This window comes from Streptomyces sp. NBC_01474 (assembly GCF_035918215.1).
Classification (GTDB): domain Bacteria; phylum Actinomycetota; class Actinomycetes; order Streptomycetales; family Streptomycetaceae; genus Streptomyces; species Streptomyces aureus.
In genome coordinates this window covers 2800465-2915807 of the sequence record NZ_CP109449.1, presented here as the reverse complement: position 1 = coordinate 2915807, position 115343 = coordinate 2800465, and the positions used below count along the sequence as shown (strand labels likewise).

96 protein-coding genes and 3 pseudogenes (1 of these 99 running past the window's edge) are annotated in these 115343 nt (G+C 71.7%); 49 read left to right on the top strand and 50 right to left on the bottom strand.

The features are described from left to right. Positions 1–21: 21 nt before the first annotated feature. Positions 22–1989: an oxidoreductase gene (locus tag OG758_RS13650; protein ID WP_326710244.1), complete on the top strand. Its 1968-nt coding sequence runs from the start codon at positions 22–24 to the stop codon at positions 1987–1989. A 40-nt stretch (positions 1990–2029) separates the two neighbouring features. On the opposite strand, the gene OG758_RS13645 is transcribed toward OG758_RS13650, so the two are convergent. The 4 genes from OG758_RS13645 to OG758_RS13630 all read right to left on the bottom strand — a co-directional run bounded on the left by OG758_RS13645 (position 2030) and on the right by OG758_RS13630 (position 6493). Further along, positions 2030–2773, bottom strand: coding sequence for a GntR family transcriptional regulator (locus OG758_RS13645; RefSeq protein WP_326710243.1), 744 nt, complete (start codon positions 2771–2773; stop codon positions 2030–2032). Positions 2774–2877: 104 nt separating this feature from the next. After that, on the bottom strand, positions 2878–4044 hold the full coding sequence (locus tag OG758_RS13640) for an acyl-CoA dehydrogenase family protein (RefSeq protein ID WP_326710242.1): 1167 nt from the start codon (positions 4042–4044) through the stop codon (positions 2878–2880). Further along, positions 4041–5273 (bottom strand): CaiB/BaiF CoA transferase family protein, encoded by a 1233-nt coding sequence (locus OG758_RS13635; protein ID WP_326710241.1) that lies wholly within the window; start codon positions 5271–5273, stop codon positions 4041–4043. Before OG758_RS13635 ends, OG758_RS13640 begins: the two co-directional genes overlap by 4 nt. Further along, positions 5270–6493, bottom strand: a complete 1224-nt coding sequence (locus tag OG758_RS13630) for an MmgE/PrpD family protein (RefSeq protein WP_326710240.1) — start codon at positions 6491–6493, stop codon at positions 5270–5272. Before OG758_RS13630 ends, OG758_RS13635 begins: the two co-directional genes overlap by 4 nt. A 279-nt stretch (positions 6494–6772) precedes the next feature. Between OG758_RS13630 and OG758_RS13625 the strand changes: the two genes are divergently transcribed. The 3 genes from OG758_RS13625 to OG758_RS13615 are packed head-to-tail and all read left to right on the top strand — an operon-like array spanning position 6773 to position 9953. Next, a complete protein-coding gene (locus OG758_RS13625) occupies positions 6773–8158 on the top strand; it encodes an MFS transporter (RefSeq protein WP_326710239.1) in 1386 nt (461 codons plus the stop codon). A 5-nt stretch (positions 8159–8163) separates the two neighbouring features. After that, complete coding sequence (locus tag OG758_RS13620) at positions 8164–9057, top strand: FAS1-like dehydratase domain-containing protein (protein WP_326710238.1); 894 nt, start codon at positions 8164–8166, stop codon at positions 9055–9057. Then, positions 9054–9953 carry an HpcH/HpaI aldolase/citrate lyase family protein gene (locus OG758_RS13615; RefSeq protein WP_326710237.1) on the top strand — a complete coding sequence of 300 codons (900 nt, stop codon included), beginning with the start codon at positions 9054–9056 and terminating at the stop codon, positions 9951–9953. The genes OG758_RS13620 and OG758_RS13615 overlap by 4 nt, the downstream gene beginning before the upstream one ends. 29 nt (positions 9954–9982) lie before the next feature. On the opposite strand, the gene OG758_RS13610 is transcribed toward OG758_RS13615, so the two are convergent. Together OG758_RS13610 and OG758_RS49055 are read right to left on the bottom strand one after the other, a co-directional pair. Then, a complete protein-coding gene (locus OG758_RS13610; RefSeq protein WP_326710236.1) occupies positions 9983–10774 on the bottom strand; it encodes a LysR family substrate-binding domain-containing protein in 792 nt (263 codons plus the stop codon). After that, positions 10767–10889: pseudogene (locus OG758_RS49055) on the bottom strand (LysR family transcriptional regulator); the annotation flags it as partial. The pseudogene OG758_RS49055 and the gene OG758_RS13610, both read right to left, overlap by 8 nt. Positions 10890–11272: 383 nt before the next feature. Here OG758_RS49055 and OG758_RS13600 point away from each other — a divergent pair. The 6 genes from OG758_RS13600 to fabG all read left to right on the top strand — a co-directional run bounded on the left by OG758_RS13600 (position 11273) and on the right by fabG (position 17100). Then, positions 11273–11410 carry a hypothetical protein gene (locus OG758_RS13600; RefSeq protein ID WP_326710234.1) on the top strand — a complete coding sequence of 46 codons (138 nt, stop codon included), beginning with the start codon at positions 11273–11275 and terminating at the stop codon, positions 11408–11410. 76 nt (positions 11411–11486) lie between these two features. Then, the gene (locus tag OG758_RS13595) at positions 11487–12635 is read left to right on the top strand and encodes an acyl-CoA dehydrogenase family protein (protein WP_326710233.1); all 1149 of its coding nucleotides are present in this window, start codon (positions 11487–11489) and stop codon (positions 12633–12635) included. After that, positions 12632–14785: an acetate--CoA ligase family protein gene (locus OG758_RS13590; protein ID WP_326710232.1), complete on the top strand. Its 2154-nt coding sequence runs from the start codon at positions 12632–12634 to the stop codon at positions 14783–14785. Before OG758_RS13595 ends, OG758_RS13590 begins: the two co-directional genes overlap by 4 nt. Then, positions 14782–15183 (top strand): Zn-ribbon domain-containing OB-fold protein, encoded by a 402-nt coding sequence (locus OG758_RS13585; protein WP_326710231.1) that lies wholly within the window; start codon positions 14782–14784, stop codon positions 15181–15183. Before OG758_RS13590 ends, OG758_RS13585 begins: the two co-directional genes overlap by 4 nt. Beyond that, the gene (locus OG758_RS13580) at positions 15180–16337 is read left to right on the top strand and encodes a thiolase (protein ID WP_326710230.1); all 1158 of its coding nucleotides are present in this window, start codon (positions 15180–15182) and stop codon (positions 16335–16337) included. The genes OG758_RS13585 and OG758_RS13580 overlap by 4 nt, the downstream gene beginning before the upstream one ends. Positions 16338–16362: 25 nt before the next feature. Then, positions 16363–17100, top strand: a complete 738-nt coding sequence (fabG, locus tag OG758_RS13575) for a 3-oxoacyl-ACP reductase FabG (RefSeq protein ID WP_326710229.1) — start codon at positions 16363–16365, stop codon at positions 17098–17100. Here the strand turns inward: fabG and OG758_RS49050 are convergent. The 11 genes from OG758_RS49050 to OG758_RS13525 form a co-directional block, all read right to left on the bottom strand. After that, positions 17093–17569 carry a chloride channel protein gene (locus OG758_RS49050; RefSeq protein WP_442810425.1) on the bottom strand — a complete coding sequence of 159 codons (477 nt, stop codon included), beginning with the start codon at positions 17567–17569 and terminating at the stop codon, positions 17093–17095. The two genes, fabG and OG758_RS49050, sit on opposite strands and share 8 nt — an antisense overlap. Before the next feature lie 46 nt (positions 17570–17615). Further along, positions 17616–19505, bottom strand: a complete 1890-nt coding sequence (locus tag OG758_RS13570) for an AMP-dependent synthetase/ligase (RefSeq protein WP_326710228.1) — start codon at positions 19503–19505, stop codon at positions 17616–17618. Between the two features lie 155 nt (positions 19506–19660). Continuing rightward, positions 19661–21541, bottom strand: coding sequence for a hypothetical protein (locus OG758_RS13565; protein ID WP_326710227.1), 1881 nt, complete (start codon positions 21539–21541; stop codon positions 19661–19663). A gap of 11 nt (positions 21542–21552) precedes the next feature. Continuing rightward, positions 21553–22899, bottom strand: coding sequence for a type VII secretion integral membrane protein EccD (eccD, locus tag OG758_RS13560; RefSeq protein WP_326710226.1), 1347 nt, complete (start codon positions 22897–22899; stop codon positions 21553–21555). Positions 22900–22915: 16 nt separating this feature from the next. Next, positions 22916–23701, bottom strand: coding sequence for a pentapeptide repeat-containing protein (locus tag OG758_RS13555; RefSeq protein WP_326710225.1), 786 nt, complete (start codon positions 23699–23701; stop codon positions 22916–22918). Positions 23702–23792: 91 nt separating this feature from the next. Next, complete coding sequence (locus OG758_RS13550; protein WP_326710224.1) at positions 23793–23942, bottom strand: hypothetical protein; 150 nt, start codon at positions 23940–23942, stop codon at positions 23793–23795. Between the two features lie 223 nt (positions 23943–24165). Further along, positions 24166–26790, bottom strand: coding sequence for a glycoside hydrolase family 31 protein (locus OG758_RS13545; protein WP_326710223.1), 2625 nt, complete (start codon positions 26788–26790; stop codon positions 24166–24168). Between the two features lie 266 nt (positions 26791–27056). Beyond that, on the bottom strand, positions 27057–29849 hold the full coding sequence (locus OG758_RS13540) for an NHLP bacteriocin export ABC transporter permease/ATPase subunit (protein ID WP_326715900.1): 2793 nt from the start codon (positions 29847–29849) through the stop codon (positions 27057–27059). Between the two features lie 67 nt (positions 29850–29916). Beyond that, positions 29917–32172, bottom strand: coding sequence for an NHLP family bacteriocin export ABC transporter peptidase/permease/ATPase subunit (locus tag OG758_RS13535; RefSeq protein ID WP_266558000.1), 2256 nt, complete (start codon positions 32170–32172; stop codon positions 29917–29919). After that, a complete protein-coding gene (locus OG758_RS13530) occupies positions 32157–32960 on the bottom strand; it encodes an HlyD family efflux transporter periplasmic adaptor subunit (protein WP_326710222.1) in 804 nt (267 codons plus the stop codon). The genes OG758_RS13535 and OG758_RS13530 overlap by 16 nt, the downstream gene beginning before the upstream one ends. A gap of 101 nt (positions 32961–33061) precedes the next feature. After that, complete coding sequence (locus OG758_RS13525) at positions 33062–33289, bottom strand: type A2 lantipeptide (protein WP_326710221.1); 228 nt, start codon at positions 33287–33289, stop codon at positions 33062–33064. A 396-nt stretch (positions 33290–33685) separates the two neighbouring features. On the opposite strand from OG758_RS13525, the gene OG758_RS13520 reads away from it, so the two are divergent. After that, entirely contained in the window at positions 33686–34300 is a 615-nt protein-coding gene (locus OG758_RS13520) for a hypothetical protein (RefSeq protein WP_326710220.1), read from the top strand. Between the two features lie 44 nt (positions 34301–34344). After that, positions 34345–34545, top strand: coding sequence for a hypothetical protein (locus OG758_RS13515; RefSeq protein ID WP_326710219.1), 201 nt, complete (start codon positions 34345–34347; stop codon positions 34543–34545). 72 nt (positions 34546–34617) lie between these two features. Here the strand turns inward: OG758_RS13515 and OG758_RS13510 are convergent, their stop codons facing one another. The 3 genes from OG758_RS13510 to OG758_RS13500 form a co-directional block, all read right to left on the bottom strand. Next, the gene (locus OG758_RS13510; protein ID WP_326710218.1) at positions 34618–35757 is read right to left on the bottom strand and encodes a lactonase family protein; all 1140 of its coding nucleotides are present in this window, start codon (positions 35755–35757) and stop codon (positions 34618–34620) included. Between the two features lie 101 nt (positions 35758–35858). Then, positions 35859–37202, bottom strand: a complete 1344-nt coding sequence (locus OG758_RS13505) for an MFS transporter (protein WP_326710217.1) — start codon at positions 37200–37202, stop codon at positions 35859–35861. Positions 37203–37301: 99 nt separating this feature from the next. Further along, positions 37302–38141 carry a hypothetical protein gene (locus tag OG758_RS13500; RefSeq protein ID WP_326710216.1) on the bottom strand — a complete coding sequence of 280 codons (840 nt, stop codon included), beginning with the start codon at positions 38139–38141 and terminating at the stop codon, positions 37302–37304. A gap of 56 nt (positions 38142–38197) precedes the next feature. On the opposite strand from OG758_RS13500, the gene OG758_RS13495 reads away from it, so the two are divergent. The 4 genes from OG758_RS13495 to OG758_RS13480 all read left to right on the top strand — a co-directional run bounded on the left by OG758_RS13495 (position 38198) and on the right by OG758_RS13480 (position 46094). Beyond that, complete coding sequence (locus OG758_RS13495; RefSeq protein ID WP_326710215.1) at positions 38198–39526, top strand: 6-phospho-beta-glucosidase; 1329 nt, start codon at positions 38198–38200, stop codon at positions 39524–39526. Positions 39527–39631: 105 nt separating this feature from the next. Beyond that, complete coding sequence (locus OG758_RS13490; protein ID WP_326710214.1) at positions 39632–42721, top strand: alpha-mannosidase; 3090 nt, start codon at positions 39632–39634, stop codon at positions 42719–42721. A 191-nt stretch (positions 42722–42912) separates the two neighbouring features. Continuing rightward, the gene (locus tag OG758_RS13485; protein WP_326710213.1) at positions 42913–44970 is read left to right on the top strand and encodes a phosphocholine-specific phospholipase C; all 2058 of its coding nucleotides are present in this window, start codon (positions 42913–42915) and stop codon (positions 44968–44970) included. 134 nt (positions 44971–45104) lie between these two features. Then, positions 45105–46094, top strand: coding sequence for a phospholipid scramblase-related protein (locus OG758_RS13480; protein ID WP_326710212.1), 990 nt, complete (start codon positions 45105–45107; stop codon positions 46092–46094). Between the two features lie 27 nt (positions 46095–46121). On the opposite strand, the gene OG758_RS13475 is transcribed toward OG758_RS13480, so the two are convergent. Next, positions 46122–47588: an MFS transporter gene (locus OG758_RS13475; RefSeq protein WP_382060954.1), complete on the bottom strand. Its 1467-nt coding sequence runs from the start codon at positions 47586–47588 to the stop codon at positions 46122–46124. Between the two features lie 337 nt (positions 47589–47925). Between OG758_RS13475 and OG758_RS13470 the strand changes: the two genes are divergently transcribed. Continuing rightward, positions 47926–48516, top strand: a complete 591-nt coding sequence (locus OG758_RS13470; protein ID WP_326710210.1) for a TetR/AcrR family transcriptional regulator — start codon at positions 47926–47928, stop codon at positions 48514–48516. A gap of 54 nt (positions 48517–48570) precedes the next feature. Here OG758_RS13470 and OG758_RS13465 read toward each other — a convergent pair whose 3' ends face one another. After that, complete coding sequence (locus OG758_RS13465; RefSeq protein WP_326710209.1) at positions 48571–49611, bottom strand: DMT family transporter; 1041 nt, start codon at positions 49609–49611, stop codon at positions 48571–48573. Beyond that, positions 49608–50654 (bottom strand): phosphatase PAP2 family protein, encoded by a 1047-nt coding sequence (locus OG758_RS13460; protein WP_326710208.1) that lies wholly within the window; start codon positions 50652–50654, stop codon positions 49608–49610. Before OG758_RS13460 ends, OG758_RS13465 begins: the two co-directional genes overlap by 4 nt. Positions 50655–50803: 149 nt before the next feature. Here OG758_RS13460 and OG758_RS13455 point away from each other — a divergent pair, with 149 nt between their 5' ends. Continuing rightward, positions 50804–51424: a TetR/AcrR family transcriptional regulator gene (locus OG758_RS13455; protein ID WP_326710207.1), complete on the top strand. Its 621-nt coding sequence runs from the start codon at positions 50804–50806 to the stop codon at positions 51422–51424. A gap of 194 nt (positions 51425–51618) precedes the next feature. Here the strand turns inward: OG758_RS13455 and OG758_RS13450 are convergent, their stop codons facing one another. Continuing rightward, positions 51619–52680 (bottom strand): DUF2510 domain-containing protein, encoded by a 1062-nt coding sequence (locus OG758_RS13450; protein ID WP_326710206.1) that lies wholly within the window; start codon positions 52678–52680, stop codon positions 51619–51621. Positions 52681–52854: 174 nt separating this feature from the next. On the opposite strand from OG758_RS13450, the gene OG758_RS13445 reads away from it, so the two are divergent. Then, the gene (locus OG758_RS13445) at positions 52855–55527 is read left to right on the top strand and encodes an ATP-binding protein (protein WP_326710205.1); all 2673 of its coding nucleotides are present in this window, start codon (positions 52855–52857) and stop codon (positions 55525–55527) included. Between the two features lie 19 nt (positions 55528–55546). On the opposite strand, the gene pcaDC is transcribed toward OG758_RS13445, so the two are convergent. The 7 genes and pseudogenes from pcaDC to OG758_RS13410 all read right to left on the bottom strand — a co-directional run bounded on the left by pcaDC (position 55547) and on the right by OG758_RS13410 (position 61025). Then, positions 55547–56710: a bifunctional 3-oxoadipate enol-lactonase/4-carboxymuconolactone decarboxylase PcaDC gene (gene pcaDC, locus OG758_RS13440; RefSeq protein WP_326710204.1), complete on the bottom strand. Its 1164-nt coding sequence runs from the start codon at positions 56708–56710 to the stop codon at positions 55547–55549. Beyond that, positions 56707–58053: a 3-carboxy-cis,cis-muconate cycloisomerase gene (gene pcaB / locus OG758_RS13435; RefSeq protein ID WP_326710203.1), complete on the bottom strand. Its 1347-nt coding sequence runs from the start codon at positions 58051–58053 to the stop codon at positions 56707–56709. The genes pcaDC and pcaB overlap by 4 nt, the downstream gene beginning before the upstream one ends. Then, entirely contained in the window at positions 58050–58628 is a 579-nt protein-coding gene (gene pcaG, locus OG758_RS13430; RefSeq protein ID WP_326710202.1) for a protocatechuate 3,4-dioxygenase subunit alpha, read from the bottom strand. Before pcaG ends, pcaB begins: the two co-directional genes overlap by 4 nt. Then, on the bottom strand, positions 58625–59395 hold the full coding sequence (pcaH, locus tag OG758_RS13425) for a protocatechuate 3,4-dioxygenase subunit beta (RefSeq protein ID WP_326710201.1): 771 nt from the start codon (positions 59393–59395) through the stop codon (positions 58625–58627). The genes pcaG and pcaH overlap by 4 nt, the downstream gene beginning before the upstream one ends. Positions 59396–59422: 27 nt before the next feature. Then, positions 59423–59590 (bottom strand): annotated as a pseudogene (locus tag OG758_RS13420) (3-oxoadipyl-CoA thiolase); the annotation flags it as partial. A gap of 8 nt (positions 59591–59598) precedes the next feature. After that, positions 59599–60243, bottom strand: a complete 645-nt coding sequence (locus tag OG758_RS13415) for a CoA transferase subunit B (RefSeq protein ID WP_326710200.1) — start codon at positions 60241–60243, stop codon at positions 59599–59601. After that, the gene (locus tag OG758_RS13410; RefSeq protein WP_326710199.1) at positions 60243–61025 is read right to left on the bottom strand and encodes a CoA transferase subunit A; all 783 of its coding nucleotides are present in this window, start codon (positions 61023–61025) and stop codon (positions 60243–60245) included. Before OG758_RS13410 ends, OG758_RS13415 begins: the two co-directional genes overlap by 1 nt. 281 nt (positions 61026–61306) lie before the next feature. On the opposite strand from OG758_RS13410, the gene OG758_RS13405 reads away from it, so the two are divergent. Continuing rightward, on the top strand, positions 61307–61768 hold the full coding sequence (locus OG758_RS13405; RefSeq protein ID WP_326710198.1) for a MarR family winged helix-turn-helix transcriptional regulator: 462 nt from the start codon (positions 61307–61309) through the stop codon (positions 61766–61768). Positions 61769–61796: 28 nt separating this feature from the next. On the opposite strand, the gene OG758_RS13400 is transcribed toward OG758_RS13405, so the two are convergent. The 6 genes from OG758_RS13400 to OG758_RS13375 form a co-directional block, all read right to left on the bottom strand. After that, entirely contained in the window at positions 61797–62744 is a 948-nt protein-coding gene (locus tag OG758_RS13400) for a DUF3048 domain-containing protein (protein ID WP_326715899.1), read from the bottom strand. Between the two features lie 79 nt (positions 62745–62823). Continuing rightward, positions 62824–63510: a GntR family transcriptional regulator gene (locus OG758_RS13395; RefSeq protein WP_326710197.1), complete on the bottom strand. Its 687-nt coding sequence runs from the start codon at positions 63508–63510 to the stop codon at positions 62824–62826. Between the two features lie 128 nt (positions 63511–63638). Further along, positions 63639–65588, bottom strand: a complete 1950-nt coding sequence (locus tag OG758_RS13390) for an ATP-binding protein (protein ID WP_326710196.1) — start codon at positions 65586–65588, stop codon at positions 63639–63641. A 51-nt stretch (positions 65589–65639) separates the two neighbouring features. Then, entirely contained in the window at positions 65640–67250 is a 1611-nt protein-coding gene (locus tag OG758_RS13385; protein ID WP_326710195.1) for an acyl-CoA carboxylase subunit beta, read from the bottom strand. Next, a complete protein-coding gene (locus OG758_RS13380; protein WP_326710194.1) occupies positions 67247–68392 on the bottom strand; it encodes an acyl-CoA dehydrogenase family protein in 1146 nt (381 codons plus the stop codon). Before OG758_RS13380 ends, OG758_RS13385 begins: the two co-directional genes overlap by 4 nt. 24 nt (positions 68393–68416) lie before the next feature. Beyond that, entirely contained in the window at positions 68417–70198 is a 1782-nt protein-coding gene (locus tag OG758_RS13375) for an acyclic terpene utilization AtuA family protein (protein ID WP_326710193.1), read from the bottom strand. 160 nt (positions 70199–70358) lie between these two features. Here OG758_RS13375 and OG758_RS13370 point away from each other — a divergent pair, with 160 nt between their 5' ends. The 3 genes from OG758_RS13370 to OG758_RS13360 are packed head-to-tail and all read left to right on the top strand — an operon-like array spanning position 70359 to position 73227. Continuing rightward, positions 70359–71153: an enoyl-CoA hydratase-related protein gene (locus OG758_RS13370; protein ID WP_326710192.1), complete on the top strand. Its 795-nt coding sequence runs from the start codon at positions 70359–70361 to the stop codon at positions 71151–71153. A 2-nt stretch (positions 71154–71155) separates the two neighbouring features. Beyond that, positions 71156–73096, top strand: a complete 1941-nt coding sequence (locus OG758_RS13365) for a CoA-binding protein (RefSeq protein ID WP_326710191.1) — start codon at positions 71156–71158, stop codon at positions 73094–73096. Then, the gene (locus OG758_RS13360) at positions 73015–73227 is read left to right on the top strand and encodes an acetate--CoA ligase family protein (RefSeq protein WP_326715898.1); all 213 of its coding nucleotides are present in this window, start codon (positions 73015–73017) and stop codon (positions 73225–73227) included. The genes OG758_RS13365 and OG758_RS13360 overlap by 82 nt, the downstream gene beginning before the upstream one ends. Positions 73228–73296: 69 nt before the next feature. Here OG758_RS13360 and OG758_RS13355 read toward each other — a convergent pair whose 3' ends face one another. Then, positions 73297–74358: an ATP-dependent DNA ligase gene (locus OG758_RS13355; RefSeq protein ID WP_326715897.1), complete on the bottom strand. Its 1062-nt coding sequence runs from the start codon at positions 74356–74358 to the stop codon at positions 73297–73299. A gap of 80 nt (positions 74359–74438) precedes the next feature. On the opposite strand from OG758_RS13355, the gene ligD reads away from it, so the two are divergent. Beyond that, positions 74439–75464, top strand: a complete 1026-nt coding sequence (gene ligD / locus OG758_RS13350) for a non-homologous end-joining DNA ligase (protein ID WP_326710190.1) — start codon at positions 74439–74441, stop codon at positions 75462–75464. Between the two features lie 40 nt (positions 75465–75504). Here ligD and OG758_RS13345 read toward each other — a convergent pair whose 3' ends face one another. Further along, the gene (locus OG758_RS13345; RefSeq protein ID WP_326710189.1) at positions 75505–77706 is read right to left on the bottom strand and encodes an OmpL47-type beta-barrel domain-containing protein; all 2202 of its coding nucleotides are present in this window, start codon (positions 77704–77706) and stop codon (positions 75505–75507) included. A gap of 5 nt (positions 77707–77711) precedes the next feature. After that, positions 77712–80228: a ThuA domain-containing protein gene (locus tag OG758_RS13340; RefSeq protein WP_382060899.1), complete on the bottom strand. Its 2517-nt coding sequence runs from the start codon at positions 80226–80228 to the stop codon at positions 77712–77714. Positions 80229–80436: 208 nt separating this feature from the next. Between OG758_RS13340 and OG758_RS13335 the strand changes: the two genes are divergently transcribed. Next, positions 80437–81393, top strand: coding sequence for a multicopper oxidase domain-containing protein (locus OG758_RS13335; protein WP_326710188.1), 957 nt, complete (start codon positions 80437–80439; stop codon positions 81391–81393). A gap of 20 nt (positions 81394–81413) precedes the next feature. Here OG758_RS13335 and OG758_RS13330 read toward each other — a convergent pair whose 3' ends face one another. Next, positions 81414–82193 carry an IclR family transcriptional regulator gene (locus OG758_RS13330; protein ID WP_326710187.1) on the bottom strand — a complete coding sequence of 260 codons (780 nt, stop codon included), beginning with the start codon at positions 82191–82193 and terminating at the stop codon, positions 81414–81416. Between the two features lie 243 nt (positions 82194–82436). Here OG758_RS13330 and OG758_RS13325 point away from each other — a divergent pair, with 243 nt between their 5' ends. The 8 genes from OG758_RS13325 to OG758_RS13290 all read left to right on the top strand — a co-directional run bounded on the left by OG758_RS13325 (position 82437) and on the right by OG758_RS13290 (position 89936). Then, positions 82437–82550: a putative leader peptide gene (locus tag OG758_RS13325; RefSeq protein WP_323136301.1), complete on the top strand. Its 114-nt coding sequence runs from the start codon at positions 82437–82439 to the stop codon at positions 82548–82550. A gap of 117 nt (positions 82551–82667) precedes the next feature. Then, positions 82668–83714 (top strand): ABC transporter substrate-binding protein, encoded by a 1047-nt coding sequence (locus tag OG758_RS13320; RefSeq protein WP_326710186.1) that lies wholly within the window; start codon positions 82668–82670, stop codon positions 83712–83714. A 10-nt stretch (positions 83715–83724) separates the two neighbouring features. After that, positions 83725–84723 carry an NrtA/SsuA/CpmA family ABC transporter substrate-binding protein gene (locus OG758_RS13315; protein ID WP_326710185.1) on the top strand — a complete coding sequence of 333 codons (999 nt, stop codon included), beginning with the start codon at positions 83725–83727 and terminating at the stop codon, positions 84721–84723. Beyond that, complete coding sequence (locus tag OG758_RS13310; RefSeq protein ID WP_326710184.1) at positions 84720–85580, top strand: ABC transporter permease; 861 nt, start codon at positions 84720–84722, stop codon at positions 85578–85580. Before OG758_RS13315 ends, OG758_RS13310 begins: the two co-directional genes overlap by 4 nt. Continuing rightward, positions 85577–86296 (top strand): ABC transporter ATP-binding protein, encoded by a 720-nt coding sequence (locus OG758_RS13305; protein WP_326710183.1) that lies wholly within the window; start codon positions 85577–85579, stop codon positions 86294–86296. Before OG758_RS13310 ends, OG758_RS13305 begins: the two co-directional genes overlap by 4 nt. Next, positions 86297–87163, top strand: coding sequence for an ABC transporter substrate-binding protein (locus tag OG758_RS13300; RefSeq protein ID WP_266932103.1), 867 nt, complete (start codon positions 86297–86299; stop codon positions 87161–87163). It abuts the gene before it with no gap. A gap of 5 nt (positions 87164–87168) precedes the next feature. After that, complete coding sequence (locus OG758_RS13295) at positions 87169–88251, top strand: LLM class flavin-dependent oxidoreductase (RefSeq protein ID WP_266557752.1); 1083 nt, start codon at positions 87169–87171, stop codon at positions 88249–88251. 95 nt (positions 88252–88346) lie between these two features. Next, a complete protein-coding gene (locus OG758_RS13290) occupies positions 88347–89936 on the top strand; it encodes a GMC family oxidoreductase (protein WP_326710182.1) in 1590 nt (529 codons plus the stop codon). 122 nt (positions 89937–90058) lie between these two features. Here the strand turns inward: OG758_RS13290 and tnpA are convergent. Further along, positions 90059–90485, bottom strand: a pseudogene (gene tnpA / locus OG758_RS13285) (IS200/IS605 family transposase). Positions 90486–90509: 24 nt separating this feature from the next. Here tnpA and OG758_RS13280 point away from each other — a divergent pair. Further along, positions 90510–91832, top strand: coding sequence for an RNA-guided endonuclease InsQ/TnpB family protein (locus OG758_RS13280; protein ID WP_326710181.1), 1323 nt, complete (start codon positions 90510–90512; stop codon positions 91830–91832). 42 nt (positions 91833–91874) lie between these two features. Here the strand turns inward: OG758_RS13280 and OG758_RS13275 are convergent, their stop codons facing one another. Beyond that, entirely contained in the window at positions 91875–93101 is a 1227-nt protein-coding gene (locus OG758_RS13275) for a glycoside hydrolase family 64 protein (protein ID WP_326710180.1), read from the bottom strand. Between the two features lie 301 nt (positions 93102–93402). On the opposite strand from OG758_RS13275, the gene OG758_RS13270 reads away from it, so the two are divergent. After that, positions 93403–94194: a VOC family protein gene (locus OG758_RS13270; protein ID WP_326710179.1), complete on the top strand. Its 792-nt coding sequence runs from the start codon at positions 93403–93405 to the stop codon at positions 94192–94194. A gap of 103 nt (positions 94195–94297) precedes the next feature. Further along, entirely contained in the window at positions 94298–94561 is a 264-nt protein-coding gene (locus OG758_RS13265) for a WhiB family transcriptional regulator (RefSeq protein ID WP_326710178.1), read from the top strand. 73 nt (positions 94562–94634) lie between these two features. Here OG758_RS13265 and OG758_RS13260 read toward each other — a convergent pair whose 3' ends face one another. The 3 genes from OG758_RS13260 to OG758_RS13250 all read right to left on the bottom strand — a co-directional run bounded on the left by OG758_RS13260 (position 94635) and on the right by OG758_RS13250 (position 98375). Continuing rightward, entirely contained in the window at positions 94635–95612 is a 978-nt protein-coding gene (locus OG758_RS13260) for an acyl-ACP desaturase (protein WP_326710177.1), read from the bottom strand. Positions 95613–95776: 164 nt separating this feature from the next. After that, positions 95777–96553, bottom strand: coding sequence for a dimethylargininase (gene ddaH, locus OG758_RS13255; RefSeq protein WP_326710176.1), 777 nt, complete (start codon positions 96551–96553; stop codon positions 95777–95779). A gap of 187 nt (positions 96554–96740) precedes the next feature. Further along, positions 96741–98375 (bottom strand): ABC-F family ATP-binding cassette domain-containing protein, encoded by a 1635-nt coding sequence (locus OG758_RS13250; RefSeq protein ID WP_326710175.1) that lies wholly within the window; start codon positions 98373–98375, stop codon positions 96741–96743. Between the two features lie 352 nt (positions 98376–98727). Here OG758_RS13250 and OG758_RS13245 point away from each other — a divergent pair, with 352 nt between their 5' ends. Together OG758_RS13245 and OG758_RS13240 are read left to right on the top strand one after the other, a co-directional pair. Continuing rightward, positions 98728–99408, top strand: coding sequence for a GOLPH3/VPS74 family protein (locus OG758_RS13245; RefSeq protein ID WP_326710174.1), 681 nt, complete (start codon positions 98728–98730; stop codon positions 99406–99408). Positions 99409–99488: 80 nt separating this feature from the next. Next, a complete protein-coding gene (locus OG758_RS13240; RefSeq protein ID WP_326710173.1) occupies positions 99489–100334 on the top strand; it encodes an isocitrate lyase/PEP mutase family protein in 846 nt (281 codons plus the stop codon). Between the two features lie 27 nt (positions 100335–100361). Here the strand turns inward: OG758_RS13240 and OG758_RS13235 are convergent, their stop codons facing one another. Continuing rightward, positions 100362–100778 carry an SsgA family sporulation/cell division regulator gene (locus OG758_RS13235; protein WP_326710172.1) on the bottom strand — a complete coding sequence of 139 codons (417 nt, stop codon included), beginning with the start codon at positions 100776–100778 and terminating at the stop codon, positions 100362–100364. A 258-nt stretch (positions 100779–101036) separates the two neighbouring features. On the opposite strand from OG758_RS13235, the gene OG758_RS13230 reads away from it, so the two are divergent. Further along, the gene (locus OG758_RS13230) at positions 101037–102146 is read left to right on the top strand and encodes a WD40/YVTN/BNR-like repeat-containing protein (RefSeq protein WP_382060891.1); all 1110 of its coding nucleotides are present in this window, start codon (positions 101037–101039) and stop codon (positions 102144–102146) included. Positions 102147–102161: 15 nt separating this feature from the next. Here the strand turns inward: OG758_RS13230 and OG758_RS13225 are convergent, their stop codons facing one another. Beyond that, entirely contained in the window at positions 102162–102461 is a 300-nt protein-coding gene (locus OG758_RS13225; protein WP_326710170.1) for a YciI family protein, read from the bottom strand. A 54-nt stretch (positions 102462–102515) separates the two neighbouring features. Between OG758_RS13225 and OG758_RS13220 the strand changes: the two genes are divergently transcribed. Further along, entirely contained in the window at positions 102516–103220 is a 705-nt protein-coding gene (locus OG758_RS13220; RefSeq protein ID WP_326710169.1) for an endonuclease V, read from the top strand. A gap of 168 nt (positions 103221–103388) precedes the next feature. Here OG758_RS13220 and OG758_RS13215 read toward each other — a convergent pair whose 3' ends face one another. After that, positions 103389–104591 (bottom strand): saccharopine dehydrogenase family protein, encoded by a 1203-nt coding sequence (locus OG758_RS13215; RefSeq protein ID WP_326715895.1) that lies wholly within the window; start codon positions 104589–104591, stop codon positions 103389–103391. A 211-nt stretch (positions 104592–104802) separates the two neighbouring features. Here OG758_RS13215 and OG758_RS13210 point away from each other — a divergent pair, with 211 nt between their 5' ends. The 6 genes from OG758_RS13210 to OG758_RS13185 all read left to right on the top strand — a co-directional run bounded on the left by OG758_RS13210 (position 104803) and on the right by OG758_RS13185 (position 112128). Continuing rightward, positions 104803–105123 (top strand): MmcQ/YjbR family DNA-binding protein, encoded by a 321-nt coding sequence (locus OG758_RS13210; protein WP_326715894.1) that lies wholly within the window; start codon positions 104803–104805, stop codon positions 105121–105123. A 189-nt stretch (positions 105124–105312) separates the two neighbouring features. Next, positions 105313–106449: a CaiB/BaiF CoA transferase family protein gene (locus OG758_RS13205; protein ID WP_326710168.1), complete on the top strand. Its 1137-nt coding sequence runs from the start codon at positions 105313–105315 to the stop codon at positions 106447–106449. Then, the gene (locus OG758_RS13200; protein WP_326710167.1) at positions 106449–107474 is read left to right on the top strand and encodes an LLM class F420-dependent oxidoreductase; all 1026 of its coding nucleotides are present in this window, start codon (positions 106449–106451) and stop codon (positions 107472–107474) included. Before OG758_RS13205 ends, OG758_RS13200 begins: the two co-directional genes overlap by 1 nt. Positions 107475–107494: 20 nt before the next feature. Further along, positions 107495–108637, top strand: a complete 1143-nt coding sequence (locus tag OG758_RS13195) for an acyl-CoA dehydrogenase family protein (RefSeq protein ID WP_326715893.1) — start codon at positions 107495–107497, stop codon at positions 108635–108637. A 67-nt stretch (positions 108638–108704) separates the two neighbouring features. Beyond that, on the top strand, positions 108705–109919 hold the full coding sequence (locus tag OG758_RS13190; protein ID WP_266557720.1) for an acetyl-CoA C-acetyltransferase: 1215 nt from the start codon (positions 108705–108707) through the stop codon (positions 109917–109919). Positions 109920–109956: 37 nt separating this feature from the next. Then, positions 109957–112128 (top strand): 3-hydroxyacyl-CoA dehydrogenase NAD-binding domain-containing protein, encoded by a 2172-nt coding sequence (locus OG758_RS13185; protein ID WP_326710166.1) that lies wholly within the window; start codon positions 109957–109959, stop codon positions 112126–112128. Between the two features lie 26 nt (positions 112129–112154). Here the strand turns inward: OG758_RS13185 and OG758_RS13180 are convergent, their stop codons facing one another. Then, positions 112155–112895: a MerR family transcriptional regulator gene (locus tag OG758_RS13180; RefSeq protein ID WP_326710165.1), complete on the bottom strand. Its 741-nt coding sequence runs from the start codon at positions 112893–112895 to the stop codon at positions 112155–112157. Positions 112896–113239: 344 nt separating this feature from the next. Between OG758_RS13180 and OG758_RS13175 the strand changes: the two genes are divergently transcribed. The 3 genes from OG758_RS13175 to OG758_RS13165 all read left to right on the top strand — a co-directional run. Then, the gene (locus OG758_RS13175; protein WP_326710164.1) at positions 113240–114712 is read left to right on the top strand and encodes an amino acid permease; all 1473 of its coding nucleotides are present in this window, start codon (positions 113240–113242) and stop codon (positions 114710–114712) included. Between the two features lie 176 nt (positions 114713–114888). Then, complete coding sequence (locus OG758_RS13170) at positions 114889–115212, top strand: hypothetical protein (protein ID WP_326710163.1); 324 nt, start codon at positions 114889–114891, stop codon at positions 115210–115212. A 67-nt stretch (positions 115213–115279) separates the two neighbouring features. Further along, positions 115280–115343: the beginning of an oxygenase MpaB family protein gene (locus OG758_RS13165; protein ID WP_326710162.1), read on the top strand. The gene runs 800 nt beyond the window's last position; 64 of the gene's 864 nt are visible here — the first part of the coding sequence; the start codon lies at positions 115280–115282; the stop codon falls past the right edge of the window.

Below are 115343 nucleotides of genomic sequence, written 5' to 3'. Positions count from 1 at the left end.
GTTCACAGGAGGCACCGCGCCATGACGTCGACCGCATTCCCTCATCTGTTCAGCCCGCTCGCCATCGGCGGCGTGACGCTGAAGAACCGCGTTCTGTCCTCCGGCCATGACACGGTCCTCGTCGAGGGCGGGCAGGTCACCGACGATCTGGTCGCCTATCACGAGGCGCGTGCCGAGGGCGGCGTCGGGCTTATCGTCGTACAGGTGGCGGGAGTTCACGAGACCGCGCGGTACACGACGCATGTCCTCATGGCCACGGACGACTCGTGTGTCGAGGGGTACCGGCGGCTCGCCGAGGCCGCGCACCGGCACGGCGCCAAGGTCTTCGGACAGCTCTTCCATCCGGGACGCGAGATCCTGGAGTCGCGCGACGGCTCCGCGCCCGTCGCGTGGTCCGCGTCGGCGACGCCCAGTGAGCGCTTCCATGTGATGCCGCGCGCCATGACCGAGACCGAGATACGCGAAGTCGTCGACGGGTACGGAGAGGCCGCCCGCAGGCTGCGCGCCGCCGGGCTGGACGGCGTGGAAGTGGTCGCCAGCCACGGCTACCTCCCGGCCCAGTTCCTCAACCCGCAGGTCAATGTGCGCACCGACGGGTACGGGGGTGACGCGGACGGCCGGCTGCGGTTCCTGCGCGAGGCTCTCGCGTCGGTACGGGCGCACACCGGACCCGACTTCGTCGCCGGACTGCGCATCTCCGGTGACGAGTTGAGCCATGACGGCCTCACCGCCGAGCTCGCCGTCGAGGCGGCCGCCCGGCTGGACCGCGAGGGTCTCGTCGACTATGTGAGCGTCTGCGCCGGATCGTCGGCGACGATCTCCGGCGCCGTGCACATCGCGCCCCCGATGACGCAGCCCGCCGGATACACCGCCCCCCTCGCGGCGCGTGTGCGGGCGGCGGTCGAGGTGCCGGTCATGGTCGCCGGGCGCGTCAATCAGCCCCAGGAGGCCGAGCAGATCATCAAGGAGGGCCAGGCCGACGCCTGCGCCATGACCCGCGCCCTGATCTGCGACCCCGACATGCCGGGCAAGGCGAGCGGCGGCCGCACGGAGGAGATCCGGGCCTGCATCGGCTGCAACCAGGCCTGCATCGGCCACTTCCAGCGCGGCTACCCGATCTCCTGCATCCAGCACCCAGAGACCGGCAGGGAGCGCCGGTTCACGCGGCTGCCCCTGCCCACCAGGCGCCGGAAGGTCCTCATCGCCGGTGGCGGACCGGCCGGGCTCAAGGCCGCCGCCGTGGCCGCCTCCCGCGGGCACGACGTCACCCTGCACGAGGCGGGCCGGCGCGTCGGCGGCCAGGTGCTGCTTGCCCAACTCCTTCCGGGGCGAGCCGAGTTCGGCGGCGCGATCACCAACCTGGAGGGCGAGGCGCGGCGGGCCGGGGCACGGATCGTCACCGGATCCCGCGTCGACGCCGACCTGCTCGACCGTGAAGAGGTGGACACGCTCATCGTCGCCACGGGTGCGGTGCCACGCCGGCCCGCGCTCGAACTCCTCGACGACCCCGTCGTGCTGGACGCCTGGGACGTCGTCCGCGGCACCGCCGACGTCCCCAAGGGCCGGATCGTCGTCGCGGACTGGCGCGGTGACTGGATCGGGATCGGCGTGGCCGTCCAACTCGCGGGCCAGGGACGGAAAGTGACGCTCTGCACGACCGGCTTCGGCGCCGGTGAGCATCTTCAGCAGTACGTGCGCGCGTCGATGCTCGCCGAGGCCGCGCGGGCCGGGGTCGAGACCGTGCCGACGGTGCGCCCATACGGTGCCGATGAGGACACGGCGTACTTCCAGCACACCCTCACCGAGGAGCCGGTGATCATCGAAGGGGTCGCGGCCGTCGTCCTCGCCCAGGGGCACGATCCCGTGGGTGAACTCGCCGGCCTGGCGCACGGACGAGTGGGTGAGGTCCTGATGGCGGGGGACTGCGTGTCACCGCGGACCGTGGAAGAGGCCGTACTGGAGGGGCTGACGGTCGCGTCGTCGCTCTGAGACACGCGGACATGCCCGGTCCCCGGCCGCCGTGCGTGCCTCAGCGCGGATGGCGGCGCAGCCGCACGCGGTACGAGTAGTGCTCCGGTAGGAAGTGGCTCACGGCCAGCTCGACCGGGCGGCCCGACGCCGACAGGTAGAGGCGGTCGATGCGGAGCAGCGGATGCTGCGGCGGGCAGTCCAGGTGCGCCGCCACCTCGGCCGAGGCGAGGGCGACCGTGACGGACTGCTCCGCCTCCGCGATCGGCTCGGGCAGCCGGCCGTCGAGGAGGCCGATGATGGTGACGCGGCTGTCCGTGCCCGCCTCCGTCAGCTCGGGGCGGTCCGCGACGAGCGCGCCCACGTCCGGTGGCAGATGCACCGTCGTCAGGCAGAACGGGGTGTCCTCGTGCAGCCGCAGGAACGAGAGGTGGTCCACGCGGTCGGAGCCGACGCGCAGCCGGCCCGCCGCGTCCACGTCGACCCGGCGGCGCAGCGGCGACACCAGGCGCATCGTCGTGTCGAGGGAGAGCGCCATGAGGTCCTCGACCGAGCCGAACTGCCGCAGATACTGCTCCTCGCGGGGCGCCGCGAACGTGCCGCGCCCCGGGACCCGGTGCACCAGTCCCTCCGTGACCAGGTCCTGGAAGGCGCGCCGTACGGTCTGCCGGCTGAGCCCGTGCGAGGCGGCGAGCTCCGCCTCGGTGGGCAGCCGCACCCCCTCGGGGTAGTCGTGCCGCAGGATCGCCTCGCGCAGCTCGCGCGCGAGGCGTACATAGGCGCTGTCACGCCCCGGGGCCGCCATCTGTGTCCCCCTCGTCCGCTCTGTGCGTGTCGTACGCGTCATGTCTGCCGTTCACCGCCCTGCCTGTGCCGTGAGTCTAATGGCCGTACAAGACGGTGCGCAGGTCAGACGTCCAGACCGCCCCGCGAGACCAGCTGGCGCACGATGACGTTGCGCTGGATCTCGTTGGTGCCCTCGCCGACGATCATCAGCGGTGCGTCGCGGAAGTAGCGCTCGACGTCGAACTCGGTCGAGTAGCCGTAGCCGCCGTGGATACGGACCGCGTTCAGGGCGATCTCCATGGCCGTCTCCGACGCGAAGAGCTTGGCCATGCCCGCCTCCATGTCGACGCGGCGGCCCGCGTCCGCCTCGCGGGCGGCGTACAGGGTGAGCTGGCGCGCCGCGGTGAGCGACGTCGCCATGTCGGCCAGGTAGTTGCCGATCGACTGGTGCTTGTAGATGGGCTCGCCGAACGTCTCGCGCTCCTGCGCGTAGCGCAGCGCGTCCTCGAACGCGGCCCTGCCGACGCCGAGCGCGCGCGAGGCGACCTGGAGGCGGCCGGTCTCCAGGCCCTTCATCATCTGTCCGAAGCCCTTGCCCTCGACGCCGCCGAGCAGCGCGTCGGCCGGGACGCGGTAGTCGTCGAAGGTCAGCTCGCAGCTCTCGACGCCCTTGTAGCCGAGCTTGGGCAGGTCGCGCGAGACGGTGAGCCCCGGGCCGTGCTCGGCGAGCAGGATGGAGACGCCGCGGTGCTTCGGCTCGGCCGCCGGGTCCGTCTTGCACAGCAGCGCGATCAGCTGTGAGCGGCGGGAGTTGGTGATCCAGGTCTTGCCGCCGTTGACGACGTACGAGTCCCCGTCGCGCCGCGCGACCGTGCGCATCGCCTGGAGGTCGGAGCCGCCGCCCGGCTCGGTGAGGGCCATCGTCGAGCGGATCTCGCCGGTCGCCATCTTCGGCAGGTAGCGGTTCTTCTGCTCGTCGGTGCCGAAGTGCAGCAGCAGCTTGGAGACGACGGTGTGGCCGCCCATGGCGCCGGCGAGGCTCATCCAGCCGCGCGCAAGCTCCTCCGTGATCAGCACGTAGCACGGCGTGGAGACGGGCGTGCCGCCGTACTCCTCGGGGATCGCCAGGCCGAAGATGCCCAGGTCCTTCATCTGCTCGATGAGGGCCTCGGGGTAAGTGTTGGTGTGCTCCAACTCCCTTACGACCGGCTTGACTTCGCGGTCCACGAAGTTGCGCACGGTCTCGACGATCAGCTGCTCGTCGGAGGAGAGGGTGTCGAGGGTGCTCACTTCGCGGACGCTCCTTGCTCGTGGTCGTGCGTGGTGTCGATGACACCCTGAGCGCGCAGCCGCTCGATGTCGGCGGTGGTGCGGCCCAGGGCGGTGAGGATCCGTTCGGTGTGCTCTCCCGCGGCGGGGACGGGGTCCATCCGGGGGGTGACGCCGGAGAGGTCCGCCGGGGGGAGCAGCGCCTGTACGGGTCCCTGCGCGCCCGGCACCGTGATGTCGCGCCAGCGGTCGCGCTCGGCGAGGGCCGGGTGGGCGAGGAACTCGGCGATGGAGTTCACACCCGCGTTGGCGATGCCGGCCTTGTCGAGGAGCGCCATGGCGTCCTCGCTGCCGAGCTCGGCGAAGCGCGCGGAGACGGCCGCGTTGACCTCGTCGCGGTGGGCGACGCGGTCGGCTCCGGTGGCCATGCGGGGGTCGTCGGTGAGTTCGGGACGGCCGAGGACCGTGGTGCACAGGGCTTGCCACTCCCGCTCGTTCTGGATGGAGAGCAGCACCTCCTTCCCGTCGGAGGCGGTGAACGGGCCGTAGGGCGCGATCGTGGCGTGCTGGGCGCCGATGCGGGGCGGCTGCGTGCCGCCGTAACGCGTGTAGTAGGCGGGCTGGCTCATCCACTCGGCGAGCGCCTCGAAGAGGGAGACCTCGACGGCGGGTGCCCGCCCGGTGGTGGCCCGGGTGTAGAGGGCGGTGAGGACGCCGCTGTACGCGTACATGCCGGCCGAGATGTCGGCGACGGAGATGCCCACGCGGGCGGGCTCGTCGGGCGAGCCCGTGATGGAGAGCAGTCCGGTCTGGCACTGCACGAGCAGGTCGTACGCCTTGCGCTGCGACCAGGAGCCGCTGGTGCCGTACCCGCTGATGGTGCAGGGGATCAGGCGGGGGTGGCGGGCCTGGAGTGCGGCGGGGCCGAGGTCCATGCGGTCGGCGGCACCCGGGGCGAGGTTCTGGACGAACACGTCGGCGTCCGTGAGGAGTTCCTCCAGGATGTCCCGCCCCTCCTGGGACTTGAGGTCCAGGGCGAGGGACTCCTTGGAGCGGTTGAGCCACACGAAATAGCTGGCCTGACCGTGCACCGTGGTGTCGTATCGGCGGGCGAAGTCGCCTCCGCCGGGACGCTCGACCTTGATCACGCGGGCGCCGAGGTCGGCGAGCTGGCGGGTGGCGAAGGGCGCGGCGACGGCCTGTTCCAGGCTGACGACCGTGATGCCTTCGAGGGGGAGCGGCTCGGTCATGCGGGTGCCTTCCCGGGAAGTTCGGTGAGGAGCAGGGTGCGGGCCGACTCCCAGGTCGTGTCCTTGAGCAGAGCGGGTACGTCGCTGCCGCACGCGGCGAACTTCTCCGCCAATTCCCCGTCCGTGGGCGGACGTCGGGGCGAGCCCGGGGGATGGGCGAGGGCGGAGCGCAGGACCCGGCCGTCGGTGAGCGTCACCGCGAGGTCGACCTCGCCGTCGAGGAGCCCGGCACCGCCCTCGGTGCGCTCCGTCTCGACGGTGGCCATCAGGCGCCGCGCCTCGGGCCGGCCCACCGCGTCGTCCGTGAAGGCGCCGAAGCCGGGGAAGTCGTCGAGCAGGGCCGTCGCCACCGCGTACGGGAGGCTGAACTTGCCTTCGAGCCCGGTGTCCGGGCCGTCGTGGATGAGGGGGTGGACGGTGGCCCCCGGGGTGGTGACGCGGACGGCCGTGACGTCGTCGGGGCCGCACTCGGCGCGCAGGTCGCGCAGCGCCGCGATCGGGCGCTGCATCGCGTAGCAGCAGGGGAACATCTTGATGGCGAGGCCAGCGGGTACGGCGGGACGGCCGCTGTGGGGCGTGCCTTCCCCGGCGTCGTCCGCTCCTTGCGCGCCCACCAGCTTCAGCCAGGCGTCGACCGCCCGCGGGTCGGCCGTGGCACCGGCCCGGGCGAGGCGCGCCGCCCGCACTCCCGCCTCCGCCGCGAAGCCGACCTGGAGGGACTTGCCGTGCGTGCCGAACGCGGCCTGGACCCCGCTGGCGCCGGGCACCGCGAGCGCCATGGCCGTCGCCAGCCGCTCGGGCGTGAGGCCCCAGGCGACGCCCGCCGCGACGGCCGCCGCGGGGGCGCCCGCCGTGCACGTGGCGTGCCAGCCGGCCGCGTAGTGCGACCAGCCGAGCAGCGTGCCGAGCCGGGCCATCACGCCGGCCCCGGCCAGATAGGCGCGCGCGTCGCCGCCCGCCGCGAGGACCGCGGGGACGATCACGACGCTGATGTGTGTCGTGGACTCGATGTGCAGGTCGTCGAAGTCGAGGACGTGCCCGACCGCGGCCCAGCGCGCCGCGTCCGGCAGTTCGGCCGCCAGCGCGCTCACCGGATGGTCGCGCGCGGCGAGCGTGACCGCGACCGTGTCCAGGAGGGAGCGGCGGGCGAGCGCCAGGTCCTCGGCGTCGGGTTCGTATCCGTACGCCCACTCGGCGAGCGATTCCGCGATGGCCGGCATGGCTTCCCTTCGTACATGTCCTGCGCTGCGTGATTACTTTGTACGGCCAAATGGCGGGGCCGTCAATGCCGCCGCCACAGGGCAACCCAAAGCTTTCACATGCGACTTCACCCCAGGGGGGTTGACTGGACGCCCGTCGGGGCGGACGCTGGGCCGCGTTTTGTACGGCACAATCCGCCATTGAGGCGGCCACATCAATCGACCTGTCCAGCCGCCTGTCCGGCCACCTGCTCATCCGGCTGTCCAAGCGGCTGTCGCCTGTCCCTCCGGAGGTCTCGCATGGGCGATGCGCATCCCTTGCTCGCCGCGCTCAGCGGCGCCCGGCACGGTGCCCTGCACCGGCGGGTGCTGCTCACTGTCAGCGCCATGTTCTTCTTCGACCTCGCCGACCTGAACACGTTCGCGTTCGCCGCGCCCGCCATTCGCCGAGCGCACCTCTTCACCGTCGACGACATCGCGTTCGTCACCGCCCTGGCCTTCGCCGGCATGGCGGCCGGCGCGATCCTCGGCGGCCGGTTCGCCGACCATGTGGGCCGGCGGCGGGTCATGGCGGGGTCCGTGGTGCTCTTCTCCGCGGCCTCCGTGGTCAACGCACTGGTCACCGGGGTGGGCGCGATGGCGGCGGCCCGCTTCGCCACCGGATTCGGCCTCGGCGCCATGACCTCCGTCGCGATCACCTACCTCTCCGAGGTCACCCCGGCCGCACACCGCGGTCGCGCCCAGGCGACGGCGCTCGGCACCGGCCTGGTCGGCATCCCCGTCGTGGCGTTCACGGCCCGCGGCCTGACCGCCGACGACCCCGGCGGCTGGCGCGCCCTCTTCGTCATCGGCGCCCTCGGCGTCCTGCTCGTACCGCTCCTGATACGCCTGCCCGAGTCGCCGCGCTGGCTCCTCGCGCGCGGCCGCAGCACCGAAGCCGTGCAGGTCACACGCGCCTTCGTGCCCGACTGGGAGCCGTCCGCCGACGCGCTCGCCGCGCCCCCCGCTCCGGCGGACCGGCCACGGTTCTCCGAACTGTTCGCCGCGGGCCAGCGGCGTAACACCGTGGCCCTCATGGTCCTGTGGCTCTTCGGGCTCGTCGGCTTCTACGGGTTCCAGTCCTGGGTGCCGACGCTGCTCGCCGACCACGGCCAGGACTTCGCGAAGAGCATGACCATGTCCGCGGTCACCACCATCGGGGCGGTGCCCGGCGCGTTCCTCGCCTGGCCGTTCATCGACCGCTACCCGCGCAAGCACCTCGCGGTGGTACTCGGTCTCGTGGTCGCGGTCCTCGGCATCGGGTACGGGCTCAGCTCGTCCGTCGTGGCCGTCGTCGTGTTCGGCACGCTCGTCGCCGCGCTCAGCCAGACGTTCATCGCGGTGCTCTACTCGTACACCCCCGAGGTCTTCCCCACCCGCCTGCGCACGGCGGGCGCCGGGCTCGGCAACGGCGTCGGCCGGATCGGCAACGTCATCGCGCCGCTGGCGGTCGCGGCGATCTACACCACGCCGGGGCTCGGCTACGTCGCCGTGTTCGTGTTCATCGCGGGATGCTGGCTGGTCGCCACCGCCACCGTGTTCTTCTTCGGCGTCGACACGCGCGGCCGGTCGCTGGAGACCCTGCACGACGCCGCGGCGGCCCCGGTGGCTTCCGCGGCAACCGTTTCGCAACGCATCGGAGAATGAGAACCATGCCCCAACCAGACGCATCCCAGGGCGAGTCCGCGCTCGCGCGGTATCTGGACGCCTGGGCCCCGCCACCCGTGACGCTGGACGATCCCGTCGCCGCCGCGCCCGTCGCCGCGCTGAGCCAGGTGCTCGACCAGGAGGCGGCCGTGGCCGGCGAGGGGGAGCCGGTGCCGCCGCTGTGGCACTGGCTGCACTTCCTCGAATGGCCCGCACAGCGGGAGCTGGGGGCCGACGGGCACCCCGCGCACGGTCACTTCCTGCCGCCCCTCCCGGACCGCAGGCGCATGTTCGCCGGCGGCCGCGCGGAGTTCACCGCGCCGCTGCGGGTGGGTGTGCCAGCCCGGCGTACGAGTTCCCTCGCCAAGGTCGAGATCAAGCGCGGCCGCACCGGCGAGATGGCCTTCGTGACGGTCCGTCATGAGATCGCGCAGGAAGGGGAGACGCGGGTCACCGAGGAGCAGGACCTCGTCTACCGCGTGGGCGAGGACGAGCGGCGGAGCGGGGGCTTCGGCCTCGACCTCGGCGAGGCCGAACCGTCCGACGCCGAATGGCAGTTGATCCTGCGTCCCTCGCCGACCCTGCTCTTCCGCTACAGCGCCCTCACCGCGAACGCCCACCGCATTCACTACGACGAGCCGTACGTGCGCGACGTCGAGGGCTACCCGGGCCTCGTCGTCCACGGGCCGCTCCTCGTCCAGCTGATGCTGGAACTCGCCCGCCGTGAGGCCCCGGAGCGGGAGATCCGCACGCTCTCCTACCGGCTCCGCAAGCCCGTGTTCGCGGGCGAGCAGGTCTGTGCGCTCGGCGATGTGGCGGACGACGGAGGGTCGGCCGGGCTGCGGATCGCCACGCGTCGGGACGAGCGGCACGCGACGGCGGAGGTGACGTTCAAGTGAGCGCTGAGCACACCACCGTCGAACCTGCGAGGGCCGACCCCGCGCGTCCCGAACTCGTCGACCCCGCACGCCTCGGCCCGGACCGCACCCGCCTCGCAGCCGCCCGCACCCTGCTCTTCGTCCCGGGGCACCGCCCGGACCGGTTCGAGAAGGCGGCCGCGGCCGGGGCCGACGCCGTGATCATCGACCTGGAGGACGCCGTCGCGCCCGACGGCAAGGACGCGGCCCGCCGGCACGCCGCCGACTGGCTCGCGCGGGGCAGGGACGCGGTGGTGCGGATCAACGCGCCCGGCACGCCCTGGTGGGACGCCGACCTGGACCTCGTCACCGCGTTCGGCTGTCCGGTGATGCTGCCCAAGGCCGAGGACCCCGACGTGATCGCACGAATCGCGGAGGTCTGCGCCGTGATCCCGCTCGTCGAGACGGCGGCCGGGATCGAGCGCGCCCTCGACGTGTGCTGCGCGCCCGGCGTCGTCCGCGCGGCCTTCGGCAGCGTCGACCTCGCCACCGAGCTGGGCGTGCGCCACGACGACACCCTGGCGCTGGCGTATGCGCGGTCCCGGCTGGTCATGGCGAGCGCCGCCGCCGGTGTCGCGCCCCCGCTGGACGGCGTCACCACCGCGCTCGACGACGCCGAAGCGCTCGCACAGGACATCCGGCACGCCCGACGGCTCGGCTTCGGAGGCAAACTGTGCATCCATCCGAGGCAACTCCAGTCGGTGGCCGAGGGGTTCGCGCCTTCGGACGAGGAGCTGGCCTGGGCCAGGAAGGTGCTCGCCGCGGGCGACGCGGTGTCGGCCGTCGACGGTGTGATGGTCGACAAGCCGGTGCAGGAGCGGGCGCGACGGCTGCTCGGGGTGGAGCTCGCCACCGGCCCTGCGGACGCGCCGGCGTAGAACGGAGGAACGGGACGCGCCCGGCGATGTCACGTCGTCGGCAAGTCCCGGAGCCCGTCGGCGAACTTGTCGACCAGGTCGACGAGCGCCGCCACCGCCGGATCGGTGTCGTCCGCCCGCCAGGCGAGGCCGAGCGGGAGCGCCGGGGCGTCAAGAACCGGGACCAGAGTCACCCCCGGCACCGCCAGATGCCCGGCGGAGTCCGGAGTGAGCCCGACGCCGACGCTCGCCCCCACCAGGGAGAGGAGGGTGTGCGTGTCGGGCGCGTCCTGGACGATGCGCGGGGGCGTGCCCTGAGCCATGAACGCCGACAGCACCAGGTCCCGCACGATCGAGCCCCGGCCGGCCGGATAGCTGACGAAGGGCACACCCCGAAGATCGGCGAGGGTCAGCGACTCCCGCGCGGCGAGCGGGTGCTCGGAGGGAACGGCCGCGACCAGCGGGTGCCGCAACAGCTCCCGCACCCGCAGCCCGGTGTCCGGCAGCGGGAGCCGCACCAGACCCGCGTCCGCCTCCCGCAGATGCAGGCGCTCGGCCAGCTCGCCACCGTAGTAGGGGCCGACGACGTCGAGTCTGACGGTGGGGTGCCGCAGCCTGAACTCGCGTGCAATGGCAAGGAGTTCGCGGTACGACGTGGGGCCGCTGAACGCCAGTCGCACCACCCCGGTGACCCCCTCCGCCGCCCGGTGCGCCGCGAGCTTCGCGGCCTCCAGGGGAGTCGAGCGCGGACCGTACCTCGGTGAGGAACGCCGCTCCGGCGGCGGTGAGTTCGACGCTGCGGGTGGTGCGGTGCAGCAGCTCGACGCCGACGTCCTGCTCAAGACGCTTGATCTGCTGCGAGAGCGGCGGCTGCGACATGTGCAGCCGGGCCGCGGCCCGGCTGAAGCTGAGCTCCTCGGCGACCGCGACGAAAGCCTGCAGACGGCGCAGTTCCATGCCCTTCGACCCTCCACCTCCGCCGGAAGCCGTTTCGTTCCGACGCGTCGAGATTATGTCGCCCCGGCGAATAAATCGATGGCCAACAATGTGTTAGTTGCATCACACACCCAGTGATACGGTAAATGTCACCAGACGCGAAAACGGCCACAGGGAGCCGGAATTCAATAGGCGCGCCAGTGGCCCGATTGCCCACGTGAGGTGGGCTTTCGGTGAATCCGAATTGCCTCCCGAAGGAGTGTGGCAAGGGTGAGACATAAACTCGTCGCAGACGAGAAGATGAGTCGGCGAGCGGGAATCGCCGCATTTACCGGAACCACTATCGAGTGGTGCGACTTCTACATAGTCGGGACCGCGTCGGCGATTGTCCTCGGGAAACTCTTGTGCCCGTCGTGGCCTTCGCCGTCCTGATGGTGCTGCTCTCGCTCTTCGGCGCCCGCGCCCTGCTTGCGCGCACCGCGGCAGCCGAGGAGCGTGACGCCGAGGCGGCAGACGCCGCACAACAGGCCGCCGCGCTCTGACGATCAGCACTCCGACGGTCGGCCGAAGTCGGTCAAGTAACCAAGCAAGACAAGCCCCGGCACAAGGGAGACAGCCATGGACTCCGATGTCTTCGAGGACATCCTGCGCACCGTGAAGGACTTCGTCCGCGGTGAAGTCGTGCCGCTGGAGGAGGAGATCGAGCAGAGCGACGCCATACCCGAACGGCTGCGGCGCGGCGCCGCCGACATGGGCCTGTTCGGCTGGGCGCTGCCCGAGGAGTACGGCGGGCTCGGCCTCGACATGCGCCAGGACGTACGCCTGGCCATCGAACTCGGCTGGACCACACCGGCGTTCCGCTCCATGCTCGGCACCAACAACGGCATCGCGGGCAAGGCCCTGGTGAACTTCGGCACGCCCGAGCAGCAGAAGCGCTGGCTGCCCGCGCTCGCCGCCGGTTCCGCCGTTGCCTCGTTCGCCCTCACCGAGGACGGCGCGGGCTCCGACCCCAGCGGCGTACGCACCCGCGCCGTCCGCGAGGGCGACGGCTGGGTCCTGTCCGGCGCCAAGCGGTTCATCACCAACGCCGACCACGCCGACGTGTTCGTCGTCTTCGCGCGGACCGACCCCGACGCGGAGGCCCACCGGGGGATCTCCGCCTTCCTCGTGGAGAGCACGGCGCCGGGCGTACGGATCGGGCCGCCGGACCGCAAGATGGGCCAGCGCGGCGCCCACACCGCACCGGTCTACTTCGACGACGCGCGGGTCCCCGCCGACGCCGTACTCGGCGGCGAGCCCGGCACCGGATTCCGCGCCGCGATGGCCTCCCTCACGCGCGGCCGCCTGCACATCGCGGCCCTGTGTGTCGGCCTCGCGTCCCGCGCACTCGACGAGGCCGTGCGCTACGCCGCCACCGCCGAGCAGGGCGGCGAGTCTATCGGCCGCTTCCAGCTCGTCCAGGAGCTCCTCGCCGAGTCGCACGCCGAACTCCTCGCGGGCCGCTCGCTGGTGCTTGCCGCCGCCGAGGCGTTCGACGCGGGCACCGACACCCGCATGGGGCCCTCCAGCGCCAAGCTGTTCTGCAGCGAGATGGTGTGCCGGGTCGTCGACCGTGCCGTACAAGTGCACGGCGGCAGCGGCTACATGAGTGATTCGACCGTCGAGCGCCTCTACCGTGACGCGCGCCTCTTCCGGATCTACGAAGGTACCAGCGAGATCCAGAAACTCATCATCGGCAAGGGGCTGCTGCGGGAGGCCGGGGCATGAGCGGGCGGCCGTCCCGCACGGACCTCGTCGACACCCTGCTCCACCCCCGCTCCATCGCCGTCCTCGGCGCCTCCGACAACCCCCGAAAACTGTCGGGCCGCCCCATCGACTACCTCAAGCGCTTCGGATACGCCGGCCGCATCCTGCCCGTGAACTCGCGCCGCGCCACCGTCCAGGGTCTGCCCGCCCACCCCACCCTCGACGCCGTCGACGGCGACATCGACCTCGCGATGGTCATGCTCGACGCCGCCCACGCGGCCGACGGCATCCGGGCGTGCGGCCGCCGCGGCATCAAGGTGGCGATCGTCGCCGCCGCCGGCTACGCCGAGACCGGCGAACAAGGTGCCCTGCTTCAAGGGGAGTTGAAGGCCGCCGCCGAGGAGAGCGGCGTCCGCGTCCTCGGGCCCAACTGCCTCGGCCTCATCAGCGTTCACGACCGGGCCGTGCCCACCTTCACGTCGGCGCTCGACGAGAACATCGAACTGCGCCCGGGCCCCGTCGCGTTCGTCAGCCAGAGCGGCGCCTTCGGCTCGTTCATCTTCAGCGAGGCCCGCCATTACGGCATCGGCCTCGCCCACTACGTCAACACCGGCAACGAGGTCGACATCTCGGTGTCCGAACTCCTCGGCGCGTTCGCCGCCACCGACGAGTCGAAGGTCCTCCTCGCCTACCTCGAAGGCGTCAGCGACGGCCCCGGACTCCTCGACGCGGCCCGCGCCGCGCACGCGGCCGACAAGCCCGTCATCGCCGTGAAGGTGGGCCGCTCCGCCGCCGGTGCCCGCGCCGCCCAGTCGCACACCGCGTCACTGGCCGGCGAGGACCGCGTCTTCGACGGCGCGGCACGCCAGTTCGGCCTCACCCGCGTGAGCGGCGTCGAACCCATGCTGGACGCCGCCCAGATATTCGCCACCGGCCGCCGTACCAAGGGCCGTCGCCTCACCACTCTCTCCCTGTCGGGCGGCGCCGGAGTCCTCATGGCCGACGAGGCCGCCACCCACGGCATCGCAGTCGACACCTGGGACGAGGAGTGGCAGCGGCGCATGGCCGGCGTCATCCCCCCGTTCGGCTCGCCCCGCAACCCCGTCGACCTGACCGCCGCGCTCGTCAGCGATCCCGACATGCTGCGCCGCGCCCTCGACGTCGCCCTCGAACACCCCGGCACCGACATGATCGGCGTGCTGCTCGGCAACGCCGACGGCGACATCGACGAGCTGACCGATGCCATCGCGAAGGCGCACGGCTCCACCGACCAGCCGCTCGTCGTCGTCTGGACCGGCGGCAACGGCAGGGCGCGGCAGCGGCTCCGGGAGCTGGGCGTGCCCTGCTACAGCGACCCGGGCCGGGCCGCCGCGGCCCTCGGGCACCTCGCCGACTTCAGCCTCCGCCCGCCCCTTCCGACGGGCGCACGCCCCACGGGCACCGACCCGCGGGCCGCCCGCGCGATCATCGAAGAGGCCCGCGCGCAGGGCCGCAGCAGGCTCGACGAGTACGAGTCCGCCCGGCTCATCGCCGCCTACGGACTCCATTCCGCGCCGGCCTGCACCGCGCGCGACCCCGAGGAAGCCGTACGGGCGGCGGCGGACCTCGAAGGACCCCTGGCCGTCAAGCTGCTGTCGGCGGATATCGCCCACAAGAGCGACATGGGGGGCGTGCGGCTCGGCCTGACCACGCCGGACGGCGTGCGCGACGCCGCGCGGGACATCCTCGCCGCCGCGGCCCGCGAGGGCGTCGGCGACGCGCGGCTCCTCGTGCAGCGCATGGCGGGCGGCGACCGCACCGAGCTGATCCTGGGCATCCAGCGCGACGCCGCGTTCGGGCCCGTCGTCGTCGCAGGGTTCGGCGGCGTCCTCGTCGAGGTACTCGACGACAGCCAGGTCGCCGTGGCCCCCGTCGACCACGCGGGGGCGGTGCGCATGCTGCGCTCGCTGCGCGCGGCGCGGGTCCTCGACGGGGTGCGCGGCGCGCCCGCGCGCGACGTCGACGCCGTGGCGGACGCGCTCGTCCGTCTGTCCTGGCTCGCCACCGACCTCGCCGACGACCTCCTCGAACTCGACGTGAACCCGCTGCTGTGCGGCGCGGCCGGTGACGGTGCCGTCGCCGTGGACTGCCTCGCCCTGCTGAGCGCCCCTTCCGAACAGGACGCACGATGAACCCACTCGCCCCCCGTGAAGACGCCGTGACACCGGAACCCCGGTCCCCGGCCCTCGCCCACCGCGCCGGCCTCGGCCGCGGCGAACTGCGCTACCAGCGCTGCGCGCACTGCGCGGCCGCCGTCTTCCCGCCCCGCACCCTCTGCCCCGACTGCGGTGAGCAGAAGCTGAGCTGGGAACGCAGCACCGGTGACGGCACCGTGTACGCGACCACCGTCGTGCGCGGCCGCGACGGCGCGCACAACGTCGTACTCGTCGACCTCGACGACGGCTTCCGCATGATGTCGCGGGTCGAGGGGCCCGCTCCGGAGGACGTCGCGATCGGCGACCGCGTCCGGTTCCGTACGACAGCGGACGGCGACACCGCCGTCTTCGAGCCGAAGGAGGACGCCCGATGACGCAGTCGCTGCGTGGCAGGGCCGCCGTCGTCGGAGTGGCCGAGTCCGACCTCGGCGAGGTCGCCCCCGGACTCACCCACCTCGACCTCGTCGGCCAGGCCACCGCCCGCGCCCTCAAGGACGCGGGCATCGCCAAGCAGGAGGTCGACGGCCTGTTCACCGCCTCGTCGTACCTGCCGATGGCCGCCATGGACACCGCCGAGTACCTCGGCATACGCCCCCGCCACCTCGACGGCACCAACATCGGCGGCAGCTCCTTCGTCTCCCACCTCCTGCACGCGGCCGCCGCGATCGAGCAGGGCCTGTGCACCACCGCGCTGATCGTGTACGGCAGCACGCAGCGCTCCGACGGCGGCCGCCTCGTCTCCCCGACCAGGCCGGACCCGTACGAGGAGCCGTACGGCCCGCGCTACCCGCTGAGCATGTACGCGCTCGCGACCTCGCGGCACATGTACGAGTACGGGACCACGCGGGAGCAACTGGCCGATGTGGCGGTCGCGGCGCGGGCCTGGGCGCAGCTCAACCCGGCCGCCTTCGAACGCAAGCCGCTCACCCGCGAGGACGTCCTCGGCTCCCGCATGATCAGCGACCCGCTGACCGTACGGGACTGCTGCCTCGTCACCGACGGCGGCGGCGCCCTCGTCGTCACCTCGGCCGAGCGGGCCCGCGACCTGGCCGCCGCGCCCGCCTATCTGCTCGGCGGGGGCGAGGCCACCTGGCACCGCAACATCTCGCGGATGCCCGACCTCACCGTGACGGCGGCGACCGAGTCCGGACGCCGCGCCTTCGACATGGCGGGGCTCACCCCGGGCGACGTGGACGTCGTCGAGCTGTACGACGCGTTCACCATCAACCCCGTCCTGTTCCTGGAGGACCTCGGGTTCTGTGCCAAGGGGGAGGGCGGTCCCTTCGTCGCCGACGGCGGCATCGCGCCCGGCGGCAGGCTGCCCGTCAACACCAACGGCGGCGGCCTCTCGTACGGCCACCCCGGCATGTACGGCATCTTCACCGTCATCGAAGCCGTACGCCAACTGCGCGGCGACTGCGACGAACGCCAGGTCGACGGGGCCCGCGTCGCCCTCGCCCACGGCAACGGAGGCGTGCTCTCCAGCCAGGTCACCGCGCTGCTCGGCACCGCCGAAGCCCTCAACTGACGTATCGGAAAAGGAGATTCGACCCATGCTGCACGGCAGGAGCGCCCTGGTCACCGGGGCGGCCAAGGGGATCGGCCTCGCCATCGCCACGGCCTTCCACAAGAACGGCGCGCGCGTCGTCATCGCCGACATCGACGGCCCCGCAGCCGAGGCGAGCGCCCGCGCCCTCGACTCCACCGGCACCCAGGTGGCCGCCGTCACCTGCGACGTCACCGACGCCGACGCGGTGAAGGCCGCCGTACGCGGCTGCGTCGACCGGTTCGGTTCCCTCGATGTGATGGTCAACAACGCGGGCATCACCCGGGACGCCACCCTGCGCAAGATGTCCGAGGCCGACTTCGACGCGGTCGTCGACGTCCACCTCAAGGGGGCCTGGCTGGGCACCCGAGCGGCCGCCGAGGTCATGCGCGAGCAGGGGAGCGGCTCGATCGTCAACATCTCGTCGATCTCCGGCAAGGTCGGCATGGTCGGACAGACCAACTACAGCGCGGCGAAGGCCGGTCTCGTCGGCCTCACCAAGGCCGCCGCGAAGGAACTCGCCCACCGGGGCGTACGCGTCAACGCCGTCCAGCCAGGCCTGATCCGCACCGAGATGACGGAGTCCCTGCGCGAGGACATCTGGAACGCGAAGCTCGCCGAGGTGCCGATGCGGCGCGCCGGCGAACCCGAGGAGGTCGCGGGCACGGTCCTGTTCCTCGCCTCCGACCTGTCGTCGTACACGACGGGCTGTGTCCTGGAGGTGGCGGGAGGCCGCTTCATCTGACACGCCCTCGTCCGACGCGTCGCTCGCGGTGGGCGCCGTCAGTCCGTGGCGCTCTCCGGTGACACGGACCGGGCGAGCGGCTCGGGGGCGGGCGTGGGCTTCGGGGCCGGTGGCGTCGCTGGTGCCGATGGTTCGGCCCGGTCGGGCCCCCCCGCTCGGCGTCCTCGTCATGGCGGTGGAGATGGCCGGCGACGCGTCGCTCCTCGGCCCGGGGATCCTGGCGGTGCTGTGCGCGAGCGCGGCAATCGGCCGTACGACGCTGTACCGCAGCCAGCTGGAACACCGGACGGCCGAGCGCCCCACCGGGACCCGGCTGCGGGCTGTGCGGGGCCAGTCCCGACGGCTCCGCCAGGCGCCACACCGCCGCGCCCACACCGGCGCCGACGACCATGCACGGGCCGAAGATGCCCCCGGACCCGCCGGAACCGACCGTCAGGGACGTGCCCACGATCTTCGCGAACGGAAGCAGCAGGGTGGGGCAATCGAGCCGTGGTGGACGCGTGACACGGGCAAGGTCAGCGGCGACCGAACGGCTCCCGTGCGAAGGACGCCGCCGCGCGGGGTGTGTACAGCCGCTCCACGTCCTGCGCGTACGCGGCGAGGATCGCGCTCCTGCGCAGCTTCAGCGACGGTGTGAGCAGGCCCGCGTCCGGGGTGAACTCGCCCGGCAGGATACGGAATTCACGGATCGACTCCGCCCGTGAGACCCGGGTGTTCGCCCGCGAGACGGCACGCTGGATCTGGGCGCGCAGCTCCTCGTCGTCGGTCAGCGTGCCCGGCTCGGCGGGGGGCCGGCCCTTGAGGCGCTGCCAGTGGTGCAGGGCCTGCGGGTCGAGGGTGATGAGCGCGGCCACATACGGCCTGTTGTCGCCGACGACGACGCACTGCGAGATCAGCGGGTGCCCGCGCAGCTCCTCCTCCAGGACCAGCGGCGACATGCTCTTGCCGCCGCTGGTGATGATGACGTCCTTCTTGCGGCCGGTGATGACGAGATAGCCGTCGTCGAGATGCCCGAGGTCACCGGTCGCGAACCAGTCGCCCCGCAGGGCCGTCCCGGTCGCCTGAGGGTTGTTGAGATATCCGCTGAACACGACGTCACCGCGGACCCAGATCTCGCCGTCGCGCGCGATGTGCACGGAACACCCGGGAAGCGGCCGGCCCACCGTGCCGAAGCGGACCGCGCCGACCGGCTGTGCCGTCACCGCCGCCGTGGTCTCCGTCAGCCCGTAACCGTCGTAGACCGTGATGCCGGCGCCCGCGAAGAACAGACCCGTCTCGCGGGACAGCGGCGAACCGCCCGACACCGCGTGCCGCACCCGTCCGCCGAGGACCGCGCGCAGCTTCGCGTACACCAGCCGCTCGTACACCGCGTGCCGCAGCCTGAGCCGCGGCCCCGGCCCCTGGCCGCGGCCGAGCGACTGCCGCTGCGCCGCCTCCGCGTACCGCACCGCGACCTGCGCCGCCCTGCGGAACAGCGTGCCGTGGCCGGCCTCCTGCGCGGCCGCGCGGGACCTGGCGAGGACCGTCTCGAAGATGTACGGGACCCCGAACAGGAAGGTGGGCCGGAACGACGCGAGCGCGGGCAGGAGGCTCTCGGGGGAGAGGTCGGGCTGGTGCGCCACGTGCACGCCGCCCCGCACCGAACCGACGACGACCATCAGGCCGTAGCAGTGGGACAGCGGCAGGAAAGCGAGCAGCGACGGGGGTTCGCCGGGAGCCTCCAGGAGACTGCTCCAGCCGGCCAGCAGGTTGTCGCACTCGGACGCGAGGTTCGCGTGCGTGATGACACAGCCCTTCGGGCGGCCCGTCGTGCCGGAGGTGTAGCAGATGGCCGCCGGGTTCCCGGGGGCGACCGCCGCGCGCTGCCGGTGCACGTCCTCGTCGGCCACGCCCATCCCGTCGTCCTCGAGCGCCGCCACGCAGCCGCTGTCGAGCTGCCAGATCCGGGTGAGCGCCGTCTGAGAGCCGTACGCGGCGGCCACCGTCATCGCGTGGTTCTCGTTCTCCACGACGATCCCGGTCGCGCCGGTGTCCTGGAGGATCCACCGGACCTGCTCCACGGACGACGTGGGGTACACGGGGACGACCTCGGCGCCGACGGTCCACAGCGCGTACGCGAGGAGCGTCCACTCGTAGCGGGTGCGGGACATGAGGGCCACGCGGTCACCGAGCCGGATCCCGTTCGCGAGGAAACCGCGGGCGGCCGCGAGCACGTCGTCACGGAAAGCGGCCGCGGTGACGGGAACCCATGAGATGTCGCGGCGGGCGCCGCCGACCCGGCCGTTGTCACTCGGGCGTGAGAACTGGAGGTGCCTCGGGTCGCGCTCGGCGGTCGTGAACACGGAGTCGGCGAGGCCGCCCGAACGCAGCGGCTCGACGAGGCGCGGGACGGTGAACTCGTGCATGGGTCCCCTTCCGTGGCGGCGGACCAGGACTAAACCATTGGCAGCGCAAGCTACCCCGCCGGGCGGGCCGTGCCTAGGGCCACCCGTCTGGATCATGCCGGGCTCGCGGGCTTGCGGGGTACGGGCCGGGCGGTGTGCCGACTGCCGCGCCGCCGCTACCTCGTGGCGGCCGCCCGCTGCACCGCCTCGGCCGCCAGACCCGTGGCCGCTCGGCGCGTCGCCTCCGACAGGAGTTCCGACCTGATCGGTCCTCCCGCGGCCAGATGGCGGTCGTACGGCAGGTGCACGACCGCGACCCCCGTCTCACGCAGATGCGCCGTCGCCGCCTTCAGGTCGAGCGTCATGTCGGGCGCGCTCGACGTGAGCGCGACGACGGTGGCGGCCAGGGCTGCCTTCGGCAGCTGCGCCAGCCAGTCGAGCACCACGCGCGTGCCGCCCACACCCTCCACCGTCATCGGGGCGACCACCACGCGCGCGTGCGCCGTGTCCATCGCCGTACGGGCCACCTCGCCCGGCAGCGTCTCGCAGTCCACGACGGTCACCGCGAAGTAGCGCCGCAGCGCGAGCGACAGGGTCCTGTACGTGCGTACGTCCAGCGGAGCGCCGACGCGGCCCTGGCTCGCCGGGAGGAGCCAGCCGCCGTCGGTGACCGGCACGAGATAGCCGGTGACGTCGGTGAGCTGCATCGACGGTTTGAGGATCTGCGCGAGGTCCGGGCACGACCAGCGCACCGACTCGGCGCCGAGCCGCACCGGCAGCGTGCCGAGTGCGGCGTCCGCCTCCAGCGCGAGCACCGGGTCATGGCGGTAGTGGTTGAGAGTGCGGGCGAGGAGGGCCGACACGGTGGTCTTGCCCACGCCCCCGCGGATGGACGTCACGGCGACCACCCGGCCGTTGGCCACCGGCTGCTGCAACTCCCGCGCGAGACGCGTCTCTTCGGACACCTCCTGCGCGGCGGACGAGGCGAGCCTGCGCAGCGAGCGCCCGGTACGCCGCGCCACGGTGTCCCCGTGCTGAGCCCGCCCGAGCGCCCCCGCGAGCCGCGGGTCGACGGTGGGGACGGATTCGGGGGTGATGGCGGGGAGGCGGGAGTTCCGCGAGCGGGAGCGGGGGGCGACTGCGGGCGTGTGCGGCTGGAGGGTCGGCGCGGGCGCGGGCGCGTAGGGGGCGGGGAGCCCTGAGGGGGCCGGAGCGGGCGGCAGCGGTGAGGCCGGGGTGTACGGGGGTGGGGTGGGCACCGGAGTGTGGGTGGGGGCGTTGGGGGTGGGCGTGGCGTCCGTGATGTCGGCTCGGGGTGTGGGGGTGGGTGCACCGGGGGCCGGGGTGGGGGTGGCTGCCACCGGGACGGGCGGCGCGGCGTCCGTGATCTCGGCCGGAGGTACGGGTGTTGGTGTGGCCTTCGTCTGGATCTCGATGGACACGTCCGGTATCGCGGAGGAGCCCGTGCTGATGGGTCGGGGCTCTGGCTCCGGGGGCTCTGCGGCCGCCGTTGCGTCGCCGGGGGCGTCGGCTGACGCCTCCTGGACCGGCGCCGCGTCCGTGACGTGGGCCTTGAGCAGAGACGTCGGCGCGCCCGGCGCCGGGGCATGCGCGGGTGCGGGCACCGCAAGGGTGGCGTTCGCGTCGGTCGGTGGCGTCGGTCGGTCCGCTCGGCCTGCCGCCAGGCGCGCCGCCAGTGACGCCGGCCGGCGCGGGGCCGGGGTGGACGTCTGGCCCGGCGCCGGGGTGAGCGTCTGGGGAGTGGGCTCATCCGTAGCGTCGACGTCCGGGTCGAGCGGCGGTGAGGGCGACGGGCCGGGGCCCGCGTCCGGTGACGGGGCCGTGTTGGGCCGTCGGCGCGGAAGCCGGGCGCGCCCGGGTGCGGGCGGTGGCGCCACTGAGGTCTCCGACTCGCCACCCGCCCCGGAGTCCTGCCCCGCCGGGCCGGAACCGGGCGCCTCAGATGCCGTCATCCCGACGCCCTCCCCGCCCAGTTGTGCCTGGGTCTGCCTGAGCAGGTCCCGCAGTACGTTGTTCTGCCAGTCGTTCTGCGTCATTCCCCGAGCCCTTACGCGAAGGTGCCGAGCAGACGCCCGTACACACCGAACACGCCGATCACCAACGGGAGCAGCGCGATCACACCGACCGATTCGAGTACGTCGCCGGCCCGGCGCAGCCGGACCCGCACACGTTCCGCGGGCCGCACGGCGAGCACCCCGAGCGACACCAGCGCGAGCACGACCAGCGCGGCCGGCGGCCCCGCCGCGCCCGAGCCGTCGTCGAGCCACACCCACGCGAGCCCTACGGCCACCACCGCTCCGGCGGCGAGCAGCACGACCACTTCCCCGGTCAGGGGGAAGGCCCGCGCGCGCATCGCCAGTACGAGCGCGACGGCGACCGCGAGCAGCACCGTCCACGCCGTGGGCGCACGCAGCGCGCACACCGCGGCGACGGCCGCCGAGACCGCGAGGGCGCCGGAGGCGAGCGCGAGTTCACGATGGGCGGCGGCCAGCGCCGTGGACACCCGGTAGCGGCTGACCGAGGCCCCGCCGGACCGGCGGTCGTCGAGACCCGACAGGCCCGACGCCTTGAGCGCGAGACGCGGGAGCAGTCCCAGGGCGACCACGGACGCGACCGCGACGAGCGCACCCGCGCGAGCCGCCTCCTGCGCCGTGCCGCCACCTGACTGCAGTGCGAGAGCGGCCTCCCAGCACACCCCGCACCCGGCGACGGCCGCCGCGCCCACCACGCCGCTCCGGCCCACCGGCGAGAACAGCCCGAGCAACAGCAGCGCCCCGGCCACCACCCCGCCCGCGCACGCCAGGCGCGCCGCACCCGGCCAGTCGTGCGCGTCGGCGAGCGTCCAGGCGCCGAGCACACCGACCGCACCGGCAGTCGTGATCAGCGTCGTCGCGAGACCCTTGTCCCCGGCCCGCCCGAGGAGCGCCCCGGCGAGCGCCGCGAGGGCGGCAGCCGCGAGCAACGTGCCGCCGACGGCGGACAGCGCCTCCGCCTGGCCCTGGCGTGCGAGGAGCCCGGCGAGCACAGCCCAGACGACGGTGGCCGCACCGGCCACCACCCTGCGCGCGGCGGGCCGCCAGCACCAGGTGCGCAGGTCGATGTCGGCGTGAGCCGCAGGTACGGACGCCGAGTCCTCGACGGGTACGAGGCGCAGCACCGCACCGTCGGACACGCCCGCGGACTCCAGCGTGCTGTCGGCTTCGAGCGCCGACCCGTCGGCGGCGATGAGGCGGTGGTGCGAGGTGTGCGGGGAGCCGTCGTCGAGGAGCCGCAGTACTTCCGGCAGGAGCATGCCGAGCGGTTCCCGGGACGGCAGGACGAGTTCGACGCGTCCGCGCGCACCCACCAAGGTGACTCGGCTCAGCGCCGTACGGCTCAGGGGCCCCGTCGACATCACGCGGTCGAACCTATCATCGGGCCGAAGACGTGCTGGTCGGCGTGGTGGACGGGGCTCCGGCGGGAGGAAACGGCCGGTTGCGTACGTTCCCTGCGGCTCTGTCGGTGCGTGAGTCCGTGCGTGAGTCCGTGCGTGAGTCCGTGCGTGAGTCGGTGCGGGGTGCGGTGCGGGAATTGAGGACCTGGACGGCCGCACCGCGGTTGTTCAGCCACTCTTCGAGTGCGGGGCCCGCCAGTTCGCGCGGCGGACCGTCGTCTTCGAGGCGTGCGGGACCGAAGACGCTGCCGGTGAGGCCCTCGACGCGCGTGCGGTCGTCGAGGACCGCCTTGAGGGACGTCTCGCGCACCGAGGCGCCGGTGAGGTCGGCGCCCTCCAGACGCGCGTCGAGGAACGAGGCCCCGTTGAGCCGCGCGCCGCGGAAGGAGGCCGCCCGCGCGTCGACTCCGTAGAGCTCCGCGCTGCCGAGATTCGCCTCCACGAGGACCGCGCCCCTCAGGTCGGCCTCGTCGAGGATCGCCTTCGTAAGGCAGGCGCGGGAGAGATCGGCACCTTCCAGGACCGCCCCTTCCATGTGCGCGCGATACAAGTCCGTGCCGACGAGCTGGGCGCCGCGCAACACGGTCCCTGTGAGCAGCCCCACGGCCAGGTCGAGGCCGGACAGGTCGGCGTGGGACAGGTCGAGTTCCGCCGCATCGAGCAGTGAATCGCCCTGCTGCGCCCACGACCTGAGAACGGCGGCCGCCTCGGGGTCGGCGGGCGCAACGCGGACACGACGCCGCGAATCGGCTGTAGCGGACACCCTCACCCCTTCCTCCGTGCGCTCGCGCGGACACACTGGCGGACATCGTACGAGCAGCCCGAGTCGCACGAGCAAACCCGCTGGTGCGGGGTCAGCGGCCGGAGGCCGGCGCGTGCTCCTGGCCGGAGGGAGCGAGCGCTCCTGCAGCGAGGGTGTTCGCCGTGGGCTCGTCGTCGAGTTGGCGGTCGCGGCCTGTGCCGGCGACGCCCATCGGTACGCACGGCGCCGCGAGCAGCAGCATCGGTGCCGTCCAGCCGCCGGTGGGTCGCTGACGCCATCGCCCGCCGCGACCCGGAGGCGGCGTCGCGTGCGGCATGGCAGCACGCGCGCGCGGTGCAGGAGGCCTTGGCGCACATCGCGGCGAACAGTCGCAGCACCGGCGGGAGTTGACACGGTATACGGGGCAATGGCCGAGGGCGGGCCCGCACCGGCGGACCCGCCCCCACTTCACTCCGTACCGCGGATCAGCGCCGCAGCGTCACCGTGAAGTCGCGGTCGAGGGACTGGCGCGCGGTCTTCACGGTCGTCACCCCCGTGTCCGCGTCGTAGTACCAACCGGACCCGGCCGCGGCGAGCGCGTCCGCCGAGGCGACGCGGGGCAGCGTGCGCCCCTCCACCGACACCCGGTGCGGCGCGCCTTCGCCGTGGACCGTGAAACGGTAGGCGCGGGCGTCGGGCTCGTTCTTGTAACTGCCCCTGCTCGCACCGACGTTGACCTCGGTCGCGTGCTTGCCCTGGTCGACGGTGACGCGCTGCGTCGCCGACGCGCCCTTGGCGAAGTCGCGGGTCACCCCGTCGTCCTCGTACAGCGTGTAGGAGGAGCGGCCCTGCGGGTACACGTCCCAGTCCAGCTCGTGGACGTCACGGGACTTGTACGACGTCGTCCCCTTCGGCCACATCGGCACGATCGCACCGGACTTGACGAAGAGGGGGAGCGTGTCGAGGGGCGCGTGATAGCCGTCGACCGTCGTCGGACCGTGGTACGTCTTGCCCGTCCAGTAGTCCGTCCACGTGCCCTTGGGCAGGTAGATGCCGTCGCGGGTGTCCGAGTCCTTGTAGACCGGGGCGACCAGGAAGTCGTCGCCCGCCAGGTACTCGTACTTGGCGTTCGCGCCCAGCGTCTGCGGGTCGTCCGGGTACTCCAGGTACAGCGGGCGCACGCCGCCGACACCGGTCTTCGCCGCCTCGGCGGACAGGGTGTACAGGTACGGCAGCAGGCGTTCGCGCAGCTGGAGGTACTTGCGGTTGATGGACGTGTAGGGCTCGCCGTCCACCCACGGCTGCTGGTTGATCTTCTGGCCGGTGGTCATGTCCCTGGCCCAGCCGTCCATCGTCATGATGGCCGGCAGGAACGTCTTGGCCTGGAGGTCACGCGCGTACATCTTGGCGTCGTGGCTGTAAATGCTGCCCACGTCACCGGTGTTGTACGCGATGCCCGACATCGTGGCGCCCGCGTACGTCGGGATCTGCCAGCGCACGAAGTCCCACGACAGCTTCTGGTCACCGCTCCACAGCACGCCGCAGCGCTGCGCGCCCGCCCATGAGACGGGCATCCAGACGAAGCCGCGCGCGTCGCTGTTGTCCTCGATGCCGGCCTTCGCCTTGTCGCAGGCGTCGAGGGACATGCCGTAGCCGTTGCCGACCCAGGCGACGTCGAGCTTCGCGACGCGCTGTCCGGCCTTCACTTGGTCGGCGAGCTTGTCGATGCCGTCCTGGGTCCACAGACCCATCTCGGCGCCCCGGTCCTGGAGTCCCTTCGAGGTCTCGGCGAGGTTCTCGTAGCCGCAGCCGTAGCCGTCGTTGACCAACATCCAGCCGAGCGGCAGCTGGTTGTCGACGTACCCGTCGGCGACCTTGAGGGCGTCGAGGGTGTGGCGCTCGCCCTGGTTGGCGTTGTGGAGATAGCAGTCGGCGTCGCCGGGTTCGAGGCCGTACACCGGCGGCATGAACGGCTTGCCGACCAGCGACGTGTAGCCGCCGATCACCTTCTTCGCGTCCCCGAGGAAGTAGTACGCGTCGAGGCGGCGCTCCTGCTGGCCCGCGTGGACCGAGGGGCCGAAGTCGTAGACGCCCGGGGCGAAGGTGTTGCGGTAGACGCCGTAGCCCGCCGAAGAGAGGTAGAACGGCTGCGAGTTGTTGTAACCGCCCTCGTTCCAGTTGGTGTTGTTCGCGACGTAGACCGTCTTGTCGCGGTGCGAGAACGAGCCGTTCTGCTCGCCGCCGCCGAAGAACTGCTCGTCCTTGCCGCGCTCCAGGCTCTGCCGCATGCCGCCGGTGGACCAGCGCAGGGGCTTGTCCTCCTGCCAGATCCGCGTCCTGTTGTCGGCCTTGTAGAGGCCGAAGCGCAGCGGCTTCTTGTAGACGCGCAGGACGGCTCCGGCGGAGCGGATGCCGTAGTACGCGCCCGCGTCGAAGGATGACGTGTGCTTGTCGAGGGCGGGCTGCTTGCGCACGATCTGCGAACCGGCCGGGTCGCTGAACGTGCCGGACGGGTCCGCCTGGAGCCGCAGTTGACCGCCCGTCAGGAAGTCGGCCCGCGCCTTGAGGGCGCCGGCCCCGATGGTGTAGCTGCCGTCCTTGCCCGTGAAGGAGGTCAGGTCGCCCGCGTCGGTCGTCTCGGGCAGATACGCCTTGCCGACGAAGGAGTTGTCGTGCACGTCGTAGGGGACGACCACGACGTGGTACGTGCCGTCGGCCTTCGGGATCACCGTGGCCTCGGGGTCGGCGGTGCCCGCGCTGGCGGCCACCTGCTTGCCCGCGTCGTCGAACACGTACATGTCGAAGTCGTCGGTGGGCTGCTTCGCCCACTCGATCGAGACGGGCACGCCGCCCTCGGGGTTGTCGTCCCAGTAGCCGTCAGGGACCGACACCTTGAGGTCGAAGCGGTCGCACACCTTGTTGTCGGGGTCGTCGGCGGCGGCCGGGCACTTGCCGGGATCGCCCACGGTCCCCGCGGCGTACACCGGGCTCTGCCAGGTCACGCTCTTGTGGCCGTCGTCCAGGACGCCGCTGCCGGGGGTCGCCGCCTTCGCCTGCTGGGCGGGGGCCCCGAGGAGGGCCGCGCCGAGGAGTGCGGCCGTGCCGATCACCGCCAGGGTGCCCCCGCGAGGCGGTCGTTGCCGTCTCAGCCGCCGTTGCCGCAGTCTTCGCAATCCGTGCAAGGTGCATCTCCGCTCAACCCGAGTGACCCGTGGAGCCCGGCCGGTCGATGTTTACCAGTGCTTGAACTATCGCTGTTTCGAGCAACTTCGAGCACGAAGGTTCACAGGGTTCGGAGGTTCTGTCAATGTCCTTGAGCCAGCCGCGTCCTTGCGGCGGGCTGCGGCCCTTGCGCGAGCCGCGTTCCCCGCGCGGACTACGCCATCTGACGACGTACCAGCTCGTGCAGCCGCCCGTTCGTGTCCGCGAGCAGCTGGGCCGGCGGTCCCTGCTGGACGACGCGGCCGTCCGCCATGACGATCACCCGGTCCGCGTCCATCACCGTGGACAGGCGGTGCGCGATGACGACGCGCGTGGCGTTCAGGGCGCGGGTGCTGTCGATGACGGTGCGCTGGGTCTCGTTGTCGAGCGCGCTCGTGGCCTCGTCGAAGAACAGGATGCGCGGCCGACGGATCAGCGCCTGCGCGATCATCAGGCGCTGGCGCTGGCCGCCGGAGATGGCGCCGCCGCCGGCGATCATCGTGTGCAGGCCCATCGGCATCCGCTTGATGTCCTCGGCGAGCCCCGCCATCGCCGCCGCCTCCCACGCCTCCTCCTGCGTGAACACCTCGGCGCCGCAGATGCAGTCCAGGATCGAACCGGTCAGCGGCTGCGCGTTCTGGAGCACGACGCCGCACTGCCGGCGCACGGCTGCCTGGTCCAGCGCGCCGAGGTCCTGACCGTCGTACAGGACACCGCCGGAGACCGGCTTGTCGAAGCCGATGAGGAGGCGCAGGAGTGTGGACTTGCCGCAGCCGCTCGGCCCGACGACCGCGACGAACTCGCCCGGCCTGATGGACAGGTTCACGTCGTCGAGGACGAGCGGCCCGTCGTCCGTGTACCGGAAGGACACGCCGCGCGCCTCGATCTCGCCGGTCAGCTCACCCGGCTGGGTGCTGGCGGCCCGCACCTCGGGGGCCTCGTCGAGGACGGGCTTGATCTGCTCGAACATCGGCAGGACCGCCGCCGCGGAGATCAGGGCGCCCGTGAGCTGCGTGACCGACGACAGCAGCATCGTCACCGCGGTGCTGAACGTGAGGAAGTCGCCTGCGGAGAGGGTGCCCCGCGCGGGGCCCGCGAGCAGCATGAACATCACGAGCGAACACAGCGGCAGATAGACCGCGTTGAGGACCGTCGTCAGGTTCTTGATGCGGCCCGCGCGCCGCTGGAGCTCGCGGCTGCGCGCGAACTCCCCGGCCCACGAGGCGTACGCGAAGCTCTCCGCCCCCGCGACCCGCAGCTTCGGCAGGCCGCGCAGCGTCTGGAACGCCTGGTTGTTGAGCTTGTTGCCGAGGACGACGAGACGGCGCTGCCAGCGCAGCTCCCACAGCCCGAGCGTGAGGAACACGCCCGCGATCACCGCGAGCATGGCGAGCGCGGTCAGTGCCAGGGGGACGCTGTAGAGGAGGAGCAGGACGAGGTTCATCGCGCCGACCGTGCCGGACTGCACCACCACCGGGCCCACGCCGGACATGAGGCGGCGGATCGAGCTGATGCCCATGGCGGCGCTCGCCAGCTCGCCCGTGGAACGCGACGCGAAGAACCGAGTCGGCAGCCGCAGCAGGCGGTCCCACACGGCGGGTTGGAGCGCGCTCTCGATCCGGCCCTCCATGCGCAGGATCGTGAGGTTCTGCAGCAGCATGAACGCGGCCGACACGATGCTCGTCACCATGACCGCGAGGGAGACCTGCACGATGAGGTCCGTCTGGGCGTTCGGCACGTACACGCCGAGGACCCGCCCGGTGGCGACCGGCACCAGGGCCCCGATCGCGACGGTCACGAGCCCGGCGAGCAGCAGGTTGCGCACGTCGGCCCGGGTGCCGCGCGCGCTGAACCGCAGCAGCCGCAGCGGGCTCAGCGCCCGGTCGGGCAGCGGCCGGTACAGCATGACGGCCCGCGTCTCGAACTCCTCCGCGTTGTCCTCGTCCACCCGGGTCCGTCGCCCGCTCGACGGATGCACGGCCTCGTACCCGCCGCGCCGCCACAGCAGTGCGACCGGGGCGCCGGACGCCGCGCGGTGACCCACCAGGGGGCCCGCGTTCTCGCGCCACCAGCGCCCGTCGAGGCGGACCGCGCGGGTGCGGATCCGTGAGGCGACGGCGACCTGCTCGACCGGGTCGACGCGGTCGCTGACGGCGCCGCTCCGCTCGGGCGCCGTGAGCGTGATCCCGGCAGCGCCCGCGACCAGCTTGCACGCGGCGTACGTCGCGTCGTCGCCGTTCCCCGAGGAGGAGCCGCGCCGCGAACCCCCCTTGCCCTGGCGGCCGATGGACGCGAGCAGCGTCCGGTCGGCCTCCTCGCGGACGGTCTCACCCGCCTTGATCCCGGCCGCGGTCCGGGTCTCGTGCGCGCTCTCCAGGCGTTCGATCCACCGGTCGAGCGCCGACAGGAGACGGAACTGCTGGTTGACCATGCGCTGCCACATCGAGCCGTCGACGAGCAGCTCGCCCACGGTGTCCGCGCTGTACGACGCCCCGTACTGCACGCTGCCCGGCAGGATCGGCAGCCACAGGATGTCGTCGTCGCCCACGGAGTCGTCGCCGGCCGTCCGGCCGTCGAGCGGCGCCTCGAACAGGACGCGCTGGCTGCGCCCCACACCCAGGGCGAAGGCGTGCTCGAGGAGGCTGAGGGCCGCGTCCTGGGTGTCGTACTGGCTGAGGTACTGCTGGTCGTACGACCACGAGGCGTCGCCGTAGTCGGGGCGCTGGAGTTCGCGCAGGCCGATACGGCGCAGCAGACAGCCCTGCAACGGGCGGCCCACCAACGTGTGCTGGGGTCCCTCGACCGGACCGAGCAGCAGGGTGCCCGCCTCCAGGCGGCCCAGGAAGTGCCAGTGACCCTGGGCGGCCGCGTCGACCGCGAACAGGTCGAGCGCGCCCTGGACGACCAGCCACAGGACCTGCGGTCCTTCGAGGTTCAGGCTGCGCATGCCGGCGCAGTCCACCGGCATGCCCAGGGAGCCGAACGAGGCGGTGACCTGGTCGCCGGCCGCGTACTCCTGATCTGCGTACGTCACGTCAGTGCTCCTTGACCAGCTCGGCGTACGGCCCGCCGGCGGCGACGAGCGCCTCGTGCCGGCCCCGCTCCACGATCTGGCCGTGGTCGAGGACGACGATCTCGTCGCTGTCGCGCACGGTGCTGAGGCGGTGCGCGATCACGACGCAGGCGCAGCCGCGGCGCCGCAGGTTGTCGATGATGAGCTGTTCCGTCTCGGCGTCGAGCGCGCTGGTCACCTCGTCGAGCACGAGGATGCTCGGCCGGCGCACCAGGGCCCGCGCGATCTCCAGGCGCTGGCGCTGGCCGCCGGAGAAGTTCCGCCCGTCCTGCTCGACCCGGCCCTGGATGCCGCCGGGCCTGCGCGCGATGACGTCGTACAGCGCCGCGTCCTTGAGGGCGTCGACGACGGCCTCGTCCGGGATCGACGGATCCCACAGGGCGACGTTGTCACGGACCGTGCCCTCGAAGAGGAAAACGTCCTGGTCGACGAAAGACACCGACGCCGACAGGGCGCCCCGCGGGATGTCCTCCAGGCGCTGTCCGTCGATCCGGATCGTGCCCTCCCACGGGCTGTAGAGCCCGGAGATCAGCCGGGACACCGTCGACTTGCCGCTGCCCGAGCCGCCGACGAGCGCCACCTGCTGACCGGGGCCGACCGCCAGCGAGAAGCCCGTGAGGAGCGGCTTGTCCAGTGGGCTGTAGCCGAAGGTGATGTCGTCGAGCGTGACGTGTCCTTTGAGGCGGCGCGTGCTCGCCGCCGCGTCGGGCCGCGTGTACAGGGCGTCCGCCGGGAAGCTCTCCACGTCCTTGAGGCGCGCCACATCGGCGGCGAAGTCCTGGATGCGTCCCGCGACACCGTTGAGACGGGTGATCGGCGCGGTGAACCGCGTGACGAGCGCCTGGAACGCCACGAGCAGACCCACCGACAGATGCCCCTCGACCGCGCGCAGGCCGCCGATCCACAGGATCAGGGCACTGTTGAGCGTCGCCAGGGTCGGCGCCACCATGCCGAGCCACGCGCTCGGCACCCCGAGCCGCTGCTGCTCCTCCAGCGTGGTCGCGTGCTGCCCGGCCCAGCGCCGGAAGTACCCGTTCTCGCCGCCGGTCGCCTTCATCGTCTCGATGAGCTGAAGGCCGGTGTACGAGGTGTTGGTGAGCCGCGCCGTGTCCGCGCGCAGCTTCTGCGTACGGGTGGCCCGCAGCCGGATCACGATCCGCATCGCGACGACGTTCCCGAGCGCGATGCCCACCCCGACGAGCGTGAGCTGCGGGTCGTACGTCCACAGCAGCGCCGCGTACAGGAGGACCACGACGCCGTCGACGCCCGCCGCGGTCAGGTCACGCGCGAGCGTTTCGGAGACCGCGTCGTTCGACTGGAGGCGTTGCACCAGATCGGCCGGACTGCGCTGTGCGAAGAACGTCACGGGCAGCCGCAGCAGATGGCCGAAGAACCGGGCGCTGCTCAGCGTCGACGCGATGACGCGCCCGCGCAGCAGGTTGGCCTGCTGGAGCCAGGTGAGCACGGCCGTGAGCGCCACCATCGCGCCCATCGACGCGAACAGCGCGCCGAGGAGCGAGGTCTGGTCACCGATGAGGAACATGTCGATGTACGTGCGGCTCAGCGCGGGCAGCGCCGCGCCGACGGCCACGAGCAGGAGGCTGGCGAGCAGCGCCGCGAGCATCGTGCCCGTCGTGCCGCGAAGGCGCGCGGGCAGCGCCCGCAGGACGCCGGGCCTGCGCCCGCCCGGGCGGAAGTCGTCGCCGGGTTCGAGGACGAGGACGACACCCGTGAAGCTGGTGTCGAAGTCCTCGGAGGGCACGAACCTGCGGCCCTTGTCGGGGTCGTTGATGTGCACGCCGCGCCGCCCGAGGCGCCGGCCCATGCCGTCGTAGACGACGTAGTGGTTGAACTCCCAGAAGAGGATGGCGGGCGCCTCGACCTCCGCGAGCGCGGCCGGCTCCATCTGCATGCCGCGTGCGGTCATCCCGTAACTGCGGGCCGCCTTCAGGAGGTTGCTGGCCCGCGAGCCGTCGCGCGAGACGCCGCACGCGATGCGCAGCTCCTCCAGCGGGACGTGGCGGCCGTGGTGCGCAAGGACCATCGCGAGGGAAGCGGCGCCGCACTCGACGGCCTCCATCTGGAGGACGGTGGGCGTGCGGACGGTGCGGTGGCGGCGGCGCGGCGGCTTCGGCGCGGGGCGCGCGCGGCGACGGCCGTGTCCGGCCGGGGGCAGCTGCTGCTGGACTGCGGGGGAGGGGCTCACGGGAGCAGCCAATCGATCGGGCGCTGCTCGGCCAGGTGCACGGCGCCGGAGGCGGGGGTCATCGAGTCGAGCGCGTACGGGGGTCCGCCCTTGGACGACCAGGCGTAGCCCGACTTGGTGGAGGGTGACGCGACGAGCTTCACGAGGACCGCGACCGTCGGGCCGTCCTTCGTGAACTGCGTGGCCAGTTCCTTGTCGCCGAGGAACGCCTCGACCCGCTGACTGCTCTGAGCGCCGCGCCCGACCGCCTGCACGCGGCCGTGCAGCGTGCCGTACTGCTGGGACGGTGCCGACTGGACGGTGAGGTCCACGTCCGCTCCGACGGGCACGGTGCCCGCGCGGTCCGCGGGGACGTACAGCATCGCGAGGAGGGGGTCCTTGGTGCCGGTCTTCTCGACGGTCGCCACGTCGGAACCAGTGGTGACGACCGCGCCGATCCGGGCGACGAGTGTGGTGACGCGGCCCGCGTCGACGGTCCGCACATAGCGGTCGCCCTGCGGTGTGCTGACCTTGAGGAGCGGGGAGTTCGCGGCGAGGTGCTGTCCCTCCTTGGCGAGCACGCCCGTGACCTGACCGGTGACGGGGCTCTGGAGGACGTAGCTGCCCTGCGCGTGGGTGAGGACGCCGGGGACCCGCAGCGTCGAGGAGAGCGATCCGGTCACCGCCCACACGGACGCGGCCGCCATCACGACGAGGGTCACGGCCAGCGCGAGTACGCCCTGGGGCCTGGCGAGCCGCACGGGAAGGTCGAGTTCCTCGGGCGACTGCAGTTTGGACAGGGCCTGTTGGCGGAACTGCACGACGTACTTCCCTTATGTGTCTTCCGGTCCGGCGAGGTGCCGGGAGTGCCCAAGGGCCCCGGAACCGGGGGGAGGTTCCGGGGCCCTGGCAGAGCCGTGGCTCAGAGACCAGCGGTCAGGCCGGTGGCCAGGCCGGTGACGGCGGCGGTGTTGACGCCGGTCAGGCCCTCGACGGTGCCGGTCAGGCCACCGACGACGCCGGAGATGGGGGCGATCGAGTCGGCCGTGCCGGTCAGGTTGGCGGCGAGGCCGCCCACGAGGCCGCCCGACACGTTGTCGAGGTCGGCGTCGGAGATCTCAAGGGTCTGAACCTGGGGGGTGGAGTTCATGATGAGCTGCCCTTCTCATTGGTAATTACCAGAATGCGTGAATCACTTGCGTAACTCCCGCAGTGCGGAGGATCAAAGCACGCGGACGCCTCGCACATCCAATCGGAAGGTCCCCGGTCAGAGGCTGTGTGGGCACGTAATTACCGCCGCGTGCAGGAGTGTTCACCGGGTGCGGGCAGACCCTTCACAGGATCCACAGGTCAGAATTTCCGAGCGGGCTCCATGAATTTCTGCAAAATGGACACTCCCGCATTTTTGCCCGGGCCCACATTTGAAGGTTGTGTGCATTCACAGCACACCGTGACCGGACTGCGTATTCGGTGTGCAGGTTTGCTGGAGGGGCGCGCGGGGCCGCAGGGGGCTTGTCTCCCGGGCCCCGCCGTGAACAATGGGGCGATGCTGGAGTTGTCGCAGGACACAGGCGTGACGCTGCCCGGCGGTGCGGGGGCGGTGCGGTTCGGGATGACGCCCGACGAGGTGCTCTCCACACTCACCGAGGGCGCGATCACGCGCAGGCGGCAGTGCATGACACTGACGCGCGAGCAGTACCCGGAGCTGCGGCACGCGCACGACGCCTGGCTCAACGGGCTTCTCCACGACCCGGACTGGGCCTTCGAGGCGGAGTTCGACGGCGTCACGCTCGGCTTTTGGGGCGGCGGCCCCGGATCGGCGGACCGGCTGGCCCGGCTCGACGTCACCACCACGGTCCCCGCCCCCGCGACGCCGGTCGCCTGGGACGACATAGACCTCTTCGGTTACCCGGCGGGAGAGGTCGCCGAGGCCCTGCCCGAGGTCACGCGGTTGCCGGACGGCGCCGCGGCGGGAGCGGGCCGGACCGCCACCGGCCTGGTCGTCGAGACCGCGGGACTGCGCCTGTCCCTGCTGACGCCCGCGGCCGCCGGCCAGCGCGCCGTGCTGCTCGGGCCCGACGCCCGGTCCTGGCAGGCGTGTTGCGACGGCGCGTGGGAGTGCGCGAAGGAAGGGGACGCGCTCACCGGGATCATGCGGTGACCTGACGGCCGGTCCGCGAGCCCCGGAATCCGCCCGCCCTCGAGGTGCGTCACTCACGGGACGTCCGGGGCCTGCTGCACCGGGACCGGGCCGTCGTCGAGGACGACCCGAGGCAGCCGTGGCGCGTCATGGTGCCGGCCGACCCGCCCGGCGAGCGGAGCGCACGCGCCCTGCGGCTCGACCCGGCGGCGGGCACGAAGTTGGGCGGCCTCGCGTGGGGTCTGCCGCCCGGTCTCGTCGACTGACCGCCGCGGAGAGTGTGGCCGGCCGCGAACGGGCCCCTCTCACGGCTGTCCGCGCGACTCCCGGACCGCGCGCTACTGCGGCAGTGCGCAGACGGCGATCGGCGCGGCGAACGCGGGACCTTCCGCCGGGGTGAGCTCGCCGCCGCAGTGGTCGACGTGGAAGACGGTGACGGACCCCGACTTCTGGTTCGCGGCGAACAGGAGTTGCTCGTCGGGCGAGAAGGCGATGTGGCGCGGGAAGTCGCCGCCGACGGGGACCGTGTCGAGCAGGCGCAGCCGCGCGCCGTCCGCCTCGATCGCGTACTGGGTCAGGCTGTTGTGCCCGCGGTTGGCGAGATAGGCGAAGCCGCCCTCGGCGGTGACCAGGATCTGCGCCGGGTAGCTGGTGCCGGACCCGGTGCCGGTGGGCTGCGGTTCGCCGGGCGTGAGGCGTCCCGTCGGCGGGTCGTACGCGCAGACGACCACCGTGTTGTCCACCTCGTTGGCGAGGTACGCGAAGCGGCCGCCGGGGTGGAACGTGAGGTGGCGGGGGCCCGCGCCCGGACGCAGCGACGCGTACGACACCTGCGTGAGCGTCCCGGCCGCGGTGTCGAGGCGGTACGTGTAGACGGTGTCGTTGCCCAGGTCGACGGCGAGCACGTGCCGCCCGTCCGGGGACGTGATGATCTGGTGCGCGTGCGGGCCCTCCTGGCCGGGGCCGGGCGCGGGCTTCGAGTGGGTGACGAGCGCCGTGCGTTCACCGAGCGCGCCGGAGTCGGCGATCGGGTGCACGGCGACGCTGCCCGAGAGGTAGTTGGCGCTCAGCAGCCACCGGCCGCTCGGGTGCACCGACAGATGGCAGGGGCCCGCGCCGCCGGTGCTCTGCCGGCCGAGCACGCGCCAGTCCGCGAGGCGGACGGCAGTCACACCGCCGTCCTGCCCCTCGTCGACCGCGTACAGGGTGTGGCCGCGCGGATGCAGCGCCAGATACGAGGGGTCGGCCACCCCGTCGATCGTGCCGGTCCCGGTGATACGGCCCGTGCCCGCGTCGTACGTGGCGAGTCCGATGCCGCCGCCACCGCCGTCCTGTGAGGTGTACGTGCCGAGGAACAGGGGCCGTCCCGCGCGCGGCGCCCCGGCCTGTGCGGGACCCGCCGCCGCCGTGACGACACCGCCGGCCGCGACGGCCGCGATCCCGCCGAGGAAGCGGCGGCGGCCGGTGCTGCTGCTCATTCCTGGTACCTCCGGTGTCAGAGTGACGTGGCTCCTAGCCTGGTGCGCGCCCATTCAACTGGCAAGAGGCGCAACTCTGGTTGCATCCTGCGCAACGCGCCTCAGCGGTCGAGCTCCTTGTGCGCGCTCTCCGGCAGCCGCAGGTACACCACGGACGACACCAGGCAGAGCACGGCGACGTACCAAGGGAAGAGCCCGGAGTGCCCTGTCTCCTTGAACAGCGTGCCGACATACGGGGCTGTCCCGCCGAAGACGGCGACGGTCAGCGAGTACGGGAAGCCGATGCCGGCCGCGCGCACCCGCGCGGGGAACACCTCGGCGTTGACCGCGGCCGAGATCGAGGTGAAACCGGTGAGCAGCACCATCCCCGCGCACTGCACCAGGAGCAGCGAGGCGAACGAGCTGCCGAGCGAGCGCAGCAGCGGCACGCTGAGCAGCGCGAAACCCAGGCCGAAGAAGAGGAGCAGCGGCTTGCGCCCGAACCGGTCCGAGAGCATTCCGCCGACCGGCTGGAGCAGGGCGAAGAAGGCCAGCGCGATGGTGCCGGCGACGAGGGCGTCGGCCTTGTCGATGCCCGCGTTCAGCTCCGCGTACGTGGGCAGATACGACGTCCACGTGTAGTAGGCGAGTGTGCCGCCCGCGGTGATGCCGCAGATCAGGAGCGACTCGCGCGGGTGATGGCGCAGCGCGTCGAAGAGTCCGGGCCGCTCGGCCGCGCGCTGCTCGGCGCTGCGCGTCTCGTACGCGCCGCGCCGGATCCAGAAGCCGACCAGGCTGAGGAGCGCGCCGAGCACGAACGGCACGCGCCAGCCCCAGCCGTCCATCTGCCCGTCGCCGAGCGTGCTCACCAGCGCCGCCGCGACTCCGGACGCCGCGAGCTGCCCGGCGGACGTCGACACGTACTGGAAGGACGAGAACAGGCCGCGCCGTCCCGGGCCCGCCGACTCCACGAGGAAGGTGGTCGAGGCCGCGAACTCGCCGCCGACGGACAGGCCCTGGAGCAGTCGCGCGAGGACGAGCACGACGGGCGCGAGGACACCCACGGCCGCGTACGTCGGTGTGAGCCCGACCAGCAGACTGCTGCCGCCCATCAGGAGGATGGTCACGGTCAGCGCGGCCCGGCGGCCGTGCCGGTCGGCGACCGCTCCCATGAGGAGCCCGCCGACCGGCCGCATGAAGAACCCCACGGCGAACACCGCGAACGTGGAGAGCAGCGGTACGAGGGAGTTGCCCGAGCTCTTGGGGAAGACCTGGCCCGCGATGTACGTGGCCAGAAAGGTGTAGGCGTACCAGTCGTACCACTCGACGGCGTTGCCGACCGAGGCGGCGAGGAGCTGGCGCAGCGGGCGGCGCGGGGGAGCGGTGGTCAGGGCCCCGGCCGCCGGTTCGGGCGGGTCCGGAGGGCCGGACGGGGCCGACGGGGAGGGGGACGTGCGATCTGTCATGATCGCGACCATCCCCCGAACCCCGCCGTCCCACACCTCGGCCCGCGCGGTCCGAGGCCACTGTCGGTTCAGCCCTTGCGGTATGGGATCACCGTCGGTTCAGCCCTTGCGGTACGAGATCACCGTCGTCGTCACCAGGCATGGCGAGGGCGGCACCATCTCCACGCGCAGCGTGCCGCGCGCGGTGTCGTAGTCGACGCCCTCGGCCTCGAACGTGCCCGAGCAGATGCTTCGTTGCGGGATCGCGAACGCGCTCGTGACGTGCCCGGCGACCGGAGAGCCGTCCAGCGGGCGGTCGAGGGCGACCTCCAGGACCTCCTTGGTCGAGTCGTCGGACGAGCACACCAGATGCGTGGCGTCGGTGAAGTCGCAGCCCTGGATGTTGTCGACGGGCTTGTCGAGGCTGATCTGCCCGGCCTGCGGGAGGTTCGCGCCGGGCGCGGGCGCGGACGGGTTGAGCACGGGCGCCGGGAACACTTGCAGCCGGTTCATGCTGCCCCACTCGCCCGCCACCAGCCACTGCCCGTCGGGCGACACCGACGCGAACGAGTTGTTGAGCAACTCACCCTGATCCAGGGTGTGTTCGTATGTGGTGCGCCGCCCGTCGGGGGCTGTCACCGCGAACATCTTCTTCGTCGTGCCGTCGCCGCCCTGGTACGCGTCGAACGTGTAGCCCTGCGCCACGTCCGGGTCGCCTATGTGCGACCAGCCCGCCGTGCGCAGATCGAGCGGCACGGAAGCGAGGCCCCGGTACACCAGCGAGCCGTCGGCGTGGCTCGCCAGGCCCTGGCTGCCGGTGAGTGAACTCACCCGCGCGGTGCCGGTCTCGGTCCAGGTGGGCGCGGCCGTCGCCGTGCCCGCGCCGAGCGACAGGGCGCCCAGGGTCGCGGCCAGAGTGAGGAGTTGGCGTCTCGTCCGTCGTTGCGTGGGGGGTTTCATGCGGCCTCCGCCGGTCGAAGATCGGGTCGCGGACCAGGCTGCCCTACGATCGGCGCATGAGGCTGACGATTCTCGGCGGTGGCGGATTTCGAGTGCCCTTGGTGTACGGAGCGCTGCTCGGCGACCACGCCGAAGGCCGGGTCACCGAGGTCACGCTGCACGACACCGACCCGGACCGGCTGCGGGCCGTCACCGGCGTACTGGCGGAACAAGCCACCGGTGTCCCCGACGCGCCCGCCGTGCACGCCACCACCGACCTCGACGAGGCGCTGCGCGGCGCCGACTTCGTCTTCTCCGCGATCCGCGTCGGCGGCCTCGCGGGCCGCGCGGCGGACGAGCGGGTCGCCCTCGCCGAAGGGGTGCTCGGCCAGGAGACGGTCGGCGCCGGCGGCATCGCGTACGGCCTGCGGACCGTGCCCGTCGCCGTCGACATCGCGCGCCGCGTGAAGCGACTCGCCCCCGACGCCTGGGTCATCAACTTCACCAACCCGGCCGGCCTGGTCACCGAGGCCATGTCGCGGCACCTCGGCGACCGCGTCATCGGCATCTGCGACTCGCCCGTCGGACTCGGCCGCCGCGTGGCGCGCGTCCTCGGCGCCGACCCGGGCGAGGCCTGGATCGACTACGTCGGCCTCAACCACCTCGGCTGGCTGCGCGGACTCAGGGTGAACGGCCGCGACGAGCTGCCCCGCCTGCTCGCCGACGAGAAGCTGCTCGGCTCCTTCGAGGAGGGCCGCCTCTTCGGCCCGGACTGGCTGCGCTCCCTCGGCGCGATCCCCAACGAGTACCTGCACTACTACTACTTCAACCGCGAGACGGTGCACGCCTACCAGGAGGCCGAACGCACCCGCGGCGCGTTCCTGCTCGACCAGCAGGCCGCCTTCTACTCCCACCCGTCGTACGCCAGCTGGGACCGCACCCGGGCCGAGCGCGAGGCCACCTACATGGCGCACAACCGCGAGGCGTCCGGCGCGGGCGAGCGGGACGCCGCCGACCTGGAGGAGTCGGGCGGCTACGAGAAGGTGGCGCTCGCCCTGATGCGCGCCATCGCCCGCGACGAGCGCGCGACGCTGATCCTCAACGTGCGCGGGCGCGGCGCCCTGCCGTCCCTCGACGTCGACGCCGTCGTCGAGATCCCCTGCCTCGTCGACGCCAACGGCGCGCACCCCGTGAGCGTGGCACCGCTGCCCGGCCATGCCACGGGCCTCGTCTCCTCCGTCAAGGCCGTCGAGCGCGAGGTGCTCGAAGCGGCCGAAGGCGGCTCCCGCGCCACCGCCGTCAAGGCGTTCGCCCTGCATCCCCTCGTCGACTCCGTGACCGTGGCCCGCCGCCTCCTGGAGGGATACACGGCGGCCCACCCCGGCCTCGCCTACCTGGCCCGCTAGGGGGTGTCCGGCGGGTCAGGGTCGGGTAGGTCGCGGCGAGGTGCCGTGCCAGGCGTCGCGCCCCCGGCCGTGATCCGCCGGACACCCCGTAGCAGAGGAGCAGGTATGCACGACGAACTCCGCCGTATCGAGCAGCGCATCGCCCGCGTCCACGACCAGCGCGTCAAGCCGTCTGTCCACAGCGCCAGGGTCCCGCTCGCCCTCCAGTCCTGGCAAGCGCCCGGCGAGCCGGTCCCCTTCGCCGAGGCGAGAGCGGCCGCGTACAAGCCGTTCGGCGTCGGCACCCCGTGGGGGCCGCCCTGGGGCACCACCTGGTTCACGGCGCACGGCACCGTCCCCGCCGAGTGGGCGGGCCGCCGCGTCGAGGCCGTCTTCGACCTCGGCTTCGTCAACGAATGGCCCGGCAACCAGGCGGAGGCCCTCGTCCACCTCCCCGACGGCCGCCCCCTCAAGGCCGTCAACCCGCAGAACCAGTACGTGCCCGTGGCCCGTCCCGCCCAGGGCGGCGAAGAGGTCGAGTACCTCATCGAGGCCGCCTCCAACCCGGACATCCTCGCCGACCGCTTCGCCCACCCCACCGCGCTCGGCGACCCGCGCACGGCGGGCGACCAGCCGCTCTACACCTTCAGGAGCGCCGACCTCGCGATCCTCGACGAGGACGTATTCCACCTCTCGCTCGACCTCCAGGTCCTGCGCGAGCTGATGCTGGAACTGAGCGAACACGAGCCACGCCGCCACGAGATCGCGCACACCCTCGAAGCGGCGCTCGACACCCTCGACCTCGACGACGTCTCCGGCACGGCCGCCGCCGCCCGCGCCGTCCTCGCCCCCGCCCTCGCGAAGCCCGCGCACGCCGGCGCCCACACCCTGTCCGCCGTCGGCCACGCGCACATCGACTCGGCCTGGCTGTGGCCGATCCGCGAGACCAAACGCAAGACCTCCCGCACCTTCTCGAACGTGACGGCGCTCGCCGAGGAGTACGACGAGTTCGTCTTCGCCTGCTCGCAGGCCCAGCAGTACGAGTGGGTCAAGGACAACTACCCGCACGTGTGGGACCGCATCAAGGAAGCCGTCGTCAAGGGTCAGTGGGCGCCCGTCGGCGGGATGTGGGTCGAGTCCGACGGCAACCTGCCCGGTGGCGAGGCCATCGCCCGCCAGCTCGTCCACGGCAAGCGCTTCTTCATCGAGCACTTCGGCGTCGAGACCAGGGGAGTGTGGCTGCCCGACTCGTTCGGCTACAACGCCGCGTACCCGCAGCTCGCCAGGCTCGCCGGAAACGAGTGGTTCCTCACGCAGAAGCTGTCCTGGAACCAGACCAACAAGCTGCCCCACCACTCCTTCTGGTGGGAGGGCATCGACGGCACGCGGATCTTCACCCACTTCCCGCCGGTCGACACCTACAACGTCGAGTTCTCCGGCCGGGAGATGGCGCACGCCGTCCGCAACTACCAGGACAAGGGACGCGGCACCCGCTCCCTCGCGCCCTTCGGACACGGCGACGGCGGGGGTGGTCCCACCCGCGAGATGCTGGAGCGCGCCCGACGGCTCGCGGACCTGGAGGGCTCCGCGAAGGTCAGGGTCGAGCACCCGGACGCCTTCTTCGCGCAGGCGAGCAAGGAGATCCCCGAGGAGCAGGTGTGGTCGGGGGAGCTCTATCTGGAGCTGCACCGCGCGACGTACACGTCGCAGGCCCGCACCAAGCAGGGCAACCGCCGCAGCGAACACCGCATGCGCGAGGCCGAGTTGTGGGCCACGACCGCGGCTCTGCGCGCGCCGGGGTACGCGTACCCGTACGAGAAGCTCGACCGGCTGTGGAAGACGGTGCTCCTGCACCAGTTCCACGACATCCTGCCCGGGTCGTCCATCGCCTGGGTGCACCGGGAGGCCGAGGCGGAGTACGCGCGTGTGGCGGGCGAACTCGAAGCGATCACCGCAGAAGCGGTCGCCGCCCTGGGCGAGGGCGCGCTCGGGGAGGGCGTGCCGCACGTCTTCAACACCAGCCCGTACGCCCGTACCGAAGTGATCCGCACCCCGGCCGGTGAGCCGGCCCGCACCCACGTGCCCGCAGGCGGGTCGGCGCCCCTCGCCCCCGCCGCCCCCGACCATCCCGTCACCGTCACGGAGGGCCGCACCCTCGACAACGGACTCGTGCGCGTCGTCATCGGCCCCGACGGGACGCTGGCCTCCGTGTACGACCTGACCGCGGAACGCGAGGTCCTCGCCGGTCCCGGCAACCTGCTCCGCCTCCACAGCGACCTGCCCAACTACTGGGACGCCTGGGACATCGACAAGCACTACAAGAACCACTACCGGGACCTCCTCGACGCCGAGTCCGTGACGGTGACCGAGGAGGGGCCGCTGCGCGCCGCCGTCCGCGTGGAGCGCGCCTTCGGCAAGGGCTCCCGCATCACACAGACCGTGACCCTGCGCGCGGGCAGCAAGCGCGTCGACGTCGAGACCGAGATCGACTGGCACGAGACCGAGAAGATCCTCAAGGCCGCGTTCCCCGTCGACGTCCGCGCCGACCACTCCAGCGCCGAGATCCAGTTCGGCCACGTCAAGCGCCCCACGCACACCAACACGAGCTGGGAGGCGGCCCGCTTCGAGGTGTACGGCCACCGCTGGGTCCACATCGGTGAACCCGGCTACGGCGTCGCGGTCCTCAACGACTCCACGTACGGCCACGACGTCTCGCGCACGACACGCGACGACGGCGGCACCACCACCACGGTCCGCCTCTCCCTGGTGCGCGCCCCGCGTGTCCCCGACCCGGAGGCCGACCAGGGCGCGCACCGCTTCACCTACTCCCTGCTGCCCGGCGCGAGCATCGCCGACGCCGTGGCCGAGGGGTACGCGCTCAACCTGCCGCTGCGCGTGGCCGATTCGGGAGGTGCGCCCGACCCGGTGGTGTCGGTGGACGGCGACGGTCTGACGGTGGAGGCCGTGAAGCTCGCCGACGACAGCTCGGGCGATGTCGTCGTGCGGCTCTACGAGTCGCTCGGTGGCCGGGCGGCGGGCACCCTGCGTACGGGCTTCCCGCTGGCCGGTGTCCAGGTCACCGACCTGCTGGAGCGCCCGCTCACCGAACAGCCGGACCAGGTGCGGCAGTCGGCGGACGGCGGTGACGCGGTGCGGGTGGCGCTGCGGCCGTTCCAGATCGTGACGCTGCGGCTCGCGGTGGGCGAGCGGGGCTGAAGTCGGCGGCGGGGAGGACCGGTTGGACCCGGTCGGTCCTCCCCGCTGATCGGGGCACCAGCGCCTGGGTGATTGTTTCTGACGCATACGGCGAGTTTTCATGCAAGTGTCATCACCCCTTCCCCTCTGGCCGGTCCTCTTGGAACACTCTGCTCGCTTCTGTCCCCACACACCCAAGAGGCCCTACACCCATGCCTGAACTCAACCGGCGGCGTTTCCTGCAGATAGCGGGCGCGACCGCGGGCTTCACCGCCCTGTCGAACAGCATCGACCGCGCCGCGGCCATCCCGGCCGCCCGCGTCAAGGGAACCGTCCAGGACATCGAGCACATCGTCGTCCTGATGCAGGAGAACCGGTCCTTCGACCACTACTTCGGCACGATGAAGGGCGTCCGCGGCTTCGGCGACCCGCGGCCGGTGACGCTCCCCAGCGGCAAGCCCGTGTGGAACCAAGTGAGCGGCGGCAAGGAGGTCCTGCCCTACCACCCCGACGCGGCGGACCTCGGCATGCAGTTCATCGCGGGCCTCGACCACGACTGGGCCGGCGGCCACAGCGCCTTCAGCAACGGCAAGTACGACAACTGGATCGCCGCCAAGGGCACCGGCACGATGGCGTATCTGACGCGCCAGGACATCCCGTTCCACTACGCGCTCGCCGACAAGTTCACGGTGTGCGACGACTACCACTGCTCGTTCATGGGGGCCACCGACCCCAACCGCTACTACATGCTGTCGGGCCACGTCGGCAACGACGGCAGCGGCGGCGGGCCCGTCCTCGGCAACCAGGAGGCCGGTTACGGCTGGACCACGTACGCCGAGCGCCTGGAGAAGGCCGGGGTCTCCTGGAAGGTCTACCAGGACATCGGCGACGGCCTCGACGCCGCCGGGAGCTGGGGCTGGATCGACGACGCCTACCGCGGCAACTACGGCGACAACTCGCTCCTCTACTTCAACAACTACCGCAACGCCAAGCCGGGCGACCCCCTCTACGACAAGGCCCGCACCGGCACGAACGCCAAGGCGGGCGACGGCTACTTCGACGTCCTGAAGGCCGACGTCAAGGCCGGGAAGCTCCCCAAGATCTCCTGGATCGCCGCGCCCGAGGCGTTCTCCGAGCACCCCAACTGGCCCGCGAACTACGGGGCTTGGTACATCTCGCAGGTTCTCGACGCGCTCACGTCCAACCCGGGCGTGTGGAGCAAGACGGCTCTGTTCATCACGTACGACGAGAACGACGGCTACTTCGACCACGTCGTGCCGCCCTACGCCCCCGCCTCCGCGAACCAGGGCCTGTCCACCGCCGACACCACGCTCGACTACTTCAAGGGCAACGCGAGCTACGCGGCGGGCCCCTACGGCCTCGGCCAGCGCGTCCCCATGATCGTCGTCTCGCCCTGGTCCACGGGCGGCTACGTCTGCTCCGAGACGCTCGACCACACCTCGATCCTGCGGTTCATGGAGAAGCGCTTCGGCGTCAAGGAGACCAACATCTCGCCGTGGCGCCGCGCGATCTGCGGCGACCTCTCCTCCGCGTTCGACTTCTCCCTCACGAACACGGCCCCGGCGCAACTGCCCAGCACCGCCGGGTACGTGCCGCCGGACCACGACCGGCACTCCAGCTACGTACCGAAGCCGCCGGCCACGCCCCTGCTGCCCAAGCAGGAGTCGGGCTCCCGGCCCGCGCGCCCGCTGCCGTACGCGCCGTACGTCGACGGGGTCTCCACGCCGTCGACCGGCAAGTTCCAGCTCACGTTCAGCGGCGGCCCCTCCGCGGGCGCGGCCTTCCAGGTCAGGTCGCAGAGCCGGACCGACGGCCCCTGGACGTACTCCACCGAGGCCGGAAAGTCGATCTCGGACGCCTGGAACTCCGCTTACTCCGCCGGGAAGTACGACCTCACGGTGCACGGCCCGAACGGATTCCTGCGCGCCTTCAAGGGCACCAACACCGTCGCCGAGCCCGGACTCACGGCCCGTCACGACGCGAGCACGGGCAATCTCACGCTCACGCTGACGAACCCCACCGGCGCCGACGTCCACCTCACCGTCACCAACGCCTACGGCGGACAGCCGCAGACGTACACCGTGCGGGCCGGTGCAACCGTCACGCAGACCGTCGACCTGCGCGCGACCAAGCGCTGGTACGACCTGAAGATGACCGCCGACAGCGACAGCACGTACCTGCGTCGCCTCGCGGGCCATGTCGAGAACGGACAGGCCGGCGTGAGCGACCCCGGAATCCTCACGGTCTGACTCCCGTAGGCGCTTCGGCCTCGAAGGCGCTCGACATTCGCGCCGCCGCCCGTTCCGTACCGGTTCGGGCGGCGGCGTACGTCACATCTGTCCGGCCCGGATGCCGGCACAGGATGGCGCGATAGTGTGCCCGGGTGACGACGCAATCGAACACCCCCGCAGGCTGGTACCCGGACCCCCAGGGCGCGCCCCAGACCCTGCGGTGGTGGGACGGCGCACAGTGGACCGAGCACACCAGCCCCGTGCAGCAGCCCGCCGGCCAGCAGGTCCCGCGCCAGGCGCAGCAGCCTCAGCAGCAGCCCGCACAGCAGGCGGCCCAGGGCCAGTTCGCCCAGCAGCAGCAGCCTGTGCAGCAGCACCAGCCGCAGCAGCCCGGGCAGTACCAGCAGCCCCAGCAGCACGCCGCCGGTCCGTACGGGCAGCAGGTCCCGCAGCAGCAACAGCAACAGCAGTATGTCGACCCCGCCAAGGTGCAGCGCCAGGTGCAGCATCAGGCCGGTGTCGCGCCCACCGCGCAGGGCGGCGGCAGCCTCTTCACCGAGCCGGTCCTGGTGGTGAATCAGAAGGCCAAGCTGATCGAGCTGACGAACGAGTACACCGTCATGGATCAGAACGGCGCCCAGATCGGCTCCGTCGTCCAGGTCGGCCAGAGCACGCTCAAGAAGGTCGCGCGCTTCGTCTCCAGCCTCGACCAGTTCATGACCCACAAGCTGGAGATCCGCGACGCGTACGGGCAGCCGCAGCTCGTCATGACGCGGCCCGCGAAGTTCATGAAGTCGCGTGTCGTCGTGGAGCGTCCGGACGGCTCGCCGGTCGGTGAGATCGTCCAGCAGAACATGATCGGCAAGATCAACTTCGGGATCAACGTGAACGGCCAGCAGATCGGCGCCATCAAGGCCGAGAACTGGCGGGCCTGGAACTTCTCGATCGTCGACCACGCCGACAACGAGGTCGCCCGCATCACGAAGACGTGGGAGGGACTCGCCAAGACGATGTTCACGACCGCGGACAACTACGTCCTCCAGATCCACTACCAGCTGCCCGAGCCCCTCCTGAGCCTCGTCGTGGCGACCGCCCTCACCGTGGACACGGCCCTCAAGCAGGACGCGCGCGGCTTCGGCTGACCGGACCGGCGCCCGGCGGGCGCCGCTTCACCGCGACATCGGCTGCTCCAGGCCCACCTGCTCGTCCGCCCCGGCCGTCGTCCCGTGCGCGGCCGGGACGCGCGGTCCGCCCGCTCGGCGCGCGGCTGGGACCAGCAGGGCCGCGAGCGCGGCGGCGAGACACAGCGCCGCGAGCAGCGTGAAGCCGTGGGTGTACCCGGAGGCGTAGGGGAGCCCCGACGCCTGGAGGTGCCCCGTGACCAGGCTGCTCATCACGGCGGCGCCGATCGAGCCGCCGATGGTGCGGATGTTGGCGTTCATGCCGGTGGCCGCGCCGGTCTGCGCGGCCGGGACGTTCTGCACGATCAGGTTCGCCATGGACGCGAACGCGAGCCCGATGCCGAGCCCGAACACGCCTGCCGCGAGGGCGACTTGCCACTGCTCGGTGTGCCAGGCGGCGAGCATCGCGCAGGCGACCGCGCCGAGCGTGGCGCCGGTGGTGAGCAGCGCCTTCGCCCCTACGACCGGTTCGAGCCGGCCGCTGAGCACCCCGGCGAGGAACATGGCCACGAGCATCGGCAGCATCAGGAGCCCCGCACCCGTCACGCTCGCCCCGAAGCCGTATCCGGCGGACGAGGGTGTCTGGGCGAAGCCGGGCAGGAACGACCACACCGCGTACATCCCGGCGCCGAAGAGCAGTGCGGTCGTGTTCGTGGTCCACACGGCGGGCAGTCGCATGACACGCAGGTCGATCAGCGGGCTCGCGGAGCGGGCCTCGGACAGCACCCACGCTGCGAACAGGACCACGGCGGCGGCCAGCAGACCGACGACCTTGATCGATGCCCAGCCCCAGGACGTGGCCTGGCTGATGGGCAGCAGCAGGGCGACGAGCCACCCGGAGAGCAGCACGGAGCCGAGCCAGTTCACGCGTCCCGTGCCGCGCGTCGGCGACTCGGGCACGTAGCGGTGCGCGATCAGCGCCGTCACCGCGACGACGGCCGCGGGCAGCCAGAACAGCCAGCGGTAGTCGAGCGCGCCCACGATCGGCCCGGCCGCGACCATGCCCACACCGCCGCCCGCCGCGATGACGGCGGACAGGTTGCTGATGCTGGGGCTGACCCGGTGGCCGGGGAACTCGTCGCGGATGATGCCGAACGACAACGGGAAGAGCGCGCCGCCGATGCCCTGGACGACCCGGGCGACGATGAGCACGGTGATGCTCGGGGCGAGGGCCGCGAGGAGACAGCCCACGGTCAGCGCGACGAGCGCGACGACCATGGTGCGCTTCTTGCCGACGAGGTCGCCGACCCGGCCGAGTATGGGCGTGAAGATCGAGGCGGACAGCAGATAGGCGGTCATGACCCAGGTCGAGGTGGCCTGGCTGGTGTGCAGCGCGTGCTGGACGGTGGGCAGGGCCGGGGCGACCAGCGACTGCATCATCGAGAAGACGCCGGCACCTGTCGCGAGGACCGCGAAGGTGAGGCGGTTGGAGCTTCTGGGCGCCGGGCTCGGCATCATGCGGATCCCGGACGTGGGATTCCCGGGCAGAGGGTTCCTGGTCGTACGACGAGAGGGCGTGCGATTCCGGTTCAAGGCGGTGTCTCTCTGAACGGAAGGTGGCCGGGCACACCGGCGTGACCTGCGGCAAGGGCCGCGGTCTGCGGGCGCACACGAGCTGGGAGGATGTGGGATCCGGCCGTTTCGGCCGGTCTGCCCGCAGCGCTGTGCGGCGGGGCCCGGGATGCGTCGACTGTTAAAGTGGAGGCACCCCTCGACTTGGATAACGATAGCGGAGGGAAGCCTCCGGTACAACCTCGGCAGCCCGCGCTGCCTCACCCCGGGAGTGGCACGCATGACGGACAGGGAACTCGTCGGCGGGATCGTCGTGGCCCAGCGCCCGCGCCGCGCGGACGCCCGGCGCAACTTCGACGCGCTCCTCGCCGCGGCCCGCGACGCGTTCGCCGAGAAGGGTGCGGAGGCGTCGCTGGAGGACATCGCCCGCCAGGCCGGCGTCGGCATCGGCACCCTGTACCGCAACTTCCCCACGCGCAGGGTCCTCTTCGAGACCGTCTACGCGGACGAGGTCGACGCCCTGTGCCGGCTCGCCGACGAACTCGCGGACGCCCCGCCGTGGGACGGGCTCGCCACCTGGCTGCGCCGCTTCGTGGACTACACGGTCACGAAGCGCGCCATCAGGGACGCGCTCAGCGGGGAGTCCGACATCTTCGTCGCCTGCCGCCGCGCCATGCTCGACGCCGGCGAACCGCTGCTGTTGCGCGCGCAGGCCGCCGGGGAGGTCCGTTCGGACATGTCGTTCGACGACCTGCTCCGCCTGATCTCGGGCGTCACCGGCGCGGCCTACGTGGACACCGAGCAGCGCGACCGGGTCTTCGGGATCACGCTCGACGGGATGAGGACGCGGCCCGCGCCCGGCAAGCCGTGACGCGGAACCCGTGACGCGGAACCCGTCATGCGGAACCCGTAAAAGGGGTCGCGCTCAGGATGCCTGGAGCGCGCCCGGTGCCGGCTCCGGCTGCGTCGGGACCGACGGCAGGACGACCACCGTGCCGGGCAGTACGGGTATCGGGGGAAGGCTCTGAAAATCCGGCAGGGTCGCGATCGGCCCCGTCTCCGTCGGCCGGGACGTCAGCTCGGGCCGGCGTTCCGCCGCGATGAGTGACGGTTGTGGTCGGGTCTCCTGCGTCTCGCGTGTCTCCGGCGACGTACGCGTGAGGAGCAGGACCCCCCGGGCCGCGAGCGTCGCCCCCGCCGCCGCGAGCAGGATCCCCGTGATCCCGCCCTGGAGCCGCTCGCCGAGCAGCGTGACGCCGATGATCGCCGCGGCCACCGGGTTGGAGAGGGTGACCATCGCGAGCGGGGCGCCGAGGCCGCCGCGGTAGGCGACTTGGGACAGGAGCAGGCCGCCCGCGGCGAACGCCGCGATCAGCAGTGCCACGACGATGACCTCGACGCTGAGCAGCGGCCCCGTCCGGTCGGTGACCGCGACGGTCACGGTCTGGGCGAGCGCCGAGGCGATGCCCGAGGCGAGGCCGGAGGCCGTCGCGTGCCGCAGTCCCGGCTTCGCGCCGCGCCGCGACAGGAGGCCGATCAGCGCGGCCGTCGCACCGGCGACGGTGAGCGCCTCGCCGAGGCTGAGTGTGTCGTCGGGGGCCGGGCCCGAGGCCGTGAGCAGGAGCGCGCCGAGACCGGCGAGCGTGAGCGCGGTGCCGCGCCATTCGACGGACAGGACACGCCGCCCGGCCATGCGCGCCCCGAGCGGCACCGCCGCGACGAGCGTCAGCGCGCCCAGCGGCTGTACGAGGGTGAGGGGGCCGTACTTGAGGGCCGCCACATGCAGCAGCGCGGCGGACGCGTTGAGCAGGACCGACCCCCACCAGGCGCCGGTGCCGAGCAGGCGCAGGACACCGGAGTCGGTCCCCACGGTGCGTGACGCGAGGCGTTCCTGGGCGACGGCGGCAGCCGCGTAGGCGACCGCCGAGACGAGGGAGAGCGCGACGGCGAGGAGGGTGGCGTTCACCGGTGTGCTCCCGTCGCCGTGAGGACCGAGCGACCCGGACCCACCGCTCCCGACGCGACCGGCGCGTCGACGGCGGACGCCGAGCCCGCGGTCACCGACACCGGGATGCGTGCGAGCACATCGGAAGCGGAGAGGGATCCGCCGCGCTGGTGCGCAGGGGTCCACGGGGCGGGCAGTGCCGCGCCCATGGTCGCCGCCGTCGCCATGAGCGAGGCAGCCGAACGCGGGGCGGGCAGCAGGCGCCGGCCGATGGACTGTCCGGGCTTCGCGACCGGTGTGGTGCCGGGCAGCCGGATCACCGCGAGCGCGATGCCCAGGAGGGCCGTCGCCACGATCGTGTCCAGCCAGTAGTGGTTCGCCGTGCCGACGACGACGAACAGGGTGAGCGCCGGGTGCAGCAGCCACAGCCAGCGCAGCCGGGAGCGGGTCGCGGCGATGAGGCCGACGGCGACCATCAGGGCCCAGCCGAAGTGCAGGGACGGCATCGCCGCGAACTGGTTCGCCATCGAGTCCGTCTGCGGCGTCGCGCCGTAGACGGTCGGCCCGTACACCTGCCCGGTGTCCACGAGGTGCGCCGCGGCCAGCATCCGGGGCGGCGCCAGCGGGAAGGTGAGATGCAGCACAAGGGCCGCGGCGGTGAGGGCGGCCAGTACCCGGCGCGTCCATATGTAGTGCCGGGGCCTGCGCAGATACAGCCAGATCAGAAAGGCGGCCGTCGCCGGGAAGTGCACCGTCGCGTAGTACGTGTTCGCGATGTGTACGAGGTCTTCGCTGTGCAGCAGCATGTGCTGGACAGCGCCCTCGCCCGGCAGGTGGACGGCGCGTTCGAGGTCCCACACGCGGTGCGCGTTGTGGAACGCCTCGTCGGTGTGGCCATTGGCCAGTTGCCTGCCGAACTTGTAGACGAGGAACAGTCCGACGACCAGCAGGAGCTCCCGGACCAGGGGCGGGCGGGCGACGACGTCCGGCTGGTGGCCGACGGCGTCCGTCTCGCGGCCGGCTGTGTCCGGCTCCGGTTCGGCAGGCTCGGTAAGGGAATTCATCCCCCGGCCCCTTTTCATGACGACTGGGTGGTGCGGTGATGCGGAGGTGAGCACGGCGTGAACCGCGCTCATCGATACGCCAGTGTACCGAAACGCTGGCGTACCGGTACACTGGCGTATCGATAGCGAAGATCGCGAGGAGAAGAGCCATGACGTCCCAGGAGCAGGCAGGCACATCAGTGACCACTTCGCGCCGCTCCAAGATCACTCCAGAGCGCGAGCGGGAGTTCTACGACGCGGTCCTCGACCAGCTCCGCGAGAACGGCTACGAGGCGCTCACCATGGAGGGCGTCGCGGCCCAGGCGTGCTGCAGCAAGTCCACGCTCTACCGGCAGTGGAAGACGAAGCCGCAGCTCGTGGCCGCCGCACTGCGGGCGGGACGCTGCGTGAAGTTCGCCACTGTCGACACGGGTACGTTCGCCGGAGACCTGCGCTCGGCCGCTCGCGCGGCGGCGCAGCAGGCCGGACGGGACACTCAGCTCGTCCAGGCCCTCGGCCACGCGGTCCTCAGTGACGAGGAACTCCAGGGGGCGCTGCGCGAGGCCCTGGTCGAGCCGGAGCTGGCCGCGCTCGGGGAGATGATCGACCGGGCCGTGGCGCGCGGTGAGATCGCCGCGGACCATCCGGCCATCGAGTTCCTGGCCGCACAACTGCTTGGGGTGCAGCGCATCCGCCCGGTCCTCGAGGGCCGGTACGCGGACGCGGACTACCTCACCCGCTTCGTCGACGCCGTGGTGCTGCCCGCACTCGGTCTGGGCGAAGCCACCTGAACGGGAGACCGCCGTCTGTCGGGATGACCGGACGGCGGTCTGCCCGCGCCGCACCGTGGGGACGGGCGCGGCGCGCACCCCCGGGCCGGGCGGGTCCCTCCTTGAGCGGAGGGGGACCTGCCCGGCCCCTGGGCTTTCTCCCCGATGACGCCTCCGCGTGGTGCACGGGGTCCCGCGCGTCCTGGTGCGGGGTCCTACACGTTCTGCCCGTTGCCGCCGCCCTCGGCGATCGCGGACTTCTTGATGCCCTTGGTGATCTTGTCCATGGACGTCACGTCCGGCGCCTTGTCGTTCACGTCGATGCCGAAGCGGACGACGACGAGCGACTTGGGGTTGGCGGGTGCGGGGAAGACCAGCGACTCGACGTAGCCGTCGTCGCCCTTGGCCGTGACGACCTGCCAGCGCACCAGGTAGCCCTTCTGGCCGGCCACGGTGACGGCCTCGGACGCCAGTTCCTTGTGTGAGGTGATCTTTCCGTAGATCGCGCCGCCGTACGACTGCTGCGCGTTCTTGGAGATGTCCTCCTTGGCCGCGGCCTCCGCGCCCGTCGCCTTCAGCTTCAGCGCCTCGGCCGACGCCGAGAACGCGCCGCCGCGCACACACTGCTGCTTCGTGTCGCCGGGGCAGGCGTACGGGCCGGTCGTCACCCCCGCGTTGCCGCCCTTCGTCGTGCCGCCGGTCCAGCCGTCGAGCACGGGCATCGACACCCCGTTGACGAGGTCGGCGGCGAAACCGTCGCTCGGACCCGGCGCCTGCGGAGCGCCGCTCTCCCCGCCGGAACCGCCGGTGCCACCATTGCCCCCGCTCCCGCCAGGACCGTCACCCGGGGCCTGGGGAAGTCCCGGAGAAGCAGAGGGACTTGACGGCGAGTCGGCCCGGTCGCTCTTCCCGTCACCGTCACCGGAGGTCAGCGCGTACACCCCGCCGACGATGCCGCCGAGCACCACCACGGCGACACCGGCGGCGATGGCTATCTTGAGGCCGCGCCTCGGCTTCGGCTCAGGGTAGGCGGGGTAGCCCGGGTATCCGGGGTGGCCGAACTGCCCCGGCGGCTGCGAGGTCTGCGGATAGCCGTACGCCTGCGGATGCGCGCCGGGAGCCGCCGGCGCGTACGCGGGCGGGCCCGGCGCGGCGCCGGTCTCGGCGGCACGGGTCTGCTCCGTCCACACACTGCCGTCCCACCAGCGTTCGGTGCGGGGGCCTTCGGGCTTCTGGCCGGGATCGGGGTACCAGCCGGGGGGAGTCACCTGGGTCATGGGCGCCACAGTATGAGGCGTGCGTGAAAGAGGGATGAGAGGGGGCCGGTCCCGTTCCGGAAGGGCACCTTCCCACTTATGGCGAAGACGTGCGCAGACCCCCACCCACAACCCCCCGGCTGCGGCTACTCTCAACATCTGTACGTCGATTGAGCGATTTCGGGAGAGTGCGGGATGACGCAGAGTCGGCCTGACGGAGCCGCCTCGGCCGCCCTGTGGGAGCGGGACAAGGAGATCGCGGTCGTCGAGCGGGCGCTCGCCGAACTCTGCGGGGACGCGGCGTCGTCGGGCAGCCTCGTCGTGTTCAGGGGCGAGGCGGGCATCGGCAAGACCGCCCTCCTCGAAGAGGTGCGCCGCATCGCGGCGGGACGGGCCATGGTCTGGTCGGCCCGCGGCGGCGAGACCGTCACCTCCGTCCCCTTCAACGTCGTACGCCAGTTGCTGCAGCCCGCCCTCCTCGCGCTCTCGCAGGAGGAGGCCCGCGAGTACTTCGGCGACTGGTACGAGATCGCGGGCCCCGCCCTCGGCATAGCCGAGCCGGGCGGCCGCCAGGCCGACCCGCAGGGTGTGCGCGACGGACTCGTCGCGGCGGTGTCCCGGCTCGCCCGGCTGCACTGGCCGCTCGTCCTGCTCGTCGACGACGCGCAGTGGGCCGACGAGGAAACCCTCCACTGGCTCGCCGCGTTCGCCGAACGCCTCGACGACCTGCCCGTCCTCGTCGTGGTCGCCCACCGCGACGGCGAGGCGACCGCCGCCTCCACCGGCCACCTCGAAGCCGTCGGCGCCGCTGCCCGCCCCCTCACCACCCTGTACGCCCTCACCCCCGACGCCACCGCGGGCCTCACCCGCGCCACCCTCGGCGAGCACGCCGACGCCCCCTTCTGCCGCGAGGTGTGGGCCGTCACCGGCGGCAACCCGTACGAGACCGTGGAGCTCCTCGCCAAGGTCCAGGACAGTGAACTCGAACCCTCGGAAGGCTCCGCCGGCGAACTGCGCGCCCTGAACAAGTCGGCGCGCGGCCGCGGTCTGATCGACCGCCTCGAAGGCCTCGGCACCGACGCGACGCGCTTCGCCTGGGCCGCCGCCATCCTCGGCACCCGGATCGCCCACGACCTCGCGGCGCGCCTCGCCGGGATGACGCCGGGCGAGGCCGGCCGCTGCGCCGTGCGGCTGCGCGCCGCCCGCATCCTCACGGACGCGACGTACGAAGACGGCACCGTGAGGCTGGAGTTCGTGCACCCGCTGATCGCCACCGCCGTGTACCGCTCCATCCCGGCGGCCACCCGCACCGCCATGCACGGGCAGGCCGCCTGGGCCGTCACCGCCTCGGGCCACGGCGCCGCGGCCGCCTCCCGGCATCTGCTCCAGGTCCACCCGGACGACGACCCCGAACTCGTCGAGCAGTTGCGCGCTGCGGCCGGCGAACACCTCGCGGTCGGCGCCCCGGAGGCCGCCCGCCGCTGTCTGGAGCGCGCCCTCCAGGAGCCGCCGCTGCCCGACGTGCGGTCCGAACTCCTCTACGAGCTGGGCTGTGCCACCCTCCTCACCTCGCCGGCCGTCACCATCGGCTACCTGCGTCAGGCCCTCGACACCACCCCGGGGCTCGGCGGGGACGCGCGCGTGGACGCCGTGTGCCGGCTGTCCCAGGCCCTCGTCCACAACAACCAGCTGGAAGAGGCGCTGCGCGCGATCGACGCCGAGGCCGCGCGGCTCGACCCGGGTCCGGCCCGCCTCCGTCTCCAGGCCATGCGCTACATGTGGGAGGGCATCCACGCCGGCGAGGAGGACTCCCCGGGCCGCTCCCGCAGCCTCGCCGCGCTGGCGGGCTCCCTGACCGGCCGGGACAACCCCGAGCGGGTCCTGCTCGTCCTGCGCGCCTTCGACGCGATGACGCGCGGCGAGAACGCGGAGGTGGTGGTCGAACTCTGCGACCGCTCCCTCGTCAACGAACGCCTCGCGCCGGGCCTCGGCTGGACCGACCCCGAGTGGGGCTTCGAACTCCTCGCGATGCTCGGCAGCGCGTATCTCTTCTCCGACCGGCTCGACCGCGCGGAGAGCCTGTTCACCGAGGCCGTGCGCGCCTACGAGACCGCCGGCTGGAGCGGCGGCCATCTGGCGCTCGCGCACGCCTTCGTCGGCTACGTCCACCGCAGGCGCGGCCGTCTCACCGACGCCGAGGCCGTCCTGCGCGAGAGTCTGCGCCTGGCCGACCGCGTCGGCCGCGGCCTGCCCATGCACTGGGACGCCGCGTGCATGCTCATCGACACGCTGGTGGCCCGCGGCCGCACCGGCGAGGCCATGGAGATCGCGGACCGCTACTCCTTCGGCCCGCCCTACCCCTCCACGATCGTCCTGCCCGACGCGCACTCCGTCCGCGGCCGCCTGCTGATCGCCGCGGGCCGCACGGAGGAGGGCGTCAGTGAGCTGGAGGCGGCGGCCAAGGCGGCCACCGCCCGCGGCGGACACAACACGATCATGGCGCCCTGGGCCTGCGACCTGGCCCGCGCGCTCGCCGCCGAGGACCCCGAGCGCGCCAGGGAACTCGCCGCCGACGCCCGGCTCCAGGCCGAGCGCTTCGGTACGGACACGGCGATCGGGGAGGCCCTGCGCTGCGAGGCAGCCCTGGAGACCGGCCAGCGCTCCCTCACCCTGTACGCCAAGTCGGTCACGTACCTCGAAGCGTCACCCTGCGCGTACGAACACGCGGCGGCCCGCGTCGAGTACGGCATCGCGGCCCGCTCGGTCGCGGAACTCACCCGCGGCCTCACCCTGGCCAAGTCGTGCGGCGCCGACGGCCTGGCCGTCCGCGCCCGCGAGGTGCTCGACACGGGACGCGGCCTGCGCTGACCGTCGGCGTGTGCGGGGTTCAGCCCGCGGCCGGGTCCTCTCCGTTCTCCTCGGCGAGGACCCGCTGAGCCACCGCGAACGCCGAATTGGCCGCGGGGACACCGCAGTACACCGCGGTCTGCAGCAGTACGGCGCCGATCTCGTCGGGTGTCAGGCCGTTGCGCAGCGCGGCGCGCACATGCATGGCCAGCTCGTCGTAGTGGCCGTGGGCCACCAGCGCGGTCATCGTGATCATGGAGCGTTCGCGGCGCGCCAGCGTCGGGTCGGTCCAGATCTCGCCCCACGCGTAGCGCGAGATGAAGTCCTGGAAGCGGGCCGTGAAGGGGCTCTGCCGGGCCTGGGCGCGGTCGACGTGTGCGTCGCCGAGCACCTGCCTGCGTACCTCCATCCCGCGTTTGACGCCCGCGCCTAGCTGGGCGCGCAGCGCCGTGATCACGGGTTCGGGGCACTGGGCGGGGGCGAGGTGCGAGGCGCCCGCGATCTCGACGAGTGACGAGCCGGGCACCGCGTCGGCGATCTCCCGCAGATGCGCGGGCGGCGTCGCCGGGTCCTCGCGGCCCGCGATCAGCAGCGTGGGGGCCGTGATCAAGGAGAGGTCCTCGCGGATGTCGAACGCGGCGAGCGCGTCGCAACAGGCCGCGTACGCCTCGGAGTCGGCGGTGCGGTGGTCCTCGACGAGGGCCGGCACCGTGAACCCGGGGGTGAACCAGCGCCGGTCGGCGGTCTCGGCGACCGGGCCGAGCCCCTCGCGGCGTACCAGCGCGGCCCGTTCCTCCCAGGGCTTCGAGCCGCCGAAGTGCGCGGACGAGCAGATCACCGCGAGGCTCGTGACCCGGTCCGGGTGGTGGACCGCGAGGTGCAGGCCCACCGCGCCGCCGAGCGACACCCCCGCGTAGGCGAAGCGCTCGATGCCGAGGGAGTCGGCGAGGTCCAGGACGAGCCCGGCCAGATCGGCGACGGTCGCGCCGGGGCCGATCAGCGCGGCCGGGGAATTGCCGTGCCCCGGCAGGTCCCAGCGCACCACCCGGTGGGTGACGGACAGCTCGGGCGCGACCGCGTCCCACAGTGTGGTGGACGTGCCGAGCGAGGGGCCCAGGAGGAGCGGGGGCGCGGTGGCGGGACCTTCGGCGCGGTGATGCAGCAGCTCGCCGTGCGTGCCGTGGTCGGGGGATGCAGTGCTCAACGTCGCTCCAGAGCGCGGTCGGTGAGGGCTCCGGCGGAGCCGGTGTAATGGATGGGGTCGGTGAGGTCGGCCAGGTCGACGCCCTTGAGGTCGGGCTCGTCGGCCAGGATCCCGGCCAGCGTCCTGCCCTCGGCGCGGGTGCGCCGCGCCGCCTCGGTGAGCAGGGACTTCGCGCGGGCACGCCCGAGAAGGGGCGCGAGCTCGGCGGCCAGGCGCTCCGAGACGATCAACCCATGGGTGGTGAAGAGGTGTTCACGCATCACGTCCGCGTGGACCTGAAGCCCTTCGGCGAGCTCGGCCGCGTCGCGTGCCGCGCCACCCACGAGCCGCAGGAGGTCGCGCAGCGGCTCCCACTCCGCGTGCCAGGCGCCGGCCGGGCGCTCGTCCTCGGCCGCCATCGACGCGTACAGCGTCGCGGCGAGCGCGGGGGCGCGGCGGGCGGCCGCCGCGACGAGCGTGGCCCTGACGGGGTTCGCCTTGTGCGGCATCGCGGAGGAGCCGCCGCCCGCACCCTCGCCCAGCTCGCCGATCTCGGTTCGGGACAGGGTGAGCACGTCCGCCGCCGGCTTGCCGAGTGCGCCGGCCGTGAACGCGAGCGCGCCCGCGAGGTCGGCGATCGGGGTGCGCAGGGTGTGCCAGGGCAACACGGGCGCGGCCAGGCCGAGTTCGGCCGCATACGCCTCGGTCAGCTCACCGGCGTGCGTGGCACCGAACACGCCGAAGGCCGCCAACGTGCCCGCCGCGCCGCCCAGTTGGACGGGAAGGGAGGCCCGTACGGTGCGGAGCCGGTCGCGTGCGTCGAGGACGAGGCAGCGCCAGCCCGCCGCCTTCAGGCCGAACGTCGTCGGCACGGCGTGCTGCGTGAGCGTACGGCCCGGCATGACGGTGTCCCGGTGCGCGGCGGCGAGCCGCCCGAGCGCACTCTCCGTGCGCGCCAGGTCGCCGAGCAGCCCGTCCAGCGTCCGGGCCGCGACCAGCATGAGCGCCGTGTCCAGGATGTCCTGGCTGGTGGCGCCCCGGTGGACGTACGGGGCGTGCTCCCCGGCCACCGCGGCCGTCAGGTCGGCGACCAGCGGGATCACCGGGTTGCCCCCGGGGCGGGCGCGCAGCGCGAGGTCACGGGCGTCGAAGCGCCCCTCGTCCGCGGCGGCCCGCGTCACCGCGTCCGCCGCGGCCGCGGGCGCCAGGCCCAGGGCGGCCTGCGCCCGGGTGAGCCCGGCCTCCGCGTCGAGCAGGCCGCGCAGGACCGCCGCGTCCGAGGTGGCCGACTCGGCGGGGGAGCCCGCCCGGCCGGGGGAGAGCAGCCCGGCGTCGGGATCGGCGCCAGGATCGACGTGTGTCACTGGAACTCCAGGAAGACCGTTTCGCCTTCGCCCTGAAGGCGGATGTCGAAACGGTACGTGCGGTGCGCGTCTTCCTGGGGCTGCGCGAGCAGTGTCGCGCGCCGCTCCGCCGGCAGGGCGTCGAGCAGCGGGTCCGCGCCGTCGGCGAGGTAGGCACGGGTGAACAGGTGGTGCAGCAGCCCGCGCGCGAACACACACACGCTGACGTACGGCAGTCCCGCGTTGCCCGGCGGCAGTGTGAAGAGCGCGTAGTGCCCGTCGGCGTCCGTGGCGACCCGGCCGAACCCGGTGAAGTCCGTACCGTTGCGGCCGAGATATCCGCCGGTCGTGGTGTCGCGGCGCAGCGAGCCCGGCGCCCCGGCGAGCGAGCCGTCGGGTCCTGCCTGCCAGAACTCGAGGATGGCGTCCGGCACCGGGTCGCCCTGGCCGTCGAGCACGTAGCCGTGCAGGGCGATCGTGTCGGGATGCCCCTTCGGCGCGACCTGCTCGCCCTCGGGGAAGGGCAGGGCGTAGCCGTAGAACGGGCCGACGGTGTGCGACGGCGTGGGGAGCAGCTTCTCGGGCACGGAGGTCATCGGCCTTCCTCGATCCAGGTGGCGGAGGGACCGTCGAGGACGATGTCCCACTCGTAGCCGAGAGAGAACTCGGGCTGCGACAGGTCGTGGTTGTACGCCGCGACCAGACGGTTGCGGGCCGATTCGTCCGTCACCGAGCGCAGGATCGGGTCGTAGCGGAACAGCGGGTCGTTCGGGAAGTACATCTGCGTCACGAGCCGCTGCGTGAACGCGTCGCCGAACAGGGAGAAGTGGATGTGCGCGGGGCGCCACGCGTTGGTGTGGTTGCGCCACGGGTACGCGCCCGGCTTGACGGTGGTGAAGGAGTACCGCCCCTGATCATCCGTCAGGGTCCTCCCCACGCCGGTGAAGTTGGGGTCGAGCGGTGCCGGGTGCTGGTCGCGCAGATGCGCGTACCGGCCCGACGCGTTGGCCTGCCAGATCTCCACGAGCTGGCCGCGCACCGGGCGGCCGTCGCTGTCGAGCAGCCGTCCGGAGACGGTGATGCGCTCGCCGAGCGGCTCGCCCGCGTGCTGACGCGTCAGGTCCTGGTCGATGTCGGTGATGTCCGTGGCGCCGAAGACGGGCCCGGACAGCTCGACGGTCTCCGGGTCGCCGCCGTTCACGGCGACGAGCGGCTGCTGCGGGTGGCGCAGCAGTGAGCTGCGGTACGGCGCGTAGTCACGCGCCGGGTGGTGCTGGAGGGGCGCGCCGCCCGCGCGCGCCTTGTCGTACGCGCTCTGGAGGTCCGCGACCTCGACGTCGATGTCCGACTGGGTGAGTGCCATGTGGGTTCTTCCTGAGTCCTTTCAGCGTTAGAGGTCGAGCGCGAGGCTCTGTCCGACGCCGATGCAGAGGGTGGCGACGCCGGTCCCGGAACCGGCGTTCTTGAGCTGGTGCGCGACGGATCCGGCGAGCCGCGCGCCGGACGCGCCGAGCGGGTGGCCGGTCGCGATGGCGCCGCCGCGCGGGTTGAGGACGCAGACGTCCTTCATCGGGCTTCCTCCGGGATGCGGACCTTGGCCGCGGTCCGCGCGGTGACGTCGTCGGCGGTGACGCCGGGGGCCAGCTCGACGAGTTCGAGCCCGTCGGCGGTGACGTCGAGGACGCAGAGGTCGGTGATGACACGGTTGACGCAGGCCTTGCCGGTCAGGGGCAGCGTGCAGTCCTCGACGATCTTGGGCGTGCCGTCCTTGGCGGTGTGGGTCATCGCGACGATGACCGTCCGCGCGCCGTGGACGAGGTCCATGGCCCCGCCGATGCCGGTGATCATCTTGCCGGGGACGGCCCAGTTGGCGAGGTCGCCGCGGGCGGAGACCTGCATCGCGCCCAGCACGGCGACGTCGATGTGGCCGCCGCGGATCATGCCGAAGGAGAGCGCCGAGTCGAAGTAGGAGGCGCCGGGCAGGACGGTGACCGTCTCCTTGCCGGCGTTGATGAGGTCGGGGTCGACCTTGTCGTCGGCCGGGTAGGGGCCGACACCCAGGATGCCGTTCTCGGATTCGAGGATCACCTCGACGCCGGGCGGCAGGTGGTTCGGGATGAGGGTCGGCAGGCCGATGCCGAGGTTGACGTACTGGCCGTCGCGCAGCTCGCGGGCGGCGCGCGCGGCCATCTCTTCGCGGGTCCAGGCCATCAGCCGCTCACCGTTCCTCGTGCCGGAGGCGCGGAGACGGTGCGCCGTTCGATCTGCTTGTCGGTCGCCTGCCCCGGCGTCAGCGCGACGACGCGCTGGACGAAGATGCCGGGCAGGTGCACGGCGTCGGGGTCGATGTCGCCGGGTTCGACGAGTTCCTCCACCTCGGCGATGGTGATGCGTCCGGCCGTCGCGGCGAGGGGGTTGAAGTTGCGGGCAGACTTGTTGAACACGAGGTTCCCGTGGCGGTCGCCCTTGGCGGCGCGCACGAGGGCGTAGTCGGTACGGATGCCGTGTTCGAGGACGTAGTCCGTGCCGTCGAAGGTGCGGACCTCCTTGGGCGGGGACGCCAGCGCCACGCCGCCCTGACTGTCGTAGCGCCAGGGGAGTCCGCCCTCGGCGACCTGGGTGCCGACGCCGGCGGGCGTGTAGAAGGCGGGGATGCCCGCGCCGCCGGCCCGCAGGCGCTCGGCGAGCGTGCCCTGGGGGATCATCTCGACCTCGACCTCGCCGGACAGGTACTGGCGGGCGAACTCCTTGTTGGCGCCGATGTACGACCCGGTGACCCGGGCGATCCGCCCGGCCGCGAGCAGCACGGCCAGGCCCGAGTCCATCGCCCCGCAGTTGTTGGAGACCACGCTCAGGCCCGTGGTGCCGCGCTCGTGGAGGGCGCCGATGAGCACGTTCGGGACGCCGACAAGACCGAACCCGCCGACCGCGAGGGATGCCCCGTCCCCCACATCGGCGACCGCTTCCGCGGCCGTCGCCACCACCTTGTCCATCCGAGCCAGCCTCTCCACGTACGTCAACCGATCACTCGCCACCCAATTACTCAGCACACTGAGCATTTATGTGACTGGCGTTTACGGTGCCACCGCATGCCCGGACCGTCAATAGTCCACGGTAGTGACGGTTGGTGTGGGGGAGTCGACTCGACACGGGCCACCCTATGGTCGAGTATTGGTCAGTACACACCCGAAAAGCGGGCCATGGATCGGACGCCCTGCACGACGCGGGGACGGCGCGACCCGGAAGCCCTGCCGACCCAGACCGGAGGTCCGCGATGGCCGCGGTGGATCTGACCACCCACCCGGGGCACCTGGCCCGGCGCCTCCAGCAGGCGCACTACCTGCTGTGGAACACGATGGTCTCCGAGGAGATCACCTCACCGCAGTTCGCCGTCCTGAACGCGCTCGTCGCCGAGCCCGGCCTCGACCAGCGCACCGTGGGCGAGCGCGTCGGCCTCGACCGTTCGACCATCGCCGAGGTCATCAGCCGCCTCAGCCGCCGCGGACTGATCGACAAGGTGCGCGACCCGCAGGACGGCCGCCGCTCCCTGCTGCGTCTCACCGACGACGGGACGCGCATCCACCGCAAACTGACCGTGCGCACGGCCCGGATGAACCAGATCTTCCTCGCCCCGCTGTCGGCCGACGAGCAGGCCGTCTTCTTCGACCTGATCCAGCGTGTCTCGGACGCCGCTGAGGGGCTCCGCAACCCGACGGAGCCGTTCGCGAAGGCCTGACGGCGGCGACCCGGGCGAGCCGGGGCTCTCACCGCTCGGCGAAGAGGACCCACACCTGTCCGGGGGCGAACGTCATGCGCTTGCCGTCGGCCGCCGTCGTGAACTGTGTGCCGTCGGCCGCCGAACGCCGCTCCCACCGCACGTCGTAGGACCGCCCGTCCCGCAGCACCGTCGCCTTGCCCGCGCCCACGGTGTCGGAGAACGGTGACGTGCTCCCGGACCGGTCGTGGAACCGCGAACCGCGGACATCCACGTACTGGACCACGACGGTCGAAGCGTTCAGTGCCCCGCCGTCCGTGGTGCGCGCCCGGGTGCCGTCCATCGACACCTGCCAACTGCCGCTCTGTGCCGACCAGTCGAAAGTGAAGCGGGCCGCGGGGAAGCGCACCGTGAGGGCGTTCTTCGCCTGCCCGCCCGCCGGGGGAGCCCCGAACGTGACCCCGGCCGCCGCCAGCGCGCCCGCCTTCGGCGTCACGCCCAGCTTGGCGGGGCGCAGGTAGAGGTTGTGCGGCGCCGGCCTGTCGCTGCCGCGGAAGTACGCCGCGGCCGGCGCTTTGCCGGGCGGGAGCGCGGTGAGCGGGGCCTCGGCGATCAGCGGCAGGAGCTTCGACTGGGCGCCGGAAAAGGCGAGTGCGGGGTTGTCGAACTGCCGCAGCAGTTCGAGATCGGTCTCACGGGCGCTGCGCACGGGGCCGACCACGGGCGGCAGCCGGGTCGCGTACACGGCCATGAGCCGGCTCAGGCCGCTCTCCACCTGCTCGGCGTAGATGATGTCCGCCCGGCCGATGCCGGTCTGCGGGCGCGCCGGACCCACGTTGTCGATCTTCACCGCGAGGACCGGGCCACGGGCTTCCTCGGCGGTGGGGCTCGCGGAGTGGCCGTCCGGCAGATGCCCGTCGCCCACGGTGCATCCGGCGGCCGTGGCGGCCAGGACCGCCGCGACGATCGCGGCCCGCCGTACGCGCGTCACCCGCATCCGTCGTATTCGCACGTGTGGGTGATACCCGCCCAGGGGCGGATCGATCAGTTCAGGTCGAACATGTTCGAAACAGTGCTCAGTGCTGGGCCGTGAGGTGGTCCGCGATCAAGTCACCGGAGTGCTGGATGTGGGCGTGCATCAGGCGGCGGGCGGCCTCGGCGTCGCCGGCGGCCAGCGCGGCCAGGATGTCCTCGTGCTCGCGTACGGACTGCGACACCCAGTCGGGCACCGCCGCGAAGAAGCGGCGAGGGGCGTAGGCGCCGGCCGTGCGCATGAACCAGCGCAACTTGGGTGACTGGGCGGCGTGGTTGATGAGCCGGTGGAAGGGGAAACTGGAGTCCTCCACCTCACTGTGCCGCCCCTCGGCCAGCGCGGTACGCATCCGGTCCTGCAGCTCGCGCAGCTCCGCGAGCTCCGCGTCCCCCATCCGCTCGGCGGCCCGCGCCGCGAGCTCGCCCGCGAGCTGCGCCTGGACCAGGAAGGCGTCCAGCACGTCCTGGCGGGTGAGCGGCAGCACGACGAACCCGCGCCGGGGCTCCTGCTGCACGAAGCCCTCGGCCCGCAGCTCCAGCAGCGCCTCGCGCACCGGTGTGACGCTGATGCCCAGTTCGTCGGCGAACCGCTCGGGCCGCAGGAACTCGCCCTCCGTGAGGCCGCCCGACATGATGAGCTCGCGCAGGTGGTCGGCCGCTTCCTCGCTCAGCTGGCGCCGCCGGGGCCGCCCCGGGGCCGGACGGGGCTCGGGCACGGCGCTGGTCTCCACGATTTCCCCTCTGCGGCCCGCGGTAGGCGGGGGCCCGCACTGTGCGCGGGCAGGCTCATCACTTTACCGAGCCCTCAGTGGGCCCGGCTGTCCAGGTCCGGTGCCGCCAGTGGCCGCGGCCCCTGCCGTCAGTCCAGGACGAGCAGGGGGGCTCCCGCGTCCACCCCGTCGCCGACGCCGACCAACAGCTCGGTGACCGTTCCGTCGCAGGGCGCCTCGATGCGGTGCTCCATCTTCATCGCCTCCACCATGACGAGCAGATCGCCGGTGGCGACCTTCGCGTCCTTCTCGGCGTGCACCGCCACGACGACGCCGGGCAGCGGAGCGGTGAGGCTGCCCGCCGCACGCGAGCGGCCGGCCTGGGGGAAGCGCTCGCACCGGACCAGATCGCACTGGCCCTCCGCGGTGTTCACCCACACCCGGTCCGCCCGCCGGTGCACGCCGAAGCGCCTGCGCAGGCCGTCCACCTCCAGATCCACGCCCGTCGCGTCGACCCCGTGGACGCGCACCGGCAGCAGGGCCCCGTCCACCTCGGCGCGCCCCTCCCAGTGCAGCGAAACGGACGTCTCCCCGCGCGGGCCCGCCCACCGGCCCGGCGCGGCGGGGACCGGCATGTTCCGGAAGCCGGCCGTGACCGAGGGGAGCACCGCGTCGCGGGCGTGGCCGGTGTGGCGCTCCCACACGGAGGCGGCGACCGCGCACTCGCGCTGGTACGCCATGTCCGGGCGCGCCGCGGCCAGTTCGGGGGTGCGGTCCAGGAAGCCGGTGTCCACGCCCGACGCGAGCGTCGCGGGGTGGTCGAGGAGGGCGGCGAGCTGGTCGCGGTTGGTGGCCGGGCCGTGCAGTTCGAGCGCGCGCACGGCCCGGCCGAGCCGGGTGACGGCCTCGTCCCGGGTCGGCGCGTGCACGATCAGCTTCGCGATCAGTGAGTCGTACTCGCCGGGTACGAGGGTGTCGTCCTCGACGGCGCTCTCCACCCGGAGTCCGGGCGAGGGCGCCATACGGAACCGGTGCACAGGGCCGGGGGAGGGCAGGTATCCGGAGGCAGGGTCCTCCGCGCACAGCCGCACCTCCACCGCGTGCCCTTCGGGGCGCGCCGGCCAGGGCAGCTCGTCGAGCCGCTCTCCCGCCGCGGTCCGCACCTGCAGCCGCACCAGGTCGAGGCCCCAGACCTCCTCGGTGACGGGGTGTTCCACCTGGAGGCGGGTGTTCATCTCCAGAAAGAAGAACTCGTCGCCGGAGACCAGGAATTCAACGGTGCCGACGCCCTCGTACGACACCGCGCGGGCCAGCGCCACCGACGCCTTCGCCATCCGCTCGCGCAGGCCCTGTCCGAGCCCGGGGGCGGGCGCCTCCTCCAGGACCTTCTGATTGCGCCGCTGCACAGAGCAGTCGCGATCACCGAGTGTGCGCACGGTGCCGTGCGCATCGGCGACCACCTGCACCTCGATATGGCGTGCGCCGCCCAGATACCGCTCCAGGAAGACCGTCCCGTCGCCGAAGGCCGCGTCCGCCTCCCGGCGAGCCGAGTCCACCGCCTCGCTCAGCTCCCCGGCGTTCCCGACCAGGCGCATGCCCCGCCCGCCACCGCCGGAAGCGGCCTTCACCAGAAGCGGGAACCCCACCCGCGCGGCCGTCTCGCGCAGCGCCCGCGGGGATTCGGTGCCGTCGAGTTCGGCGCCGGGCGCGACGGGCACACCGGCCCGCTCCGCGATCCGCCGGGCCTCGGTCTTGACCGCCATGGCCGTCATGGCCGCCGCCGGCGGGCCGACGAAGACCAGCCCCTCGCGGACACAGGCCGCGGCGAAGGCGGCGTTCTCGGAGAGGAACCCATAGCCGGGATGGACCGCGTCGGCGCCCGCCCTGCGGGCGGCGGCGAGCACCGCTTCCCCGTTCAGATACGTCTCGGCGCCGGTACGGCCCGGCAGGGGTACGGCGACGTCGGCATCCCGGACGAACGCAGCCGCGGCATCCGGTTCGGAGTACACCGCGACGGTACGCAGCCCCATGGCGCGGGCCGTGCGGATCACCCGGCGGGCGATCTCACCCCGGTTGGCGACAAGCAGGATGGAGATCAACGAACCGCTCCTTCGCGGTGAGTGTCCTGACGGTTCATCAGCGACGGTTCATCAGTGACGGTGCGCGCCGTACGCCGTGGTGCCGCGCACCTCGGCCGCGTGCGTGGCGGACAGGGCGATGCCCAGGACATCCCGGGTGTGCCGGGGGTCGATGACACCGTCGTCCCACACATGGCCGGTGGCGTACAGCGCGCTGGACTCGCGCTCGACCTTCGCTTCCAGCGCCGCCCGCCGTTCGGCGTCGGCGGCCTCGTCGAACGGCCGCCCCCCGGCGGCGGAGGCGTTGCGGCGGACGATGGAGAGGACCCCGCTCAGCTGCTTAGGCCCCATCACCGCGATTCTGTGGTTGGGCCAGGTGAACAGGAACCGGGGGCGGAAGGCCCGCCCCGACATCGCGTAGTTCCCCGCCCCGTAGCTGGCTCCGACCATCAATGTGAGGTGCGGTACGGCCGAGTTGGTGACCGCGTTGATCAGTGCCGCACCGTCCTTGATGATGCCGCCCTGCTCGTAGCGGGTGCCGACCATGAAGCCGGTGATGTTCTGGAGGAACAGCAGCGGGGTGTCGGAGCGGTTGCAGGCGTGGATGAACTGGGCGCCCTTCTGAGCCTCTTCGGAGAACAGCACCCCGTTGTTGCCGATGACTCCCACCGGATAGCCGTGCAGACGAGCCCAGCCCGTCACCAGCTTGGGCCCGTACTCGGGCTTGAACTCGGTGAAACCGGAACCGTCGGTGATACGGGCGATCACCTCACGCACATCCATCGGCGTGCGCAGATCGGCGGGCACGACACCGAGCAGCTCCTCGGCGTTGTGCTTCGGCGGCTCGGGGCTCGGCAGGGGCGTCGGTCCCATGCGCCGGACGCCCAGCTGCCCGACGACCCGGCGGGCGGTGGCGAGGGCGTCCGTCTCGTCGGCCGCGAGGAAGTCGGCGAGTCCGGAGAGCCGGGCGTGCATGGCGGCGCCGCCCAGCTCTTCCTCGTCGGCCTCCTCGCCGGTGGCCATCTTCACCAGCGGCGGCCCGCCCAGATACACCCGGGCGCGGTCCTCCACCAGGATCGTGTAGTCGCTCATGCCGGGGACGTACGCGCCACCGGCGGTGGACGGGCCGAAGACCACGGTGACGCTGGGGATGCCGGCCGCCGACATCCGGGTGAGGCGGGCGAACTGCTCGCCGCCAGGGACGAAGATCTCCGCCTGCCGGTCCAGGTCCGCGCCGCCGGACTCGGTGAGGTTGACCACCGGCAGCCGGTTGGACTCCGCGATGTCCAGTGCCCGCAGCATCCGCAGCATCGAGGAAGGGTTGCGCGAGCCGCCGCGCACCGTCGGGTCGTTGGCGAGGATCACGCACTGCACCCCGCTCACCGTGCCGATGCCGGTGACGAAACCCGAGCCCACCGGATCGGCGGTGCCCCAGCCCGCGAGAGGCGACAGCTCCAGGAAGGGTGAGTGCTCGTCGAGCAGCAGATCGATCCGTTCGCGCACCGGGAGCTTGCCGCGCTCCCGGTGCCGTGCGGTGTACTTCTCGCCGCCGCCGGCCAGCGCGACGGCCTGCTCGGCGGCGATCTCGTCGAGCAGCGTGCTCATGTGGGCGCGGCTCGCCCGGTACTGCGCGGACGCGGTGTCCAGGGCGCTGGGCAGAACGGGGTGGGGGGCCGGGCTCATGCGTGGAACCCTTCGGCTCGGGCCAGCACCTGGAGCATGATCTCCTCCGCGCCGCCGCCGATGGACCGCAGCCGGGCGTCACGGAAGTAGCGCGCGGTCCAGGTCTCCTCCATGTAGCCGACGCCGCCGTGGAACTGCATGCAGACATCGGCCGTCCTGCGGGCGAGCTTGCCGGAGGTGAGCTTGGCGATGGTGGCGTAGCGGCTGGTGTCCTCGCCGCGCAGGTACGCCTCCGCGCACGCGTAGTTGTAGTGGCGCAACAGGTCCAGCTCGGCGGCCAGTTCGGCGAGCTTGAACTGGATCCACTGGTTCTCGATCAGCGGCTTGCCGAAGGTGGTGCGCTGTTTGAGGTAGTCCCGGGTGCGCTCCAGGGCATGGCCGACCGAACCCACGGTCATATAGGCCGCGATCATCCGCTCGTGCTGGAACTGCTGCATCTGCTGCTGGAAGCCCCGGCCGGTCTCACCGATGGTGTTCGACACCGGCACCCGGACGTCCTCGAAGACGAGCTCGGCGGTGTCCGACGAGCGGTTGCCGAGCTTGTCGAGCTTCCGCGAGACCGTGACGCCGGGGGTGTCCGTCGGCACGACGATCTGGGACATTCCCCGGTAGCCGCCCTCGCCCGAGGTGCGGGCCAGCAGGCACAGCCAGTCGGCCTGCACACCGTTGGTGATGTACAGCTTCGAACCGTTGATCACCCAGTCGTCGCCGTCGCGTTCGGCCCGGGTGCGCACACGGGCCACGTCCGATCCGGTGTCCGGCTCGGTGATGGCGATGGAGGTGACGTACTCGCCGGCTATAGCGGGCGCCAGGTACTTCTGTTTGAGCTCGTGGGTGCCGAACCGGGCGAGCGCGGGAGTGGCCATGTTGGTCTGCACGCTGATGCCCATCGGCACACCGTTGCCGTTGATCCGGCCCAGTTCCTCACCGGCGATCACGGTGAAGGTGTGGTCGGCACCCTCGCCGCCGTACGCCGGGTCGTACTCGAGGCCGAGGAGACCGATCTTGGCGAGCTTGGGGAACAGCTCGTGGGCCGGGAACATCCCGGCGGCCTCCCACTCGTCCATGTGCGGCTGTATCTCGGCCTCGACGAAGTCGCGCACGGTGCGGCGGAAGGCGTGGTGTTCATCCGTGAACTGCATGGTGGTGCCTTTCGGGAAGGTACGTCAGGCCAGCAGGGCGGTGGGGATGTCGGTGAGGCGGGCGCGCAGTTGCTCGCCCAGGCTCTTGGCCTGCGGGTCGTGCCGGGTGTTGGCGGCGACGCCGCGGCCCAGCAGTCCGTGGATCACGAAGTTGACGGCGAGGAGATTGGGCAGCCGGTACCGCTCCACGTGCAACTGGGCCGTTTCGGGCAGGAGTTCCCGCAGCCGCTCGGTGGTGAGGTGGTGATCGAGCCAGTCGTACGCCTGCGAACTGCGCGCCCACAGGCCGAGGTTGGCGTTTCCACCCTTGTCCCCGGAGCGGGCGCCGATGAGGGTGCCGATGGGGAGCCGGACGGTGGGCTCACCGGCGAACGGGTCCGGGCCCTCGGGGTCCGGAGCCGGCAGCTGCGGGAGGCCGGCCGGTGCGGCGGGCGCACAGTGCGCGGCCGGGATCTCGGTGACGACACCGTCCAGCTCCACCTGATGGGTGAGGAGCCGGGCCGGGACGGAGGCCGGCCAGTAGATGCCGTAGGAGCTCGCGCCGGAGGGCCGGGTGACGGTGTGATAGCCGGGGAACGTGGCGAGCGCCGTCTCCACCACGGCCGCCGAGAAGGCCCGCCCGACCTTCTCCTTGTCCGGGTCGAGCACGGTGATCCGCAGAAGTGAGGGGGCGTACTGCGCGGGGTCTCCCGGCAGCAGGTCGACCTCGGCGCGCTCGAAGGACGCGCGGCCGCCCGGGATACGGGCCCACAGCGCCTCCTCGGCGAGCTTCGCCTTGGCGGGGACGTCGAGACCGGCGATCGAGACGGTCATGGTGTTGCGGTAGCCGCCGTCGGCGTTCACGGCGACCTTGAGCCGCCCGGGTGCGGGCGTGCCGAGGCAGCCCTCGATCCGCACCCGGTCCTGGCTCTCCTGGATCAGCCGCAGGGTGTCGAAGCGGGCGCCGGCGTCCGGGTTGAGATAGTGCGGCGAGCCGATCTCGTACAGGAGCTGGGCGGTGACCGTGCCCACCGAGACCAGGCCGCCGGTGCCGGGGTGCTTGGTGATCACCGAACTGCCGTCCGCGTGCAGCTCGGTGAGCGGGAAGCCGCAGTTCGCGAGGTCGGGGACCTCCTGGAAGAAGGAGTAGTTGCCGCCGGTCGCCTGGCAGCCGCACTCGATGACATGGCCCGCGGCCACGGCTCCGGCCAGCGCGTCGAGATCCTCGGCCCGCCCCGGGTCCCAGCCGAAGCGCCACATGCCGGGGCCCACCACGAGGGCGGCGTCCGTGACCCGGCCGGTGATCACCACATCGGCGCCGGAGCGCAGCGCGGCGGCGATCCCGGAGCCGCCCAGGTAGGCGTTGGCGGTGATCGGCGGGCGGCCCAGCGCGGCGAGCGGCTCACCGGTGTCGATATTGGTCAACGGCTCGTCCGTGGCCGCCAGTTCACCGAGGCGTCCCGTGAGGTCGTCACCGGTGACCGTGGCGACGCGCAGCGGGATGCCGAGGCGGTCCGCGAGCGCCCGGACCGCCTCGGCCGCGCCCTGGGGATTGAGCCCGCCGGCGTTGCTGACGATCCGGACGCCCCGCTCGGCGCAGGTGCCGAGCACCCCCTCCAGCTGTTGCACGAATGTGCGGGCGAAGCCGCCGCCCGGCCTGCGCTGACGGTCCTTGTGCAGTACCAGCATGGTGAGTTCGGCCAGCCAGTCGCCGGTCAGTACGTCGATCGGACCGCCCTCGACCATTTCGCGGGCGGCCGACAGCCGGTCCCCGTAGAACCCGCTGCAGTTGGCGATGCGCAGGGGGGAGGGGTCGGACGGGGTCACATGGGCCTCCTGAGTGGCTGGGGTGGAACTGCGCAACTGCCCTGTGTGTACGGGGGTGCAGAGGGCTTCCGCCCGCCCGCCGATCTATGTACCGTACAAGTAATAGAATATTTTCTGTATCCCCGCGGGGCAATGCCCGCGCCGGGATTGCCGAGAGGGAGTGGACCCGCTGATCACCTATGACGTCGGCGCCGACGGGGTCGCCACGGTGACCCTCGACTCCCCGCACAACCGCAACGCCCTGTCCCGGCCCCTGCTCGCCCAGCTGCATGGGGCGCTCGTCGACGCGTGCGCAGATGCGCGGGTGCGCGCGATCGTCCTCACGGCGGCCGGCCCGGTCTTCTGCTCCGGCGCGGATCTCAAGGGGCGCGACCGGGACACGCCTCAGGCAGGCGGCATCGGACTCGCCGACGTCCTGGGGCAGTTGACCGGATGCCCGAAACCTCTCGTCGCCCGCGTGGCGGGCCGCGCCCGGGCCGGCGGACTCGGGCTGATCGCCGCCTGCGACCTCGCGGTCGCGGCCGACAGCGCGGACTTCGCCTTCAGCGAGGTCCGGATCGGCGTCGTGCCCGCCGTCATCAGTGCCGTATGCCTGCCCCTGATGGACCGTCGCAGCGCCCAGGAACTCCTGCTGACCGGGGCTGTCTTCGACGCGGCACGGGCCGTCCGCTGCGGACTGCTCACCACGTCGGTACCGGACGACGCACTCGACGCGACGGTCACCTCCTTCACGGAGCAGCTCGTACGCGGCGGCCCCGCCGCGCTCGCCGGGACGAAGGCGCTCCTCGACGGACCCGCCGCGCACACCACCGCCGACGGCCGCGCCGCACTCATGGCGGAGCTGCAGGAACTCTCCCGCACCTACTTCGCCTCCGCCGAGGCGAAGGAGGGGACCGCCGCCTTCCGCGAGCGGCGCTCCCCGGTCTGGCCCGCTACCACCACTGACTGGAGCTGAGGATGCAAGAGAAGTCGAAGGCCGCTTTCGACCGGCTGTTCTTCCCGCGCCGCATCGGGATCCTGGGGATGTCGAGCCGCCCCGCCACCTGGGGACGGCTGACGGTCGAGCGCCTGCGGGCGGGCGGCTTCGACGGCGAGATCATCGCCATCGGACCCCGCTCGGAGGTGGAGATTCCGTCCGTCGCCGACGTCGGTGAACTCGACGCCCCACTCGACCTGTTGGTGGTAGCGGTACCTCCGAAGGCCGCCGTGGACGGTGTCGCCCGGGCGCGGGCCGCCGGCACCGGCGCGGTGATCGTCCTGTCGGCGGGGTTCGCGGAGACCGGCCCCGAAGGGATCGAGCTCCAGGAGCAGCTCCGGGCCGCGGCCGGTGACATGCCCCTGGTCGGGCCCAACTGCGTGGGCCTGGTGAGCCGCCCGGGCGCCCTGCACGCCTCGCCCACGCACTACTTCGACCGCCCGGCCCCCGCACCGGGCCCGGTGGCGATCATCACGCACAGCGGCGGCATGGGCATCGTGCTGGCCGAGCTCCTCGAGCAGCGCGGGGTCTCGTACAGCTACTACGTCAGCGCGGGCAACGAGGCCTGCGACGACGTCTCCAGTCTGGGCCGCTACCTCCTGAGCCGTCCCGACGTCCGGGTCCTGTGCCTGTATCTGGAAGCGGTACGCGATCCGGCGGCCCTGGCCGAACTCGGCCGCGCCGCACGGGAGTCGGGCAAGCAGGTCGTCGTACTGAAGACAGGCGTGAGCGAGGCCGGCAAGCGGGCGGCGTTCTCGCACACCGCCGCCGTCGCGGGCGACGCGCTGCTCTTCGCCGCCCTGTGCCGGCAGGCCGGGATCCTGGTCGCGCAGGACGACGAGGACTTCGCGGAAACGGTACTGGCCTGCGCGCAGGGCGAGGAGATACGCACGCGCGGCGCCGGGCGCACGGTCGTGGTGACCATGTCGGGCGGCGGCGGGGCGCTCCTCGCCGACCGGCTCAGCGTCGCCGGTGCCGACGTCTTCGAGCTGCCCGGCCACCTGGCCGAGCGGATCAGGGCCCTGGGCTTCCCGGGTCTCGCCGGCGCGGGCAACCCGGTGGACGTGGGCGCCCAGTGGAAGGACAGCGTCGCGGAGTTCACGGCACTGCTGCGCCTGCTCGACGAGGAGGCGCACGCCGACCTGATCGTCGTCTACTTCGCCATCGCGGACTCGGCGGTGGATTCGGTGCGGCTCCTTGCCGACGAGATGACATGGCTGCGGACGCCGGCCCGCATGGTGTGGGCGGCGGCACCGCCCGGCGCGGCCGACGGCCTGCTGCCGGGTACGGTCTGGCCCAGTGTCGCCGCACTCACCCGCCACCTCGCCGCGGCCGGGACCGGACCCGTCCCCGAGGAAGCGCCCGCAGCGGCGGACGCCCCCGTCGCCGTGTCGGACGCGGGCGCCCTGCTGCGCGCGGGCGCCGTGGGCGGCGTGGTCACCGAGGCCGCGGGGCACCCCGCCCTGAGCCTGCTAGCCGTGCCGTACGCGCCGACGGCGGTCTGCTCGGACGCGGCCGACGATCTGGTGCTCCCGGATTCGCCGGACGGCCGCTATGTCGTGAAGGTGGACAGCCCCGACGCGGTGCACCGGGCGAAACTCGGGCTGGTGCGCATCGGTGTACCGGCCGCCGACGTGCCGGGCGCCGTCAGGGAGCTGGCGGCGCTCGCCGAGCGGCAGGGCGTACGCACCGCGCGCCGTCTGGTGGTCCAGCCGCTCCTCCCGCACAGCGGTCTGGTCGCCGTGGGCGCGGTACGCGACGAGCTGTACGGGCCGCCCTGCTGGTCGGCGCGGGCGGCGACCGGGCCGAGGCCGCGGACGCGGCGCGTACGGCCGTACTCCTGCCGGCCTCCAGGGACGCGCTGCGCGCGGCCGCCACCCGGGTGGCGCACGGGGTCGGCCCGGTCGACGAGGAGGCGCTGACGAACGTGCTCGTCACCGTCGCGGAACTGGTGCTGCACACCCCGGACCTGCGCGAGCTGGACATCAATCCCCTGCTGGTGACGGACGGGGGCGCGCCGGTCGCCGTGGACTGCCTGTTCGGCCTGGCCTGACGGTGCCCGGCGGCGGCTCAGGCGCAGCCCTCAAAAACAGCCCTCAAAAACAGCCGTCCAACACAGACCTCAGCGCAGGACATCCGCAAGGTCGTACCGGACCGGCTCGTCCAGCTGTGCGTACGTGCAGCTCTCGGGCGTCCGGTCCGGGCGCCAGCGACGGAAGCGGGCCGTGTGGCGGAAGCGCGCGCCGTTCTCCATGTGCTCGTACGCCACCTCGGCGACGAGCCGCGGTTCGAGAGGTACCCACGAGAGGTCCTTCTTGCCGGTCCAGCGGCTCGTCGCCCCGGGCAGCCGGGCCTTCTCGTGCGCCGACTCCTCGGTCCACGCGGCCCACGGATGGTCCTGCGCCGACTCGAGACGCAGCGGCTCCAGCTCCGCGATCAGCTCCGTACGCCGTTTCATCGTGAACGCCGCGCACACACCCACGTGCTGGAGCGCGCCGTCGTCGTCGTACAGGCCGAGCAGCAGGGAGCCGACCACCGGGCCGCTCTTGTGGAAGCGGTAGCCGGCCACGACGCAGTCCGCGGTCCGCTCGTGCTTGATCTTGAACATCAGGCGTTCGTTCTCGCGGTAGCGCAGGTCGAAGGGCTTGGCGATCACCCCGTCGAGGCCCGCGCCCTCGTACTGCTCGAACCACGTCTGCGCCAGCTCGGCGTCGGTCGTCGACGGGGCCAGGTGGACGGGCGGCGTCGCGCCCGACAGCGCCTCGGCCAGGCGGGCCCTGCGGTCCACCATGGGCGTGTCCATCAGCGACTCGTCGCCGAGCGCGAGGACGTCGAACGCCACGAAGGACGCCGGGGTCCGCTCCGCCAGCGTCCTGACCCGGGACGCGGCCGGGTGGATGCGTTCGGTGAGCGCGTCGAAGTCGAGCCGGCCGTCGCGGGCGATCACGATCTCGCCGTCGAGGACACAGCGCTCGGGCAGCCGGTCGAGGAGCGCGGTGACCAGTTCGGGGAAGTAGCGGGTCAGGGGCTTGCCCGTGCGGCTGCCGATCTCCAGGCCGGCGCCGTCCCGGAACACGATCGCGCGGAAGCCGTCCCACTTCGCCTCGTAACTCATCCCCGGCGGGATCTTCGCGACGGACTTGGCGAGCATCGGCTTCACGGGCGGCATCACCGGCAGATCCATGACCATGAGCCGATTCTGACGCGATACGCCCCCGTCCGCCCGGTATGCGCAAGTCGGCCGATGCGCCTAGCGTGACCCGCATGGGCAAGTCGAACGGCGCGGCGGTGGAGCTGGAGGCGGGGGAGCGGACGGTACGCCTGTCCAGCCCGGACCGGGTCATGTTCCCGGAGCCCGGCTACACCAAGCTCGACCTCGCCCGCTACTTCCTCTCCGTCGGCGACGGCATCGTGCGCGCCCTGCGCGACCGCCCCACCACCCTCCAGCGCTACCCCGAGGGCCTGGACGGCGAGTCCTTCTACCAGAAGCGCGCCGCCAAGAACCTGCCCGACTGGATCCCCACCGGCACCATCACCTTCCCCAGCGGGCGCCACGCGGACGAGATGTGTCCCACCGAGATCGCCGCCGTCATCTGGGCGGCCCAGTACGGCACCCTCACCTTCCACCCCTGGCCGGTCCGCCGTGCGCACCCCGACCACCCCGACGAACTGCGCATCGACCTCGACCCGCAGCCCGGCACCGACTACAGCGACGCCGTCCGCGCCGCCCACGAGCTGCGCTCCGTCCTCCATGACTTCGGAGGCCTGCGCGGCTGGCCCAAGACGTCCGGCGGCCGCGGCATGCACGTCTTCGTGCCGATCGCCCCGCGCTGGACGTTCGTCGAGGTGCGCCGCGCGGCCATCGCCTGCGGCCGCGAGCTGGAGCGCCGTATGCCGGACCGCGTCACGACGGCCTGGTGGAAGGAGGAGCGCGGCGAGCGCATCTTCGTCGACTTCAATCAGACCGCACGCGATCGCACCATCGCCTCCGCCTACTCGGTACGGCCACGGCCGAACGCCTCCGTCTCCGCGCCGCTGCGCTGGGACGAGGTCGACGACGCGCGCCCGGCCGACTTCGACATCGGCTCCATGCCGGCCCGCTACGCCGAACTCGGCGACGTCCACGAGGACATGGACGAGCACGCCTTCCGGCTCGACGCGCTCCTCGAACTCGCCGACCAGGACGAACGGGACCGCGGCCTCGGCGACATGCCGTACCCGCCCGAGTACCCGAAGATGCCGGGCGAGCCCAAGCGGGTACAGCCGAGCCGGGCCAGACACGAGGACTGACCCGGCTCGACTCGCTCGGCTCACTTACCAATATTGCCTGTCACAGCTCCTTGACGCGGATGTCCCGGTACGAGATGACGTCCGTCGTGCTGTGGACCTGGAGCCCGACATAGCCGGAGGAGAACCGCCGGCCGTCCGTGCCCGGGTCGTCCCCGCGCGGCGGCTCGAAGACTTGCCCGCCCGTGTTGTCGAACTCGTTGATCAGGACACCGTTGCGCAGGATCGAGAAGTGCTGGCCGACCACACGGATCTCGTAGTCGTTCCACGTGCCCTTCTGCGTGACGCCCGCGCCCGCGAGGCCCACCCGGTCGAACCCGTAGATCGATCCCGTCTTGTACATGTCGCCGTCGGGCTTGTCGAGCACCTGCACCTCGTGCCCGTACTTGATGGCGACCCACTCCGGCCGCGACTCCTCCGGGTGGTCGTGGACCCACGGGAAGCGCACGAAGACACCGCCGTTGGCATTGCCCGTGCCCGGCGCGTCGTCCCGCCACTGGAGCTTCAGCGAGAAGTCGCCGTACTTGCGCTGCGGGAACCACAGCATGCCCATGCCCTCGACCGTGGTGCTCGACGTGATCGAGCCGTCCGCGTTCAGGCCGAACTTGCCGCCGCCGACCTGCTCCCACTTGTCGAGCGAGCCCTGGGTGCCGTCGAAGATCTTGCGGTAGCCCTCGGTCTGGCCGGGCTTGCCGATCCCCGACTGCCTGGCGGCGCGGTTGATCTTGTTGTACTCGCGCTGATCGATCACGCCTTCCTTGAGGAGCTTGTCGGTGACGGTCTTGACGTGCTTGAGGAAGAGGGCCTGCGAGGTCCACTCCCGCTCATCCTCGATCAACTCGTTGATCCGGCACCGGTTGTTGGTGACCCGGTTCGGGATACCCGTGTCCACCGTGCCGACGATCACCGTCAACCGCTCGTCGAACTCGGCGCAGTTGGGCGCCGGGACCCCGCCGCCCGCCGTGACCGTGAAGGCCTCCGACTTCGCCGCCGACATGTTGCCGGCCTTGTCGCTCGCCCGGTACGCGACCGTGTGCGCGCCCGCCCGGTCCACCACGACCGGCGCCGTGTAGGCGAGGTAGGGGCCCGCGTCGAGCGAGTACTCGATCTTGTCGACACCCGAGTCGGCGTCCGTCGCGGAGACGGTCACCTTGGCGCTCTTGAGGTACGCGCCGTCGGAGTTCTTGTCGCCGTCGACCTTCGCCGACACCTCGGGCGGCGTCTTGTCCTGCACGGGCGGCGCCACCACGGTGAAGTTGACCGACTTCTCGGCGGCCACGTTCCCCGCCTTGTCCGCGGCGCGGTAGCGCACGGTGTGGGCGCCCACCTCGTGCACCATCACCGGTGAGGTGTACGGCTGCCAGGCGCCGTCCGAACCCACCGCGTACTCGATGGAGTTGACGCCGGATCCGGTGTCGGAGGCCGTCACTGTGACGGTCGCCATCGAGAGGTACTCGCCCTTGTCGTTCTTCTCGCCGCTCACCGTCGCCGAGGTCTCCGGCGGAGTCTTGTCGTCCGTCGGCGGCGCGACCACGGTGAAGTCGACCGACTTCTCCGCCGCCACGTTCCCCGCCTCGTCGGACGCCCGGTAGCGGATCTTGTGAGCCCCGACCTGATCGACGACCACCGCGGTTGTGTACGGCTGCCAGGCGCCGTCGGCGCCCACCGCGTACTCGACCTTGTCGACACCGGAGCCCGCGTCCGTCGCCGTCACGCTGACCGACGCCGAACCGACGTACTCCCCTTGGGCGTTCTTCTGCCCCTCGACCCTCGCCGAGGTCTCCGGCGCGGCCGTGTCCTCGCCGCCGCCCTCGGTCACGACGAGGATGCCCTGCATGGCCTCGTGACCGGGGATCGAGCAGTGATAGCGATAGCGGCCCGGGGTCAGGGTGACCTCGACCGAGTGCTTGCCGCCCTCACTGTCGTTCGGGTTGGCCAGGATGTTCACCGGCACGTCGTTGTTGTACTCGGGGTCCGACGTGTCGAACGTCAGCGTGTGCGGCATGCCCATGGTGTTGCCGGTCGCCGCGCTGTTCTCGAAGACGATCGTCGTCGCGCCCGCGACCGCCGTCGTCGGCGCCGAGGCGTACTTGGTGATGTCGTCGCTGCCGGTCCAGTTCAGGACCTGCTGCGCGGCGGCGACGGGGGCGTCCTGCCCGAACGCGACGGGGGAGCCGAGTCCGAGCGTCATCAGCAGGGCGGCGAACAGCGCCGTCCACAGTCTTCGCCGGTTCTTGCTGCGCATCCTCATCACTGCGCCTTCCTGGCCAGGTCACCGGCCGCAGGGGTCGCCTCGCCGCCCGTGTAAGTCACCTTCCACAGGGCTGACTTGGCGTCCGAGGTGAAGAAGCCGCGGCCGTAGTCGAGGACGTAGAGCGCGCCGTCGGGGCCGAACTTCCAGTCCATGAGGTTCTTGATGCCGTCGTTGCCGACCGGCACGATCTTCTTGAGGTTCTCGGCGTGCACCGGGATGCCGCCGTCGCCGGCCGTCTTCGGGTCGGTGATCACCGCGTGCCGCGGCTGCGTGGCGTCGTAGAAGTCACCGACGAACCACTTGCCGTCCCAGTAGCTCGGCCACTTGTCGGCGTTCGGGACGGACGCGTCGTAGCGGTAGACGGGACCGTTCATCGCGGCCTGGCCGCCGCCCTTCAGCCACGGCAGGAGGTACTTGGCCTCCTCCTTCTTGTACGAGGGGATGCCGTTGGCGTCGCGCGGGTAGTCGGGCGCCCCGCCCTGCGGCGAGTACCAGATGTTGTTGGCGGTCATCGGCGGGAGGTTGACGAGACCGTCGTTGTTCGGCGACTCGTTCTTCAGGTGGTCGCAGTCGTACCAGCCGAGCGGCTTCGTCGGGTCCGGCAGATTGCGGTCGCGGTAAGGCTGCTTGTTGCCCATGCAGTACGGCCAGCCGCGGTTGGACGCCTTGGTGATGACGGCGAACGTGTCGTACTTGGCCGGACCCCAGGTCGTCGACGGCTCACCGGCGTCCGGGCCGACCCAGCCCGCGTACAGCGTGTCGGTCTTCCTGTCGACGGAGATGCGCGCCGGGTTGCGGACGCCCATCACATAGATCTCGCCGCGTGTCTTCCCGCCGCCCTCGGCCGTCTCCTTACCGGTGAAGAGGTTCCCCTCCGGCAGCGTGTACGTGCCGTCGTCCTCCGGATGGATGCGCAGGATCTTGCCGTTGAGGTTGTTCGTGTTGCCGGCGGTGCGGCGCGCGTCCGCGAAGGAGACGCCCTTGTAGTTCGGCTGCGGGTTGTTGCCCGAGTAACCGTCGCTGAAGCCGGAGGAGTTGTTGTCGCCGGTCGCGATGTACAGGTTGCCCTTGGAGTCCCAGGCCATCCCGCCGCCCGCGTGGCAGCAACTGTGGATCTGCACAGGCCACTTGAGCAGCACCTTCTCGCTGCCCATGTCCAGCTTGTCGGTCGCGAGGTCGAGCGTGAAGCGCGAGACGCGGCGCTCGGCCATCTGCTTGTCACGGTCGATCTGCGAGTGCGGCGTGTAGTGCAGGTACACCCAGCCGTTCTCCTCGAACTTGGGGTCGAGCTCGATACCGAGCAGCCCCTCCTCGACCTTGGTCAGCTCGTCGCCGCCGCCCTTGTTGCCGAAGACGGTCAGTGCCCCGGCCTGGGTGACCTTCTTGGTCTTCGGGTCGTAGACGTGGATCTCGCCCTTGCCCTTGCCGACATCGGGGTTGTTCCAGTCCGTGATCACCGGCTGCGAGGAGTCGGCGCCGCCGCGGCCGATGTAGAGGATGCGCCCGTCGGGCGCGGTGACCAGGCCGTGCGGCTCGCCGATCTGGTCGTTCTGGCCCGCCTGGTTGGGCTGGGTGAGGCGCTCCGCCTTGTAGTTGGAGTCGATCGCGGCCTTGCAGTCGGCGCGCACGATGCGGCTCGTCCACAGCAGGGCGCCGCGCAGATGCGACTGGAAGTCCACCTCGTCGTAGCTGGAGGCCGTGCCGCCCATGCCCGTGTAGAAGGAGCGTCCGCCGTCGTAGTCGCGGCACCAGGACACCGGGTGGTCCGCGCCGTTGGCGCTCGCGCCCGGCTGGTACGTCGACTCGCGGACCCGGGCCACGGTGTGCACCGAGCCGGACGGGTTCTTCACCCAGTTCAGCCACTGGTCGGGCCGCTTCCACTGCACGGGAAGGTCCTTGGTGGCCGGATGCTGACGGTCACCGACCTCGACGGTGGCCCGCTGGACGTTCGCCGGGCTGGAGTCCGCCGGGCGCGAGCCGATCAGGCCGGTGAACCAGTCCGAGTACGGCTCGGCACGGGCCGCGTCGTGGATGCCGACGAATCCGCCGCCGGCCTCCATGTACGACTCGAGTCCCGCCTCCTGGTCCGGGTCGAGCACGTCGCCGCCGCCGGTCAGGAAGACGACCGCGTTGAAACGGCCCAGCTTGGCGGCGTTGGTGAACACGGACGCGTCGTCCGTCGCCGTGATCTTGAAGCGCTGGGCGGCGGGGCCGCTCTGGCCGATCTTCTCGATGGCCGCGATGCCCGCGTTCACCACCGGTGACTCGTCACCGCCCGCGGCGGAGCCGTAGTACACCAGGACGCGCACGTTCGCCCCGCCGGGAGGTGACGGCAGGGACATCGTTGTCACGGATGGTTCGGGGAACGGACGCGCGTTGGCGGCGGGCCCGGTGAGGAGCCCGGCGGCGACCGCCCCGGACGCCAGGACCGCGGCGACGGCGCGACGTCGTCTGCGTCTGTCTCTGTCCAACCCTCTTACGGCCAAGGGTTTTTGATGCGGCGTGGACCGCATGAGTTCACCCACCCCTCGTCGGTCACAGGTACGGCGCGGATGAAGCTAGACCTCTTTTCGCGGCTCGCCAATAGGTATGGCCGCAGTGGCGCAAACTTTGTCCTGAGTGTGGATAAACGAAGATCACCCGGTTACCGTCTCTCTGGTTGTCACCGCAGGCCCTGGTGGCACGCCCGCGTAAGTCCCGTACGAGAGTGGGGAGTTCGACATGGGCAGACGCAGCTTCAACCGGCGGGTGCTGATGGGCGGGGCCGCCGCCGCGACGACGGCGACATCGTTGTCACTGATCGCGGCGACGGATGCCGCCCCCGCGGACGGCCCGGTGCGCACGGCCCCGGCCGGCGGTGAGGTCAAGCACATCAAGATGTACGCCGAGAAGCTCGCGGACGGGCAGATGGGCTACGGGTTCGAGAAGGGGAAGGCATCCGTGCCCGGCCCCCTCATCGAGCTCAACGAAGGCGACACGCTGCACATCGAGTTCGAGAACACGATGGACGTGGCGGCCAGCCTGCACGTCCACGGCCTCGACTACGAGGTCTCCAGCGACGGCACCAAGCTCAACAAGAGCGACGTCGAGCCCGGCGGCAAACGCACCTACACCTGGCGCACCCACGCCCCGGGCCGGCGCAAGGACGGCACGTGGCGCGCGGGCAGCGCGGGGTACTGGCACTACCACGACCACGTCGTCGGCACGGAACACGGCACAGGCGGCATCCGCAAGGGCCTGTACGGGCCGGTGATCGTCCGGCGCAAGGGCGACGTCCTCCCGGACACCACGTTCACCATCGTCTTCAACGACATGACCATCAACAACAAGCCGGCGCACGAAGGCCCCGACTTCGAGGCCACGGTGGGCGACCGCGTCGAGATCGTCATGATCACGCACGGCGAGTACTACCACACCTTCCACATGCACGGTCACCGCTGGGCGGACAACCGCACGGGCATACTCACCGGCCCGGACGACCCGAGCAGGGTCGTCGACAACAAGATCGTCGGCCCCGCGGACTCGTTCGGCTTCCAGATCATCGCGGGCGAGGGCGTCGGGGCGGGCGCCTGGATGTACCACTGCCACGTCCAGAGCCACTCCGACATGGGGATGGTGGGGCTCTTCCTGGTGAAGAAGGAGGACGGCACGATCCCGGGGTACGAGCCGCATCACTAGGTAGGCACAGCGCGCCGTGCCTACTGGTCCTGCCGGCGCTCCCCGGGCGGCAGCAGCAGCACCTCCAGGGCGCGGGCGCAGGTCCGTGCCCGGTCGAGGAACCACTCGGTGCGCCCGTCCGTGATCAGCTCGGGCGTCGCCCGGACCGCAAGGGCGAACCGGGCGTGCCCCGCACGGTCGAGAACCGGCACGGCCAGGGTGCGCACGCCGTGCGCCGACTCGCCGTCGTTGAGCGCGTACGCGTCGCTCCGCACGCGCTCCAACTCGGCTGCCAGCGCGGCCGGTTCGACGATCGTGCGGTCGGTGAAGGCGCGCAGCGGCGGCAGTGAGTCGAGGTCCGACTCCCCGGGCCGCCCCCAGGCGAGCAGCACCTTGCCCAGTGCCGTGGAGTGCAGCGGCCGGCGCAGGCCGACCTTCGGCGTGACCGAGCCGCCCGCCACGATCACGGCGTGCGGCCCGCTGCGCAGCGCCAGATCCGCGGTCGCGCCGGTGCGCTCGGCCAGATCGGCCAGTTCCGGAGCGGCGAGGTGCAGCCCGCGCTGGTGGTAGGAGAGCCGCCCGAGCTCCGTCACGGCCGGGCCGAGCCGGTAGCGCGCCGTACGGAAGTCCTGCTCGAGGAAGCCCGCGCCCAGGAGGGTGCGGGCGAGACGGTGCGCGGTGGAGACGGGCAGGGTGAGGCGGCGCGCCAGGTCGGACGCGCTGAGGTCGGGCCCGTTGTCGTGGAAGCAGTGCAGGACGTCCAGAGCGCGCTGCACTGCCTGCGCGCCGCCGGGAGTGCGGGGCGCGGTGGGGGCGGTCACGGTGGGGGCTCCCTACGGTTCGTACGTGCATGTGCTCGGGCTCTCGGTTCCCACATTACGGCAGCCTCGACGGGCCCCAACGGCGGCCGTGGCGGACCCAAATGGCTATCTGAAACACTCCGTTCACGCTCGTTCCCACATGATGGGAAGCGGCTTGCCGGTCCGGCCGACGGCGTGCCACTGTGCACCCGTCACCACCGCGCCACGAGCACGGACCGCACGAACGCAGAGGGGAGCAGAGCCATGACTGGTCGCCTTCGCCGCGCCGCCGCGCTCGCCCCGCCCCTGGTCGCGTCCCTGTTCACGCTGCGCCGGCACATCGACCTGGCGCGCGTGTCCAGCGCCACCTGTCGCTGACACCGCAGACCCTCACCGGCAGGACCGCGAGCCTGCCTCCCCGCGCGGCGCCCGCACGCCGCCGCGGCCCGCGCTCGCGCTCCCCGCCTCCATGCCTCTCCACCCCGGGAACCCGCCATGACGCATGCCCACGCCCGGACGTCGACCGCCACGACCGCCGTCCCGGACACCCTCTGGTTCACCCGCTGTCCCGTGCCCACCGCGACCGGTATCGCCGCCGACCAGCAGTGGCTCACCGCCGAGTTCGCGCCGGACGGCATCGCCGTACGGTCCCTTCAGGACGCCGACCGGGATGTCGACCGCCGCACGCACTACACGCACGCGCTGCCCGGCCTCTTCCGCGAGGGCGGCAACGTCCCCGCCCTGTGGGCCCGTTCGCGCGGCGAGGAGACACGGCTCGTCGGCCTCACCTGGATCGAGGAGCGCCAGACGATCCTGGTCGCGCCCGGCTCGGGCATCAGGGGCGCCGCCGCGCTGCGGGGCCTGCGCCTCGCCGCGCCCCGCCACCGCGTCGCCATCGACTTCTGGCGGGCGATGGCCCTGCGCGGCTTCGAGGGCGCGCTCGCCTCGGCGGGGCTCGGCCTCGAGGACGCCATCCTCGTAGACGTGCCCGCAGAGGGGCACACCGGACAGTGGGCCGCGGAACTCGCCGCCCTCCAGCGCGGCGACGTCGACGCCGTCTACGTCAAGGGAGCGCTCTCCGTCGAGGCGGCCCGCCGCATCGGAGCCGAAGTCGCCCTGGAACTCGACGAGTTGCCCGACCGTACGCACCGCGTGAACAACGGCACACCGCGGCCCATCACCGTCCACCGCCGTCTCCTCGACGACCACCCGGACCTCGTCGACCGGTTCCTCGCCGTGCTCCTGCGCGCCGCCGACTGGGCCGCGGACCGACCCGACGACGTGGCCCGCATCCTCGGCGCCGAGACCGGCGCGGGCGCCGAGGGCGTTGCCGGCGCCTACCGCACCGGGACCCACCGCACCCTGCACCCCGACCTCTCCCAGGACCGCCTCGCCCTGCTCGCCCAGCAGTCGGCGGCCCTGCACGCCCACGGCTTCCTGCCCGAGCCCGTCGACGTACGGGACTGGGCCGACCCCGCTCCGCTGCACCGCGCCCGCCTCCTCCACCCCACCCCGCCCGCCTCCAACCGGCCCACCCTCTAAGGACTCCGCCATGCGTATCCCGAAGACCCTGTCGGCGCTCGCCGCACTCGCCGCGCTCACGGCCGTCGCCGGCTGCGGCACGTCCGAGGCGGACTCCGGTTCCGGCGCCGCGGCCGAGGTCACCGTCCGCATCCCCGACCCCGGGAACTCCGGAGTCCTCGCCCTCGGCAAGAAGGACGGCTCCCTCGCCAAGGCGCTCGCCACGGTGCACGCCAAGGTCGAATGGACGGGCAGCGCCGGTCCGTTCGCTCCCGCGGCTCAGGCGATGAACGCTGACCAGCTCGACATCGCGACCGGCTCGATCACCTCGGGCATCACCTCGCTCGCCCAGACCCCCGGCTTCAAGTTCTTCACCGCGACGGCCCCCGACCCGGTCGGCGAGGGCATCCTCGCCAAGAAGGGCTCCGGGATCGAGAAGATCGAGGACCTCGTCGGCAAGAAGGTCGCCGTCAATCAGGGCGGCACCGGCGAGTACCTGCTCCTCAAGGCCCTGGCCGACCACCACATCCCGGCCGGCAAGGTCGAGCGCGTCTACCTCCGCCCCGACCAGACCGCCGCCGTCTTCAACACCGGCAAGGTCGACGCCTGGGCGGTCTGGTCGACGTACGCGGTGGCCGAACTCGGCAGCGGAAAAGCGGAGTTCATCGCCGACGGCAAAGAGATCGGCTCCGACAACTACAGCCTGAACGCCGTCCGTACGGGCTTCGCCGACAAGCACCCCGAGGTCGTCAAGGCGCTCTACGCCTACCTCCACGAGGGCAGCGTCAAGGAGAAGAAGGACCCGGCCGCCTATCTGAACGTGAACACCGACGCCGGACCGCAGGCCGTAACCGGTGAAGCCAGGGGCATCCAGACTGGGTTCACCGCCGAGGGCGGCACCGTCGAGCCGATCACCGACGCCGACATCAAGCGCTTCGAGGAGGTCGCCCGGTTCTACGCCGATCAGAAGGTGACCAAGACGAAGGTCGACGTCGCGGCACACCTCATCGACGTGGAGAAGCTGTCGTGACGCTCACCGACCGGCGGGCGCGGAGCACGGAACAGGCGGCACCGCACGGTCTCGTCACCCCGCGCCCGCCGTCCGGCAGGCCCCGTCCCCGCGCCTACTCCGTCACCGTCAGGGCCCTCGGGCCTGTCGTCCTCCTCGTTTTGTGGTGGGTGGCGTCCGCGACGGGCCTGCTGACTCCCGACGTCCTCGCCTCACCACTCCAAGTCATCGATGCGGTCGGTGAGTTGTGGAGGAACGGCCAGCTGCCCGACGCGCTCACGACCTCCCTCACCCGCTCCGGACTCGGCCTCGCCCTCGGGCTCGTCACCGGCCTCACCCTCGGCATCACGACCGGCTTCACGCGGCTGGGGGACGAGCTCCTCGACTCCTCCCTGCAGACCCTGCGCACCATCCCGTTCCTGTCCCTCGTGCCGCTGTTCATGGTCTGGTTCGGCATCAACGAGACCGCGAAGATCCTCCTCATCGCCGTCGCCACCACCTTCCCCATGTACGTCTCCACGTCCAGCGGCGTCCGCAACACCGACCGCAAACTCGTCGAGGCTATGCGCAGCCTCGGCATGAGCAGGCTCGGCATCGTCAGGGAGGTCGTCCTGCCCGGCGCCCTGCCGTCACTGCTCGCGGGCCTGCGCCTGTCGATGACCCTCAGCGTCATCGCGCTCATCGCCGCCGAGGAGATCAACGCCACGGCCGGCATCGGCTACCTCATGTCCCAGGCGCAGAGCTACGCGCGCACCGACATCCTGGCCGTCTGCATCCTCGTCTACGGCCTGCTCGGCCTGATCGCCGACGGGGTCGTACGGCTCCTCGAACGCGGACTCATGCCGTGGCGCCGCGCCGTACAGGGGGCCGCCCGATGAGCACAGCGGTCAGCATCACCGGCCTGCGCCGCGCCTTCGGTGACCGCGCCGTCCTCGACGGTCTCGATCTCACCATTCGTCGAGGCGAGTTCGTCGCCCTGCTCGGCGCCAGCGGCAGCGGCAAGACGACGCTCCTGCGCATCCTCGGCGCGCTCGACGGGGCCGACGGGGGAGAAGTCCTCGTCCCGGAGGCCCGCACGATCGTCTTCCAGGAACCACGCCTCGTACCGTCCAAGAAGGTCCTCGCCAACGTGACGGTCGCGCTGCCGCGCGGGCAGTTCGCGCGCGGACTCAAGGCCCTGTCGGAGGTCGGCCTCGAACGCCACGCGGACGCCTGGCCCGCCACGCTCTCCGGCGGCGAGGCCCAGCGCGTCGCGCTCGCCCGGGCCCTCGTGCGCGAACCCGAACTCCTCCTACTGGACGAACCGTTCGCCGCCCTGGACGCCCTGACCCGCCTCAAGATGCAGGACCTGGTCGGCGAGCTCTGCCGCGCGCACCGGCCGGCCGTCCTCCTCGTCACCCACGACGTCGACGAGGCCGTACGCCTCGCCGACCGCGTCTGCGTCCTGCGCGACGGGCGCCTCGTCACCGACGAACCCGTCGGCGTCGACCACCCCCGCGACCCCGGGGACCCCGCCTTCGCCGCCCTCCGCAGGCACCTCCTCGCCGACCTCGGCGTCCACAGCCGCACCCCCGCAGAATCCGGAGTGATCTGAATGACCGTCATCATCGGTGTCCACAACAGCAATCCGTCGCTCTACTACCTCTCGCGCCTGGACTTCGCGCAGCAGGAGCTGGCCGCCGTCGGTGAGAGCGCCGTCTTCCACTCCTACGTCAACGGCGTCCGCACCGGCGAACTGCTGACCCAGGGCGTCATCGACTTCGGCGGCACCGGGTCGACCCCGCCTGTCACCGCCCAGGCCGCCGGCCACGACATCGTCTACACGGCCGTCTCGGCGCCCCGCCCCGACCACGGCGCGCTCCTCGTCCCGGAGGACAGCCCGGTCCGCACGGTCGCCGACCTCAAGGGCGGCACCGTCCACCTCGCCATCGGCTCGTGGCAGACCCACCTCATCGCCAAGGCCCTGGACGACGCGGGACTCTCGTACGCCTCCGACATCACCCCGGTCCGCGGCGACGAGAACAGCGAGAAGCTGCTGCGCTCCGGCGAGATCACCGCCTGGGTCGCGCAGGGCGCCCAGCTCGTCGCCGCCCTGCGCACCGGAGGCGTCCGTGTCGTCGTCCGCACCGGCGACGTCATCTCCGACCGTTCCGTCTTCTTCACCCGCCGCGACCTGGCCGAGCAGCGCCCCGAGGTGATCGACGCCCTGACCCGCGCACTCCAGCGCGCCGACGACTGGGCGAAGGAGAACCCGCGCGAGGCCGCCGAGATCGCCGCCGAGCACCAGGGCGGCACCGCCGACGACTGGGAGACCGCACTGCGCGCGCTGCCGTGGCGCATCGAGGCCGTCACAGACGAGTTCCTCGCCGAACAGCAGCAGGGCGCGGACATCTTCCACCGCACCGGCTTCATCGAGCACCCCGTCACGGTCGCCCACGCCGTGGCGCGAAAGGCGGCCTGAACGCCATGGCCGCCGCACCCGAAGTCCTCTGGTACATCATCCCGCGCGAGGGCGCCTACCCCTGGGAGCCGGAAGGCCGAAGGCAGGTCGACCTCGGCTACCTCAGCGGCCTCGCAGGAACCGTCGAACGCCTCGGCTTCTCCGGCGCGTTGCTGGCCACGGACCTGTACGACGTCTGGCCCCTGGGCAGCGCGCTCGCGGCCTCGACAAGCACTGCGTTCAAACCGCTCCTCGCGGTCCACCCCGGCCTGATCTCGCCGACGCTCCTCGCGAAGATGGCGCTGAGCTTCGACACGCTCTTCGGCGGCCGTCTGCGCTTCAACGTCGTCAACGGCTCGACGAAGTCCCTCCAGGAGTACGGCCTCCACGTCGAGCACGACGAGCGCTACGAACTGAGCGCCGAGTACTGGTCGATCGTGAAGCGCCTCACCGCCGGCGAGATCTTCGACCACAAGGGCCGCTTCTACGACCTCAAAGACGCCGGCGCCTCCTTCCGCGACCTGAAGCCTGTCCAGGACCCGCACGTCCCGCTCTGGTTCGGCGGCTCGTCCGCGCCGGGCATCGAGATGGCCGCCGAACACGTCGACGTCTACCTCACCTGGGGCGAGCCTCCCCACCTGCTCAAGGAGAAGCTCGACCGCGTCCGCGAGCGCGCCGCCGTCCACGGTCGCACCCTGCGCATCGGCCTGCGCCTCCATCTCATCGTCCGCGACACCGAGGACGAGGCATGGGCCGCCGCCGACCGGCTCCTCGACGTCACCTCCGAGGCCACGTACCGGCGGCAGCTCGGCGAGCGCGCGGGCGAGGACGGGGTCGGCTGGCAGCGGCAGTTCCGCCAGCACGGCGGCCGCGTCCCGGCCAGGGCACGCGAGCTGGAGACCCATCCGAACCTCTGGCCCGGCATGAGCCTCTTCCGTCCGGGACCCGGCACGGCGGTCGTCGGATCGGCGGCCCAGGTCGTCGAACGTCTCAAGGAGTACCAGGACCTGGGCGTCGACACGTTCATCCTGTCCGGTAACCCGCTCCTGGAGGAGGCGTACCGGGTGGCCGAGACAGTCCTGCCTGCGTTGGGGGTGGTGAGGGGGTAGTGCGAAGGACCTATCGAGGAGTACATCGCGGGTGTACACCTCCAGGGACGGCGGGGAACACTGCATAGCCCCAACCACCCACACCTGGAGTCGAGTTGAGCAAGGACAGCGAGTACGACTACGTCATCGTCGGGGCCGGGTCGGCCGGCTGTGTGCTGGCCGCGCGGCTGTCGGAGGATCCGGCCGTGCGCGTCGCGCTCGTCGAGTCGGGCCCGCGCGACCGCAAAACCGAGATCCGCATCCCGGCGGCGTTCCCGAAGCTGTTCAGGACGCCGTACGACTGGGACTACTCGACGTCCAAGCAGTCCGCGCTCGACGGCCGCGAGCTGTACTGGCCGCGCGGCCACACACTCGGCGGATCCTCCTCGATGAACGCCATGATGTGGGTGCGCGGCCACCGCGACGACTACGACGCGTGGGGCGAGGCGGCCGGCGAGGAGTGGTCGTACGACCAGCTCGCGCGCTACTTCCAGCGCGCCGAACGCTGGGCGGGCACCCGGAACGCAGACTCCCCGCACGGCACCCAGGGCCCGCTGTGGATCTCCCCGCCGCGCGACCCGAACGTGACGACGTCCGCCTTCCTCGACGCCTGCCGCGGCGCGGGGCTGCGCGAGCTGCCGGAGCTGAACCACGAGGACCACGGCGGCTTCGCGCTCACCCCGCTCAACCAGCGCCGCGGCCGCCGGTGGAGCGCAGCCGACGGCTATCTGAAACCCGCCGCGCGCAGGCCCAACCTGCACATCCACACCGACGCCCGGGTCACACGCCTCGACTTCGACGGCACCCGCGTGGCCGGCGTCGTCGCCGAAGGAGTCCCCGGCATCCTGCGCGCCCGCCGTGAGGTGATCCTCAGCGCGGGCGCGATCGGTTCACCGCAACTGCTCCAGCAGGCGGGCGTCGGTGACCCCGAACAGCTCGCCGAGGCCGGGATCGACGTCCGCGTCGCGTCCTCCGATGTCGGCCGCCACCTCCAGGACCACCTCTCCTTCGCCGTCACGATGCACTGCCCCCGGCCCGTCACCCTCACCGGCGCGGACTCCCTCGCCAATGTCGGCCGCTTCCTCCTGGCCGGCCGCGGACCGCTCACGTCGAACGTCGGAGAGGCGGTCGCCTTCATCAGGACACGCCCCGAACTGGCCGCCCCCGACATCGAGTTGATCTACGCGCCGGTGCCGTTCGTCAACCACGGGCTCACCCCGCCCGTCGAGCACGGCATCACGATCGGCGTCGTCCTGCTCCAGCCCGCGAGCGAGGGCCGCATCACCCCGGGCGGGGCGGACGCCTCGGCGTGGCCCCTGATCGACCCCGGATATCTCGCCCGCGACGAGGACCTGCGCACGCTGATGGCCGGAGTGCGCCGCGCCGAGGAACTCCTCGCGGCCAAGTCGCTCGCCCCGTACACCGACGGGCCCCTCGGGCCGTACCCGGGGGCCGTCGGCGACGAGGAGCTCGCGCAGGTAATCCGCGCGGGCGCCGAGACGCTCTACCACCCCGTCGGCACCTGCCGCATGGGCGCCGACGAGAGCTCGGTGACGGACCCGCGCCTGCGGGTCAGGGGCGTCGAAGCCCTGCGCGTCGTCGACGCCTCGGTGATGCCGCGCATCACCCGCGGCCACACCCACGCCCCGACCGTCGCCCTCGCGGAGAAGGCGGCAGAGCTCATCCGCGAGGACGCCGGGGCATGAGCCGTCCGGGGTCTACCCTTTGATCTTGGCCTGTGCTCTGCCCTTCAGGGCGGGGTGAAGGCCATCTCGGAACTGCTCTGACCGCACTACCGCACTGGTCGTACGGGTGGGCAGTATTGTCCTCAGGCCACAGGGCGCTGCTGTTTTTCGATGTACCGCTTGACGACGGTCAGTGGTGCTCCGCTGCAGGATCCGGCGAAGTAGGAGCCGGACCAGAAGTGTCCGCCCCACAGGTATTGGCGGACGTGCGTGCTGTACTCCTGGCGGATCCTGCGGGAGGAGCGTCCTTGAGGGAGTTGACCGGTTTGGGGAGCTGGGCTTTCGACGGGTAGTGCACGAGCAGGTGTACATGGTCGTGCTCGCCGGTTAACTGTTTGAGACCTCGAAGTCCCTGCAGGCCGCGCGCGTGATCTCCTCAGTGCGCGTCAGCATGGCATCGGTGAATGCGTTGCGCCGGTATTTGGTGACAAATACCAAGTGGACGTGCAGGTTGTCGATGACGTGGCGACCAGAACGCACCTCGGGATTTTGCTTCCCTCTCGGCGACATGGGGTCCAGCGTTATGGTGACCATGTGACTACGGAACGTGCGGAAGGCAAGCGGCAGTTCGGGCACCGGGCCCGGCTGGCGCTGACGCCTGCACAGATCCGGCTCATGGACGACCAGGCGCACGCAGCCCGCACCATGTGGAACTGCCTGCACGACTGGTGGACGATGCTCCCCAAGGACAAGCGTTCCCTGGCCGCCGCCGATGCGGCGATCCGCCAGGCCCGTAAGGAGCTCGACTGGCTCGCCGTGCTCCCCGCGCAGGCCGGGCAGGCGGTGCTGAAGACGTATGTCCAGGCGTGGCGGAACTGCTGGGACCGGCGGGCGGACGCGCCGAACTTCAAGGCCCGTTTGCGCACCGTCATGTCCGTCGACATCCCGCAGGGCCGCGATCTGCAGATCAAGCGGGTGCACCGCCGTTGGGGCATGGTCAACATCCCCAAGGTCGGACGTGTCCGCTTCCGCTGGACCAGGGATCTCCCGGTCGGCAAGCTCGCCAACAGGGAGAATCGGATCACCGGGGCGCGGTTGGTCAAAGATGGACTCGGATGGCATATCGCCTTCCGCGTCCAGACTCTGGAATCTAAGCCTGAGCCGCACACCGGCCCTGAGATTGGCATCGACGCCGGGGTCAACCTTCCCCTTGCCCTGTCCGATGGCAACCATCAGGATCACGGACGGCCCGCCCGGCTCCCGGATGGCACCGCCGACCGGGACAAGTGGCTGAACCCGGAGGAAAAGGCCAAGCTGCTCCGCCTCGAACAACGGGCCGCGCACCGCAAGTCCTTCCGTAAGCCGAAGGAGCGCAGCTCCAACCGGCTGAACTACACCTACGACCAGATCAAGCAGCTCCGCGCAAAAGCCACGCGCCGAGTCGTTGACTGGCAGCACCAGACCACAACGCACCTCGCCCGCACCTACGGCACGGTCGTGGTCGAACAACTCACCATCACGAACATGGTCAAGTCGGCCAAGGGCACCGTCGAGGAACCAGGGACAAACGTCGCGCAGAAGTCCGGCCTGAACCGCTCCATCAGCCAGGAGGCATGGGGCCGCACCGTGACGATGCTGACATACAAGACCGCCCGCCACGGCGGCACCCTCGTCAAGGTCCCCGCCCCTGGCACCTCCCTGCGCTGCTCAGCCTGTGGGTTGACCACAGCCGGCAGCCGGGAGGACCAGGCCACGTTCGTGTGCAAGAACCCAGACTGCGGCTGGTCCGGCAACGCCGACTGGAACGCGGCCCGGAACATCTTGCACCTGTACCGGATCGGCCTCGTGGCGATCCCGGCTGCCGGGAGGGCAGTCGTCAGGCGCACCCGTGGCGCCAAGCCCGCCACCGCAAGGTAGGTGGGAATCTCCTCCCTGAGCTTGCGAAGGGAGGAGAGCACTTCAAGATCCGACGCTGACGGTGAAGCGCCGCGGGTTCCCGTCGTGCGCCGCGCCGGACACGTCGGGCTGCCCGTCGGGACGCACGTCGTCGTACGGGAAGGCGTACCCGATGGGCGAGTTGGCGTGCACGACCCGCGACCAGTGGTTGGTGACGTCGCCCTGGTAGTAGTCGGCCGTCGTGGTGCCGTTCGGCTGCTCGGGGTGGGTCAGCATGATGCTCCGGTTGAACCCGGCGGCGAGACGGGCGAGGAGGCCCTTCTTGTCGTCGGGGTCGCCCGGGTTGTTGGTGAACGGGCCGTGGTTGCAGGTGAAGATGTCCTTCGAGGCGGGCTTGGGGAAGCTGTGCCCGCCGTTGAAGGTGAGCGTGTCGCCGCTGACGCGACCGGTGAACACGCCCCGGCCGCCCTGGAGGTCGATCTTCAGGTCGGTCGTGCGGTACTTCTCCCAGACCTGGTCGACGTAGCTGTCCCAGACGTCCCTGAAGGGCATCTGGTCGGGGCGGTCGAAGTACGGGGCCATCAGGTTCTGCGGCGAGATGACGCGCAGGACCTTGCCGTCGCCGCCGCGGATGACGAGCTTGTCCCAGGGCTGCCCGTCCTTGGCGGTCTGGGCCGCGAGATCCGCGGCGATCTTCTCCACGGCGCCGTCCGGGAGAGGCGCGACGGTGTGCGTGGCGTCGCCCTCCAGGGTCAGGCCGATGGGCAGGGCGGTCACCAGGTCGACGTAGCTGATGTTCGCGTACAACTGGTCCGAGTTGAAGGTGAATTCGCAGAACGACCAGGTCTTCCCGTAGTTCGCGTCGGTGGAGGTCGCGAAGGCAGGCTCGACGAGCGAGGGGCCCGGGTTGAGGAAGAAGTCGAGGGTGTTGTCGCGCACGAAGTAGACGCGGGCGCCGTACATCTGAGGAAAAGTCAGGAGCTTCGGCGCCGAACCCGCGGCGCCCAGGGGGATGGCGCAGTCGACGGGCAGCGGGGTCTGCGGCGCGGCCGGTGAGTCGGGGTGGTAGACCCCGCCGTCGGGCTTGAGCAGCACCCAGCGGTCGGTGCCCTGCTCGTGGCCGGTGACGTAGGCGCGCACGGTGCCGGGCAACGACTTGTTCTGCAGGGCGAGTTCACAGGTGGCGGGGGCCGCCGTGGCGTCCGGGCTGAGGGCGCTGCCCCAGGCCGGGTAGGTGAGTGCGGTGGCGGCCGTGGCGGCGCCGGTCAGGAACAGTCTGCGCGATATCACGGAGGACTCCTGATGTGTGGGGGAGCCCTACTGTTGCGAGTGTGGCGCGACGGGTCAAGACTTGTGACGGGGAGCGCTCCCATTTCTGTGAACCGTTCAACTCTTGGCGGTGGCCGATGTGGTGGCTGACGCGATGGGTGGTCGGTGACCGGGCGGGGCTGCGCGGTGGCCAGCGTTGGCCAGGTGGCCGTCCGGGGCGGTGGCGGCGTTTGGAACGGCCATTGTCAGTGCGCGGTGCCAGACTCGGTGAGGCAGACAGCGGGACCCCTGCAAGGGGGGCACCCTCAACGAGGAGGGCACCATGCTCACCACCCGTTTCGTCGACGGCTCGCCGAACTGGCTGGATCTCGGAACCCCGGATCTCGACGCCGCCGTTTCCTTCTACAGCGGACTGTTCGGCTGGCAGTTCCAGTCGGGCGGCCCCGAGGTCGGCGGCTACGGCCTGTTCCAGCTGGACGGCAGGACCGTCGCCGGCGGTGTGAAGGTCACGCCGGACCAGGCCCCGCCGTCCTGGACCGTCTATTTCCAGACGCAGGACGCGGACGCGACCGTGAAGGCAGCCGAGCAGGCCGGCGGATCCGCGCCGTTCCAGACCATGGATGTGCTGGACCTGGGCCGCATGGCCGTCATCGCCGATCCCGCGGGGGCGACGTTCGGCCTCTGGCAGCCAGGACGGAACAAGGGCCTGGATCTCGCCACCGACGACGGCTCGCTCAACTGGATCGAGCTGTACACCCCGGATGTCGCCGTGGCGAAGGACTTCTACGGCTCGGTGCTCGGCTGGGGCACGTTCGACGTGCCGTTCCCGGGCGGCATGTATGTGACGGTGAACCCGGCCGGCACGAGCCAGGACGACATGTTCGGCGGCATGGTCACGCTGGGCGACGACCCGTCGGAGTCCGACACCGGGGCGCACTGGTCGCCGTACTTCCATGTGCCGGACGTCGACGCGATCGCCGCCCGGACCCAGCAGCTCGGCGGTACAGTGCGCTTCGCGCCCACGAACCTGCCCGGTGTCGGCCGCATCGCCAAGCTGACCGACCCGCAGGGCGCCCGCTTCGCGGTGATCAAGGGGGACCCGGACCAGACCTGAGCCGGGTCGGGCCGAGTCGGGCGGGCAGGTCGCGATCCGCCCGGCGCGCCGCGTTGATCAGTCGTTGATCGTCTGTTTTTCGCCACGCGGCACGATCAGCGGCATGTACTCGAACCACACGCTGCGCCCCGTGACGAGCGCTCCCGTGACACCCGTCCCCTCATGGCAGGACGAGGCGCTGTGTGCCCAGACGGGCGCCGACTTCTTCTTTCCCGAGCCCGGCAGCTCCGTGCGTGAGGCGAAGAGCATCTGCGGCCGGTGCGAGATGCGCTCCGCCTGCCTGGAGTACGCGCTCGACAATGACGAACGCTTCGGCGTCTGGGGCGGCCTCTCCGAGAAGGAGCGCCTCCAGTTGCGTCGCGGATGAGCGGGTCGCACGCCCGTGACGCGGCACGCCCCGGGCGCGTGGCCCGGGGCGTGCTTGCGTGACGGGGGGCGGGTCAGCCGGCGGCGCGGGCCGCCATACGGGCCTTGCGGGCCGCCAGCTTCTCGTCGAACTTGGAGGCCTCGCTGTCCAGGCCGCCCATGTACAGACCGAGCTCCTCCTGGGCCTGGAGACCTTCCGGGCCGAGCCCGTCGATGTCCAGGACCTTCAGGAACCGCAGCACGGGCTGGATCACGTCGTCGTGGTGGATGCGCATGTTGTAGATCTCGCCGATGGCCATCTGGGCGGCGGCGCGCTCGAAGCCGGGCATGCCGTGTCCGGGCATCCGGAAGTTGACGACGACGTCGCGCACGGCCTGCATCGTGAGGTCGGGGGCGAGCTCGAAGGCCGCGCCGAGCAGGTTCCGGTAGAAGACCATGTGCAGGTTCTCGTCGGTGGCGATGCGCGCCAGCATGCGGTCGCAGACCGGGTCGCCCGACTGGTGGCCGGTGTTGCGGTGCGAGACGCGGGTCGCGAGCTCCTGGAAGGCGACGTACGCGACTGAGTGCAGCATCGAGTGCCGGTTGTCGGACTCGAAGCCCTCGGCCATGTGCGCCATGCGGAACTGCTCGAGCTGGTCCGGGTCGACGGCGCGCGAGGCCAGCAGGTAGTCGCGCATCACGATGCCGTGGCGGCCCTCCTCGGCGGTCCAGCGGTGCACCCAGGTACCCCAGGCGCCGTCGCGGCCGAAGAGGGAGGCGATCTCGTGGTGGTAGCTGGGGAGGTTGTCCTCGGTCAGCAGGTTGACGACGAGCGCGATCCGGCCGATCTCGGTGACCTTGGACTGGTCCTTCGCCCAGGCCTCGCCGTCCTCGAAGAAACCGGGGAAGTTACGGGCGTCGGCCCACGGCACGTACTCGTGCGGCATCCAGTCCTTGGCCACCTTGATGTGCCGGTTCAGTTCCTTCTCGACCACTTCCTCCAGCGCGTACAGCAGCTGGGCGTCGGTCCAGGTGGAGGACGAGCTGCCGAGGTGGGGAGAGGTGATGGTCACGAGGGCTCCAGGGGGGACGGGAGTAGTGCGAGGAGACGAATCGCAGGCACGAGCGGTGGTACCTACGGTGTCGTAGGTTACGTTGCCGTAGGTTAAACCCTCTGTAAAGGGCCTCCCGGAACTGACCCCTCCGGTCTCAGTGGCCTCCAACGCTTCATTCCGCCTCAGGAGTGCAGCTCGCGGAGCCTGACTGAGAGGCACGTCACACAGCCTTCGAGTTTCTCGAACTCGCCGATGTCCACCAGAACCGGCTCCAGACCGAGATCCGAGTAGAGCTCCGCAGTCCTCGGCGCGCTCGCCGCCATCAGGAGTTTCCCGCCGCCCAGGAGCACCACATGCGCCCCGGCCTCCTCCGGGACGGGCAGGAAGCGCGGGAAGAGGGACGGCACGTCCACCATCGGCCCGTACCCGACGACCGTGCCGTCGGGCAGGGCCGTCACCGCCGACTTCAGGTGCAGCACCTTGCTGACCGGTACGGCGACGACCTTCGCCCCGAGCGACTCGAACGCGGCCCGCAGCTGAGCCACGCCGTCCGCGTTCGTGCGCCCGCCGCGTCCGACGTAGATCGTGTCGCCGACCTTCAGGACGTCGCCGCCGTCGAGGGTGCCCGGCTCCCGCACCCGGTTCACGGAGCAGCCGAGCCGGGACACGGCCTCCTCGACGCCCGCCGTCTCCCCGTGCCGGGACGCGGCGCCGGGCCGGGTGATCAGCGCGACGTTGCGGTACATGACCACCGCGTCCTCGACGAAGGCCGCGTCGGGGCAGTCGTCGGCGGCCCCGACCTCCACCGTCTCCCAGCCGTGCTCCCGCAGCGCCGCGACGTAGGCCTCCCACTGCGTGAGCGCCCGCCCCGGGTCGACGGGCGTGCGCTCGACATGCGTGACGAGCCCGTCCGCGAGGCGGGGTCCCGGGCGGCGGATCAAGGCCTTCTGGCTGGGCACGGGCGGCACTCCTCGGGACTCGGGCGGCGCTTCCACGGGGGCTCGGAAGGCTCGTGGGCGGACTGGGCGGGCTTTTCGCGCGGGCCGGCGCGCGACGTTCCGGCGCGGACATCATGCACATCCCGGCCCCGGCGACGGAATCCCCTGCCCGCACCCGGTCCCGCCCCGCCGCCCGCCCCCGGCGCGGCTACCCGCCGTATCCGACCTCCCCTTTCGTGATGTCCCGGAGCCGGCCTCCCTCCATGAGCAGCGTCCGCGTGACCCCGATGGACTTCAGGAACGGCAGGTCGTGGCTCGCCACGAGCAGCGCACCCTCGTAGGACTCCAGGGCCGTGGTCAGCTGCCGGACGCTCGCCAGGTCGAGGTTGTTCGTCGGCTCGTCGAGCATCAGCAGCTGAGGTGCCGGCTCGGCGAGCATCAGCGCCGCGAGGGTCGCCCTGAACCGTTCGCCGCCCGAGAGGGTCGCCGCCGCCTGATCGGCCCGCGCCCCCTTGAACAGGAAGTGGGCGAGACGCGCCCTGACGCGGTTGTTCGTCGCCCCGGGAGCGAACCGCGCCACGTTCTCGGCGACGGTCAGACCCTCGTCGAGCACGTCGAGCCGCTGCGGCAGGAAGCGCAGCGGGACATGCGCCACCGCCTCGCCCGCAACGGGATCGAGGTCCCCGGCGATCGTGCGCAGGAGCGTCGTCTTGCCCGAACCGTTGCGCCCCACGAGCGCGATCCGCTCAGGGCCGCGCACCTCGAACTCGCCCTTCACGTAAGCCCCGTAGGCCATTCGCAGTTGACTCAGCGTGAAGACGCAGCGGCCGGGCGGCACCGCCGTGTGCGGCAGATCGACGCGGATCTCGTCGTCGTCGCGCACGGCGTCCACCGCCTCGTCGAGCCGCTCCTTCGCCTCGGCGAGCCGGCCCTCGTGCAGTTGGCGGTGCTTGCCCGCGGAGACCTGGGCCTGCCGTTTACGCTGGGCCATGATCGCCTTGGGCTCGCGCTTGGTGTCCCACATCTTCTGTCCGTAGCGCTTGCGCCGGGACAACTTGACCTGGGCGTCCGCCAGTTCGCGCTTCTGCTTCTTCAGGTCGGCGTCGGCGACCCGCACCATGCGCTCCGCCGCCTCCTGCTCCGTCGCGAGTGCCTCCTCGTACGCGGAGAGGTTCCCGCCGTAGCGGACGAGGCCGCCCGGGCGCAGATCGGCGATCTGGTCGACCCGTTCGAGGAGTTCACGGTCGTGGCTGACCACGACCATGATGCCCGGCCACGCGTCGACGGCCGCGTACAGGCGCCCGCGGGCGGCCAGGTCGAGGTTGTTCGTCGGCTCGTCGAGCAGCAGGACGTCGGGGCGGCGCAGGAGCAGCGCGGCGAGGCGGATCAGTACGGACTCGCCTCCCGAGAGCTCGCCGACGGTGCGGTCGAGACCGATGCGGCCCAGGCCGAGCCCGTCCAGGGTCGCGACGGCGCGCTCCTCGACGTCCCAGCCGTCGCCGACCGCGGTGAAGTGCTCGTCGCGTACGTCGCCCGCCTCGATGGCGTGCAGCGCGGCCCGGGCGCGTGCGATACCGAGGGCCTCGTCCACGCGGAGCGAGGTTTCGAGGGTGACGTTCTGTGGCAGGTAGCCGATCTCGCCCGCCACCTTGACCGTGCCGTCGGCCGGGACGAGTTCTCCGGCGATGAGCTTCAACAGCGTTGACTTTCCTGCGCCGTTGAGGCCGATGAGGCCGGTCCTGCCGGGGCCGAAAGCGGCCTGGAGGCCGTCGAAGACCCGTGTGCCGTCGGGCCAGGCGTAGGTGAGGGAGGTGCAGATGACGGATGTGGGGGAGGTAGACATACGGCCTCGCGGTCGCTCGGTGGGAACGGTGGGCAGCGCGTCGGGACACCGCGGGCGACGACAGCCGGAAGGAACGAGAGCGCAAGGGGCGCGAAGGAAAGTCCTGCACCGGATTCCGGCAGGAGGACGGCTCGGTCATCCGAGGTCGCACACGCAGGACACGTGGCACACCACACCGGGGTGCGGCCGCGTGACGCGGTGTCTCAGAACCTCAGAAGAGCAACGTCCTACTCCGATCGACGACAACAGGATCAACGGGAACGCTCAACACCGTACGAAGGCGGATGCGGGCCGTCAACGAATTATCTTGAACCCCGCGCCCCCGCCACCACCCTTCAGGAGGAGGCCCCCCGTGCCCCACGGCTCGCTCTCGCTGCCCGCCCGGCTCTTCCTGCTGGGCTTCGACACGGAGAAAGGCAGGGTCTCGGGCGCCCCGGACCTCGCGCTCGCCGTCCGCGCCGCCGCACTCGTCGAACTGGCCCGACGCCGCATCATCAGCGACGTGGACGGGGTCGTCACCCCGGTCTTCGACGCGCGCACCGGCGACCCCGTCCTCGACGAACTGATGGAACTCGCAGAGGAGTCGAGGCCGCGCTCATGGCGTACCTGGATCGGCTACCGCTCCGGCGCCACCCTCGACACCGTGCGCCGGCAACTCGCCTCCGAGGGCTATCTGTCGGCCGAGCACAAGCGGGTCTTCGGGCTCTTCCCCGTGACCCGGTACGGCCTGGAGCGCGCCGGATACGTCGAGGTGCTGCGGGCCGAGGTGCTGGGCGCGCTGGAGGGGGCCGAGCCGGCCGGCCGGGTGGACGAGGACGACGCGGTCCTCGCGGTGCTCGCCGCCACGGGCAAGCTGCGCGGGCTGATCCCCGGCAAGGCCCGGCGCACGCACAAGGAGCGCCTCGACGACCTCGCCGCGAGTGCCGGCGGCCTGTCCCCCGAGCTGGGCCAGAGCCTGGGCGACATCCGCGCCGCGCTCGCCGCGGCCGTCAAGGCGGCGGAGGCGGCGCGGTCCTCGGCGGGCGGGGGCTGAAGAGAGGCTGAGCGGGAGTCACACGTACGTGTCGGATTTTCGCCAGCCGCGCGCGGGAGCCGGATGGTTGGCTCTACCGCATGACGAACCGTACGCACCTCAATGACCGGGCTATGGCCTTCCGTTCGCAGCACATCGCCGGCCGCCCGCTCGTCCTGCCCAACGCCTGGGACGTCGCGAGCGCCCGCATCGTCGCGGACGCCGGAGCCGCCGCCGTCGCCACCACCAGCGCCGGACTGTCCTGGGACCTCGGCGTGGCCGACGGGGACCGGCTCGGCAGGGACGAGGCGCTCGACGCCGTCGCGCGGATCGCCGCCGCCGTGGACGTGCCGGTGACCGCCGACATCGAGAGCGGCTACGCCGACGCGGCCCGGGACGTCGCCGCCACCGTGCGCGCCGTCCTTGACGCCGGAGCGGTCGGCGTCAACATCGAGGACGCCTGGCACGACGGGAACGCCCCGCTGCGGCCCGTGCAGGCGCAGGCGGAGCGGATCGCGGTGGCCCGGGCGACGGCGGACGCGGAGGGCGTGGCGCTGTTCGTGAACGCCCGTATCGACACCTATCTGATGGGCGTGGGGGAGCCGGAGGAGCGGCTCGCGGCGACGCTGGAGCGGGCCGCGGGCTACCTCGCCGCGGGAGCGGACGGGATCTTCGTGCCCGGTGCCGTCGACCCGGTGACCGTGGAGGCGCTCGTCGCCGGCGTCGACGGGCCGCTCAACGTGATGGCGTGGCCCGGGGCGCCGTCCGTATCCGAGTTCGCCGCGCTCGGGGTGGCCCGGATCAGCGTCGGCGGGGGCATCGCGCAGGCCGCGCACGCCCTCGTCCGCAGGGCGGCCCGGGAACTGCTCACCGAGGGAACGTACGGGAGCCTGGCCGGCGGGCTCGATTACGGGGAGCTCAACACTCTTCTCGGGAACGGGAGTTGAGCCCGGAGGATCGCGCTCGTCGGCTGGTCAGTACGCGTCCCGCATCAGCTCCGCCAGATCGCCGTCCAGGTCCACGTGCAGATGCTCGTCGCCCACCGGCACCATCGCCGCCGTGCTGCTGAGGAAGCGGTGCAGCTCGCCCGTCCGGATGTGCACGATCGCCGTGCCTTCGTGGGCGTGGAACTCCAGGACCGTGCGGTCGAAGCCGTACGGCCGTACCCGGACGTCGCCCGCACCGGCCGGCTCCCGCACTCCGGCCGAGAGCAGCTCGCGGGCGAACGTCCAGCTCACGTCGACGCCCTCGAGCGTGGCAGGCGCGGGGAACGACATGCGCACGGCGAAGGGGTCCCGCATGTCGTAGCGCAACGTCGCGGGAATGGTCGACATCCGCGGCGCGGCGGCGACGAGACGGGCCTCTACGGCTTGCTCGATGACGGTGGACAACGCCTGCTCCCTTGTGACGGCTGAACGGACGGCGGTTCGGGCAACAGCTCGGACGGCGGGTCGGACGGCATGCCGGACGACGGGTGGGACGGCGGGTAGGACTCCCCGCCACTTGAAGAGACGGCGGAACGAGGGAATCCGTGCACCGGGCGGCCCAGGAAAGGTGAGTGACCTCGGTCACCGGCAGGCGTCGTTCCGGTCGGCAGGCCATCTGGACGGGGCCGGGGGAGTGGGCTAGCTTCGCCCGCCATGAGGGGCATGGGGAAGTCGAGACGCATGGTGTCCATGGGGCTGGCCGGGGCGGCACTCGCCCTCGCGTTCGCTCCGGCGGGTCCGGCGCAGGCCGCCGGTGCACAAGCCGCCGGTGCACAGGCCGGTGGAGGGCACGCACAGGCGAAGCCGCATTGGGCACTGAAGGGATCCGGCACGGACGCGCGGTTCCGGGGACTTGCCGCGGTGAGCCGCGACGCGGCGTGGGTGGCCGGGGCCAAGGGCACGGTGCTCCGCACCTCCGACGGCGGCGCCCACTGGCGCAACGTGTCCCCGCCCGGCGCGGGCGAGCTGGAGTTCCGTGACATCGAGGCCTTCGACAGCCGGCACGCGGTCGTCCTCGCGATCGGTGAGGGCGACGCCTCGCGGGTGTTCCGCACGGACGACGGCGGGGCCACCTGGACCGAGTCCTTCCGCAACCCCGACCCGAAGGCGTTCTACGACTGCCTGACGTTCTTCGACGCGCGCCACGGCCTCGCGATGAGCGACCCCGTCGACGGCAAGTACCGGATCCTGTCCACGCGCGACGGAGGACGCTCCTGGGACGTCCTGCCCAGCGAGGGCATGCCCGCGGCGCAGGAGGGCGAGGCCGGGTTCGCGGCGAGCGGCCAGTGCCTGGTCAGCTCCGGTCCGCGCGATGTGTGGCTGGCCACGGGCGGGGCCGCACGCGCGCGCGTGCTGCACTCGTCGGATCGTGGCCTGACCTGGCGGGCGACCGACGCCCCGATCCCGGCGGGCGACCCGGCGCGCGGCGTCTTCGGCCTCGCGTTCCGCGACCGCACGCACGGCATCGCGGTCGGCGGTGACTACCGCGGGGATCAGGCGTCCCCTCGTGCCTCGGCCACGACGCGCGACGGCGGCCGCACCTGGACACCGTCCGCCGCGCCCGTCCCCGCCTACCGCTCGGGCGTCACCTGGCTCCCGCACAGCCGCACGAGCGCCCTCGCGGTCGGCCCGACGGGGACCGACCTCACGCTCGACGCGGGCCGCACGTGGCGCACGGTCGACACGGGCTCGTACGACACGGCGGACTGCACCCACGACGGCGCGTGCTGGGCCTCGGGCGAGAAGGGGCGCATCGCCCGGCTGGAACGGTGACCGGGGCCCGGCCGACTAGCCGGCCAACTGCTGTCGGAAGCGCTCCAGTTCGGGTGCCGTCTTCGTCGCGATGAACTCCGTGACGCGGTACGCGCACACGTCGCCGGTGACGAAGGGGTCGGCCGCCGTGATCTTCTCGATCTGCGCGCGGTCGTCCCCGACGGCGAGGATGATCCCGCCGTCGCGCGGGTTCTTGCGGCCGGAAGCGATGAAGACGCCGGCTTCGTACTGCTCGATGAGCCAGGCGATGTGCGCTTCGTGAAGCGCGTCGACGCGCTCGACCGGGGCCGTGTAGGTCAGCTCGAGTACAAACATGATCGCCAGGCTACCCGTGGCCCGCCGGCCCCGCGCTCTATGGTGGTCGCCATCATGAGCCGCCAACAGATCCTCGCCGACTGGCCCACCGAGGAGCGCTCCGCCCGCGCGGTCCAGGACGAGCTGCGCGCCCGCGTCGTCCTCGACGAGCCGGGGCCCCCGCCCGGCACCGGATTCGTCACCGGGGTCGACGTGGCCTACGACGACGAGTGCGACCTCGTCGCCGCGGCGGCCGTCGTGCTCGACGCGGCGACCCTCGACGTCGTGGAGGAGTCCACCGCCGTCGGCCGGATCTCCTTCCCGTACGTGCCGGGCCTGCTGGCCTTCCGCGAGATCCCGACCGTCGTCGCCGCCCTGGAGGGGCTCAGCTCCCGCCCCGGGCTCGTCGTCTGCGACGGGTACGGGCTGGCCCACCCTCGCCGCTTCGGCCTCGCCAGCCACCTCGGCATCCTGACGGGGCTGCCCACGATCGGCGTCGCGAAGAACCCGTTCACCTTCACGCACGAGGAGCCGGCGGCGCCGCGCGGCAGCACGGCGCCCCTGCTGGACGGCGACGAGGAGGTCGGCCGGGCCCTGCGCACCCGCGACGGCGTCAAACCCGTCTACGTCTCCGTCGGCCACCGCACGAGCCTCGACACCGCGTGCGCCCACACCCTGAGCCTCACGCCGAACTACCGCCAGCCCGAAACGACCCGCAGAGCGGACGCGCTGTGCAGGCGAGCGCTGGCGGAGGCCCAGGAGGACGCCACGCGCGCGTAGCCACCTGCCGCGTCCTCGGCGAAGCAAGCCCAGGGCGCGTCACCGCGCGCGTGGCCACCTGCTAGCGCGTCGCGGCCACGCGTGAAGGCCCCGGAGGGTGCTCTGCGCGCGTAGTCACCAGCTGAGGCCGGCCTCCCCGTGTCGCCTGGTCACCGCCGCGCGCGTGGCCTATCGCGTAGCCGCCACCCGGAACCTGATCCCCGCATTCCGCAGGCGGGTCGTCAGGGCATCGCCCATCGCGACGGCCGTGGTGACCTGGCCCGAGGTCTCGGGCAGGTCGTCGAGGGCCAGGCACATCGCGGACTCGCCGAGCATCTTCGCCGTCTCGTCGTAGCCGGGGTCCCCGCCCGAGACCTCCGTGTACACGCGGCGGCCGCCGCCCTCGCCGACGAAGCGCACCGAGAACCAGCTCGCCGCGCGCCGCGCCTCGTCCGGTCCGTCACCCGGCTTGAGCCGTCCCGACAACCACCTGCGCGCGGGCGGCAGTTGGGCGGCAGCGAACAGCGCGCCCGTAGCCGCGACGCCGCCGAACGCGACGGGCAGGTGCCGCACCGCCGCGTAGTGCCGGTAGCGGAAGTCGGGACCGTAGCGTTCCAGAGCCCGCGCGGAGCGCTGTACGACCTGCGGGTCGATCGTCGGGAGCGGCAGCGCCCACGCGTCGACCTCCTTGGCGTAGCGCGGCGCGCCCGTCGGCGCGTACGCCCTGCGGCCGACGAGGCGCGGCTGGTGCCGCCGCCGGTCCTGCTGCGCGGCCAGCATCTGCCGGCCCCGCGAGAACTGCGTCAGCGCGGACGCGAACGTGCCGCCCGAGAACGTCGCGTTCGACCGCACGTACCCGTCGATGCGCAGCGGCACGCCCTCGGGGAGCTGCCCCACCGTGAAGTGCACGCCCAGGTCGTGCGGGACCGAGTCGAAGCCGCACGCGTGGACGAGGCGCGCCCCGGTCTCCCGCGCGCGGGCGTCGTGCCGTACGTACGTGACGTCGACGAATTCGGGCTCGCCGCACAGGTCCGTGTAGTCGGTGCCCTCCTCGGCGCACGCGGCCACGAGGTCCTGGCCGTAGGTGACGTACGGGCCGACGGTCGTGGCCACCACGCGCGTGCGTGCCGCGAGGGCGTGCAGAGACGGCGGGTCGGCGACGTCGGCGCGGACCAGCGGCAGCACGGCGCACGCGGGGTCGATCGCGGTGAGGCGCTCGCGCAGCCGCTCCAGCTTCCCCGTGTCGCGCCCCGCGACGGCCCACCGCAGCCCCTCGGGCGCGTGCGCCGCCAGATACTCGGCGGTGAGCGTGCCGGTGAACCCGGTCGCCCCGAAGAGCACGATGTCGTACTCGCGGCCTGTCCTGTCGGCTCTGTCGGCCCTGTCCCGCATGTCCCGATCCTTGCCGTGCCCGCTGTCCTGCCTGGTCATGACACCCCTCAGCCCTGAGCCCCGCGCCGTTGTCGGTGGCCGAGGCTAGCGTGAGGGGGGAGCGGAGGTTCAGGGGCCCCGCCTGGAGCGGGAGGTCGTCGTGGCCGAGCCGAGGAAGCCGTCGCAGCGGGCGCTCAAGACGTGGGCGCGCGTACGGGAGTTCGCACTCGGGATGCCGGGTGCCACAGAGGACTTCCCCTGGGGCGAGACGGTCGCGAAGGTGAACAAGAAGGTGTTCGTGTTCCTCGGCGTCGACGACGGCAGCTGTCCGATGGGGCTCACGGTCAAGCTCAGGGACGAGGCGGCCCACGCGCACGCGCTCACGACTCCCGGCGCCGAGCCCGCCGGATACGGCCTCGGCAAGGCGGGCTGGGTGCAGATCCCCCTGGAGGTGAAGGGCGCCCCGGGCGCGGAGCTGATCTGCGACTGGGTGGAGGAGAGCTATCGGACGGTGGCCACGAAGAAACTCGTCGCCGAACTGGACGCGCGATGAGCATCGCCCCCAGGAGGTAATGGCATGTCGTTTCAGGCCGGTGCCCCCGAATCCATACGCGCCTCCTGGCGACACGGCAGCAGCGCGTCGTAAATTACTAAGCGCTTGCTCTCCAGGGGTTGTGCTGAGTGGAACACGTTCTTAGCATCACTGGTGTTACATCAGTTGTGTCACAGTGCTGGGGGCTTGATGGCAGTGGCAGGGATGGCGAACAGCGGCCCGCTCGCCGGGGTGCGCGTGGTCGAACTGGCGGGCATCGGCCCGGGCCCGTTCGCCGCGATGCTCCTCGCCGACCTGGGCGCCGATGTCGTGCGCGTGGACCGCCCCGGCGGAGCCGGGCTCGCGATCGACCCCGAGTACGACATCACCAACCGCAACAAACGCTCCGTGATCATCGACCTCAAGGCGGACGACGGCCCGGCGCGCGTCCTCGACCTCGTCGCCAAGGCGGACGTCCTCATCGAGGGCTATCGTCCCGGGGTCGCCGAGCGTCTGGGCGTCGGCCCCGACGCCTGTCACGCCCGCAACCCGCGCCTCGTCTACGGACGCATGACCGGCTGGGGCCAGGAAGGCCCCCTCGCGCAGCGCGCCGGGCACGACATTGCGTACATCGCCCTCACCGGCACCCTCGGCATGATCGGCAAGCCGGACGAGCCGCCGACCGTCCCCGCGAACCTCGTCGGTGACTTCGCGGGCGGCTCGCTCTACCTCGTCGTCGGCATCCTCGCCGCCCTCCACCACGCGCGTGACACCGGCGCGGGCCAGGTCGTGGACGCCGCGATCGTCGACGGCGCCTCGCACCTCGCCGCGATGATCCACGGCATGCTCGCGGCAGGCGGCTGGCAGGACCGGCGCGGCAGCAACCTCCTCGACGGCGGCTGCCCCTTCTACGGGACGTACGAGACCTCCGACGGCAAGTACATGGCGGTCGGCGCCCTTGAGCAGCAGTTCTACGACGAGTTCATCGCGCTCCTCGGCATCGACGGCACGGCGCCCGCCCGCAAGGACCTCGCCCGGTGGGGCGAGCTGCGCGACGCCGTCGCCGCCCGGTTCAAGTCCCGTACCCGCGAGGAGTGGACGGCCGTGTTCGAGGGGTCCGACGCGTGCGTGGCGCCGGTCCTGTCCCTGCGCGAGGCGCCCGGCCACCCCCACCTGGCCGCGCGCGGCACCTTCACCGACCACGACGGCATCACCCAGCCCGCCCCCGCACCCCGCTTCTCCGCGACCCCCACCGCCGTCCGCAGCGGCCCCGCGCAGCCGGGCGCCGACACCGCCGGCGTGGCCCGCGACTGGGACGTACCGAGCCTGACGAAGGAAGAGAACTGATGGAGCTGTCCGCACCGCTCGCCTACGCAGCAGACCCCCGGCAGGCGGCCGACGACGCCGCCGCGCTCGAGTCGGCGGGCCTCGACGCCGTCTGGGTCGCGGAGGCCTACGGCTTCGACTCGCCCACGATCATGGGCTATCTCGCCGCCCGCACCGAGCGCATGAAGATCGGCGCCGCGATCCTCAACGTCTACTCGCGCACCCCCGCCCTCATCGCCCAGACCGCCGCCGGACTCGACGCCGTCTCCGGCGGCCGCGCCATCATCGGCCTGGGCGCGTCGGGCCCGCAGGTCGTCGAGGGCTGGCACGGGAAGGCGTACGACAAGCCCCTCGGCCGTACCCGCGAGACCATCGAGCTGACCCGGCGCATCCTGCGCCGCGAGGTCATCGACCACCACGGCATCACGGACATGCCGCTGCCCCCGGAGAAGGGCGGCAGGCTCGGCAAGCCCCTGAAGATCCTCTCCAGGCCCGTGCGCCCCGAAGTCCCGCTGTACGTCGCCTCGTTGGGCCCCGCGAACGTGCGGATGACCGCCGAGATCGCCGACGGCTGGCTGCCCACCCTCTTCATCCCGGAGAAGGCCCACCAGGTGTGGGGCACCCCGCTCGCCGATGGCGCCGCCGAGCGCGCCCCCGAGCTCGGACCGCTCCAGGTCGTCGCGGGCGGCCTGCTCGCCATCGGCGCGGACGCGGCGGCATCCCGCGACCTCGCCCGCCCCAACATCGCCCTGTACGTGGGCGGCATGGGCGCGGTCGGCAAGAACTTCTACAACGACCTCGCCGTGGCCTACGGATACGAGAAGGAGGCCAAGCTCATCCAGGAGCTCTACCTCTCCGGGAAGAAGAAGGAGGCGGAGGCCGCCGTCCCGGACGAGTTCTGCGAGCTCATGAGCCTGTGCGGGCCGGAGAGCTACGTGCGCGAGCGTGTCGAGGCCTTCCGCGCCGCGGGCGTCACCATGCTGAACGTCATCCCGGTCGGCCCCGAGCCCGCCCGGCTGGTCGAGACAGTCAAGAGCTGGCTGTAGAGGAGGGCACCACGATGGCAATGGAACGGCAGATTTTCACCGGGGAGCACGACGCGTTCCGCGAGACCGTGCGCACCTTCCTCGCCAAGGAGGTCACCCCGCACTACGAGCAGTGGGAGAAGGACGGCATCGTCTCGCGAGAGGCCTGGCTCGCGGCCGGACGCCAGGGCCTCCTCGGGCTCGCCGTGCCCGAGGAGTACGGGGGCGGCGGCAACGCCGACTTCCGCTACAGCGCCGTCATCGCCGAGGAGTTCACGCGCGTGGGAGCCGCCGGCCTCGCGATCGGTCTACACAACGACATCATCGGGCCGTATCTGACGTCGCTCGCCACGGACGAGCAGAAGCGCCGCTGGCTGCCCGGTTTCTGCGACGGCTCGCTGATCACCGCCATCGCGATGACCGAGCCGGGCGCCGGATCGGACCTGCAGGGCATCCGCACCTCGGCCGAGGACCGCGGCGACCACTGGGTGCTCAACGGCTCCAAGACGTTCATCTCGAACGGGATCCTCGCCGATCTCGTGATCGTCGTCGCGAAGACGACGCCCGACGGTGGCGCCCACGGCCTGTCCCTCCTGGTCGTCGAGCGCGGCATGGAGGGCTTCGAGCGCGGCCGCAACCTCGACAAGATCGGCCAGAAGTCCCAGGACACGGCCGAGCTCTTCTTCAATGACGTACGCGTTCCGAAGGAGAATCTTCTCGGCGAGCTCAACGGCGCCTTCGTCCACCTGATGACGAACCTTGCGCAGGAGCGCATGGGCATCGCCGTCGCCGGGATCGCCGCCGCGGAGCACCTCCTGGAGATCACCACGACCTACGTCAAGGAGCGCGAGGCCTTCGGCCGGCCGCTCGCCAAGCTCCAGCACATCCGGTTCGAGATAGCCGAGATGGCCACCGAGTGCGCCGTCACCCGGACCTTCCTGGACCGCTGCATCGTCGACCACTCGAACGGCGAACTCGACGCGGTGCACGCCTCGATGGCCAAGTGGTGGGCGACCGAGCTCCAGAAGCGCGTAGCGGACCGCTGCCTCCAGCTCCACGGCGGCTACGGCTACATGGCGGAGTACCGGGTGGCCAAGGCCTTCACGGACGGACGCATCCAGACGATCTACGGCGGCACGACCGAGATCATGAAGGAGATCATCGGGCGCTCCCTGCTCGGCTGACTCCCCACCGACCTCCCGGCCAGGCCCACCCTCGTCGCCCGGCCCACCCTCATTGAAAGGCAAGCGAGTGAGCACCGAAGCGTACGTGTACGACGCGATCCGCACCCCGCGCGGACGCGGCAAGGCGACCGGCTCCCTGCACGGGACCAAGCCGATCGACCTCGTCGTCGGCCTCATCCACGAGATCCAGGCCCGCTTCCCGGACCTCGACCCGGCCGCCATCGACGACATCGTGCTCGGCGTCGTCGGCCCGGTCGGCGACCAGGGCTCCGACATCGCGCGGATCGCGGCCATCGCCGCCGGACTGCCCGACACCGTGGCCGGTGTGCAGGAGAACCGCTTCTGTGCCTCGGGCCTCGAAGCGGTCAACCTGGCGGCCATGAAGGTCCGTTCGGGCTGGGAGGACCTCGTCCTCGCCGGCGGCGTCGAGTCGATGTCGCGCGTCCCGATGGCCTCGGACGGCGGCGCCTGGTTCGCCGACCCGATGACCAACTACGAGACGGGTTTCGTGCCGCAGGGCATCGGCGCGGACCTGATCGCCACCATCGAGGGCTTCTCGCGGCGCGACGTCGACGAGTACGCGGCGCTCTCGCAGGAGCGCGCGGCCGCCGCCGTGAAGGACGGCCGCTTCGCCCGCTCCGTCGTGCCCGTCACGGACCGCAGCGGCCTGACCGTCCTCGACCACGACGAGTTCCTGCGCCCCGGTACGACCGCCGACTCGCTCGCCAAGCTGAAGCCGTCGTTCGCGGACATCGGTGACCTCGGCGGCTTCGACGCCGTCGCGCTGCAGAAGTACCACTGGGTCGAGAAGATCGACCACGTCCACCACGCGGGCAACTCCTCCGGCATCGTCGACGGCGCGTCCCTCGTCGCCATCGGCACCAAGGAGGTCGGCGAGCGCCACGGCCTGACCCCGCGCGCGCGGATCGTCTCCGCGGCCGTCTCCGGTTCCGAGCCGACGATCATGCTCACCGGTCCCGCGCCCGCCAGCCGCAAGGCCCTCGCCAAGGCCGGTCTGACGATCGACGACATCGACCTCGTCGAGATCAACGAGGCCTTCGCCGCCGTCGTCCTGCGCTTCGTCAAGGACATGGGCCTCTCCCTCGACAAGGTCAACGTCAACGGCGGCGCCATCGCGCTCGGCCACCCGCTCGGCGCCACCGGCGCGATGATCCTCGGCACCCTCATCGACGAGCTGGAGCGCCAGGACAAGCGCTACGGCCTCGCCACGCTGTGCGTCGGCGGCGGCATGGGCATCGCCACCATCGTCGAGCGTCTCTGACCGTCCTTCCCGCACCGGCATCTACGGAGCAGCAGAAATGACCGAGAGCACCACCATCCGCTGGGAACAGGACGAGACCGGCATCGTCACCCTCGTCCTCGACGACCCCAACCAGTCCGCGAACACGATGAACCAGGCGTTCAAGGACTCCATCGCCGCGATCGCCGACCGCGCCGAGGCCGAGAAGGACTCGATCCGCGGCATCATCTACACCTCCGCCAAGAAGACGTTCTTCGCCGGCGGTGACCTCAAGGACATGATGAAGGCCGGCCCCGAGAACGCCCAGCATGCGTTCGAGACCGGCACCGGCATCAAGAACTCCCTGCGTCGCATCGAGACGCTCGGCAAGCCCGTCGTCGCGGCGATCAACGGCGCGGCCCTGGGCGGCGGTTACGAGATCGCGCTCGCCTCCCACCACCGCATCGCCCTCGACGCGCCCGGCTCCAAGATCGGCCTCCCGGAGGTCACGCTCGGCCTCCTCCCCGCGGGCGGCGGCGTGACCCGCACCGTACGCCTCATGGGCATCACCGACGCCCTGCTGAAGGTGCTCCTCCAGGGCACCCAGTACACCCCGAAGCGCGCCCTGGAGAACGGCCTCGTCCACGAAGTGGCCGTCACCCCCGAGGAGATGCTCGCCCAGGCGCGCGCCTTCATCGACGCCAACCCCGAGTCGCAGCAGCCCTGGGACAAGCCCGGCTACCGCATTCCGGGCGGCACCCCGGCCAACCCGAAGTTCGCGGCGAACCTGCCCGCCTTCCCGGCCAACCTCAAGAAGCAGCTGAACGGCGCCCCCTACCCGGCCCCGCGCAACATCCTCGCCACGGCCGTCGAGGGCTCCCAGGTCGACTTCGAGACGGCCCTGACCATCGAGGCGCGCTACTTCACCGAGCTCGTCACCGGCCAGACCGCGAAGAACATGATCCAGGCGTTCTTCTTCGACCTCCAGGCCGTCAACTCCGGCGCGAACCGGCCCAAGGGCATCGAGAAGCGCACCGTCCGCAAGGTCGCCGTCCTCGGCGCCGGGATGATGGGCGCGGGCATCGCCTACTCGTGCGCCCGCGCGGGCATCGAGGTCGTCCTCAAGGACGTGACCGCCGACGCCGCAGCCCGGGGCAAGAACTACTCCGAGAAGCTCTGCGCCAAGGCCGTCTCCCGCGGCCGCACCACGCAGGAGAAGGCGGACGCGCTCCTCGCCCGCATCACGCCCACCGCCGAACCGCAGGACCTCGCGGGCTGTGACGCCGTGATCGAGGCCGTCTTCGAGGACCCGGCGCTCAAGCACAAGGTGTTCAAGGAGATCCAGCACGTCATCGAGCCCGACGCGCTGCTGTGCTCCAACACCTCGACCCTGCCGATCACCCTGCTCGCCGAGGGCGTCGAGCGGGCCGAGGACTTCATCGGGCTGCACTTCTTCTCACCCGTCGACAAGATGCCGCTCGTCGAGATCATCAAGGGCGAGCGCAGCGGTGACGAGGCGCTCGCCCGCGCCTTCGACCTGGTCCGCCAGATCAACAAGACGCCGATCGTGGTGAACGACTCGCGCGGGTTCTTCACCTCCCGCGTCATCGGGCACTTCATCAACGAGGGTGTCGCGATGGTCGCCGAGGGCATCGAGCCCGCCTCCGTCGAGCAGGCCGCGGCCCAGGCCGGCTACCCGGCCAAGGTCCTGTCCCTCATGGACGAGCTGACCCTCACCCTGCCCCGCAAGATCCGTAACGAGACGAAGCGGGCCGTCGAGGAGGCGGGCGGCACCTGGGCCGGCCACCCCTCGGACGTCGTCATCGACCGCATGGTCGAGGAGTTCGACCGTCCCGGACGCAGCGGTGGCGCGGGCTTCTACGAGTACGTGGACGGCAAGCGCGCCGGCCTGTGGCCGGGCCTGCGCGAGCACTTCACCAAGTCCGGGTACGAGATCCCGTTCAAGGACATGCAGGAGCGCATGCTCTTCTCCGAGGCGCTCGACACGGTGCGCCTCCTGGAGGAGGGCGTCCTGACCTCGGTCGCGGACGCCAACATCGGCTCCATCTTCGGTATCGGCTTCCCGGGCTGGACCGGCGGAGTGCTGCAGTACATCAACGGCTACGAGGGCGGTCTGCCCGGCTTCGTGGCCCGCTCGCGCGAGCTCGCCGAGCGCTACGGCGAGCGTTTCCGGCCGACCGCGCTGCTCGTCGAGAAGGCCGGGAAGGGCGAGACCTTCACCGACGCCTGACCGGCACGGGGTTCCGCGCCGGGGGCTCAGCCCTCGGCGCGGAACGCCTCCCGCAGCTGCTCCTTGAGCGACCGCTGGAACGCGGTCACCAGGGCCTGCACCACCATCGGCTGCATATGGGCCGACAGCGACTTCATCGCCGCCACGTGCGCGGGATCCTCGGGGTTCGACTCCCGCTCCCGGTAGGGCCCCCACACCTCGTCGCGGAACAGCCGCGTCAGCTCCTGGGCGGCGTCCCGCGTGTGCTGCATGAGGACGGTGCGCGCCGCGAGGATCGTCTCGTGCGCGATCGGCACCCCGAGCAGCTCCACCCCGAGCCGCAGCAGACCGGGGTCCACGCGGAAGCGGTCGCTGTCCTCCAGGTACGCGACGACGCCCATCGCGGCGAGCCGGTCCAGATCCTCCCCGGACAGGGCCAGCCCGGCCCGGCGCTCCAGCTCGGCCCGCGTGACGTCCTCCGCCGAGTCCGGGGCCCACGTCGCCACCAGCGCGCGGTGGATCGCCAGGTCGTCCGCGCTCAGGTCCGGGGGCAGCTGTTCCAGATACCGCTCGATCGCCGCGAGCGTCATGCCCTGGAGCTGCAGCTCCTCGATGAGCGCGAGCCGGGAGAGGTGGTCCCGGCCGTAGTGGCCGACCCGGCGCGGCCCGATCACGGGCGGCGGGAGCAGGCCCTTCGTGCTGTAGAAGCGGATCGTACGGACGGTGACGCCCGCGCGCGCGGCCAGTTCGTCGACCGTGAGCGTCGGCTCCTCGGTGTCCGTCGTCATGCTGCGCCTCGCTTCTCGGGTCCGTGTCCTGCCGTGCTCCGGTTCCACGCCCGGTAGGTTCAACAGTATTGCTGACACACCAATGATGTGACAGCACGGTACGGCGGAAAAGGCGGGCGTCCAGGGGCCGTTCGGGAATGGGCGAGTGCTTATACGCCTCGCCGAACCCGCTGTACAGAGGTTGATCATCATGTGAGAAGCGCCGCTATGTGATCTCCGCCATCGCGTGCTGCTCGCCTCGCGGGGGAAGGTGCACAGTCGGTCCGCGCCATGTCAGGAATGTCGCGGGCCGCAGCACATCCGGACCCCGGAGCGATCCGGGCACCACAGAGGGATCCCCCCACGTGAGCAAGGAAGCCGCCAACACGGCGCTGGACGCATCCCGCACAGATGCGTCCCAGGCGCCCGCCGACGCGGGTGACGCCGGCTACAGCAAGGACCTCAAGGCCCGCCACGTCAACATGATCGCGATCGGTGGCGCGATCGGTACCGGACTGTTCCTCGGAGCGGGTGGCCGCCTCCACTCGGCGGGCCCCGCACTCGCCGTCGCGTACCTCGTCTGCGGAGTCTTCGCGTACCTCGTGGTGCGCGCCCTCGGTGAGATGGTCGTGTACCGGCCGTCCTCCGGTTCCTTCGTGTCGTACGCGCGCGAGTTCCTCGGCGAGAAGGGCGCCTACGTCGCCGGCTGGATGTACTTCCTGAACTGGTCGATGACAGGCATCGCGGACATCACCGCGATCGCCCTGTACACCCAGTACTGGAGTGCCTTCACGACCATTCCGCAGTGGGTGCTCGCACTGATCGCCCTCGCGGTCGTGCTCGGCGTGAACCTGATCTCCGTGAAGTACTTCGGCGAGATGGAATTCTGGTTCGCGATCATCAAGGTGGCCACGCTCGTCGCCTTCCTGTTCGTGGGCATCTTCCTGATCGCCACCCAGCACCCGATCGACGGCCAGACCCCGGGCCTGAGCATGATCACGGACCACGGCGGATTCATGCCGAGCGGCACCATGTCGGTGATCCTCGTGATGCAGGGCGTCGTCTTCGCCTACGCCGCCCTGGAGCTGGTGGGTGTCGCGGCGGGCGAGACCGCCGACCCGCAGAAGGTCGTCCCGCGCGCGGTGAACTCGATCATGTGGCGCGTCGGTCTCTTCTACTGCGGCTCCGTGGTGCTGCTCGCTCTGCTGCTCCCGTCCTCGGTGTACTCGTCGGACGAGAGCCCGTTCGTCACGCTGTTCAGCAAGCTGGGCGTCGGCGGCATCGGCGACATCATGAACCTGGTCGTGCTCACCGCGGCCATGTCCAGCCTCAACTCCGGCCTCTACTCCACCGGCCGCATCCTGCGCTCCATGGCGATGTCGGGCTCCGCGCCGAAGTTCACCGCCCGCATGAACCGCAGCCAGGTGCCGTACGGCGGCATCCTGCTCACCGCCGGTGTCGGCGTCCTGGGCGTGGGCCTGAACTACCTCCTCCCGCACGACGCCTTCGAGATCGTCATCGAGGTCTCCTCGATCGGCATCATCGGCACCTGGGTCATGATCATGGTCGCCCACCTGGCGTTCGTCCGGCGGGCCAAGCAGGGCCTGATCAAGCGGCCGTCGTTCCGCCTGCCCTGGTCCCCGGTCACCGAGATCGTCACGATCGTCTTCCTGCTGCTCGTGCTCGGCCTCATGTGGAACGACCCGGACACGGGCCGCAAGACCCTGATGCTGATCCCGGTCATCGTGGTCCTGCTCGTCGCGGGCTGGTTCGCCGCCCGCCGCCGCATCCGGCGCGAGGCAACCCAGGAACTGACCAAGCTGACCGACGGCGAATAACGCCGCCACCCCCCACTGTCAGCGGCAGTCCCTACGGTGGCGTCACCTCGAAGATCACGTATGTCTTCTGTCTTCGAGGTGGCGCCACCGTGCCGTTGGGCATCGTGGTGACGGTGCAGGACCACGGGGACCGAGCCGCACGTTGCGAGTCGGGGGTGGTCGGGTAGGCCCAAGGCATGGCCCTCGTACCCCTGCCCCTGGAATTCCACCTCAAGGTGGGTCAAGTCGGCGCATCGGTCGCCCTGTTCGCTGCGGGGGTCCTCGGCCGGGCGCGGCGGTGGTCCGGCGCGCGGGGCGCGGCCGCCCCTGGGTGCGAGCAGCCGCCCCAGCTCTGCCAGTGCGCCCCCGTCCGGCCCTGCGCGGACCTCACCGCCGCGCCGCGCGGTCCGGTCGCCGCCGCCGAGACGGACCTGCGCACCTGTGTCTCGGAGCTCGCGTCCGACCTGGCTTTCCGGCTGGGCAGTGAGTCTCAGGGCAGTGGCGGCCCGGCACGCCCCTGACCGGCACCACCGGGCCCCGGGGTCGCATACTGGATCACGTATCACCCGGGAACCGCTGGGGAGCCGCATGAAGCAGCACGAGCCCGATCCGGAGCCGCCCCCGCCCGGCGGCATCCTGTGGGACATCGCAG

Bases quoted from the DNA above. Each gene is read 5' to 3' on its own strand.
- OG758_RS13445 (WP_326710205.1), top strand. From the start codon at position 52,855: ATGACGCAGAGTCGGCCTGACGGAGCCGCCTCGGCCGCCCTGTGGGAG.
- OG758_RS13595 (WP_326710233.1), top strand. From the start codon at position 11,487: ATGGACTCCGATGTCTTCGAGGACATCCTGCGCACCGTGAAGGACTTC.
- OG758_RS13510 (WP_326710218.1), bottom strand. From the start codon at position 35,757: ATGAGCAGCAGCACCGGCCGCCGCCGCTTCCTCGGCGGGATCGCGGCC.
- OG758_RS13250 (WP_326710175.1), bottom strand. From the start codon at position 98,375: ATGTCTACCTCCCCCACATCCGTCATCTGCACCTCCCTCACCTACGCC.
- OG758_RS13495 (WP_326710215.1), top strand. From the start codon at position 38,198: ATGAGGCTGACGATTCTCGGCGGTGGCGGATTTCGAGTGCCCTTGGTG.
- OG758_RS13185 (WP_326710166.1), top strand. From the start codon at position 109,957: ATGACCGAGAGCACCACCATCCGCTGGGAACAGGACGAGACCGGCATC.
- OG758_RS13240 (WP_326710173.1), top strand. From the start codon at position 99,489: ATGACGAACCGTACGCACCTCAATGACCGGGCTATGGCCTTCCGTTCG.
- OG758_RS13340 (WP_382060899.1), bottom strand. From the start codon at position 80,228: ATGCGGTCCACGCCGCATCAAAAACCCTTGGCCGTAAGAGGGTTGGAC.
- ligD (WP_326710190.1), top strand. From the start codon at position 74,439: ATGGGCAAGTCGAACGGCGCGGCGGTGGAGCTGGAGGCGGGGGAGCGG.
- OG758_RS13315 (WP_326710185.1), top strand. From the start codon at position 83,725: ATGCGTATCCCGAAGACCCTGTCGGCGCTCGCCGCACTCGCCGCGCTC.
- OG758_RS13365 (WP_326710191.1), top strand. From the start codon at position 71,156: ATGCAAGAGAAGTCGAAGGCCGCTTTCGACCGGCTGTTCTTCCCGCGC.
- OG758_RS13215 (WP_326715895.1), bottom strand. From the start codon at position 104,591: ATGCGGGACAGGGCCGACAGAGCCGACAGGACAGGCCGCGAGTACGAC.
- OG758_RS13405 (WP_326710198.1), top strand. From the start codon at position 61,307: ATGGCCGCGGTGGATCTGACCACCCACCCGGGGCACCTGGCCCGGCGC.
- OG758_RS13345 (WP_326710189.1), bottom strand. From the start codon at position 77,706: ATGCGCAGCAAGAACCGGCGAAGACTGTGGACGGCGCTGTTCGCCGCC.
- OG758_RS13460 (WP_326710208.1), bottom strand. From the start codon at position 50,654: ATGAATTCCCTTACCGAGCCTGCCGAACCGGAGCCGGACACAGCCGGC.
- OG758_RS13400 (WP_326715899.1), bottom strand. From the start codon at position 62,744: ATGCGGGTGACGCGCGTACGGCGGGCCGCGATCGTCGCGGCGGTCCTG.
- OG758_RS13550 (WP_326710224.1), bottom strand. From the start codon at position 23,942: ATGCTGCTGCTCGCGGCGCCGTGCGTACCGATGGGCGTCGCCGGCACA.
- OG758_RS13385 (WP_326710195.1), bottom strand. From the start codon at position 67,250: ATGAGCCCGGCCCCCCACCCCGTTCTGCCCAGCGCCCTGGACACCGCG.
- OG758_RS13450 (WP_326710206.1), bottom strand. From the start codon at position 52,680: ATGACCCAGGTGACTCCCCCCGGCTGGTACCCCGATCCCGGCCAGAAG.
- OG758_RS13410 (WP_326710199.1), bottom strand. From the start codon at position 61,025: ATGGACAAGGTGGTGGCGACGGCCGCGGAAGCGGTCGCCGATGTGGGG.
- OG758_RS13520 (WP_326710220.1), top strand. From the start codon at position 33,686: ATGCTGGAGTTGTCGCAGGACACAGGCGTGACGCTGCCCGGCGGTGCG.
- pcaH (WP_326710201.1), bottom strand. From the start codon at position 59,395: ATGGCACTCACCCAGTCGGACATCGACGTCGAGGTCGCGGACCTCCAG.
- OG758_RS13180 (WP_326710165.1), bottom strand. From the start codon at position 112,895: ATGACGACGGACACCGAGGAGCCGACGCTCACGGTCGACGAACTGGCC.
- OG758_RS13585 (WP_326710231.1), top strand. From the start codon at position 14,782: ATGAACCCACTCGCCCCCCGTGAAGACGCCGTGACACCGGAACCCCGG.
- OG758_RS13455 (WP_326710207.1), top strand. From the start codon at position 50,804: ATGACGTCCCAGGAGCAGGCAGGCACATCAGTGACCACTTCGCGCCGC.
- pcaG (WP_326710202.1), bottom strand. From the start codon at position 58,628: ATGACCTCCGTGCCCGAGAAGCTGCTCCCCACGCCGTCGCACACCGTC.
- OG758_RS13415 (WP_326710200.1), bottom strand. From the start codon at position 60,243: ATGGCCTGGACCCGCGAAGAGATGGCCGCGCGCGCCGCCCGCGAGCTG.
- OG758_RS13500 (WP_326710216.1), bottom strand. From the start codon at position 38,141: ATGAAACCCCCCACGCAACGACGGACGAGACGCCAACTCCTCACTCTG.
- OG758_RS13505 (WP_326710217.1), bottom strand. From the start codon at position 37,202: ATGACAGATCGCACGTCCCCCTCCCCGTCGGCCCCGTCCGGCCCTCCG.
- OG758_RS13650 (WP_326710244.1), top strand. From the start codon at position 22: ATGACGTCGACCGCATTCCCTCATCTGTTCAGCCCGCTCGCCATCGGC.
- OG758_RS13210 (WP_326715894.1), top strand. From the start codon at position 104,803: ATGCCGGGTGCCACAGAGGACTTCCCCTGGGGCGAGACGGTCGCGAAG.
- OG758_RS13630 (WP_326710240.1), bottom strand. From the start codon at position 6,493: ATGCCGGCCATCGCGGAATCGCTCGCCGAGTGGGCGTACGGATACGAA.
- OG758_RS13570 (WP_326710228.1), bottom strand. From the start codon at position 19,505: ATGCACGAGTTCACCGTCCCGCGCCTCGTCGAGCCGCTGCGTTCGGGC.
- OG758_RS13540 (WP_326715900.1), bottom strand. From the start codon at position 29,849: ATGCCGGTGGACTGCGCCGGCATGCGCAGCCTGAACCTCGAAGGACCG.
- OG758_RS13565 (WP_326710227.1), bottom strand. From the start codon at position 21,541: ATGACGCAGAACGACTGGCAGAACAACGTACTGCGGGACCTGCTCAGG.
- OG758_RS13645 (WP_326710243.1), bottom strand. From the start codon at position 2,773: ATGGCGGCCCCGGGGCGTGACAGCGCCTATGTACGCCTCGCGCGCGAG.
- OG758_RS13295 (WP_266557752.1), top strand. From the start codon at position 87,169: ATGGCCGCCGCACCCGAAGTCCTCTGGTACATCATCCCGCGCGAGGGC.
- OG758_RS13300 (WP_266932103.1), top strand. From the start codon at position 86,297: ATGACCGTCATCATCGGTGTCCACAACAGCAATCCGTCGCTCTACTAC.
- OG758_RS13270 (WP_326710179.1), top strand. From the start codon at position 93,403: ATGCTCACCACCCGTTTCGTCGACGGCTCGCCGAACTGGCTGGATCTC.
- OG758_RS13580 (WP_326710230.1), top strand. From the start codon at position 15,180: ATGACGCAGTCGCTGCGTGGCAGGGCCGCCGTCGTCGGAGTGGCCGAG.
- OG758_RS13320 (WP_326710186.1), top strand. From the start codon at position 82,668: ATGACGCATGCCCACGCCCGGACGTCGACCGCCACGACCGCCGTCCCG.
- OG758_RS13620 (WP_326710238.1), top strand. From the start codon at position 8,164: ATGCCCCAACCAGACGCATCCCAGGGCGAGTCCGCGCTCGCGCGGTAT.
- OG758_RS13220 (WP_326710169.1), top strand. From the start codon at position 102,516: ATGAGCCGCCAACAGATCCTCGCCGACTGGCCCACCGAGGAGCGCTCC.
- OG758_RS13230 (WP_382060891.1), top strand. From the start codon at position 101,037: ATGGGGAAGTCGAGACGCATGGTGTCCATGGGGCTGGCCGGGGCGGCA.
- eccD (WP_326710226.1), bottom strand. From the start codon at position 22,899: ATGTCGACGGGGCCCCTGAGCCGTACGGCGCTGAGCCGAGTCACCTTG.
- OG758_RS13470 (WP_326710210.1), top strand. From the start codon at position 47,926: ATGACGGACAGGGAACTCGTCGGCGGGATCGTCGTGGCCCAGCGCCCG.
- OG758_RS13265 (WP_326710178.1), top strand. From the start codon at position 94,298: ATGTACTCGAACCACACGCTGCGCCCCGTGACGAGCGCTCCCGTGACA.
- OG758_RS13590 (WP_326710232.1), top strand. From the start codon at position 12,632: ATGAGCGGGCGGCCGTCCCGCACGGACCTCGTCGACACCCTGCTCCAC.
- OG758_RS13325 (WP_323136301.1), top strand. From the start codon at position 82,437: ATGACTGGTCGCCTTCGCCGCGCCGCCGCGCTCGCCCCGCCCCTGGTC.
- OG758_RS13225 (WP_326710170.1), bottom strand. From the start codon at position 102,461: ATGTTTGTACTCGAGCTGACCTACACGGCCCCGGTCGAGCGCGTCGAC.
- OG758_RS13355 (WP_326715897.1), bottom strand. From the start codon at position 74,358: ATGGATCTGCCGGTGATGCCGCCCGTGAAGCCGATGCTCGCCAAGTCC.
- OG758_RS13195 (WP_326715893.1), top strand. From the start codon at position 107,495: ATGGAACGGCAGATTTTCACCGGGGAGCACGACGCGTTCCGCGAGACC.
- OG758_RS13170 (WP_326710163.1), top strand. From the start codon at position 114,889: ATGGCCCTCGTACCCCTGCCCCTGGAATTCCACCTCAAGGTGGGTCAA.
- fabG (WP_326710229.1), top strand. From the start codon at position 16,363: ATGCTGCACGGCAGGAGCGCCCTGGTCACCGGGGCGGCCAAGGGGATC.
- OG758_RS13475 (WP_382060954.1), bottom strand. From the start codon at position 47,588: ATGCCGAGCCCGGCGCCCAGAAGCTCCAACCGCCTCACCTTCGCGGTC.
- OG758_RS13485 (WP_326710213.1), top strand. From the start codon at position 42,913: ATGCCTGAACTCAACCGGCGGCGTTTCCTGCAGATAGCGGGCGCGACC.
- OG758_RS13525 (WP_326710221.1), bottom strand. From the start codon at position 33,289: ATGAACTCCACCCCCCAGGTTCAGACCCTTGAGATCTCCGACGCCGAC.
- OG758_RS13625 (WP_326710239.1), top strand. From the start codon at position 6,773: ATGGGCGATGCGCATCCCTTGCTCGCCGCGCTCAGCGGCGCCCGGCAC.
- OG758_RS13335 (WP_326710188.1), top strand. From the start codon at position 80,437: ATGGGCAGACGCAGCTTCAACCGGCGGGTGCTGATGGGCGGGGCCGCC.
- OG758_RS13380 (WP_326710194.1), bottom strand. From the start codon at position 68,392: ATGCAGTTCACGGATGAACACCACGCCTTCCGCCGCACCGTGCGCGAC.
- OG758_RS13490 (WP_326710214.1), top strand. From the start codon at position 39,632: ATGCACGACGAACTCCGCCGTATCGAGCAGCGCATCGCCCGCGTCCAC.
- OG758_RS13305 (WP_326710183.1), top strand. From the start codon at position 85,577: ATGAGCACAGCGGTCAGCATCACCGGCCTGCGCCGCGCCTTCGGTGAC.
- OG758_RS13205 (WP_326710168.1), top strand. From the start codon at position 105,313: ATGGCAGTGGCAGGGATGGCGAACAGCGGCCCGCTCGCCGGGGTGCGC.
- OG758_RS13635 (WP_326710241.1), bottom strand. From the start codon at position 5,273: ATGACCGAGCCGCTCCCCCTCGAAGGCATCACGGTCGTCAGCCTGGAA.
- OG758_RS13200 (WP_326710167.1), top strand. From the start codon at position 106,449: ATGGAGCTGTCCGCACCGCTCGCCTACGCAGCAGACCCCCGGCAGGCG.